At 67.1% G+C, this 115,343-nt stretch carries 103 protein-coding genes and 2 pseudogenes (2 of these 105 running past the window's edge); 46 read left to right on the top strand and 59 right to left on the bottom strand.

What is annotated here, in order from left to right; translation table 11 throughout:
- From AB0L57_RS11575 to ispG, 3 genes are all read right to left on the bottom strand, one after another.
- Nucleotides 1-1,550, bottom strand: partial view of a penicillin-binding transpeptidase domain-containing protein gene (locus AB0L57_RS11575; RefSeq protein ID WP_364960273.1) — the 5' portion only. The gene continues 268 nt to the left of window position 1, outside the view; 1,550 of the gene's 1,818 nt are visible here — the first part of the coding sequence; it begins with the start codon at nucleotides 1,548-1,550; its stop codon lies off the left edge, out of view.
- Nucleotides 1,551-1,629: 79 nt separating this feature from the next.
- A complete protein-coding gene (locus AB0L57_RS11570; protein ID WP_364960270.1) occupies nucleotides 1,630-2,490 on the bottom strand; it encodes a GNAT family N-acetyltransferase in 861 nt (286 codons plus the stop codon).
- A 108-nt stretch (nucleotides 2,491-2,598) separates the two neighbouring features.
- Nucleotides 2,599-3,756 carry a flavodoxin-dependent (E)-4-hydroxy-3-methylbut-2-enyl-diphosphate synthase gene (gene ispG / locus AB0L57_RS11565; protein WP_364960267.1) on the bottom strand — a complete coding sequence of 386 codons (1,158 nt, stop codon included), beginning with the start codon at nucleotides 3,754-3,756 and terminating at the stop codon, nucleotides 2,599-2,601.
- A 503-nt stretch (nucleotides 3,757-4,259) separates the two neighbouring features.
- Here ispG and AB0L57_RS11560 point away from each other — a divergent pair.
- From AB0L57_RS11560 to AB0L57_RS11545, 4 genes are all read left to right on the top strand, one after another.
- Nucleotides 4,260-5,243 carry an AraC family transcriptional regulator gene (locus tag AB0L57_RS11560; protein ID WP_364960264.1) on the top strand — a complete coding sequence of 328 codons (984 nt, stop codon included), beginning with the start codon at nucleotides 4,260-4,262 and terminating at the stop codon, nucleotides 5,241-5,243.
- Between the two features lie 470 nt (nucleotides 5,244-5,713).
- Entirely contained in the window at nucleotides 5,714-5,980 is a 267-nt protein-coding gene (locus AB0L57_RS11555) for a three-helix bundle dimerization domain-containing protein (protein WP_364960261.1), read from the top strand.
- Between the two features lie 101 nt (nucleotides 5,981-6,081).
- Nucleotides 6,082-6,885 (top strand): polyphosphate kinase 2, encoded by an 804-nt coding sequence (gene ppk2 / locus AB0L57_RS11550; RefSeq protein ID WP_364960590.1) that lies wholly within the window; start codon nucleotides 6,082-6,084, stop codon nucleotides 6,883-6,885.
- A 25-nt stretch (nucleotides 6,886-6,910) separates the two neighbouring features.
- Entirely contained in the window at nucleotides 6,911-9,703 is a 2,793-nt protein-coding gene (locus tag AB0L57_RS11545; RefSeq protein ID WP_364960258.1) for a cation-transporting P-type ATPase, read from the top strand.
- A gap of 61 nt (nucleotides 9,704-9,764) precedes the next feature.
- Here AB0L57_RS11545 and AB0L57_RS11540 read toward each other — a convergent pair whose 3' ends face one another.
- The 3 genes from AB0L57_RS11540 to dxr all read right to left on the bottom strand — a co-directional run bounded on the left by AB0L57_RS11540 (nucleotide 9,765) and on the right by dxr (nucleotide 13,739).
- The gene (locus AB0L57_RS11540) at nucleotides 9,765-10,967 is read right to left on the bottom strand and encodes a cytochrome P450 (RefSeq protein WP_364960255.1); all 1,203 of its coding nucleotides are present in this window, start codon (nucleotides 10,965-10,967) and stop codon (nucleotides 9,765-9,767) included.
- Nucleotides 10,968-11,348: 381 nt separating this feature from the next.
- Nucleotides 11,349-12,578, bottom strand: a complete 1,230-nt coding sequence (locus AB0L57_RS11535) for a M50 family metallopeptidase (protein ID WP_364960252.1) — start codon at nucleotides 12,576-12,578, stop codon at nucleotides 11,349-11,351.
- A gap of 21 nt (nucleotides 12,579-12,599) precedes the next feature.
- Nucleotides 12,600-13,739, bottom strand: a complete 1,140-nt coding sequence (dxr, locus tag AB0L57_RS11530; RefSeq protein WP_364960249.1) for a 1-deoxy-D-xylulose-5-phosphate reductoisomerase — start codon at nucleotides 13,737-13,739, stop codon at nucleotides 12,600-12,602.
- Nucleotides 13,740-13,900: 161 nt separating this feature from the next.
- Here dxr and AB0L57_RS11525 point away from each other — a divergent pair, with 161 nt between their 5' ends.
- Complete coding sequence (locus AB0L57_RS11525) at nucleotides 13,901-14,185, top strand: DUF2631 domain-containing protein (RefSeq protein ID WP_364960246.1); 285 nt, start codon at nucleotides 13,901-13,903, stop codon at nucleotides 14,183-14,185.
- A gap of 49 nt (nucleotides 14,186-14,234) precedes the next feature.
- Here the strand turns inward: AB0L57_RS11525 and AB0L57_RS11520 are convergent, their stop codons facing one another.
- Entirely contained in the window at nucleotides 14,235-14,963 is a 729-nt protein-coding gene (locus tag AB0L57_RS11520; RefSeq protein ID WP_364960243.1) for a LysR substrate-binding domain-containing protein, read from the bottom strand.
- Between the two features lie 230 nt (nucleotides 14,964-15,193).
- Between AB0L57_RS11520 and AB0L57_RS11515 the strand changes: the two genes are divergently transcribed.
- The 3 genes from AB0L57_RS11515 (at nucleotide 15,194) to crcB (AB0L57_RS11505) (ending at nucleotide 16,901) form a co-directional block, all read left to right on the top strand.
- Entirely contained in the window at nucleotides 15,194-15,841 is a 648-nt protein-coding gene (locus AB0L57_RS11515) for a phosphatase PAP2 family protein (protein ID WP_364960240.1), read from the top strand.
- A gap of 170 nt (nucleotides 15,842-16,011) precedes the next feature.
- The gene (gene crcB / locus AB0L57_RS11510; RefSeq protein ID WP_364960236.1) at nucleotides 16,012-16,542 is read left to right on the top strand and encodes a fluoride efflux transporter CrcB; all 531 of its coding nucleotides are present in this window, start codon (nucleotides 16,012-16,014) and stop codon (nucleotides 16,540-16,542) included.
- Entirely contained in the window at nucleotides 16,539-16,901 is a 363-nt protein-coding gene (gene crcB / locus AB0L57_RS11505) for a fluoride efflux transporter CrcB (RefSeq protein ID WP_364960233.1), read from the top strand. Before crcB (AB0L57_RS11510) ends, crcB (AB0L57_RS11505) begins: the two co-directional genes overlap by 4 nt.
- A gap of 26 nt (nucleotides 16,902-16,927) precedes the next feature.
- On the opposite strand, the gene AB0L57_RS11500 is transcribed toward crcB (AB0L57_RS11505), so the two are convergent.
- Nucleotides 16,928-17,314 carry a PepSY domain-containing protein gene (locus tag AB0L57_RS11500; RefSeq protein ID WP_364960230.1) on the bottom strand — a complete coding sequence of 129 codons (387 nt, stop codon included), beginning with the start codon at nucleotides 17,312-17,314 and terminating at the stop codon, nucleotides 16,928-16,930.
- A 120-nt stretch (nucleotides 17,315-17,434) separates the two neighbouring features.
- Here AB0L57_RS11500 and AB0L57_RS11495 point away from each other — a divergent pair, with 120 nt between their 5' ends.
- Together AB0L57_RS11495 and AB0L57_RS11490 are read left to right on the top strand one after the other, a co-directional pair.
- Entirely contained in the window at nucleotides 17,435-18,112 is a 678-nt protein-coding gene (locus AB0L57_RS11495; RefSeq protein WP_364960227.1) for a response regulator transcription factor, read from the top strand.
- Entirely contained in the window at nucleotides 18,105-19,703 is a 1,599-nt protein-coding gene (locus tag AB0L57_RS11490; protein ID WP_364960225.1) for a HAMP domain-containing sensor histidine kinase, read from the top strand. Before AB0L57_RS11495 ends, AB0L57_RS11490 begins: the two co-directional genes overlap by 8 nt.
- Here the strand turns inward: AB0L57_RS11490 and AB0L57_RS11485 are convergent.
- Nucleotides 19,700-20,896, bottom strand: a complete 1,197-nt coding sequence (locus tag AB0L57_RS11485; protein WP_364960222.1) for a helix-turn-helix domain-containing protein — start codon at nucleotides 20,894-20,896, stop codon at nucleotides 19,700-19,702. The two genes, AB0L57_RS11490 and AB0L57_RS11485, sit on opposite strands and share 4 nt — an antisense overlap.
- A gap of 104 nt (nucleotides 20,897-21,000) precedes the next feature.
- Here AB0L57_RS11485 and hpnC point away from each other — a divergent pair, with 104 nt between their 5' ends.
- The 13 genes and pseudogenes from hpnC (at nucleotide 21,001) to AB0L57_RS11420 (ending at nucleotide 37,755) form a co-directional block, all read left to right on the top strand.
- Nucleotides 21,001-21,855 carry a squalene synthase HpnC gene (gene hpnC, locus AB0L57_RS11480; protein WP_364960218.1) on the top strand — a complete coding sequence of 285 codons (855 nt, stop codon included), beginning with the start codon at nucleotides 21,001-21,003 and terminating at the stop codon, nucleotides 21,853-21,855.
- Nucleotides 21,856-21,857: 2 nt separating this feature from the next.
- The gene (gene hpnD, locus AB0L57_RS11475) at nucleotides 21,858-22,757 is read left to right on the top strand and encodes a presqualene diphosphate synthase HpnD (RefSeq protein ID WP_364960588.1); all 900 of its coding nucleotides are present in this window, start codon (nucleotides 21,858-21,860) and stop codon (nucleotides 22,755-22,757) included.
- Nucleotides 22,754-24,217: a hydroxysqualene dehydroxylase HpnE gene (gene hpnE, locus AB0L57_RS11470; protein ID WP_364960215.1), complete on the top strand. Its 1,464-nt coding sequence runs from the start codon at nucleotides 22,754-22,756 to the stop codon at nucleotides 24,215-24,217. Before hpnD ends, hpnE begins: the two co-directional genes overlap by 4 nt.
- Nucleotides 24,214-25,230, top strand: coding sequence for a polyprenyl synthetase family protein (locus tag AB0L57_RS11465; RefSeq protein ID WP_364960213.1), 1,017 nt, complete (start codon nucleotides 24,214-24,216; stop codon nucleotides 25,228-25,230). The genes hpnE and AB0L57_RS11465 overlap by 4 nt, the downstream gene beginning before the upstream one ends.
- A gap of 2 nt (nucleotides 25,231-25,232) precedes the next feature.
- Nucleotides 25,233-27,344 (top strand): squalene--hopene cyclase, encoded by a 2,112-nt coding sequence (shc, locus tag AB0L57_RS11460; RefSeq protein ID WP_364960210.1) that lies wholly within the window; start codon nucleotides 25,233-25,235, stop codon nucleotides 27,342-27,344.
- Between the two features lie 508 nt (nucleotides 27,345-27,852).
- Nucleotides 27,853-28,824: a 4-hydroxy-3-methylbut-2-enyl diphosphate reductase gene (gene ispH / locus AB0L57_RS11455; RefSeq protein WP_364960586.1), complete on the top strand. Its 972-nt coding sequence runs from the start codon at nucleotides 27,853-27,855 to the stop codon at nucleotides 28,822-28,824.
- Nucleotides 28,825-29,826, top strand: coding sequence for an adenosyl-hopene transferase HpnH (hpnH, locus tag AB0L57_RS11450; protein WP_364960207.1), 1,002 nt, complete (start codon nucleotides 28,825-28,827; stop codon nucleotides 29,824-29,826).
- 35 nt (nucleotides 29,827-29,861) lie between these two features.
- Nucleotides 29,862-31,655, top strand: a complete 1,794-nt coding sequence (locus AB0L57_RS11445) for a 1-deoxy-D-xylulose-5-phosphate synthase (RefSeq protein ID WP_364960205.1) — start codon at nucleotides 29,862-29,864, stop codon at nucleotides 31,653-31,655.
- Nucleotides 31,652-32,035 (top strand): annotated as a pseudogene (locus tag AB0L57_RS11440) (flavodoxin-dependent (E)-4-hydroxy-3-methylbut-2-enyl-diphosphate synthase); the annotation flags it as partial. The gene AB0L57_RS11445 and the pseudogene AB0L57_RS11440, both read left to right, overlap by 4 nt.
- Before the next feature lie 183 nt (nucleotides 32,036-32,218).
- The gene (efeU, locus tag AB0L57_RS11435; protein ID WP_364960203.1) at nucleotides 32,219-34,375 is read left to right on the top strand and encodes an iron uptake transporter permease EfeU; all 2,157 of its coding nucleotides are present in this window, start codon (nucleotides 32,219-32,221) and stop codon (nucleotides 34,373-34,375) included.
- 25 nt (nucleotides 34,376-34,400) lie between these two features.
- Nucleotides 34,401-35,636, top strand: coding sequence for an iron uptake transporter deferrochelatase/peroxidase subunit (gene efeB, locus AB0L57_RS11430; protein WP_364960200.1), 1,236 nt, complete (start codon nucleotides 34,401-34,403; stop codon nucleotides 35,634-35,636).
- A 37-nt stretch (nucleotides 35,637-35,673) separates the two neighbouring features.
- Complete coding sequence (locus tag AB0L57_RS11425; protein ID WP_364960197.1) at nucleotides 35,674-36,369, top strand: hypothetical protein; 696 nt, start codon at nucleotides 35,674-35,676, stop codon at nucleotides 36,367-36,369.
- Nucleotides 36,370-36,426: 57 nt separating this feature from the next.
- Nucleotides 36,427-37,755: an MFS transporter gene (locus tag AB0L57_RS11420; RefSeq protein WP_364960194.1), complete on the top strand. Its 1,329-nt coding sequence runs from the start codon at nucleotides 36,427-36,429 to the stop codon at nucleotides 37,753-37,755.
- A 27-nt stretch (nucleotides 37,756-37,782) separates the two neighbouring features.
- On the opposite strand, the gene rlmN is transcribed toward AB0L57_RS11420, so the two are convergent.
- Nucleotides 37,783-38,892 (bottom strand): 23S rRNA (adenine(2503)-C(2))-methyltransferase RlmN, encoded by a 1,110-nt coding sequence (rlmN, locus tag AB0L57_RS11415; protein WP_364960192.1) that lies wholly within the window; start codon nucleotides 38,890-38,892, stop codon nucleotides 37,783-37,785.
- A 125-nt stretch (nucleotides 38,893-39,017) separates the two neighbouring features.
- On the opposite strand from rlmN, the gene AB0L57_RS11410 reads away from it, so the two are divergent.
- Nucleotides 39,018-39,374, top strand: a complete 357-nt coding sequence (locus AB0L57_RS11410) for a LapA family protein (RefSeq protein WP_364960189.1) — start codon at nucleotides 39,018-39,020, stop codon at nucleotides 39,372-39,374.
- Here the strand turns inward: AB0L57_RS11410 and AB0L57_RS11405 are convergent.
- From AB0L57_RS11405 to AB0L57_RS11375, 7 genes are all read right to left on the bottom strand, one after another.
- A complete protein-coding gene (locus AB0L57_RS11405; RefSeq protein WP_364960584.1) occupies nucleotides 39,371-40,258 on the bottom strand; it encodes a phosphatidate cytidylyltransferase in 888 nt (295 codons plus the stop codon). The genes AB0L57_RS11410 and AB0L57_RS11405 overlap by 4 nt on opposite strands.
- Before the next feature lie 96 nt (nucleotides 40,259-40,354).
- Nucleotides 40,355-40,912, bottom strand: a complete 558-nt coding sequence (gene frr / locus AB0L57_RS11400; protein ID WP_364960187.1) for a ribosome recycling factor — start codon at nucleotides 40,910-40,912, stop codon at nucleotides 40,355-40,357.
- Between the two features lie 66 nt (nucleotides 40,913-40,978).
- Entirely contained in the window at nucleotides 40,979-41,713 is a 735-nt protein-coding gene (gene pyrH / locus AB0L57_RS11395; protein ID WP_358203039.1) for a UMP kinase, read from the bottom strand.
- Nucleotides 41,714-42,029: 316 nt separating this feature from the next.
- Complete coding sequence (gene tsf / locus AB0L57_RS11390) at nucleotides 42,030-42,854, bottom strand: translation elongation factor Ts (RefSeq protein WP_364960184.1); 825 nt, start codon at nucleotides 42,852-42,854, stop codon at nucleotides 42,030-42,032.
- Nucleotides 42,855-42,978: 124 nt separating this feature from the next.
- Nucleotides 42,979-43,851 carry a 30S ribosomal protein S2 gene (rpsB, locus tag AB0L57_RS11385; RefSeq protein ID WP_364960181.1) on the bottom strand — a complete coding sequence of 291 codons (873 nt, stop codon included), beginning with the start codon at nucleotides 43,849-43,851 and terminating at the stop codon, nucleotides 42,979-42,981.
- A 269-nt stretch (nucleotides 43,852-44,120) separates the two neighbouring features.
- Nucleotides 44,121-44,489 carry a DUF202 domain-containing protein gene (locus AB0L57_RS11380; protein ID WP_364960178.1) on the bottom strand — a complete coding sequence of 123 codons (369 nt, stop codon included), beginning with the start codon at nucleotides 44,487-44,489 and terminating at the stop codon, nucleotides 44,121-44,123.
- Nucleotides 44,486-44,785 (bottom strand): DUF202 domain-containing protein, encoded by a 300-nt coding sequence (locus tag AB0L57_RS11375; protein ID WP_364960582.1) that lies wholly within the window; start codon nucleotides 44,783-44,785, stop codon nucleotides 44,486-44,488. The genes AB0L57_RS11380 and AB0L57_RS11375 overlap by 4 nt, the downstream gene beginning before the upstream one ends.
- A 511-nt stretch (nucleotides 44,786-45,296) precedes the next feature.
- On the opposite strand from AB0L57_RS11375, the pseudogene AB0L57_RS11370 reads away from it, so the two are divergent.
- Nucleotides 45,297-45,752 (top strand): annotated as a pseudogene (locus AB0L57_RS11370) (M23 family metallopeptidase); the annotation flags it as partial.
- Between the two features lie 36 nt (nucleotides 45,753-45,788).
- Here the strand turns inward: AB0L57_RS11370 and AB0L57_RS11365 are convergent.
- Nucleotides 45,789-46,550 (bottom strand): siderophore-interacting protein, encoded by a 762-nt coding sequence (locus AB0L57_RS11365; protein WP_364960176.1) that lies wholly within the window; start codon nucleotides 46,548-46,550, stop codon nucleotides 45,789-45,791.
- Between the two features lie 157 nt (nucleotides 46,551-46,707).
- Between AB0L57_RS11365 and AB0L57_RS11360 the strand changes: the two genes are divergently transcribed.
- A complete protein-coding gene (locus tag AB0L57_RS11360; protein ID WP_364960174.1) occupies nucleotides 46,708-47,223 on the top strand; it encodes a DUF1990 domain-containing protein in 516 nt (171 codons plus the stop codon).
- A 63-nt stretch (nucleotides 47,224-47,286) separates the two neighbouring features.
- Here AB0L57_RS11360 and AB0L57_RS11355 read toward each other — a convergent pair whose 3' ends face one another.
- The 10 genes from AB0L57_RS11355 to AB0L57_RS11310 form a co-directional block, all read right to left on the bottom strand.
- Nucleotides 47,287-48,210, bottom strand: coding sequence for a tyrosine recombinase XerC (locus AB0L57_RS11355; RefSeq protein ID WP_364960171.1), 924 nt, complete (start codon nucleotides 48,208-48,210; stop codon nucleotides 47,287-47,289).
- An 80-nt stretch (nucleotides 48,211-48,290) separates the two neighbouring features.
- Nucleotides 48,291-49,484, bottom strand: a complete 1,194-nt coding sequence (dprA, locus tag AB0L57_RS11350; RefSeq protein WP_364960168.1) for a DNA-processing protein DprA — start codon at nucleotides 49,482-49,484, stop codon at nucleotides 48,291-48,293.
- A gap of 186 nt (nucleotides 49,485-49,670) precedes the next feature.
- Nucleotides 49,671-51,179 carry a YifB family Mg chelatase-like AAA ATPase gene (locus AB0L57_RS11345; protein ID WP_364960165.1) on the bottom strand — a complete coding sequence of 503 codons (1,509 nt, stop codon included), beginning with the start codon at nucleotides 51,177-51,179 and terminating at the stop codon, nucleotides 49,671-49,673.
- On the bottom strand, nucleotides 51,179-51,535 hold the full coding sequence (locus AB0L57_RS11340) for a YraN family protein (protein ID WP_364960162.1): 357 nt from the start codon (nucleotides 51,533-51,535) through the stop codon (nucleotides 51,179-51,181). The genes AB0L57_RS11345 and AB0L57_RS11340 overlap by 1 nt, the downstream gene beginning before the upstream one ends.
- Nucleotides 51,536-51,645: 110 nt before the next feature.
- A complete protein-coding gene (locus AB0L57_RS11335) occupies nucleotides 51,646-51,951 on the bottom strand; it encodes a DUF2469 domain-containing protein (protein ID WP_025351744.1) in 306 nt (101 codons plus the stop codon).
- 114 nt (nucleotides 51,952-52,065) lie between these two features.
- A complete protein-coding gene (locus tag AB0L57_RS11330) occupies nucleotides 52,066-52,797 on the bottom strand; it encodes a ribonuclease HII (protein WP_364960580.1) in 732 nt (243 codons plus the stop codon).
- 98 nt (nucleotides 52,798-52,895) lie between these two features.
- Nucleotides 52,896-53,717, bottom strand: coding sequence for a signal peptidase I (lepB, locus tag AB0L57_RS11325; protein ID WP_364960159.1), 822 nt, complete (start codon nucleotides 53,715-53,717; stop codon nucleotides 52,896-52,898).
- Nucleotides 53,718-53,870: 153 nt separating this feature from the next.
- On the bottom strand, nucleotides 53,871-54,212 hold the full coding sequence (gene rplS / locus AB0L57_RS11320) for a 50S ribosomal protein L19 (RefSeq protein WP_030513071.1): 342 nt from the start codon (nucleotides 54,210-54,212) through the stop codon (nucleotides 53,871-53,873).
- A gap of 174 nt (nucleotides 54,213-54,386) precedes the next feature.
- Nucleotides 54,387-55,280, bottom strand: a complete 894-nt coding sequence (locus AB0L57_RS11315; protein ID WP_364960156.1) for a hypothetical protein — start codon at nucleotides 55,278-55,280, stop codon at nucleotides 54,387-54,389.
- A gap of 134 nt (nucleotides 55,281-55,414) precedes the next feature.
- Entirely contained in the window at nucleotides 55,415-57,757 is a 2,343-nt protein-coding gene (locus AB0L57_RS11310; RefSeq protein WP_364960578.1) for a Tex family protein, read from the bottom strand.
- A 1,357-nt stretch (nucleotides 57,758-59,114) separates the two neighbouring features.
- On the opposite strand from AB0L57_RS11310, the gene AB0L57_RS11305 reads away from it, so the two are divergent.
- The 5 genes from AB0L57_RS11305 (at nucleotide 59,115) to AB0L57_RS11285 (ending at nucleotide 66,923) form a co-directional block, all read left to right on the top strand.
- Complete coding sequence (locus AB0L57_RS11305; RefSeq protein WP_364960154.1) at nucleotides 59,115-59,267, top strand: FDLD family class I lanthipeptide; 153 nt, start codon at nucleotides 59,115-59,117, stop codon at nucleotides 59,265-59,267.
- Between the two features lie 180 nt (nucleotides 59,268-59,447).
- Complete coding sequence (locus AB0L57_RS11300) at nucleotides 59,448-60,743, top strand: lanthionine synthetase C family protein (RefSeq protein WP_364960151.1); 1,296 nt, start codon at nucleotides 59,448-59,450, stop codon at nucleotides 60,741-60,743.
- Between the two features lie 50 nt (nucleotides 60,744-60,793).
- Nucleotides 60,794-64,000, top strand: a complete 3,207-nt coding sequence (locus AB0L57_RS11295; protein ID WP_364960149.1) for a lantibiotic dehydratase — start codon at nucleotides 60,794-60,796, stop codon at nucleotides 63,998-64,000.
- A complete protein-coding gene (locus AB0L57_RS11290) occupies nucleotides 63,997-65,820 on the top strand; it encodes an ABC transporter ATP-binding protein (protein ID WP_364960146.1) in 1,824 nt (607 codons plus the stop codon). Before AB0L57_RS11295 ends, AB0L57_RS11290 begins: the two co-directional genes overlap by 4 nt.
- A gap of 92 nt (nucleotides 65,821-65,912) precedes the next feature.
- Nucleotides 65,913-66,923 (top strand): MsnO8 family LLM class oxidoreductase, encoded by a 1,011-nt coding sequence (locus AB0L57_RS11285; RefSeq protein WP_364960143.1) that lies wholly within the window; start codon nucleotides 65,913-65,915, stop codon nucleotides 66,921-66,923.
- Between the two features lie 36 nt (nucleotides 66,924-66,959).
- Here the strand turns inward: AB0L57_RS11285 and trmD are convergent, their stop codons facing one another.
- From trmD to ftsY, 11 genes are all read right to left on the bottom strand, one after another.
- The gene (gene trmD / locus AB0L57_RS11280; RefSeq protein WP_364960576.1) at nucleotides 66,960-67,652 is read right to left on the bottom strand and encodes a tRNA (guanosine(37)-N1)-methyltransferase TrmD; all 693 of its coding nucleotides are present in this window, start codon (nucleotides 67,650-67,652) and stop codon (nucleotides 66,960-66,962) included.
- 117 nt (nucleotides 67,653-67,769) lie between these two features.
- Complete coding sequence (gene rimM / locus AB0L57_RS11275; protein ID WP_364960140.1) at nucleotides 67,770-68,309, bottom strand: ribosome maturation factor RimM; 540 nt, start codon at nucleotides 68,307-68,309, stop codon at nucleotides 67,770-67,772.
- On the bottom strand, nucleotides 68,310-68,552 hold the full coding sequence (locus AB0L57_RS11270) for an RNA-binding protein (protein ID WP_025351752.1): 243 nt from the start codon (nucleotides 68,550-68,552) through the stop codon (nucleotides 68,310-68,312).
- Entirely contained in the window at nucleotides 68,552-68,989 is a 438-nt protein-coding gene (rpsP, locus tag AB0L57_RS11265) for a 30S ribosomal protein S16 (RefSeq protein WP_364960138.1), read from the bottom strand. The genes AB0L57_RS11270 and rpsP overlap by 1 nt, the downstream gene beginning before the upstream one ends.
- A gap of 281 nt (nucleotides 68,990-69,270) precedes the next feature.
- Entirely contained in the window at nucleotides 69,271-70,365 is a 1,095-nt protein-coding gene (locus tag AB0L57_RS11260) for an amidohydrolase family protein (RefSeq protein ID WP_364960574.1), read from the bottom strand.
- A 61-nt stretch (nucleotides 70,366-70,426) separates the two neighbouring features.
- The gene (locus AB0L57_RS11255) at nucleotides 70,427-72,088 is read right to left on the bottom strand and encodes a signal recognition particle protein (RefSeq protein WP_364960135.1); all 1,662 of its coding nucleotides are present in this window, start codon (nucleotides 72,086-72,088) and stop codon (nucleotides 70,427-70,429) included.
- Nucleotides 72,089-72,178: 90 nt separating this feature from the next.
- A complete protein-coding gene (locus tag AB0L57_RS11250) occupies nucleotides 72,179-72,481 on the bottom strand; it encodes a hypothetical protein (protein WP_364960132.1) in 303 nt (100 codons plus the stop codon).
- Nucleotides 72,482-72,684: 203 nt separating this feature from the next.
- Nucleotides 72,685-75,138 (bottom strand): [protein-PII] uridylyltransferase, encoded by a 2,454-nt coding sequence (locus AB0L57_RS11245; protein ID WP_364960129.1) that lies wholly within the window; start codon nucleotides 75,136-75,138, stop codon nucleotides 72,685-72,687.
- A gap of 86 nt (nucleotides 75,139-75,224) precedes the next feature.
- Entirely contained in the window at nucleotides 75,225-75,563 is a 339-nt protein-coding gene (locus AB0L57_RS11240; protein ID WP_364960126.1) for a P-II family nitrogen regulator, read from the bottom strand.
- 4 nt (nucleotides 75,564-75,567) lie between these two features.
- A complete protein-coding gene (locus AB0L57_RS11235) occupies nucleotides 75,568-76,977 on the bottom strand; it encodes an ammonium transporter (RefSeq protein WP_364960123.1) in 1,410 nt (469 codons plus the stop codon).
- A gap of 228 nt (nucleotides 76,978-77,205) precedes the next feature.
- Entirely contained in the window at nucleotides 77,206-78,903 is a 1,698-nt protein-coding gene (gene ftsY / locus AB0L57_RS11230; protein ID WP_364960121.1) for a signal recognition particle-docking protein FtsY, read from the bottom strand.
- A gap of 239 nt (nucleotides 78,904-79,142) precedes the next feature.
- On the opposite strand from ftsY, the gene AB0L57_RS11225 reads away from it, so the two are divergent.
- Nucleotides 79,143-79,532 (top strand): DUF2237 domain-containing protein, encoded by a 390-nt coding sequence (locus AB0L57_RS11225; RefSeq protein ID WP_025351761.1) that lies wholly within the window; start codon nucleotides 79,143-79,145, stop codon nucleotides 79,530-79,532.
- 158 nt (nucleotides 79,533-79,690) lie between these two features.
- Here AB0L57_RS11225 and AB0L57_RS11220 read toward each other — a convergent pair whose 3' ends face one another.
- Nucleotides 79,691-80,791, bottom strand: coding sequence for an FAD-dependent monooxygenase (locus AB0L57_RS11220; protein WP_364960118.1), 1,101 nt, complete (start codon nucleotides 80,789-80,791; stop codon nucleotides 79,691-79,693).
- 113 nt (nucleotides 80,792-80,904) lie between these two features.
- Between AB0L57_RS11220 and AB0L57_RS11215 the strand changes: the two genes are divergently transcribed.
- A complete protein-coding gene (locus AB0L57_RS11215; RefSeq protein ID WP_364960115.1) occupies nucleotides 80,905-81,495 on the top strand; it encodes a TetR/AcrR family transcriptional regulator in 591 nt (196 codons plus the stop codon).
- A gap of 60 nt (nucleotides 81,496-81,555) precedes the next feature.
- On the opposite strand, the gene AB0L57_RS11210 is transcribed toward AB0L57_RS11215, so the two are convergent.
- On the bottom strand, nucleotides 81,556-82,383 hold the full coding sequence (locus AB0L57_RS11210) for a TetR/AcrR family transcriptional regulator (RefSeq protein ID WP_364960113.1): 828 nt from the start codon (nucleotides 82,381-82,383) through the stop codon (nucleotides 81,556-81,558).
- A gap of 63 nt (nucleotides 82,384-82,446) precedes the next feature.
- Between AB0L57_RS11210 and AB0L57_RS11205 the strand changes: the two genes are divergently transcribed.
- Nucleotides 82,447-83,343 (top strand): NmrA family NAD(P)-binding protein, encoded by an 897-nt coding sequence (locus AB0L57_RS11205; protein ID WP_364960110.1) that lies wholly within the window; start codon nucleotides 82,447-82,449, stop codon nucleotides 83,341-83,343.
- Between the two features lie 3 nt (nucleotides 83,344-83,346).
- Here AB0L57_RS11205 and smc read toward each other — a convergent pair whose 3' ends face one another.
- A complete protein-coding gene (gene smc / locus AB0L57_RS11200; RefSeq protein ID WP_364960106.1) occupies nucleotides 83,347-86,961 on the bottom strand; it encodes a chromosome segregation protein SMC in 3,615 nt (1,204 codons plus the stop codon).
- A gap of 173 nt (nucleotides 86,962-87,134) precedes the next feature.
- On the opposite strand from smc, the gene AB0L57_RS11195 reads away from it, so the two are divergent.
- Entirely contained in the window at nucleotides 87,135-88,367 is a 1,233-nt protein-coding gene (locus tag AB0L57_RS11195) for an acyl-CoA dehydrogenase family protein (protein ID WP_364960571.1), read from the top strand.
- A 3-nt stretch (nucleotides 88,368-88,370) separates the two neighbouring features.
- On the top strand, nucleotides 88,371-89,495 hold the full coding sequence (locus AB0L57_RS11190) for an acyl-CoA dehydrogenase family protein (RefSeq protein ID WP_364960103.1): 1,125 nt from the start codon (nucleotides 88,371-88,373) through the stop codon (nucleotides 89,493-89,495).
- A 152-nt stretch (nucleotides 89,496-89,647) separates the two neighbouring features.
- Here the strand turns inward: AB0L57_RS11190 and thpD are convergent, their stop codons facing one another.
- The 6 genes from thpD to AB0L57_RS11160 all read right to left on the bottom strand — a co-directional run bounded on the left by thpD (nucleotide 89,648) and on the right by AB0L57_RS11160 (nucleotide 94,582).
- On the bottom strand, nucleotides 89,648-90,529 hold the full coding sequence (thpD, locus tag AB0L57_RS11185; protein WP_364960101.1) for an ectoine hydroxylase: 882 nt from the start codon (nucleotides 90,527-90,529) through the stop codon (nucleotides 89,648-89,650).
- Between the two features lie 27 nt (nucleotides 90,530-90,556).
- Nucleotides 90,557-90,949, bottom strand: a complete 393-nt coding sequence (locus AB0L57_RS11180) for an ectoine synthase (RefSeq protein ID WP_364960098.1) — start codon at nucleotides 90,947-90,949, stop codon at nucleotides 90,557-90,559.
- 2 nt (nucleotides 90,950-90,951) lie between these two features.
- On the bottom strand, nucleotides 90,952-92,214 hold the full coding sequence (ectB, locus tag AB0L57_RS11175) for a diaminobutyrate--2-oxoglutarate transaminase (RefSeq protein WP_364960096.1): 1,263 nt from the start codon (nucleotides 92,212-92,214) through the stop codon (nucleotides 90,952-90,954).
- A gap of 32 nt (nucleotides 92,215-92,246) precedes the next feature.
- Nucleotides 92,247-92,678, bottom strand: coding sequence for a diaminobutyrate acetyltransferase (gene ectA, locus AB0L57_RS11170; RefSeq protein ID WP_364960093.1), 432 nt, complete (start codon nucleotides 92,676-92,678; stop codon nucleotides 92,247-92,249).
- Between the two features lie 169 nt (nucleotides 92,679-92,847).
- Nucleotides 92,848-93,906: a HAMP domain-containing sensor histidine kinase gene (locus AB0L57_RS11165; protein ID WP_364960090.1), complete on the bottom strand. Its 1,059-nt coding sequence runs from the start codon at nucleotides 93,904-93,906 to the stop codon at nucleotides 92,848-92,850.
- A complete protein-coding gene (locus AB0L57_RS11160; RefSeq protein ID WP_364960087.1) occupies nucleotides 93,872-94,582 on the bottom strand; it encodes a response regulator transcription factor in 711 nt (236 codons plus the stop codon). The genes AB0L57_RS11165 and AB0L57_RS11160 overlap by 35 nt, the downstream gene beginning before the upstream one ends.
- A 350-nt stretch (nucleotides 94,583-94,932) precedes the next feature.
- Between AB0L57_RS11160 and AB0L57_RS11155 the strand changes: the two genes are divergently transcribed.
- The gene (locus AB0L57_RS11155) at nucleotides 94,933-96,162 is read left to right on the top strand and encodes an Ig-like domain-containing protein (RefSeq protein ID WP_364960084.1); all 1,230 of its coding nucleotides are present in this window, start codon (nucleotides 94,933-94,935) and stop codon (nucleotides 96,160-96,162) included.
- A 205-nt stretch (nucleotides 96,163-96,367) separates the two neighbouring features.
- Here AB0L57_RS11155 and AB0L57_RS11150 read toward each other — a convergent pair whose 3' ends face one another.
- The 3 genes from AB0L57_RS11150 to kdpA form a co-directional block, all read right to left on the bottom strand.
- Nucleotides 96,368-97,276, bottom strand: coding sequence for a potassium-transporting ATPase subunit C (locus AB0L57_RS11150; protein WP_364960569.1), 909 nt, complete (start codon nucleotides 97,274-97,276; stop codon nucleotides 96,368-96,370).
- A gap of 16 nt (nucleotides 97,277-97,292) precedes the next feature.
- The gene (gene kdpB, locus AB0L57_RS11145) at nucleotides 97,293-99,371 is read right to left on the bottom strand and encodes a potassium-transporting ATPase subunit KdpB (protein WP_364960567.1); all 2,079 of its coding nucleotides are present in this window, start codon (nucleotides 99,369-99,371) and stop codon (nucleotides 97,293-97,295) included.
- A 76-nt stretch (nucleotides 99,372-99,447) separates the two neighbouring features.
- Nucleotides 99,448-101,118: a potassium-transporting ATPase subunit KdpA gene (kdpA, locus tag AB0L57_RS11140; RefSeq protein ID WP_364960081.1), complete on the bottom strand. Its 1,671-nt coding sequence runs from the start codon at nucleotides 101,116-101,118 to the stop codon at nucleotides 99,448-99,450.
- A 450-nt stretch (nucleotides 101,119-101,568) separates the two neighbouring features.
- On the opposite strand from kdpA, the gene AB0L57_RS11135 reads away from it, so the two are divergent.
- From AB0L57_RS11135 to AB0L57_RS11125, 3 genes are all read left to right on the top strand, one after another.
- The gene (locus AB0L57_RS11135) at nucleotides 101,569-101,715 is read left to right on the top strand and encodes a hypothetical protein (RefSeq protein ID WP_364960079.1); all 147 of its coding nucleotides are present in this window, start codon (nucleotides 101,569-101,571) and stop codon (nucleotides 101,713-101,715) included.
- Nucleotides 101,712-104,231 carry a sensor histidine kinase KdpD gene (locus AB0L57_RS11130; protein ID WP_364960076.1) on the top strand — a complete coding sequence of 840 codons (2,520 nt, stop codon included), beginning with the start codon at nucleotides 101,712-101,714 and terminating at the stop codon, nucleotides 104,229-104,231. Before AB0L57_RS11135 ends, AB0L57_RS11130 begins: the two co-directional genes overlap by 4 nt.
- Before the next feature lie 67 nt (nucleotides 104,232-104,298).
- Nucleotides 104,299-105,006 (top strand): response regulator, encoded by a 708-nt coding sequence (locus tag AB0L57_RS11125; RefSeq protein WP_364960073.1) that lies wholly within the window; start codon nucleotides 104,299-104,301, stop codon nucleotides 105,004-105,006.
- A 13-nt stretch (nucleotides 105,007-105,019) separates the two neighbouring features.
- Here the strand turns inward: AB0L57_RS11125 and AB0L57_RS11120 are convergent, their stop codons facing one another.
- Nucleotides 105,020-106,216: a cytochrome P450 gene (locus tag AB0L57_RS11120; RefSeq protein ID WP_364960069.1), complete on the bottom strand. Its 1,197-nt coding sequence runs from the start codon at nucleotides 106,214-106,216 to the stop codon at nucleotides 105,020-105,022.
- A gap of 193 nt (nucleotides 106,217-106,409) precedes the next feature.
- Here AB0L57_RS11120 and AB0L57_RS11115 point away from each other — a divergent pair, with 193 nt between their 5' ends.
- From AB0L57_RS11115 to AB0L57_RS11095, 5 genes are read left to right on the top strand one after another with little or no spacing between them, the layout of a single operon-like run.
- Complete coding sequence (locus AB0L57_RS11115; RefSeq protein WP_364960066.1) at nucleotides 106,410-106,883, top strand: OsmC family protein; 474 nt, start codon at nucleotides 106,410-106,412, stop codon at nucleotides 106,881-106,883.
- Complete coding sequence (locus tag AB0L57_RS11110; protein WP_364960063.1) at nucleotides 106,880-107,161, top strand: acylphosphatase; 282 nt, start codon at nucleotides 106,880-106,882, stop codon at nucleotides 107,159-107,161. Before AB0L57_RS11115 ends, AB0L57_RS11110 begins: the two co-directional genes overlap by 4 nt.
- 24 nt (nucleotides 107,162-107,185) lie before the next feature.
- Nucleotides 107,186-108,124: a hypothetical protein gene (locus tag AB0L57_RS11105; protein WP_364960060.1), complete on the top strand. Its 939-nt coding sequence runs from the start codon at nucleotides 107,186-107,188 to the stop codon at nucleotides 108,122-108,124.
- Nucleotides 108,125-109,291: a glutathionylspermidine synthase family protein gene (locus tag AB0L57_RS11100; RefSeq protein ID WP_364960058.1), complete on the top strand. Its 1,167-nt coding sequence runs from the start codon at nucleotides 108,125-108,127 to the stop codon at nucleotides 109,289-109,291.
- Between the two features lie 36 nt (nucleotides 109,292-109,327).
- Nucleotides 109,328-109,780, top strand: a complete 453-nt coding sequence (locus AB0L57_RS11095; RefSeq protein WP_364960055.1) for a DUF350 domain-containing protein — start codon at nucleotides 109,328-109,330, stop codon at nucleotides 109,778-109,780.
- 12 nt (nucleotides 109,781-109,792) lie between these two features.
- Here AB0L57_RS11095 and AB0L57_RS11090 read toward each other — a convergent pair whose 3' ends face one another.
- The 7 genes from AB0L57_RS11090 to AB0L57_RS11060 form a co-directional block, all read right to left on the bottom strand.
- Nucleotides 109,793-110,812 carry a PHP domain-containing protein gene (locus AB0L57_RS11090; protein WP_364960052.1) on the bottom strand — a complete coding sequence of 340 codons (1,020 nt, stop codon included), beginning with the start codon at nucleotides 110,810-110,812 and terminating at the stop codon, nucleotides 109,793-109,795.
- On the bottom strand, nucleotides 110,809-111,393 hold the full coding sequence (locus AB0L57_RS11085) for a dihydrofolate reductase family protein (protein WP_364960049.1): 585 nt from the start codon (nucleotides 111,391-111,393) through the stop codon (nucleotides 110,809-110,811). Before AB0L57_RS11085 ends, AB0L57_RS11090 begins: the two co-directional genes overlap by 4 nt.
- An 88-nt stretch (nucleotides 111,394-111,481) precedes the next feature.
- Nucleotides 111,482-112,339 (bottom strand): bifunctional DNA-formamidopyrimidine glycosylase/DNA-(apurinic or apyrimidinic site) lyase, encoded by an 858-nt coding sequence (gene mutM, locus AB0L57_RS11080; protein WP_364960046.1) that lies wholly within the window; start codon nucleotides 112,337-112,339, stop codon nucleotides 111,482-111,484.
- Complete coding sequence (gene rnc / locus AB0L57_RS11075; RefSeq protein ID WP_364960044.1) at nucleotides 112,339-113,094, bottom strand: ribonuclease III; 756 nt, start codon at nucleotides 113,092-113,094, stop codon at nucleotides 112,339-112,341. Before rnc ends, mutM begins: the two co-directional genes overlap by 1 nt.
- Nucleotides 113,095-113,117: 23 nt before the next feature.
- A complete protein-coding gene (gene rpmF, locus AB0L57_RS11070) occupies nucleotides 113,118-113,300 on the bottom strand; it encodes a 50S ribosomal protein L32 (RefSeq protein WP_030513024.1) in 183 nt (60 codons plus the stop codon).
- Between the two features lie 2 nt (nucleotides 113,301-113,302).
- Nucleotides 113,303-113,962 carry a DUF177 domain-containing protein gene (locus AB0L57_RS11065; protein ID WP_364960565.1) on the bottom strand — a complete coding sequence of 220 codons (660 nt, stop codon included), beginning with the start codon at nucleotides 113,960-113,962 and terminating at the stop codon, nucleotides 113,303-113,305.
- A gap of 92 nt (nucleotides 113,963-114,054) precedes the next feature.
- The gene (locus tag AB0L57_RS11060) at nucleotides 114,055-114,801 is read right to left on the bottom strand and encodes a DivIVA domain-containing protein (RefSeq protein ID WP_364960040.1); all 747 of its coding nucleotides are present in this window, start codon (nucleotides 114,799-114,801) and stop codon (nucleotides 114,055-114,057) included.
- A 253-nt stretch (nucleotides 114,802-115,054) separates the two neighbouring features.
- On the opposite strand from AB0L57_RS11060, the gene AB0L57_RS11055 reads away from it, so the two are divergent.
- On the top strand, nucleotides 115,055-115,343 hold the 5' portion of the coding sequence (locus tag AB0L57_RS11055; RefSeq protein ID WP_364960037.1) for a GtrA family protein. The gene runs 257 nt beyond the window's last position; only the first 289 of its 546 coding nucleotides appear in the window; the start codon lies at nucleotides 115,055-115,057; its stop codon lies off the right edge, out of view.

Below are 115,343 nucleotides of genomic sequence, written 5' to 3'. Positions count from 1 at the left end.
CGATCACCGTGTACCGCGGTCTCGTGCCCCGAGATCAGATAGGGCGTGGGTGCCGCACCCTGTGCCACCGAAGCCGCGACCAGCGCCATTCCGAACGGGCTCACCACGACCTTGCCCTGACCGATGCCGTCCTCGGCACGCGGCACCTGATCGTCGGTGCGTGGTACCGAACCCGACACCGTCGGCAACCCGGCCACGGTGTAGTCGGGGCCGATACCCAGTCGCGCCGCCGCATCGGGCAGGGCCGCACCGTCGAGTTCGCTGGCGATCTTCGCGAAGGCGGTATTGCACGATCGCTCGTAGGCGGTGGACATCGGCACATCACCGAGGGAGAACAGATCGTAATTCGGAATCGTACGCTCCCCCACCGTGATTCGGCTCGGACACGGGACAATGGTGTCCGGCCGGATGCTGCCCGCGGTCATCGCGGCCGCCGCGGTGACGGTTTTGAAGGTCGACCCCGGTGGATACAGGCCGGTGGTCGCGACCGGTCCGTCGACGTCGGCGGCCTCGTTCTGGGCGACAGCGAGGACCGCTCCGGTGGAGGGCTGGATCACCACCATCATCGTCTGCTCGCGGGGCACGTCCACCGCGTGCTGGGCCGCGTTCTGCACGGCGCGATCGATACTCAGCGCGAACGACGGCGCCGGCTGTGGCGCCACCTCCTGCAGCACATCGGTGTCCACGCCGTCGGCGTTGACGGTGACCACGCTCCAGCCCGCCTTGCCGTCGACCTCGTCGATGACGGTCTTGCGGATCTGGGACATCAGATCGGGCGCGAAATGCCGATCGGTGGGAATCAGATCCGCCTGCCGGTCGGTGGTGACGCCGGGCAGTCCGAGCAGCTGCCCGCTGACCTGGTCGAACTCCCGGTCACTCAGGGCAGCAACGAGATAGGGGCCGTTCGCCTTGTGCGCGGCGGCCAGGATCGCCTCCGCTCCGAGGGTGTCGTCGAACTGTTTCAGCGCCGCCGACAGGGCGCCGGCCACATATCCGGGGTCGGGCGCCGCACCGGCATCGAACGAAATCCGGTGCGCCGCACCCGGAACGAGTACGTCGCTGCCCGAGCGCTCGTTGACCCGGGCCCGCGGCGCGGGCGTGGTACGCAATTGCAGCCCCTGGGTGTCGCCCAGCCTGGGGTGGATATCGGAGTTGGACCAGCGGACCTGCCATTGCCCACCGCTGCGGCCCATCTGCAACTGTCCGGTGTAGGTCCAGGTCCGATTCCTCGGCAATGTCCATTCGTAGGTGTAGTCGACCGTGGCGGTGTCGCCGGTGACCCGCGCCGATCCGGTGTGCGCGCTCAGATGCTGCGCCTGCAGGTTCCGCCATGCCGAATCCAGTGCCGCCGCGGCCTTCTCGGGCCGGCTGGTGACCGCGGCGGCGTCCGCCGGATCGTGCCGGGCGAATGCCGACAGGAACGCATCGGCGGCGGCGACCGGTCCCCGGGGTCCGGCCGAACAGGCGCCGGCCGACACGACCACGGCGGCCGCCGCGCACAGCACCAGCGTCCGTGGCCCCCATCGCAGCGCACATCTCGACATCGACATCACTGTCGATGGTAGCCAGCCGATCGCTGGTAATCCTTGCGACACACGGATTTTGCCGCCCGGACGACAATTCGACCGGTCAGTCCACGAGGATTGTCGCGAAGGTCGCGACCTGATGGAAGCCGACCCGGGCGTAGGCGCGGCGGGCCACCTCGTTGTAGGAGTTCACATACAGGCTGGCGGTGCGGCCGGCGGCCACCACCGCCTCCGCCACCGCGGCGGTACCCGCGGTGCCCAGACCACGCCCGCGCCACTGCGGATGCACCCATACGCCCTGGATCTGGCCGGTACGCTGCGAAATCGCGCCGACCTCCGCCTTGTAGACGACCTCACCATCCTCGAAACGCGCCCAGGCACGACCGGATTCGATGAGGCTCGCCACCCGCCGCCGGTAGCCGCGGCCACCGTCACCGGCCCGGGGATCGACCCCGATCTCCTCGGTGAACATCGCCACGGCGGCTACCAGATAGCGGTCCAGTTCGTCGGTGCGCACGCGGCGTACCCACGGATCGGGCTCCGCCTGGGCGCGACCGTCGAGTGCGAGCAACGGTTGATCGGCCCGGATCTCACGCGGCTGACCCCAGCGCTGCTCGAGCACCTCCCACAGTGGCAGCGTCAGTTCCTGGCGCCCGACCACCGAGGAGCACACCCGCGGCCAGCGCGCCGCGCGGTCGGCGAATGCCTGCATGTCCTCGGCGGTCCCGCACAGGGGAACCAGATTGGCGCCGGAGAAGCACAGCGAATCCTCCGGCTCTCCCCGAGTCCACAGCTCGCCACCTCCGCGATTCTCCAGACCGCATTCCTGCAGTCGGGCGGCCACCATACAGCCGGCGATCGGATCGGTGTCCAGTACCTTCAGTACCCGTGTCAGATCGCGTTCACCGAGCTGACGAGCACCGGAAATCCGTGACCGTCGCGACGGTTCCAGCACACTCCGCACGCTCACAGACTGCCACGAACCCCGACCGCGTGCGGGGGCTTTGCTCAGCTCGAGTGGCAGAATGCGCCCGACCCGCGACACACCGGGCTCCCTACCCGTGCCCGCCGCTCACCCGACGGTGACGACGGGATCGCCTGAACCGGCGTCGGAGCCCATCTCGTCGGCGATCCGCATCGCCTCTTCGATCAGCGTCTCCACGATCTGATGTTCGGGCACAGTCTTGATGACCTCGCCCTTGACGAAGATCTGTCCCTTGCCGTTGCCCGAGGCCACACCCAGATCGGCCTCGCGAGCCTCACCGGGACCGTTGACGACACAACCCATCACCGCGACCCGCAGCGGCACCTCCATGCCCTCCAGCCCGGCGGTGACCTCGTTGGCCAGGGTGTAGACGTCGACCTGCGCGCGACCACAGGACGGGCAGGACACGATCTCGAGTTTGCGTGGGCGCAGGTTCAGCGACTGCAGAATCTGGCTGCCGACCTTGATCTCCTCGGCGGGCGGCGCGGACAGCGAGACGCGGATGGTGTCGCCGATGCCCTCGCTGAGCAGGGCACCGAAGGCCACCGCCGACTTGATGGTGCCCTGGAAGGCCGGTCCGGCCTCGGTCACACCCAGATGCAGGGGATAGTCGCACTGCGCGGCCAGCTGACGGTATGCCTCGACCATCACGACCGGATCGTTGTGCTTGACCGAGATCTTGATGTCGCCGAAGCCGTGTTCCTCGAACAGGCCCGCTTCCCACAGCGCGGATTCCACCAGCGCCTCGGGGGTGGCCTTGCCGTACTTCTCGAGCATGCGCTTGTCCAGCGAACCCGCGTTGACGCCGATCCGGATCGGGATGCCGGCGGCGCCGGCCGCCTGAGCGACCTCCTTGACCCGGCCGTCGAACTCCTTGATGTTGCCCGGGTTGACCCGGACCGCCGCACATCCGGCATCGATGGCGGCGAAGATGTAGCGCGGCTGGAAATGGATGTCGGCGATCACCGGGATCTGCGACTTCTTCGCGATCGTCGGCAGCGCGTCGGCGTCCTCCTGCCGGGGGCAGGCGACGCGGACGATATCGCAGCCGGACGCGGTCAGTTCCGCGATCTGCTGCAGGGTCGCGTTCACGTCATGGGTTTTGGTCGTGGTCATCGACTGGACCGAGATGGGGTGGTCACTGCCCACCCCCACCGTGCCCACCATCAGCTGGCGGGTCTTACGCCGCGGCGCCAGGACCGCCGCCGGTGCGGCCGGCATCCCCAGGGTGATGGCTGTGCTCACGTTCGGCTGCCTACTTTCCGTCTGCTACTGGGTGCACCCGTTCTCCGTCGAGTCTAATGCGGGGCATCCGGCACCCAGCTGTGAGAGCACCGACACCCGCCCTCGGGCAGGTCCCGGCGGGTTTCGCGCCGATACCGCCGCCGACCGGTGCGTGGCCCGCCACCGGGTGATCACGGTGGGCGGCACGGCGGTCGACGGCCCGTGCCCGCCACTGCCGCGTCCAGGAGGATTCATCTGATGTACATCGCACGCTCACCTCGGCGACGAGAACGGCCGTGCGCTCGAGGATGCCCGCCGATCCGGAATCAGCTGTGGCGCCGACCATCGGTGCCGGTCGCTGCCGCGCGCGGCCACCACATCGTGATCGCGAGGCGGTCGATTCCGGCTTGCGTACCGGCCCTGATCCCCTACGGTGGTGAAACCAGCCGCTACACAACATTGTTCGCGCTCGCCACCGGCGGGCGCGAGATCGGCGGTTCCTGATTCCGATGTGAGGTCTGTTCATGCGCTACACGGCTCTGAGTATCGGCGAGGCCGAGGAGTGGAGCGAACTCACCAACACCTTCGTGCCGATGGAACACCGCTATCTACGGCCCGGGCGGTGGCAATCGCACCTGACGGTCCAGCAGAACAGTCGTTACAACCTGCTGCGCTGGGACGAACCCGACGGGCGTGTCGCCGACCGCACCCGCGGCTATGTCAGCCGCGTCCCGGCCGACCACTTCTACTGGCTGGTGCTCCCGCAGCACAGTGTGTTCGGCGTGCGATTCGCCGATCCCGCCACGCCCACCACCGCGGCCGGGCGCCACCACGGTCCGGTCCGGCCGGACGGCGACGGCGCAATCCGGGTCTCGGACGGGCAGGCGTTGCTGATGGGCCTGGACCAGGAATGCCGGCTGCGCCCCGGCGCGACGGCCTACGCGATGCAGATCCCCCGCACCGACATCGAACGACACCTCCCCCCGACCGGGCCGATGCGGCGCGTGCTGGATCTGGATTCCGGACTGGGCAAGGTGGTCGGATCGATGGTCCGCAGCATGCACGACGAACAGGACCGGCTCGGCGAGATCGAATTCAACGCGCTCTGCGAACGCATCGGCGAACTGGTCTGCCTGCTGCTGACCGGTGATATGCGACCACACCACGACCATCTCGCCGAAACGATGACCGCGGTGCGCGAATACGTGCGTGGTTCGGTCGGATCCGGCGATGTGCGGCTGCCGGCCGTCGCCCACGCGCTGGGCTGGTCACCGCGCCAACTTCGGCTGATCCTGCAGCAGTGCGGCACCACCTACCGCGATCTGCGCCGGGACGAGTCGCTGCGGGCGGCGCGGACGATGCTCGAACAGCCCTATCCGACGATCGCCGAGGTGGCCGCGCGCTGCGGTTTCACCACCACCTGGTTCTCGGCCGCGTTCAAACAGCAGTTCGGTGAGACACCGCGGGAGTTCCGCAAGCGCCGCCTGGCCGAACTCGTCGAACGATAGGAACCGGGACCGCACGGACATCTCGTCCGGGCAACCGCCACAGGGCAAATTCAGCGGCGAATCCGGATTCGCGCGCACGAATCCGGAGATGCCACGGCTCATCGGGCCGACGCATGTCGGCCCGGCGGCCCAGCCGGAAAGGTGCGGCGGCACACGTCTTCGCCGTTCCCGGCGCCGGCCGCACGGAAAGTGCGACACCCGCGGCATTCGACACGGTCGCACCCGCCGCACAGTCGTGGAACAGTTCGATCCGATGATTCGCTGCGGAGCACGACCCTTTCGAGCAAGCACGGACGTACGCCCGCCCGGAATCAACAATCGGCTGGTCGATAACATCCCGAGCGGCGCAATGACCGCCGAGGGAGTATTCACTGCGCCGACCCGCGCGATAGCTGAATATGTGCCAGTTCGGAATTCGGTATCCATTTCGTGTCTTGACGAGCATTCCCGGACGGACAGACGATTGATCGATGACCGTCGATGAGGAATTGATTCAGGTCGAACAAATCATCGAGCGCCTGCTCATTCGATACCCCTCGGCGCCACCCACGGACATCGAACTCACCGTGCGGACGATCCACAAGAGATTCGCCGACGTCCGGGTACACGATTTCGTACCACTGCTCGTAGAGAAGGCGGCCCGGCAAGCCATCAGCATCCAACTGGCGGCCGGGAGTTCACCCCGGCCCACGACCCGTACCCGTTCCCGGGGCGCCGCTGTGGTGACCATCGGCTGAGGAGACGGGCCGTGGGCAAGAAATCCAGGCATGACGCGGACCGGACCGGTCGTTGCGCCGCCGCCCAGCGGTCCCACGGTCCACCCCCGGCTCCGGGGGAACTGACCGCACCCGGTCCCGAGGCCGCCGCCGAGCCGATGTCGGACAAGCGCTACCGCCGGGCCCTGCGGCCGCTGCACGCGGAGCTGGTCACGTTGCAGGAGTGGGTGAAGTTCTCCGGCGCGCGGATCTGCATCGTGTTCGAAGGCCGTGACACCGCGGGGAAGGGTGGGGTCATCAAGGCGATCACCGCGCGGGTGAGCCCGCGGGTGTTCCGGGTGGTCGCACTGCCCGCCCCGACGGAACGGGAGAAGTCGCAGATGTACGTGCAGCGCTATCTGCCGCATCTGCCTGCCGCCGGTGAGGTCGTCATCTTCGATCGCAGTTGGTACAACCGAGCCGGCGTCGAACGGGTGATGGGCTTCTGCACCGACGAACAGGCGCGCCACTTCCTGGAGCTGATCCCGACGGTCGAGCGCGAGATCGTCGATTCGGGCGTCATCATGCTCGAGTACTGGCTCGAGGTCAGCCAGCAGCAGCAGACCCTGCGCCTGCAGAGCCGCATCGACGATCCTCGCAAGATCTGGAAACTGTCGGATCTGGACCTGAGGTCCTACCGCCACTGGTACGACTACTCCCGGGCACGGGACGAGATGTTCCACTTCACCGATACCGGTTGGGCGCCCTGGTATGTCGCGATCACCGACGACAAGAAGCGTGGCCGGCTCAACGTCATCAGCCATCTGCTGAGCCGCATCCCCTATGAACCACTGGATCGGCCCGAGGTGACACTGCCGGACCGGCAGAGCCCGCACGGTTACCACGCCCCGAGGCAGCCGCTGCACTGGATTCCGACGCCGTACTGAGGCCGACGGCGAGGAAGGAGGCGTCATGGCGGCCGATCCGATACCGCGGACCCCCGCGACGGACATCTCCGGCCGTGCGCCCGCGAATTGGCATGCCCGCGACATCGAATCCGTTGTGGCGGAGCTGTCCTCGGACCGGCAGGCCGGACTCACCACCACCTCGGCCGACGAACGCCGCCGTCGCCACGGCCCCAACGAGATCGCTTCCGAGCCCGCGCCCGCGCTGTGGTCGATCGCGCTACGGCAGATCCGGGATCCGATGAATCTGATGCTGATCGCCGTGGCGGTGGTCAGCATCGTCATCGGGGAGATCCCGACCGCCGTCGTGGTGGCCGCGCTGGTGGTGCTCAATGTCGTGCTGGGTACCCGGCAGGAGGTCAAGGCGCGCGCGAGCGTGGACGCGCTGGCGAAGATGCAGACCCCGCAGGCCCGAGTGGTCCGCGACGGCATCCTGGCCCAGATCGATGCCCTGGAGCTGGTTCCCGGCGATATCGTCCAGCTCGAGGCCGGCGATATCGTTCCCGCCGACGGGCGTCTGGTCACCTCGGCCACACTGGAGACCCAGGAGGCGGCACTGACCGGTGAAAGTGCGCCTGTCGCAAAGGATCCCGAAACCCTCGGCACCGCGGATGTACCGCTCGGCGACCGCGGCGACATGGTCTATCAGAACACCTCGGTCACTCGCGGCACCGCCACGATGGTGGTCACCGAGACCGGTATGGCCACCGAGATGGGCCAGATCGCGTCGATGTTGTCGGCGGTCGCCCCGTCGAAGTCACCGCTGCAACGGGAACTGGATTCGTTGACCGCACTGCTCGGGATCGTCGCATGGACCGCGGTGGCGATCATCGTGGTCATCGGCGCGCTGCGCGGCCAGGATGTGACGGCCGTGCTGCTGCTGGGAATCTCCATGGGTGTCTCCGCGATTCCCACCGGCCTGCCCACCTTCGTCCAGGCGATGCTCGCCTACGGCGCCCGTCAGCTCGCCGAGGCCAAGGCCGTGGTGAAGAACCTCACCGACGTCGAAACTCTCGGCGCGACCAGTGCGATCAACTCGGACAAGACCGGCACCCTGACCATGAACCAGATGACGGTGCGATCCCTGTTCTTCCACTGCCGGTGGTACGCCGTGACCGGCGAGGGATACAGCACGACCGGAACCGTCACCGCGGCCGCCGGCGCCGAAGCCCCGGATTTCACGCTGCTGGCCTACGGTCTGTGTCTCGACAGCGACGCCACCGTCTCCGACACCGGAACGATCGTCGGCGACCCGACCGAGGCCGCCCTGGTGGTGCTCGCGGCCAAGCTGGGCATCGACGCCCCACTCACCCGGCGGTCCTGTCCGCGAGTCGCCGCGGTGCCCTTCGACTCCGCGTACAAATTCATGGCGACGTTCCACCATCTTCACGTGGACGGGCGGACCCGATTCGTCGAATTGGTCAAAGGCGCACCGGATATGGTCCTGGCGCGCTGCGCGACCGCCTATCTGCCCGGCCGCGCCGAAACACCGATCGCCGAGGTACACGATCGGATCACCGAGGCCATGCGGACGATGTCGGAGCAGGGACTGCGGGTGCTGGCCTTCGCGGCTCGCCTGCTCGACGAGCAGGAGCAGGCCGCGCGCGACGACCCTATGTCGATGGTCGAGAACCTCACCTTCGTCGGGATGGCGGGCATCATCGACCCGTTGCGTCCCGAGGCCGTCGAATCGGTCCGCGTCGCGCACGAGGCGGGCATCGACGTTCGGATGATCACCGGCGACCACGCCATCACGGCGGCGGCGATCGGAGCCGAACTCGGACTGGGCCCCGGGGCGGTCGGCGGCGCCGAATTGCAGGCGATGACCGACGAGCAACTCGCGCGGGCGCTGCCGAATCTCCATGTGTTCGGCCGGGTCACCCCGCAGGACAAGCTGCGCCTGGCCGATGTCATGCAGAGCGGCGGTGCGGTCGTGGCGATGACCGGCGACGCGGTCAACGACGCCGCCGCGCTCAAGAAGGCCGATATCGGTGTCGCGATGGGCTCGGGCAGCGAGGTCACCAAACAGGCCGGCAAGATGGTGCTCACGGATGACAATTTCGGGACGCTGATCACCGCGATTCGCTTGGGCCGCAGCATCTACGACAAGATCGTGTCCTATATCCGCTATCAGATGTCGAAATTGTTCTCACTCGTGCTGCTGTTCCTCGTGGCCAGCATTTTCGACATCAACGACGGCGTCGCACTCACCCCGCTGATGGTGCTGTTCCAGCACTTCTTCATCACACTGTTCCCGGTGGCGGTCATCATGACCGATCCGCCGCCGCCGAACCTGATGAACAAACCACCCCGCGACCCGGCGATGCCGATCGCCAACCGGACCGCGTTCGCCCAGTGGCTGGCCTACGGTGTGCTGCAGTTCGCCGTCGCTCTCGCCGCGATGCTGCTCGCGCCGGGCGAGCTGAGCACCGATACCGCCTCGGTGCCGATGACCATGACGTTCGTGGTGCTGTCATTCAGTTCGATCCTCAGCGGTCTGGCCATGCGCCGCGATCCCGAATCCGGTTTCGCAGCACCGATTCTCGGCGCGCTGAAGATCCTGTCGATACCCGTCGCGGTGACGGTGCTCGCCGTCGAACTGGGTTTCCTGCAGGATCTGCTGATGACGACCTCGCTCACGGGCGGACAGTGGCTGACCTGTATCGGCTGGTCGGTATCGGTGCCCATCGTCATCGAGGCGGAGAAGGCGCTGCGGCGCCGGCGAGCGGCGCGGGACGCGTCCGTCGCACCGCTGACCGCAGCGGTCGCGGTGGCGCCGCGGCGCGCACGGGCCGACTGAGCTGCCCGCGCGCATCGCCGCGGCGGGCAACCCATCCCCTCGGCTGCCCGCCGCGTACGCCTCAGTGGCGCAGGCGCACCGGCACCTGCTGCGGACCCGCGGTGATGATCTGCGGACCGTACGACAATTCCGATGCCGGGCAGGCCAGTTCGAGCTTCGGGAAGCGTTCGAACAAGGTCGACAACGCGATCGCGGATTCCAGTCGGGCCAGCGGTGCACCGAGGCAGAAGTGCGGACCGCGGCCGAAGGCCAGCTGATCGTGCGCGGAACGGTCGATGTCGAAGACATCGGCGTCCGGGTACTCCTCGTGGTCGCGGCCGATGCCGCCGTACCAGACCACCATCGCCCCCGCGGGCAGATCCACCCCGGCGATCGTGACATCCTCGCGGGCATAGCGAATGAACGCGGTGCACAGCGGCGACCGGTACCGCAGTGCCTCCTCGACGACATCGCGCCACCGGTCACCGGTGATCGCCTTGTCCAGCTGCGAGGGGTTCTCGCACAGTGCCACAACGGCATTGCCGAGCAGGTACACCGTGGTCTCGTGCCCGGCGGTGATGACCACCCACAGAATGGTGACCAGTTCCTCGTCGGTCAGATCGTTGTCGGCGTTGGCCGCCAGCAGCGCGGAGGTCAGATCATCGCCCGGCACACGGCGTTTCGCCTCCAGCAGAGCGCCCATGTGGGCCACCATGGCCCCCATCGCGGCAGCGGTCTGCTCTCCGGTCGCCACGGGTGAGGTGATGGTGACCACCCAGTCGCGGATCTTCGGTTCGTCGGCCTGCTCCACGCCGAACAGGTCGCAGATCACCCGGACCGGCAGCGGTGTGGTGTAGGCCGAGATGAGGTCGACTTCCCCTGTCTCGGTGGCGAACTGGTCGATCAGTTCGTTCGCGATCTGCCGGATGCGCGGTTCCATCGCGGCCACCCGGGCCGGAGTGAACGCCTGCCCGATGGTCTTGCGCAGCCTGCGGTGGTCGGCACCGTCCAGATTGAGCATGTGGTCGATATCGGTGAGCGCGCGCATCGGCCAATCCGCGGGAACGGTGCCGTCGTGCAGCGCCGGGCAATTGCGGGCGTTCTTGCTGAACAAGGTGCCGTCCGCGGCGAGCAGTTCACTCACCGCGCGATGGCTCACCGCCGCCCAGGCGGCGACGTCGCCGGGCAGCGTGACCGGAACCACCGGGCCGCGGCTGCGAATGCGGTCGTAGGTGTCGAATACCGATTCGCCCAGGGTGGGTAGTTGGATGACGGACTCGGTCATGACGGCTCCCAAGGTGTGATAGACGACGAGGGGCGCGAGCGCCGACGCTCGAACCTCGACCAGTGTCGGCCCCCGTCGCGCCCGGCACCACCGTTGCCGACATCCTTTGCCTCGCACCTCAATTCCGACGCACCGGAACGCAATTCCGCGAACGCCACTGCCCGCGGGCACAATCCGCGCAGGCATTCGCTACGGATTCGCCGACGCACCCGCAGCGATGGTTCGACCGCTCGGCCGGAACCAGGGGCGCATCGCGCCCATCCGGCACCGGATCACGTTCCGGGACAACGAATCATCGCGCCGACCGCGGCGGGCACCGGTGCGGCCGGCGGTACCCCCGCCGGACCCTCCCGGCCGATTCGTGATGCCGGCGGGCGGACGCTACGGGAAGAGCTTGATCGGGTTGATGATGTCGGCGGCCAGGGTCAGGATCATGTACGCGCCGCCGATCACCACCACCACGTAGGTCGCGGGCAGCAGCTTCATGTAATCGACCGGACCGCCGTTGGGCAGGCCCTTGCGGTTGCGCCACATATTACGGAGCTTCTCGAAGATCACCACCGCGATGTGGCCGCCGTCCAGTGGCAGCAACGGCAGCAGGTTGAACGCGCCCAGGAAGAAGTTCAGACTCGCCAGCACCAGGATGAACGCGTTCCATTTGCCGTGCTCGGCGGTCTCGCCGCCGATCTTGCTGGCGCCGTACACACTGACGGGGGTGTCGGCGTCACGCTGACCGCCGGTGACGGCGTGCCACAGGCTCACCACCTTGCTCGGCATCTGCGCCAGCGAGGCGAAGGTGCGGCCGAACATGTCGCCGGTGAAGGCCGCCGACGCGGGAACCGCCGCGAGCACGTTGTATTTGACCGGCTGGTACACATCCTGCGCCACACCGACCTTGCTCGCGTACACCGGTTCGGTGACCCGATCGGAATCGCTGGTGGCACCCTGCTTCACCGGATAGGTGGCCACCCTTTCCGGGGTGACCGGGATCTGCAGGCTCTGGCCGTCGCGGGTCACCGTGTAGACGACCGGACCGGTGGCCTTCTCGGTGATCGAGCGGAAATCGTCCCAGGTGCGCACGGGTTTGCCGTCGATCGCGGTGACCAGGTCACCACGCTTCAGTCCCGCCCGCTCGGCCGGTCCGGGCCCGGTGCACGGCGCGGACGAACCATCGGGCTTCTGCGCGGCGACGCAGCCGACCGGATAGATCTGGGTGGCCGGCGGCGAATCCAGTCGCGGCAGTCCCCAGCCCACCGCCAGCACCATGATCAGCAGGAAGCCGAGCAGGAAGTTCATGGCGATACCACCGAACATGACCACCAGGCGCTTCCAGGTGGCCTGGCGGTACATCGCGCGGTGCAATTCCTCGGGCGGGACCTCGTCCAGCGCGGTCATCCCCGCGATATCGCAGAAACCACCCAGCGGCAGCGCCTTGAGCCCGTATTCGGTCTCGCCCCGGCGGAACGAGAACACCTTCGGCCCGAAGCCGACGAAGTAGCGGCGCACCTGCATGCCGGTGGCTTGCGCCGCCCACATGTGGCCACATTCGTGTAGCGCCACCGATGCCGTGATGCCGAGGGCGAACAGCACGAATCCGATCGCGAAGCCCATGCGGTGTGGAACCCTCCTGAATCAGTTGCTCACGAGCGTGCGCGCACGCTGTCGCGCCCACGCGTCCGCCGCGAGCACCTCATCCAAGGTACTGGGTTCGGCGGCCCAGCGGTCGGCCGACTCGACGACGCGCGCGACGGTGCGGACGATATCGGGGAAACGCAGCGCGCCGTCGAGGAATGCCTGCACCGCGATCTCGTTGGCGGCGTTGTAGACCGCGGTCACACTGCCACCGGCCGCACCGGCCGTGCGGGCCAGTTCGACGGCGGGAAACACCTCGTTGTCGACGGGTTCGAACTCCCAGTTGAAGGCGGTGCCGAAGTCCAGCGGGGCCAGGGTGCCGGGGACCCGGTCGGGCCAGCCCAGCGCCAGGGCTATGGGCAGTTTCATATCGGGCGGGCTGGCCTGGGCGAGGGTCGAACCGTCGGTGAAGGTCGCCATCGAATGCACGATCGACTGCGGATGCACGGTGACATCGATCTTGTCGTAATCGATACCGAACAGCATGTGCGCCTCGATCAGCTCCAGGCCCTTGTTGACCAGAGTCGCGGAGTTGAGGGTGTTCATCAGGCCCATCGACCAGGTCGGGTGGGCCTTGGCCTGGGCCGGGTTCACCGAGTCGAGGTCCTCGGTGCTCCAGCCCCGGAACGGGCCACCCGACGCGGTGAGCACCAGCCGGGCGACCTCGTCGGCACGGCCGCCGCGCAGGCATTGCGCCATCGCCGAATGCTCGGAGTCGACCGGGACGATCTGACCGGGTGCGGCGGCGCGGGTGACGAGGCTGCCACCGGCGACCAGTGACTCCTTGTTGGCCAGTGCCAGCCGCCGGCCGGACTCGAGCGTCGCCAGCGTCGGCCGCAGGCCCAGTGCTCCGACGAGGGAATTGAGCACCACATCGGCATCGGTGCGGCGGACGAGCTCGGTCGCCGCGTCCGGACCGGCAAGGGCCACACCGAGTTTCGCGGCCGCGGCCGGATCGGCGACGGCGACGTTGTCGGTCCCGGTGGCACGGATCTGTTCGGCGAGCAGGTCGGTATTGCCGCCGCGGGCGGCCAGTCCGACCACCTGGAACCGATCCGGATTGGCGGCGATGACCTCCAATGCCTGGGTGCCGATGGAGCCGGTGCTGCCGAGCAGTAGAACTTTCACGATGTCGGACACCTACCCATTGTCCACTCCGGAATCGCCGCGGGCGTCACCCCACTGGCTACGACGGCCGGTCGTATGCAAACATATTCTCGACAGTCACCTTCACGACCTGCGGACCTCGCCGTGCGACATGTACGCGGGACGCAGCGAAGACGGAAATGATGGGAGCGAACGTGGCCGACACCGAACTGGAACCCGCCAAGAGCGCCGGCGTCGTCACCAAGATCGATCCCGCCGAGGTTCCCTCCGCGGCCTGGGGCTGGAGTGGTGAGTCGCGGCGCACCTTCCGTGTCGCCGGATGGGTCGTCGTGGTGATCCTGCTCGCCATGCTGTTCGAGAACCAGCAGGGCGCCTCCTCGGGTAGCGGCTGGACCGGCTACATCTTCCTGATCGGATTCGCCGTGGCTCTGTCCGGCATCCTGATCCGCGATTCGATCATCTCGCGCAAGCCGCGCTGACCGGTCGCCGCACCGCATACCGACGCCGCGGTCGCTGAGGTCACCGACCTCAGCGACCGCGGCGTTTGCGTGGGCCGCGAGTACCGCCCGCGCGGGGCTTTCCGTCCCGGCGCCCGGAACCCTGTTTCGCGCCACCACCCGAACGCTGCCGATCACCGTGTCCCGCACCGCTTCCGGTCCGTCCACGAGTCTCGTCGCGGCCCCGGCGATCACGCTCGCCCGCGGTGCGCGAACTTCCGGCACTACGCCCGCGCACGATGCCGATGAACTCCTCGACGAACTCCCCCGGATGATCGATCGGCCACGCCAGCGCGATCTGCGTCGGATCGACGTCGGTGAGGGGCCGGTAGATCAGGTCGCGGCGGTGATGCAGCCGCGCCAGTGAATGCGGGACGACGGCCGCACCACCGACCGCCGCCACCAGTTCCACAGTGGCCGCGACATCGTCGAGATCCGATGCGTCCTGCATGCGCTCACCGTCGAGATCGGCCAGACTCACCTCGTCGAACAACGCGACCGGATGGTCCTTGGGCACCACCGCGACCGCGACCTCGTGATACAGCGGAATCGCGTGCAGCCCGTCCCGAACGATCGGCAACCGTACGAAACACATGTCGATCTGCCCCTCGGCCAGCGCTTCCCGCTGCCGCGCCTGCGGTACGGCGACCAGTTCCAGCGGAGTGCCGGGGAATCGCTCCGCCCACACCCGCGCCCACTTGGCGACGGTGACGCCCGGGACGTAGCCGATGCGCGGCGTGGCGGGGGCGGATTCGGTCATATCCCAAGCGTATGGCACCGCGCCCGCGAATCTGTCATCCGGCTCCGGCGGGCGGCGCCGGCATTCGGCCGGTCACCGGCGGCACGGCAGGATCCGGGCGATGGAGATGTCCGCCCGGCCGACTCCGATGGGCGGGCAGGTGGACATCCGGCGAACACGGTAGAAATGAGCACAGCACCTTTCCTTCCACTCTGCCCCGGCACCGCCGGGCCGATCAGATCGGATATGCGTTGACGACCCCCTCCCCGGCCCCGATCGCATCGGGCGGCCCCGGATTCGATCGCCCGCTGTTCACGACCATCACCGATTTCGCCGAGCACACCCGCTGGCTCAACGATGCGATGCTCTGGTGGACGGATGTGGGCCTGGGTATCTTCGCGGTGCTCATGGTGATCGGCTGGTGGTCGGCCCGGCGCCGGGACGATCGGTCGATGGCGCTGGCGCTGCTGGCGCCGGTCAGTGTGGTGGTGGCCTACCTGGTCGCCGAGGTGGTCAAGGTGATCGTCGCCGAACCGCGGCCGTGCCGGGGAGTGCCCACCGCCTACATTCTCGAAGAATGCCCGGTGGCGAGCGACTACTCGTTCCCCAGTGGGCACACCACCACGGCTGCGGCCACCGTCGCGGCGCTGTTTCTGCTGAACCGCCGCCTGGGCTGGATCACGACGGCGTTCGCGGTCGTGCTGGCGTTCAGCCGGGTCTACGTGGGCGGGCACTATCCACACGATGTGCTGGCCTCCGCGATCCTGGCCGTCCCGGTGGCGACCGCGGTCAGCCTCCTGCTCGCCCGGCCGGTGACCGTCCTGGTCGCGCGAATGCGGTCGTCCGCACTCGCGCCACTGGTCGTCGATACCGAGCGGAGTGCCACGCCGCGGGCATGACGCCGCCGGATACCGTGCGGGTGCGCTCCAGGGCGCACCCGCTATCCTGTCCGATGTGGTGGTGGGGCTCGCCACTCCGGCGGTCGGCCGGAACAACCGTGATCCGATGATCGCCAACAGTCCCTACTCGAGATCTGTTCGATGAGTGCTGTTCGAGTAGGAGTCTGTCCTTGACCGAGTTGCGTCGTTCCCCGGCCCGCTCCGCCCCCGCGACGAAGCCCGCCGATCCCGAGCCGACCGATCCCGATGTGGACCTGCACATGCCCGCTGAGCGCTGGGAGCTGATCCGCGAACACGGCGCCGTACTGGCCGTGATCGCTGTCGGCGGCGGGCTGGGCGGTCTGTCGCGCTACGGCCTGTCCCGCGTGCTGCCCACCCGTCCCGGCCAGTTTCCCTGGGGGACCTTCACCGAGAATGTGCTCGGTTGCCTGGCCATCGGCGTGCTGATGGTGCTGATCACCGAGGTGTGGGCGGCGCACCGGCTGGTGCGCCCATTCGTCGGCGTGGGTTTTCTGGGTGGGTTCACCACCTTCTCCACCTATGCGGTCGAGATCCGCGGTCTGCTCGAGCCCGGCTCGGCGGGGCTGGCGTTCGTCTACCTGGCCGCGACCCTGGTGTGCGCACTGGCGGCCGTGCTGGCGGGCGTTACGGCCGCACGGATGGTGTTCCTGCGCAAGCAGATTCGACGGGAGTCGCGATGACTGTCGTTCTGGTTCTGCTCGGCGCGATGATCGGGGCGCCCGCTCGCTACCTCACCGATCGTTTCGTGCAGGCACGTCACGACAGTCTGTTCCCTTGGGGGACACTGACGGTCAACATCGTGGGCTGCCTGATCCTGGGCGCACTCACCGGCGCGGCGGCCGGTTCCTCGCTGCTCGCCCTGCTGGGCATCGGCTTCTGCGGTGCGCTCACCACCTACAGCACCTTCGGCTACGAGACGGTGCGGCTGCTCGAGCAGCGCGCCATGTTCCATGCGGCGATGAACGTCATGATCAGCGTGGTGGCCGGGCTCGGCGCCGCCCTGCTGGGTTACGCGGTGGCACACGCGTTCACCGGCTGAGCGGGCGGCGCCGGCTTCGATCGGGATCAGTCGTCGTCGGGTTCGACGGTGAGCACCGCGGCATCCACCGCGTCGATGGTCACCTCCACTTCACGGCCGTCCGCGGCGCGCAGATCCACCTCCCAGACCGGTTTCGGGCCGTCGGACTCCAGTTCCGCGGACAGTACCCGGGCATCCGGGACCGCACCTCGGGCCACGTCCTCGGCTCGATTCCGATCGATCGTGGGGGCGGCGGCGGGTGCGGCGGCAGCGGCATAACCGAAGGGAGAGAACTCCACCCGATGGCGGGAGTCGTCGAACACTCCGGTGCCGATGCCCAGGCCCAGGCCCGCGGCCGCCACGACCGCGAACGCAGCGGCGCCGACGAGCAGCCAGCGCAGTCCGTCGCGAACTCGGCGCAGTATCGATGTCATGGTGGTTCCTCCTGTGCGAGTGGCTTTTTCGACGGCGAAGCCACTTTCGCAGCACCGACCTGAAGCAACGCTGAAGCTTCCTGAAATTCCCTTCAGGAAGAATCTGCGAAGCTGAAGCGCATGCGCCTGCTCATCGTGGAGGACGAGAAACGGCTGGCCGACACTCTCGCCAAAGGTCTCGCAGCCGAAGGCTTCGCGACCGATGTCGCACTGGACGGCACCGAAGGACTGCACCTGGCACGCACCGCGGCCTACGATCTGATCCTGCTCGACATCATGCTGCCGGGCATCAACGGCTATCGGATCTGCGCGACGCTGCGCGCCGAGGGCGACGACACCCCGGTCCTGATGCTGACCGCCAAGGACGGTGAATACGACGAGGCCGAGGGACTCGACACCGGCGCGGACGACTACCTGTGCAAACCGTTCTCCTATGTCGTTCTGCTGGCACGCATTCGGGCCCTGCTGCGCCGGCGTACCCGCGGCGGCGCGCCCGTGGTCCGGGTGGGCGATCTGCTGGTGGACCCGGCCACCCATGCCTGCCGGCGGGGCGACGAGCCGATCACGCTGACCGCGAAGGAATTCGCGGTGCTCGAGCAGCTCGCGCTGCACGCCGGGCAGATTGTGTCGAAATCCGAAATCCTCGATCACGTCTGGGACTTCGCGTACACCGGTGACCCGAATATCGTCGAGGTGTACATCAGCGCACTGCGCCGCAAGATCGACACACCGTTCGGCTGCCGCACCATCCTCACCGTTCGAGGTGCCGGATATCGGCTGGTGGCCGCGCATGGCTGAGCTGCCCGCGTGGTGGCGGGCACGGTTGCGCTGGTGGCATTCGGTGCGTTCGCGCACCACCGTCGCGGCGACTCTGGTGGTGGCGGCGGCCCTGATCGCAGCCGGGACGGCCCTGCTGACGGTATTGCGGCACAATCTGGTCGACAGTGCGGGTCTGCAGGCGGAAGCGGGTGCGCGTGCCGTCGCCACTCGCATCGCGGCCGGGGTGGATTTCGGACGCCTGAACCTGCCCGATGCCGATCACCAACCGGTTCAGGTGGTTTCGGCCACCGGCACCGTACTGGCGGCCGACGACGATCTGCCGCCGTATCCCATCATGGTCGCGAGCACCGCGGGTGAAAGCCACAGTGCCCGTGCCGAATCCGGTGACGAGTCCGACGACCGTGACGACGACGATGACGACGATGACGACACCGACGATGACGACGATCTGGACGACGAGATCGACGACGACTCGGGCGATCGGCCGGACGAAGCCGCCACCCGCGCCCCAGCCGGCGGTACGCCGGGCATCCCGGCGGCCACCGGCTCCATCGGCGACCGGATCACGTTGCGCGACATGCGGCTGCCGGTGGCCGACTCCGACACCGGTGACCACGAATTCCGGGTTGCGGCGCTACCGGTCACGACCCCGGGCGGACAACCGGTCACCGTCTACGCGGCGGCATCACTGGCCACCACCGACAAGGCGGTCGCCGGTGTACGCGATGCCATGCTGCTCGGGCTGGCGCCGCTGCTGCTCGTGGTGGCGCTGGTGACCTGGCTGGTGACGCGGCGCGCATTGCGCCCGGTGGAGGCGATCCGCTCCGAACTGGCCGAGATCGTCGACGGCGATCTGTCGCGCCGGGTGCCCGAGACCGCCGCCCGCGACGAGATCGCGCGGCTGGCCGCCACCACCAATGTCACCTTGTCGGCACTGGAATCCGCTGCCGCGCGACAACGCCGATTCATCGCCGACGCCGCGCACGAGTTGCGTAGTCCGATCGCGAGCCTGCGCACCCAATTGGAAGTGGCCCAGGCACATCCGGAACTGCTCGAGATCGATGGTGTCCTCGACGACACGATCCGGCTGGAAAATCTGGCGGCCGATCTGCTGATGCTGGCCCGTCTCGATTCGGGCGAGCAGCCCCGCCGCGATTCGGTCGATCTGGTACGGCTGGTGCGCGAGGAATTCGCGCACCGCACCGGCGACCGCCATCCCACGACCTTCGAACTGCCGGAATCGCGCACCGTGATCACGGTGCCCGGCAGCCGAATTCAGCTCGGACGGGTACTGAACAATCTGCTCGACAACGCACAGCGCCATGCGACCGGCACGGTCTCGGTCCGGGTCGCACACGGTGCCGGCGACGCCGTGCTCGAGGTGTGCGACGACGGCGCGGGTGTCGCCGCCGCCGATCGCGACCGTATCTTCCAGCGCTTCGTTCGTCTCGACGATGCCCGCAGCCGCGACGACGGCGGCGCCGGACTGGGTCTGGCGATCGTCGCCGATGTCGTCGCCCGACACGGCGGCCGGATCGAGGTCGGCGAGCGCGACGGTGGCGGCGCGCGGTTCACCGTCACCCTTCCGGAGACCCCGGCGCCCACTTAACGGTCGTCCCAGGTCAGAGCGAGATACATGCGTGCGCGCTCGCGCGGTGAGTCGAGTCTGTCGCCGAAGACCTCGTGCAACCGGTCCATCCGATAGCGCACGGTCTGCAGGTGGATGTGCAGTTCGTCGGCCATCGCGTGGCGATCGCCCATATGCCACAGCCAGCTCCGCAACGTCTCCACGAGCCGATCCCGTTTGCTGTCCGGAAGTTCCAGCACCGGGTGCAGTACCTGACGGCGCAGGGTTTCCATCAGCCATTCGTCGCGGTTGGCGATGATGGTGTCGAGTTCGTCGGCCACGATCACCGGACTGCCGCTCAACACTCCCGTCCGCCGCAGCCGCAGGGCGGTGCGCGCGATCCGCATCCCCGCCGGCAGCAGATCCACGGTGAGCGGCTGACCGATCACCACATGACAGTCACGCAATGTCGAGATCAACCGGTCCGGCCGCCCGCCGGGCAGCGGCACGATCGCACCGGTGGCGTCGTCGCGACGAATCGGCAGGCACTGATGCCCGAGATGTTCGACCACGCCACAGGCTCGCGCATCCTCCGGATCGGCCAGCACCACCGCCACATCACCCGGTACCTGCCACCCCGCTCGTTCGGCCGCCAGCCGCACCGCGTTGGTGTCCGAGCGCCCGGACAGCAACAATTCCGCCAATTCCTCACGATGTCGTTCGCGGGCGGCGCTGGAAGCCGATTGTTCGGACACATAACCATGTGCCGAGGCGGTGGAGAATTCGTCGACGAATGCGAAGACCGCCTCGGCGAGAATTGCCAGGACTTCCGAGCCGAGATCGAGTTTCAGTGCGGTTTCGGCGACATGATGCCAGGCCACCCGCGCCCCGACCTGGTAGGCGGCGAGCAGATCCGACAGCTCCTGGCCCTCCTGCAATTGCTGGCGGCCCACCTGCTCGAATACCAGTTGTGTCGGCGGCACCAGGTCCGCACCCGCGCCACCGGCATGATGCGGACCGTGTTCGGCCAGGTGCAGCAGCCGATGCACGAACAGCACACCGACCTCGGCGACCTCGGCGCGATGCTCATCGAGATAGCGCGCGTAGTCCGGCCACTCGGCGGCCAGCAAGTCCCGGACCTCGTCCAGCAGATCGGGCATCTTAGCGTCGAGTTCCTCCGACAGCTGGTCGAGCGCTTCCGGTGTTATCGGAATTTCACCATGGGGTTCGCTCATTCGAGTCCTCTCCGGCTCGATTATCGTCCCGATACAAAAAACACCCAGCGGAATCACTTCGCGGGTTGAAGATTTGAGCCCGGTGGAGCGTTCACCATCGAATCATGGACGCAGCGACAGCCCCGGCCCGCTGGCTGCGGGCCCGCGAAAAGGATGAGAACTTCCCCGTCGCGCTGCGCTGGTTGCCGCGCGAACCACGCCGCCATCTGCACGCGGTCTACGCCGCCACCAGACTAATCGACCAAATCGGCGACGAAGCCCCCGGCGATCGTGTGTCGCAGCTGGTGGCGCTGCGGGCGGAGCTGGCCGGGTTGTGGCACGGCAACGCACCCGCCGATCCGATCCTGCAGATGCTCGCCCCGACGGTGACGGCCTGCGATCTGCCACAGGTGGCATTCGAAGAGCTGGTCGAGGCCAATCTGATCGATCAGCGGGTCGGCCGCTACGCCACCTTCGACGATCTGCTGGGCTACTGCCGGTTGTCGGCGAATCCGGTGGGTCGTTTGGTCCTCGCGGTATTCGATCAGTCCACGCCGGAGAACGTCGCGCTGTCGGATCAGGTGTGTTCGGCGCTGCAGGTGCTCGAACACTGCCAAGACGTCGCCGAGGACCTGGCGGCCGACCGTATCTACCTACCGCAACTCGACCTCACCGAGGCCGGAGTGGCCGAAGCGAGCCTGGCCACCGGTGGACCGGGCGATCCGGCCTGCCGTGCCGTGATCCTGACCCAGGTCGACCGCTGCGAGGCGCTGCTGGACGCGGGTCCACCGCTGGTGGCACGGCTGACCGGATGGGCGCGGATCGCCGTGGCCGGATACATCGCGGGCGGCTGCGCGACCGCGCGTGCGTTGCGGACCGCCGAGGGCGATGTCTGGAGCCGGCCCGTGCGTCCCCGGCACGTCGACACCGTGGCCTCGATGGTCACCCTGCTGGGTAAAGCGACGGTGGTGCCGCAGTGAGCATCGCCGCCGCACCCACCACCGAGCAGGCATACACGACCTGTGAGCAGATCACCCGCACCGAGGCCAAGAACTTCTACTACGGCATCCGGCTGCTGCCCCCGCCGAAGCGCGCGGCGCTGTGTGCGCTGTACGCGCTGGCCCGGCGCATCGACGACATCGGTGACGAACAGGGCGAACTCGCCGTCAAGACGGAGGGATTGACCCTGCTGCGCAAGGAATTGGACCGGGTCGCCGGTGGTGCGGGCACCGACGACCCGGTGCTGTTCGCGGTCATCGACGCCGCCCGCCGGTATCCGGTCCCGATGGGCGCCTTCGGTGAACTGATCGACGGTGTGCAAGCCGATGTCGACGGTGTCACCTACGCCGACTTCGACGAATTGACCCACTACTGCCGATGCGTGGCCGGTGCGGTCGGCCGGCTGTGCCTGTCCATCTTCGGTTCGAGTGGCGATCCAGCCGCGCCGGTGTATGCCGATCAGCTCGGAATCGCCCTGCAGCAGACCAATATCCTGCGCGACATCCGCGAGGATCTGATCAACGGCCGGGTGTATCTGCCGACCGACGATCTGCGCCACCACGGCGTCCGGCTCGAACTCGATGCCACCGGCGCACTCGACGATCCCGACGGCGGGCTCGCGGCCCTGATCCGCGCGGCCACCGAACGCGCGGAGAACTGGTACTGCCTCGGCCTGCGGCTGGTTCCGCATCTGGACGGCCGCAGTGCCGCGTGCTGTGCGGCCATGGCCGGTATCTACCGACGACTCAATGCGCGCATCCACGCGAATCCGGTTGCCGTCTACGATCGCCGGCTGTCGCTGAGCGGGCGGGAGAAGACCCGCGTGGCTTCCGGTGCGCTGCTGCAGTACTCGATGGCGACGCTGGGGCGGGGCTCCCGATGACGACACCGGTGGCCGTGGTGGGCGGTGGTCTCGCGGGGATCACCGCGGCCCTGCGCTGCGCGGACGCCGGATATTCCGTGCGGCTGTTCGAATCCCGGCCCTGGCTGGGCGGGCTGACCCATTCGTTTCCCCGGGGCGAACTGTGGGTGGACAACGGGCAGCACGTCTTCCTGCGGTGCTGTGCGCGATATCTCGCACTCCTGGACCGGCTGGATGTCCGAGATTCGGTGTTTGTGCAATCGCGACTCGACATTCCGGTGTCCGGTGGCGGTCGCACGGGACGACTGCGGCGGCTGCCGCTACCGGCGCCGCTGCATTTGAGCCGGGCCCTGCTGCGCTATCCGTGGTTGTCGCCCGGCGCGCGGCTGCGATTCGTCCGGGCGGCTCTTGCCCTGCGGGCGGTGGACTCCGGCGATCCCCGCACCGACGCCGCGTGTTTCGGGGACTGGCTGCGCGCACACGGTCAGCATCAGGACGCGATCGACAGTCTCTGGGATCTGGTCGGAATCGCCACCCTCAACGCCCGCGCCGATGATGTATCACTGGCACTGGCGGCCACCGTTTTCCGGATCGGCCTGCTCACCGAGTCCGACGCGGCAGATATCGGCTGGTCACGGATTCCGTTGCGGCAGTTGCACGGTGAGGCCGCGCGCGCCGCGCTCACCGCCGCCGGCGTGACGGTGACGCATGAGAAGGTCACGGCCATCCACTACGGGGCCGAGGGGTGGTCGCTGCGTGCCGGGGGCAGCGAGTTCATCGCCGACGCCGTCGTCTCCGCGGTGCCCGCGGCCGCGGCGCGGTCGCTGCTGCCCGCCGACGCGGTCGACCTGCCCGCGAATTGGGCCGAGGCGCTGGGGAGTTCCCCGATCGTCAACATCCACGTCGTCTACGACCGCCCGGTGATGCGCGAACCACTGCACGCCGGCATCGGCACGGTGGTCCAGTGGGTGTTCGACCGGACCGCCGCATCGGGACTGGCCACCGGGATGCCCGTGGGGCGCACCGGCGGTGCCCCCGCGGCGCCGCACTCGCGCGGCACGGTCCCCGGGGGCGCGCAGTATCTGGCCGTATCGGTTTCCGCCGCGGACGAATTCATCGATCGCCCGGTCGCCGACCTGCGCCGAGATTTCCTGCCCGCGCTCGAACACATGTTTCCCACCGCCCGCGACGCGCGAGTGGTCGACTTCTTCGTCACCCGCGAACCCCATGCGACCTTCCGCCCGGCACCGGGTACCGCGCGGCTGCGCCCGCCCGCGGCGACCGGGCTGCCCGGTCTGGTACTGGCCGGGGCGTGGACCGACACCGGCTGGCCGGCCACGATGGAAGGAGCTGTCCGCAGTGGTGAATCCGCTGCGGCAGAGGTCATTTCACATCTGGCGGGCATCGCGCCCCGCAGCGGCACCGGCAGGCAGGCAGACACACCCCAACCCCGCACGCGGATATCGGAGGTGATCAGATGACGGTAACCACCCTGTCCACGGTCGATGCCGACGGCGATGCCGTCCGGTCGGCGCTGTTCGACGCTGTCGGACGGCTCGACCACGCGATCCGGCCGGTTGTTGCCTATCACCTCGGCTGGTGCGACGAGCACGGCCGGACCGTGACGGCGGACAGCGGCAAATCGGTCCGGTCGCGGCTGGCCATGCTGGCCGCGCGCGCCGCCGGGGGCGACGAACGCCGCGCGGTCCCCGGAGCCGTGGCGGTCGAACTGGTGCACAACTTCTCCCTCGTGCACGACGATCTCATGGACCGCGACGCCACCCGCCGCCATCGGCCCACGGTGTGGGCGGTGTGGGGGGATGCGGTGGCCGTGCTGGCCGGGGACGCGATGCTGTCGCTGGCCCACGAGGTGCTGCTCGAATCGGGTTCCCCGCAGGCCGTTCCCGCCGCACTGCTGGTCGGCCGGGCCACCCAGGACCTGATCCGGGGTCAGGCCGCCGATGTGGACTTCGAGCGCCGCAACGACGTTCGCCTCGCCGAGTGCGTCGACATGGCCGCCGGGAAGACCGCGGCACTGCTGTCGGCGAGCGTGGCGGTCGGCGCCGTCCTGGCCGAGGCGCCGCCGGTCACCGTGAGCGCGCTGCAGACCTACGGTTCCGAGATCGGGCTGGCCTTCCAGCTGGTCGACGATCTGCTCGGCATCTGGGGCGATCCGGAGGTCACCGGCAAACCGGTGTTCTCGGATCTGCGCTCGCGCAAGAAGTCGCTACCGGTGACGTGGAGCCTGGAATCCGGGCGCCCCGCCGGTCGCGCGCTCGCACAGTGGCTGGCGCAGAGCGGAGACCCCGCCGAATCCGAACTGCGCGCCGCCGCGGACATGGTCGAGACCGCGGGCGGACGACGCTGGGCACGGGCCGAGTCCGGCCGCCGGGTGCGGGCCGCACAGCGCGCACTCGACAGTGCCGCCATCGATCCCCGCTACCGCCGGGAACTGCATCGCCTGGCGGATTTCATCGTCGAACGGAGTGCATAGGTATGACAGTCACCCACACCGGCAAGGCGGCGCGGCGCCCGGCGGCGGCCGAATCTCCCGGCGCCGGAGTCGATCTGGCGGCGGTGGCCGCGGCCACCGCCGCGGCGGTCGGGTCGCTGCGCTCGTCCCAGCACGAACAGGGCTGGTGGAAGGGCGAATTGGCCACCAATGTGACGATGGACGCCGAGGATCTGCTGTTGCGGGAATTCCTGGGCATCGCCACACCCGAAGTGACCGTCCCGGCCGCGCGATGGATTCGATCGCAACAACGCGCCGACGGCACCTGGGCCACCTTCCACGACGGCCCCGGCGATCTGTCCACCACCGCCGAGGCTTGGGTGGCGCTGCGGCTGGCCGGCGACGATCCGGCCGCTCCGCACATGCGCGCGGCCGCCGAGTTCGTCCGCGCCGGCGGCGGTATCGAGGCGAGCCGGGTGTTCACCCGGATCTGGCTGGCGCTGTTCGGACTGTGGTCCTGGGACGATCTGCCGAATCTGCCACCGGAACTGATCCTGTTCCCGTCCTGGTTCCCGCTCAACATCTACGACTGGGGTTGCTGGGCGCGCCAGACGGTGGTTCCGCTGACCGTCGTCGCGACCCTGCGGCCGTGCCGTCCGCTGCCGTTCGGCATCGACGAACTGCGCACCGGTTCCGGTCCGGAACCGCACGCGTCGATCACCACGCTGGCCGGTGTCTTCCAGCGCGTCGACACCGTGCTGCACGCCTACGCCAAACTGCCACGCAATGTCGTGCGCGAGCATGCGATGCGCCGCGCCGCCGAATGGATCCTGGCCCGCCAGGAGGCCGACGGCGGCTGGGGCGGAATCCAGCCACCGTGGGTGTATTCGCTACTGGCACTGCACCTTCAGGGCTACTCCCTGGATCACCCGGCGATGCGCGCGGGCATCGAGGGGCTGGACGGCTTCGTGGTGCGCGAACAGACACCGGACGGCGAGGTGCGCCGCCTCGAGGCCTGCCAGTCCCCGGTGTGGGACACCGCGCTGGCCACCGCCGCACTGCTGGATGCCGGTGTGGCCCGCGATGATCCGGCCGTTCTGCGAGCCACCGATTGGCTGCTGGGTGAGCAGATCACCGCTGGTGGCGACTGGCAGGTGCGGCGCCCGGGGCTCGAGCCCGGCGGGTGGGCGTTCGAATTCGCCAACGACGTCTATCCCGATACCGACGACACCGCCGAGATCGTCATCGCGCTGCACCAGGTTTCCCATCCGGATCCGGACCGCGTGCACGCGGCGGTGCAGCGCGCGGCGCGCTGGACGACCGGGATGCAGTCCGCCGACGGCGGCTGGGGCGCCTTCGACGCCGACAACACCTCGGTGCTGCCGACCAAATTGCCGTTCTGCGACTTCGGCGCGGTCACCGATCCCCCATCGGCCGATGTGACCGCCCACGTGGTGGAGATGCTGGCGGTGCTGGGCCGCGGACGTGAGCGCGAATGCCGCCGCGGTGTGCGCTGGCTACTCGACCATCAGGAAGCCGACGGCTCCTGGTTCGGACGCTGGGGCGCCAATCACATCTACGGCACCGGCGCGGCGGTTCCCGCACTGGTCGCGGCCGGGGCGAGCCCGCGGTCGACGGCGATTCGGGCGGCGGTGCGCTGGCTGGAGGACCGGCAGAATCCCGACGGCGGCTGGGGTGAGGATCTGCGCTCCTACCGCGAACCCGAATGGATCGGACGCGGTGAGTCGACACCGTCGCAGACGGCCTGGGCGCTGCTGGCGCTGCTGGCCGCCGAGGAGCACGACTCCCCCGCCACACAGCGCGGGATCGCCTGGCTGGTGGACACCCAGCGCCCCGACGGCGGCTGGGACGAGGACCATTTCACCGGTACCGGATTCCCGGGCGACTTCTACATCAACTACCACCTGTATCGGCTGGTGTTCCCGGTGTGGGCACTGGGCCGGTATCTGCGGCGGCAGGTTCCGGCGGTACCGGATGCCCCGACGGCATCGGCATCGGCGACGGCAACGGCATCGAACGGCAACGGGCACAGCACCCACCGCAGCCGCGGCAACGGCGCGGGTACCCCCGGCGGCACGGGAGCCCGGCTCACTTCGTCGCCCGGCGCCGACACCGCCCGGCGGGACGGGAGCTGACGGTATGACGCGGTCCGGAATCGTCTGCGCCCCATTGCGGTCGGAATGGGCCGCTCTGCGCGGTGCCATGTCGGCTCCCGTGGTGCGCACGGGCCGCGGGCCACGACGCCGCCACGACGACGCCGCCGCGGGCCCGCTCGCGGTGGCGGGGGTCGCCGGTGCGCTGACCCGAGATCTGCGCCCCGGGGATCTCGTGGTGGCCGACGAGATTCGCCGCGACGGTTCCGCATTGTCCAGCCCGGCCGCGGTGTTGCTGCACGGTGAGCTGCTCCGGCTCGGGTTGCCCGCGCGGCTGGGACCGGTGTTCTCGGCCGAGCGCGTCGTCAGCGGGCGGGCCCGCGCCGAGCTCGCGGATTCCGGTGCGCTCGCGGTGGACACCGAGACCGCATTCCTCGCCGCCGATGCTCCGACCGGAACAGCCGTCGCGGTCCGGGCGATCGTCGACACCCCCGACGCCCCGCTCCTGCGCCCCGGCACGGTACGTCGCGGAATTCGCGCCCTGCGCGCGCTGCGAGCGGCGGCGCCGGCGCTGGACCGATGGTCGACGGCGACCGGCGAGCGCGAGATACTTCTCGCCGGGCCGCGGTCGTTCTGTGCCGGAGTGGAACGCGCGATCGAGATCGTCGAACAGGCCCTGCACCGGTACGGCGCACCGGTCTACGTACGACGCCAGATCGTGCACAACACCCACGTGGTGCACGGATTGTCCGGGCGTGGAGCGGTTTTCGTCGAGGAGATCGACGAGGTTCCGGAGGGTGCCGTGGTGGTGCTGGCCGCGCACGGGGTGACACCGGAGGTCCGTCTTCAGGCGCAGCGCCGGTCGCTGCGGGTGGTCGACGGCACCTGCCCGCTGGTGTCGAAGGTGCATGCCGAGGTCCGCAAGTTCGCCGCGGCCGGCAAGACGGTCTTCCTGATCGGGCACGCCGATCACGAGGAAGTCGTGGGGACCCGTGGTGAGGCACCCGGTGATGTGCTGGTGGTCGCGGATCCCGAAGCCGCCGAGCGCGTTACTCCGCCGGACCCCGAGCAGGTCGCCTACGTCATGCAGACGACGCTGGCGCTCGCCGAGGCCGAAGCCACCGCCGCCGTACTGCGGCAACGATTTCCGGCCCTTGCCGCGCCCCGCAAGGACGACATCTGTTACGCCACCACCAATCGCCAGCACGCCGTGCGCGACATCGCGCGGGAGTCGGATCTGGTGCTCGTGCTGGGTTCGCGCAATTCCTCCAATTCGCTGCGGCTGGCCGAGGTCGCCGCGACCGAAGGGGTACCGGCGCAGCTGGTGGAGGACGCCGGTGAGGTCGAGCTGAGCTGGCTGGCCGGAACTCGCCGCATCGGCGTGACGGCCGGCGCCTCGGCCCCGCCCCAACTGGTCCACGACCTGGTCGACGCCCTGTCCGGGCTGGGTTCCGTTCAGGTTCGCGACATCACCGTGACCGAAGAAAATGTTCGATTCAACCTGCCTCGGGAGGTGAGCTGAATGGCCATGCCATTCCGTCAATCCGTGCGTCTGGGAGCGTATCTCGCCAAGCAGAAACTGCTGCGGCGCGAGAAGTTCCCCATCCTCGTCGAACTGGAGCCGCTGTTCGCGTGCAACCTGGCCTGTGCGGGCTGCGGCAAGATCCAGCATCCACACACCCTGCTCAAGCAACGCATGCCGGTGGAGCAGGCGGTCGGCGCGATCGAGGAGTGCGGCGCACCGATGGTCTCCATCGCCGGCGGGGAGCCATTGATGCATCCGCAGATCGACGAGATCGTGCAACAACTGCTGGACCGCAACAAGATCGTGTTCCTGTGTACGAACGCGGTACTGCTACCCAAACATCTGCACAAGTTCACCCCGCACCGCAATTTCGCGTGGATGGTGCATCTGGACGGTCTGCGCGAACGCCACGACGCCTCGGTCTGCAAGGACGGGGTGTTCGATCAGGCGGTGGCCGCGGTCCGGCAAGCCAAGGCCGCGGGTTTCCGGGTGATGTCGAACACCACCTTCTTCGATGTGGATTCGCCACAGGACGTGATCGATGTTCTGGACTACCTCAACGACGAACTCGAGATCGACCATATGCAGATCGCGCCGGGATACGCCTACGAGAAGGCGCCCGACCAGGAGCACTGGCTCGGGGTGCGCGAGACCCACGAGCTGTTCGCCAAGGCGTTCGCCGACGGGCGACGCAAGAAATGGCGGCTCAACCACTCTCCGCTCTATCTGGATTTCCTGGAGGGCAAGGTCGATTTCGGCTGCACCGCGTGGGCCATCCCGTCCTACTCGCTCAAGGGCTGGCAGCGGCCGTGCTATCTGCTCGACGACGGCTACGCGGCCAGCTACCGGGAACTGATCGACGACACCGATTGGGGCGCCTTCGGCCGCGGTAACGATCCGCGATGCTCGAACTGCATGGCGCACTGCGGATATGAGCCGACCGCGGTGGTCGCCACCCTGGGCTCGTTGCGGGAGACCATCCGCGCCGCGGCCGGCTGACTCGGATTCCGACATCCCAGGAAGGTGAGCACGCCATGAAATCCGCACCAGGCCGGCCGGACCCGTTCGCCGCCTTCACCGGTCCCGACGCGCTCGCGGCGGTGCCGGAGGCCGAACTGCCCGCGCTGGCCGGACGATTACGTGCACGGCTCATCGAGACGGTCACCGGCACCGGCGGCCATCTGGGCGCCAGCCTGGGAACAGTCGAAATGACCATCGCACTGCATCGGGTGTTCCGCTCGCCCGCCGATGTTCTCGTATTCGACACCGGACATCAGAGCTATGCGCACAAATTGCTCACCGGCCGATCGCACGCGTTCGACACGCTGCGCCAGGCCGGTGGCGTGGCCGGATATCCCAATCGCGCGGAATCCGCGCACGACTGGGTGGAGAATTCGCACGCCTCGGTGAGCCTGGCCTGGGCCGACGGTATCGCCAAGGCCTTCGAGCTGCGTGGCGAGCACGATCGCCGGGTGGTGGCGGTGATCGGGGACGGCGCCCTGACCGGCGGTGTCGCCTGGGAGGGATTGAACAATCTCGGTTCGGCCGGACGACCGGTCGTGGTGGTACTCAACGACAACGGGCGATCCTACGATCCGACCGTGGGTGCGCTCGCGAAGCATCTGGGCGCACTGCGTGATCGGAGCTCGGATGGCGGAAATATCTTCGGCACCTTGGGGTTCGGCTATATCGGCCCGGTCGATGGGCACGACATCGGTGCGATGTGCACGGCGTTGCGCGAGGCCGCGGTGGCGCCGGGACCGGTCGTCGTCCACGCGATCACGGCGAAGGGCCGTGGCTTCGGGCCGGCCGAGGCCGATGAGGCCGACCGCATGCACGCCTGCGGTGTGATCGACCCGGTGACCGGTTCTCCGCGCAAACCAGCCGCCCCGACCTGGACGGATGTGGTGGAGTCGGAATTGGCCGACATCGCCCGCGCCCACCCGGAGGTGGTGGCCCTCACCGCGGCGATGCGACTGCCCACCGGGCTCGGTGCATTCTCCCGGTCGGCGCCGGAGCGGGTCTTCGATTCCGGTATCGCCGAACAGCATCTGCTGGCCTCGGCCGCGGGGCTGGCCGCGGCGGGTATGCACCCGGTGGTCGCGGTGTACTCGACCTTCCTCAATCGCGCGATCGACCAGGTGCTGCTCGATATCGCCCTGCACGAATTGCCGGTCACGCTGGCGCTGGACCGGGCCGGGATCACCGGACCGGACGGCCCCAGCCATCACGGAATGTGGGATCTGGCATTGCTCACCTGCGTTCCCGGTATGCGGATCGCCTGTCCGCGGGACCCCCAACGAGTGCGCGATCTGCTCCGCGAGGCCGTGGAGACCGCCGGGCCGACGGCCGTGCGCTATCCGAAAGCCACTGCCGGGGAGGATATTCCGCAACTGACCCGGATGGACGGGATGGATATCCTGCATCGCGGCCCGCACCGGCCCCTGGATGTCCTGCTGGTGTCGGTGGGGCCGATGGCATCGGCCTGCCTGCGCGCTGCGGAACTGCTGGCAGACAACGGTTTCGGCGCCACGGTCGTGGATCCCCGCTGGGTGTGGCCGATCAATCCGGGCCTGCCCGCCATCGCGGCGCGGCATCGGCTGACGGTCTGTGTGGAGGACGGCGTCGCGGCCAACGGGATCGGCGCGCATCTGGCCCGGACGATCGCGAGCGACGGCGGCACCACCCCGGTACGGGCGCTGGGGCTGCCCACCCGGTTCATCTCCCACGCCTCCCGCGACCGGATTCTCGCCGAATGCGGGCTCGACGCGCAGGGTATCGCCGCCGCCTGCATCCAGTGGCTGCCGGCCGAGGAGCGGATCCCATGACCGCCGTCTCGCTGTCGGGACCCTCGACGCCCGCGCTGCGGCCACGCGGGCCCAGCCGCCGTCTCCAGATCGGTTCGGTGCCGGTCGGCGGGGGCGCGCCGATCTCGGTGCAGTCGATGACCACCACCGTCCCCGCCGATGTCGAGGCCACCGTGCAGCAGATCGCCGAATTGACCGCTGCCGGTTGCGATATCGTGCGTATCGCGATGCCCTCGCAAAACGATTGCGACACCCTGCCCACCATCGCGCGCCGGGCCGCAATACCGGTCATCGCCGATATCCATTTCAATCCGCGCCACGTCTTCGCCGCCATCGGTGCCGGAGTGCGAGTGAACCCGGGCGATATCCGCAAGTTCGACGACAAGGTGCGCGAGTTCGCGGCCGGGGCGGCGTGTTCGGCCTGACCACAAGGGTCGAGGAGGCGATCGCATTGGTCGACAACGCCGGCGACTCCGGCGACCCATCAGGACAATAGGTACATATCCCCCCACCTGCGCAGATGATCGCAAACTACGCGCAGGCAGGATTGGACCTGCACTATAGGTATGCCTTACCTTTGGACGGTGAGCTGGGCCGAGGCTGTACCCAATCTGCTGATCTGCCTGCGGGAGGGCCTCGAGGCGGGCCTCGTGGTGACGATCCTGCTGGCCGCCGTGCGCAAGACGTCTTCGCCCGAACGCCCGGTCTCCTCGACACCGGTGTGGCTGGGCCTGCTCGGTGCGGTCTCGGTCGCGGCGAGTTTCGCGGCGGTCCTCACCTACTCCACCAGCGTGCTGTCGAATTCCGGGCAGGAAATCGTCGGTGGCGTGCTGAGCGTGATCGCCGTGGGCCTGGTCACCGCGATGGTCTTCTGGATGCGGCGGACCGCGGCCTCGCTGTCGGGACATCTGCGCGGTGAAGTCGCGCGAGCCACCGCGATCGGCGCGGGTGCGCTGGCTGTCACGGCGTTCATGGCCGTCGGTCGCGAAGGCCTGGAATCGACGTTGTTCGTCTGGACCGCGGTCAAGGCCTCCGGCACCACCGTCGCCCCACTGATCGGCGCCGCTCTCGGCTTCGCGGCCGCGGTGGTGCTGTGCTGGCTGCTGTACCGGCAATCGGTGAAGCTCAATCTGGGCGTGTTCTTCAACCGCACCGCGTTGGTGCTGATCGTCATCGCCGCGGGTGTGCTGTCCTACGGTCTGGGCGATCTGCAGGACGCGGGCATTCTGCCGGGGCGGCACTGGGTGGCCTTCGACCTGTCGGCCCATGTCGACCCGAATTCGTGGTGGGTCTCGATCATCACCGGCATCACCGAACTGACCCCGCGCATGACCGTCCTGCAGGTCGTGGCCTGGGTGGTGTACCTGGCCGTGGTCATCCCCCTGTTCGTGCGCGCCGGGCGCACCGCACCGGCGAAGCCCGCACCGGCCACTGCCGCGATCACCGCGGCGGCGCCGACCAGCGGCTCGGGTGCGTCGGCGTCGGAGCCGGTCGCCCGGCCCGCGGCAGCTGCCGTACCAGCGGCACAGACCGACGCCACGCCAGCTCCGGACTGGTGGGAGCGAATCGCCGGCCCGCGCCCGGTGCTGGTCGGCGCCGTACTCGTCCTGGTTCCCGCGGTGGCGGCAGGTGTCGCGATCGCGCTGCTGCCGTCGAGTGCGTCGGGTTCCATCCAGGCCGTATCGGTCACCGATTCCTCATGCGCGTCCGAATGGAAGTCCGCCGCCGCGGGGACCCGCACCTTCGCGGTGGAGAACAAGACCTCCAAGGCCGGTGAGATCAATCTGGTGAACTCCGGTGGTGCGGTGGTCGGCGAGATCGAGACGATCGGCCCGGCCACCACCGCCGATCTCACCGCGACCCTGAACAACGGCAGCTACACCATCCAATGCCTGATGTCGGGCAAGCCGGTGACGTCCTCGGCCGCGGTGCAGGTGACCGGCCAGGTGGGCGATGCTCCCCCGCCGGTCAAACGCGTCACCGAGGACGATCTGCGCGGTCCCAACGATGCGTATCAGGCCTACGCTTCCGGCGTACTGACCCGGCTCGCGGGCGCGGTCAGCGCGCTGGGCAACAGTCTGCGAGTCGGCAATATCGCTGCTGCGCAATCGGATTGGCTGATCGCGCAGCAGGAGTGGGAACGAGTGGGCGCCTCCTACAACAGTTTCGGGGAGGCCGGGACGGCGGTCTCCGGTCTGCCCGATGGCCTGCCCGGCGGTGTGAACGATCCCGGATTCACCGGTCTGCATCGGCTGGAATACGGCCTGTGGCACGGCCAGCGGCCCGAGCAGCTGCTGCCCGTCATCGACCGGCTCGGCGGCGATATCGAGAACATCCGCAAGAATCTGGGCAGCGACGATCTGGCCGGTGATCCGAAGAATCTGCCGCTGCGTGCCCACGAGATCCTGGAAGACGCCCAGCGCGACCACATTTCGGGTATCGACGATCAGGGCGCCGGTGCCGCCTATCCGATGACGCAGGCCGATATCGATGTCACCCGCGTGGTGCTCGATCAGCTCGCACCCCTCATCGACCCACGAGCGCCCGAACTGCGTGCCGCGCTGCGCACCCGCCTCGACGAGCTGCAGGCCGCCCTGGCCGCCACCTCGGATCACGGCCACCAGCGGCCTCCGGCGCAGACACCGCAGGCCGCGCGCCAGGCGGTGAATGCCCGCCTCGGTGCCGCCCTCGAGGAGCTCGCCCGGGTTCCTCGGTTGCTCGAAGTCCCCCTCACCCACTGACCGACCCGACCAGTAAGGCTTCACGATGAACGTCAGCCGCCGCCGCTTCCTCTCCGGCGCCGCCGCCGGTGCCGCCGGAACCGCGCTGACCGCAGGTGTTCTCGCCGAAGGCGTGCACCAGGATGCCGAGGCCGCGACGGCAGGGCAGCCCAGGGCCGAGTCGAGCTATCCGTTCCACGGCACCCACCAGTCGGGCATCCTCACCCCCGGCCCGGCCGCCAAACAGAACGCCGCCTGCTTCGCCGCCTTCGATGTCACCGCGGCGAACAAGAAAGAATTCGCCGAGGCGATGCGTACCCTCACCGCTCGTGCCCGGTTCCTCACCGCGGGCGGCACCCCACCCGATCTCGGACTGGGCGAACCCCCTTCCGACAGTGCGGTTCTCGGCCCCGAGGTGATCGCCGACGGATTGACCGTCACCACCGGTGTGGGATCGAGCCTGTTCGACGGTCGCTTCGGTCTGGCGGCGCTGAAACCGGCTCGGCTCACCCCGATGCGGACGTTCCCCAACGACACCCCCGATCCACGCTGGATGCACGGCGATCTGCTGATCCAGCTGTGCGGCCACCACCCCGACACCGTGCACCACGCGCTGCGCGACATCACCCGCCAGACCCGCGGCGCACTGCAGCTGCGCTGGAAGATCGACGGCTACAACTCACCGCCGCGCCCCTCGGGTACCGGGCGGAATCTGCTGGGCTTCAAAGACGGTACGGCCAATCCCACCGGCTCCGAGGCCGAATCGCTGATCTGGAGCACCGGTGACGGTGAGCCCGAATGGGCCCGCGGCGGCACCTACCAGGTGGTTCGACTCATCCGCATGCTGGTCGAATTCTGGGATCGGGTCTCGATCAACGAGCAGGAGAACATGTTCGGCCGCCGCCGCGACTCCGGCGCCCCGCTGGACGGCAACGCCGAATTCGACACTCCGGACTATCCGGCCGACCCCGAGGGTTCGGTCATCCCGCTGGATTCCCATATCCGCCTGGCCAATCCGCGTACCCCCGAGACGGCCCGCCAGCAACTCGTGCGCCGCTCCTACAATTACGACCTCGGCGTGGAACCCAACGGTAATATGGCCACCGGCCACATCTTCACCTGCTTCCAGCAGGATGTGGTGCGTCAGTTCGAGGCCATCCAGACCCGCTTGATCGACGAACCGCTCACCGACTACGTCCAGCCCTTCGGCGGAGGCTACTTCTTCGCCCTGCCGGGCGTACTCGACGAAAAAGACTGGTACGCACGGGGATTGCTGAGCTGAGGCCGACACCGGCCCGGCCGATCAGGGAGGTCGTTCGATGTCCGACGCCGAGGCCGACGGCCGGTTCGATCTGCTGCTGTGCCGGATGTTCCCACTGGCGTTCGCCCCTGCCGGCGCGCCCCAAGTACGGGGTGTGGTCCGCGCGGGCGCCGGGCACGCCCGGATCGTGGTCTCGCCCGAGACGGCGACGGCGTCAGCGATCGCGGTCGATTACGAACTGAGTCCGGCCGCGAGCCGGTCCCTCGATGTCACCGGCGCCGTCGATCACGCGCAGTTCACCGTCGCCCCCGCCGCCGCGCGGTTGTCGGCGGCCAATCGACATGGGCCGCGGGACAGCCACGGCAACATCGTCCTCGCCGCGGTCGATACCGGATTCGACTACAGCGCACAGGCCGATGCCGGTGACCAGCCCGTGTTCGGCCTGTTCGATCCACTGACCGGCGGCGGCCTGCCCTGGTTCGCCGACGACTACACCTTCGCCGGGTTCCTCTACATCGACGCCGACACCTGCCGCATCTATCTCCGTGTCACCGGCACCGACCGCACGTACGGTATCGACCTGGCCGTCGGCGGCCCGGCGGGCTACTCCCACCTCGCTTCGGCGCTGGCGCCGCTGGCACAGACAGGCGACCTCGTCCGCCGACCGGTCGTCGACGACACCGACGACTACTGTGACGCCGTCGTGGATCCGCGCGCCCGGACGGGGCCGGCCGGGCCGGTGCCACCGCACTGAGCCTCACCCACGACCGGTGGATGTGCGGCCCGACCCGATTTGACTGCCCGACACCGAATGCGAAGAGTACGACAGGTGCCCGCCGATATCGCCACCATGACAGTCCGCAAGGTGACGATTCGGCTGGTGCCGTTCCTGTGCCTGCTGTATTTCGTCAATTATCTGGACCGGGTGAACGTCGGGTTCGCGGGACCCAGCGGTATGAAGTCCGATCTCGGAATGTCGGAGACGGTGTTCGGATTCGCCTCGGGCATCTTCTTTCTCGGCTACCTGGTGCTGGAGGTGCCGAGCAATCTGGCGCTACACCGGTTCGGTGCCCGGCGCTGGATCGCGCGGATCCTGCTCACCTGGGGCATCATCGCCACCGCAATGGCCTTCGTGCCCAACGACACCGCGCTGATCGTGCTGCGCTTCCTGCTCGGCGTGGCCGAGGCCGGATTCTTCCCGGGCATCCTGCTGTATCTGACCTACTGGTTTCCGCAGCGGTACCGGGCTCGCATCGTCGCGCTGTTCATGACCGCGGTTCCCCTGTCGACGGCGCTCGGATCCACGCTGTCGAGCCTGATCATCCAGTACGGGGACAATGTTTTCGGGCTCAGCGGCTGGCGGTTCATGTTCCTCGTCCAGGGCCTGCCGGCGCTGCTGCTCGCGGTCGCGACCTGGTTCTACCTCACCGACCGGCCGGAGCGGGCGCGATGGCTGTCGGCCGAGGAAAGAACCTGGCTGGCAACCGAACTCGCCGATGAGCAGCGATCGGTGGAGCGGACCGAGCACTGGTCGGTCCGCCGATCCCTCACCCACCCCCGCATTCTCGGACTCGCCGCCATCTATGCCGGCATCGTCTACGGTCTCTATGCCCTCGGCTTCTTCCTGCCCACCATCGTGGCCGGATTCCAGCAGCAGTACGGTACCCACTATTCGGTGGTCCAGCGCGGTCTGATCACCGCGATCCCCTATGTGATCGGCGCGGTGGCGATGGTGTGGTGGGGCCGTCACGGCGACCACACCGGCGAACGTCGATGGCATGTGGCCCTGCCCGCCGTGATCGGCGGCCTCGCCATCCCGATCGCGCTGTACCTGAACAATCCCTTCGCCGCCATGACCGCCGTCACGGTCTGCGCGGTGGGCGTACTCGCCGCCCTCCCCACCTTCTGGGCCCTGCCCAGCACCTTCCTGTCCGGCGCCGCCGCAGCCGGTGGCATAGCCCTGATCAACTCCCTCGGCAACATCAGTGGCTTCGCCGCGCCCTACATCACCGGCTGGCTCGCCGACCTGACCGGGACTCAGCGCGCGGGACTGTGGGTGGTGGGGGTGTCGATGGTCCTGGCGGGGTTGGGAGTGTTCGGGTTGCGGTCCCGGACAGTCGATCCGAAATCCCTTGTGTAACGGCCCTTCCGGCGCACCGGCACGGGATCATCCCTCGGCGGCCAGCTGACCACAGGCCGCGGCGATCTCCTGACCACGGGTGTCGCGCACCGTGCACGGAACGCCCTGCGCCTCGACGCGGCGGACGAATTCCCGCTCGACGGGTTTCGGCGAGGCATCCCACTGGGACCCCGGGGTGGGATTCAGCGGGATCAGATTCACGTGCACGCGAGAGCCGAGAGCCTTGTGCAGCTTCTTGCCGAGCATGTCGGCACGCCACGGCTGGTCGTTGATGTCGCGGATCAACGCGTACTCGATCGACACCCGCCGACCGGACTTGTCCGCGTAATAGCGCGCGGCGTCGAGGACTTCGGCGACCGGCCAGCGATTGTTGACCGGTACCAGGGTATCCCGGAGTTCGTCGTCCGGAGTGTGCAGGGAGACAGCGAGAGTCACCGAGAGGTCCTCGTCGGCGAGTTTGCGGATGGCGGGGGCCAGGCCGACGGTGGAGACCACGACACTGCGCTGCGAGATGCCCAGTCCGTCCGGTGCCGGGGAGGTGATGCGCCGCACCGCGTTCACCACTCGTTTGTAGTTGGCCAGCGGCTCGCCCATGCCCATGAACACGATATTCGACAGCCGGCCCGTCCCTCCGGCGACTTCACCGTCGCGCAGGGCCGCGGCGGCGGCGCGGACCTGGTCGACGATCTCCGCGGTGGACAGGTTCCGGTTCAGGCCGCCCTGGCCCGTCGCGCAGAACGGGCACGCCATACCGCAGCCCGCCTGACTCGAGATACAGAGCGTGTTGCGGTCGGTATAGCGCATCAGCACGCTCTCGAGCAGCGTGCCGTCACCGGCCCGCCAGAGGGTCTTGCGCGTGGTGCCGTCATCGCACACGACCTGACGTACCTCGGTCAGCAGTGGCGGGAACAGCGCGTCCGCGACCCGGTCGCGCATCGGCTCCGGCAGATCGGTCATCTTGCGCGGATCGGCCTGCAGTCGCCCGTAGTACTGGCGCGCGATCTGGTCGGCGCGGAACTTGGGCAGGCCGAGCTCCTCGACCGCCGCACGACGCTGCGCCGCGTCCAGGTCGGCGAGATGGCGCGGCGGCATGCCACGGCGCGGAGCATCGAAAACGAGCGGGAGGGAGGTAGTCATAACCCTTCCAGTGTCCCATCGGATCGAGGTGAGCGGACGCGCGGGCCGAGATAGCCGGATCACAGTTCCGCCGAGCCCTGGCCGATGCGCGTGCACGAGCCATAGCAATCAGGAATGATTGAGATATGACCAGCGACGCAGTTTCGCATCCCGGACAGGATCCGGTACCGCACGGCGAGCCGCTCGAGCCTCCTCGTGTCGACACTCCGCCGTCGACCAGACCCGTCAAGGGTAACCGCGCGCTGAAGACCCGCGCCGGTTATGCCTGGGTGACCCTGGTCGCAGCGGCAATCATCGGCATCCTGCTGTTGATCTTCATCCTCCAGAACCTGGACCAGGTGCGCATCCATCTGTTCTTCTGGGAGTTCAACATGCCGCTCGGGGTGACCCTGTTGCTGTCGGTGATCGCCGGAGCGCTGGTGATGGCCCTGGCCGGCGGCTGGCGGATCCTCCAGTTGCGCCGGGTGGCCAAACGCCGCTAGAGCAGAGCGGTCAGCACCAGCCAGGAGACGAACGCCGAGGGCAGCATCGAGTCGAGCCGATCCATGATGCCGCCATGCCCGGGCAACAGCGTTCCCATGTCCTTGATGCCCAGTTCTCGTTTGATCTGGGATTCGATCAGATCACCGCCGGTCGCCACCAGCACGACGGCGACACCGAGCAGTACGCCGATCATCGAATTGGCCTGCAACAGCAGCGTCACCGTCAGCAGACCGCCGATGATGCAGAACACCAGCGACCCGCCGAAACCCTCCCAGGATTTCTTCGGGCTGATCGCGGGCACCATCGGGTGGCGGCCGAAGAGCACGCCGGCGACATATCCGCCGACATCGGAGCAGACCACCAGAATCATGAAGGTCAGCACCCGCAGATTGCCGTCGTGCTGCTGCAGCATCAGCACCGCGAACGAGGCCAGCAGCGGAATCCACGACACCACGAACACGGTGATCGCGGTGTCGCGCAGGAAGTTTCGTGGCGTGGCCGACAGTCCGTGATCGAACAGCCGCCACGCCATACACACCAGCGCGGTGCCCGCGAACGCACCCGCGACCCCCTGGGCACCGCAGGGCCAGGCCAGCCATATCATCGCCTGGCCACCGACCAGCAGCGGAATCCGCGGGACGAGAACCTCGGCCTCACGCAAGCGCTTGGCGACCTCCCAGGTCGCGACGGCCATGGCGACCGCGATGACTCCGATGAGCACCTTCGGAACGAACAGCAATATCGCGATCAGCGAGGCACCGAGGCCGATACCCACCGCCAGGGCGGCCGGTAAATTACGGCCCGCGCGGGAGGACTTACCGCTCGGCTCCGCCGAGGGCGTGTCGGAAGCCGGTGTTTCACCGGCCGGGTCGCTCACCGGCATCGACTCGCCGGCTGCGGCTTCTTCGGCCACGATTGTCCCGTCGCTCACTTTGTTCGTCCACTCCGTCCCGTCTCCCCGCCCCGCCGGGGCCGAGTCTCATACCTCGAGCAGTTCGGATTCCTTGTGCTTGACCAGCTCATCGATCTGGGCAACATACTTCTGGGTGGTCTTGTCCAATTCCTTCTCGGCGCGACCGACCTCGTCCTCGCCGGCCTCCCCGTCCTTCTGGATCCGGTTCAGCTCGTCCATCGTCTTGCGCCGCACGTTGCGGATCGCGATCTTGGCGTCCTCACCCTTGGACTTCGCCTGCTTGACCAGTTCGCGGCGGCGCTCCTCGGTCAGCTGCGGAACCATCACCCGGATGACGTTGCCGTCGTCGGTCGGATTCACACCCAGATCGGAGTTGCGGATCGCGGTCTCGATGGTCTTCAACTGCGCCTGCTCATAGGGCTTGATGACGACCATTCGCGGCTCCGGCACGGTGATGCTGGCCATCTGCGTGATCGGCGTCGGCGAACCGTAGTACTCCGCGACCACCCGGTTGAACATTCCCGGGTTGGCACGGCCGGTCCGGACGGATCCGAGGTCGTCCTTCGCCACCGCGACAGCCTTCTCCATCTTCTCCTCGGCGTCGAAGAGCGTTTCATCAATCACGACCGTTTCCTCCACAGCATCGTTTCGGGGGCCCGGAATTCGCGAGGACCGCTCCCCCCGCCGGATTCAGGACCGAACCAGTGTGCCGATCTTCTCACCGGCCACCGCACGGGCGATATTGCCCTTGGTCAACAAATTGAACACCAGCATCGGCATCTGGTTGTCCATACACAAACTGAACGCGGTCGCATCGGCCACCTTCAGCCCGCGCTCGAGCACTTCCTTGTGAGTGACCTCGGAGAACATGGTCGCCTCGGAGTCCACCTTGGGATCGGCGGTGAACACCCCGTCCACGGCCTTGGCCATCAGCACCACCTCGGCGCCGATCTCCAGCGCACGCTGCGCCGCCGTGGTGTCGGTGGAGAAGTACGGCATACCCATGCCGGCACCGAAGATCACCACCCGGCCCTTCTCGAGATGCCGCTTCGCACGCAGGGGCAGATACGGCTCGGCGACCTGTCCCATGGTGATGGCGGTCTGCACCCGGGTGTCCACCCCTTGCTTCTGCAGAAAGTCTTGCAGCGCAAGGCTGTTCATCACGGTGCCGAGCATACCCATGTAGTCGGAGCGAGCCCGCTCCATACCGCGTTCCTCGAGTTCGGCGCCGCGGAAGAAATTTCCGCCACCGATGACGACCGCCACCTGCACGCCGGTCGAAACCACCTCGGCGATCTGCTCGGCCACGGTCTGGACCACATCCGGGTCGAGCCCGACCTCGCCACCGCCGAACATCTCCCCACCCAGTTTGAGGAGTACGCGGCGAAAGCCCTTGCGGTCGGGCGCCGTATCCGGGTCCGTCATCGGTCTCCTAGTTGTCGGCTGTCGAGCGAGCGTACGCACGGGAATTCACCATCCCGGGGCGCGATTGTTCGCGCGGGACGGTAACACGCTGCATCCATCCTGCACCACCGGCGGACCTGCCGATGATCCGACCCTCGATTATCCGATTCCGGCGGCCCTGGTCACCGGCGAGCGTCTCCGATCCCGTCCCGGCGATACCGTGGCCGCATCCGGTGGTGCCGACCGCATCGTCCCGACCGGTTGCCATGGCTGAACCGCACGCCAAAAAGCCCCTGGCACAACAGAATTCGTTGCGCCAGGGGCCCTCTGCGGCTGATCAGGCCTGACCGACCTCGAAGCGGGCGAAGCGGGTGATGGTGACACCGGCATCGTCCAGCAGCTGCTTGACGGTCTTCTTGCTGTCGGTGACCGACGCCTGCTCCAGCAGGACGACGTCCTTGTAGAAGCCGTTCACGCGGCCTTCGACGATCTTCGGCAGGGCGCCCTCCGGCTTGCCCTCCTCGCGGGCGGTGGCCTCGGCGATACCGCGCTCCTTCTCGACCAGATCGGCCGGGACCTCGTCGCGGGTGACGTACTTGGCCTTCAGCGCGGCGACCTGCATCGCGGCCGCACGAGCGACCTCGGCGGCGGCGTCGCCCTCACCCTGGTACTCGACCATCACGCCGACGGCGGGCGGCAGGTCCGAAGACCGCTTGTGCAGGTAGGTTGCGACCGGGCCGTCGAAGGACACCACGCGGCGCAGCTCGAGCTTCTCGCCGATCTTGGCGGCCAGCTCCTGCACCACCTGGTCGGCGGTCCTGCCGTTGACGTCGACAGCCTTGAGCGCGTCCAGATCGGCCGGGCGCACCTTGGACGCGGCATCGACGATGTCACCGGCGGTGTTCTGGAACTCGTCGTTCTTGGCGACGAAGTCGGTCTCGGAGTTGAGCTCGATCATCACGCCGCTCTGCGCGGCGACCAGGCCCTCGGCGGTGGCGCGCTCGGCACGCTTGCCGACATCCTTGGCGCCCTTGATCCGCAGGACCTCGACGGCTTTGTCGAAATCGCCGTCGGTCTCCTCCAGGGCCTTCTTGCAGTCCATCATTCCGGAGCCGGTGAGCTCGCGGAGCCGCTTCACATCCTGGGCGGTGTAGTTCGCCATCGTGGCGAGCCTCCTCGAAAATTTGCGAAAGTGTGTCAGGTCTCTAGCACCACCATGCCGACCGCTTCCGAACAGGAAGGGCCGGCAAGGTGAACGGGACATCGCGGTGGGAAACCGCCGTGGATCAGAAGTCGGCCGGGGTCTTGGCGGCCGGTTCTTCCTTCAGCTCCGCCTCGGCTGCGGTCTCCGGAGCGGCAGCGGCCTCGCCACCCTCGGTGGCCGGGGTCGCCTGAGCCAGCAGCTCCTGCTCCCACTCGGCGAGCGGCTCGCCGGCGCCGGCTTCCGGCTTCACATCGCCGGTGGCACGGGCGGCACGGGCCTGCACACCCTCGGCGACCGCGGAAGCGACGACCTTGGTGAGCAGCGCGGCCGAGCGGATCGCGTCGTCGTTACCCGGGATCGGGTAGTCGACCAGGTCGGGGTCGCAGTTGGTGTCCAGGATCGCGATGACCGGGATGTTCAGCTTGCGAGCCTCGCCGACGGCGATGTGCTCCTTGTTGGTGTCGACGACCCAGATGGCCGAGGGAACCTTGGCCATGTCCCGGATACCGCCGAGGGTGCGCTCGAGCTTGTTCTTCTCGCGGGTCAGCATCAAGATTTCCTTCTTGGTGCGGCCCTCGAAACCACCGGTCTGCTCCATCGCCTCGAGTTCCTTCAGGCGCTGCAGCCGCTTGTGCACGGTCGAGAAGTTGGTGAGCATGCCACCCAGCCAGCGCTGGTTGACGTAGGGCATACCGACGCGAGTCGCCTCGGCCGCGATCGACTCCTGAGCCTGCTTCTTGGTGCCGACGAAGAGAACGGTGCCACCGTGGGCGACGGTCTCCTTGACGAACTCGTAGGCCTTGTCGATGTAGGTCAGCGTCTGCTGCAGGTCGATGATGTAGATGCCGTTGCGGTCGGTGAAGATGAACCGCTTCATCTTCGGGTTCCACCGCCGGGTCTGATGACCGAAGTGTGCGCCGCTGTCGAGCAGCTGCTTCATGGTTACGACAGCCATAGCCGCGTATCCGCCTTTCATATGCCGGTTGATGCAGAAACCGAGGGTCGATCTCTGCCCTGGCGTCCGTGGCCGCCGGACCTTCCGGAAAGAATTCGGGAGGACCAGCCGACGGCACCTTGATCGGACGCGCGAAGTCGATCCGCGTACAGCGAACCGCTCGGTCAGTCTACGACTCGCACCGTGCTGAACCTAAACGGGGTGGTCAGCGGACGGTTACCCCACGTTCACCGGCGTATGACGGGCTACCTGCCCGACCACAGCGCAGCTCACAGATGCCATCCGTGCCCGGGCTGCAGCAACCCCACCGCGGCGGCCAGCATCCCGACGACGGCGATCGCCGCGCTCACGGTCAGCATGGCGGCGGTCCCGTCCGACCACCCGGGCCGCCCTGGGTGGCGCAACGATCGGCTGCGCAGGACACAGACGACGGCCACGGCCGCAAGCACACCTGTCGACACCAGCGCGAGGACAAGGATCGCGGACTGCCCACGAGTCATGGCGACGTGCAGGAACAGCACCGCGGTGGCCATTGCGCCGACCGCGGTGCGCCACCACGCCAGCGCGGTGCGTTCGGCCTGCAGTCCCGGATCCCGATCCCGGGCCTCCGGCACCGAGGACTTCGCGGAACGGCTCATGACAGCAACAATCCGACACCTGCCAGCACCGCGATCACGGCGATACCGCCCGCGAGGATCGGGACCATGACGGTGTGCGGCAGTGGACGACCCGCGCGCATGGCCGCCTCGACCAGACGCCAGCGCCCGAAGGCGCCGACCGCGATGACGACCGCCAGCACGATGCAGCAGATCGCCAGCAGCGAGCGGATGTCGTGGTGCCCGAAGGGCTCCACCAGTTCGTGCACCGCCACCCCACCGGCCAGCAATCCCAGCGCGGTGCGGATCCAGGCCAGGAAGGTACGTTCCCCGGCCAAGGTGAAGCGGTAGTCGAGTTCGGGAGCCTCGGCGGAGGTATCGGCCGGAGAAGTGTCACGTGGACCGGATCCAGGCGACTCGGCACCGGGCGCAGACGCAGCCGCACCGCCTCCGGCGTGCGGCGATTCCCGCGCGGGCGCCGGATCCGGATCGGGAATCTCGGCGCTCACGAGCGATCCCGTCGGCGCATCGTCGCCGGAGTGGGACCGGGCGCGATCGCCGTGTCGTCCGGCGCTGTCGGCCGACCGCGACGAAAGACCTTGTGCGATGGCATATTTCGCGAACGGCGCGGGCGACCGGGCACTTCGACTGTCCGCAGTTGCGCGATCACTCGACGGTCACCTCCTTCGCGGCGTCGCCACCGGCTCGACACCGAGCACCCGACTCCGGCGGAACACGTCCTGTTCACATGCTTGCAGGTTGTCCACACTCGCCGATACCGATCTTTCCATGTCCGACGGCTCCGGCGAAGGTGGTCGCATGCGTTGGTTACCGGCGTTTCTGATGGTGATGGCGATCGCGGTCGCGACCTGGGGCACGACACCCGCGGGGGCGGCTCCACCCGGCGCATTCGATTGGCCACTGCATCCACGACCGCGAGTCGTACGCGGTTTCGACAAGCCCGAGCACGACTGGCTACCCGGACATCGCGGGGTCGACCTGGCGGGCGCGGCGGGTCAAAGCGTTCTGGCCGCGGGTGCGGGCATCGTCGTCTTCGCCGGCGAGGTCGGCGGCAAGCCGGTGGTGTCGGTCGATCACGAAGGCGGATTGCGAACCACCTACGAACCGGTCCGCGCGAGCGTGCCGACCGGCCGGCGGGTGGAACGCGGGACACCATTGGGAACACTGATGCCGGGACATCAGGGCTGCCCCGAAGCGTGCCTGCACTGGGGCCTACGACGGGGACGGGATCACCTCGACCCGCTGGGTCTCGTACGCCCGGCCCCCGTGCGGCTCAAACCCGTTCCGCCGCAGGCATCTCCGACAGCGGCGACCCCGATGTCAGGACGCCCCGGCCGCGGCCGCTTCCTTGTCGGACAGGTCCCGCTTCCACTGCCGGAAGCCCTCCTCGGTCCGCCCACGCCGCCAATATCCGGAGATGGAGGCCGAAGCCGCGGGCACACCGCGCTCGGTGCGGATGTAGCGGCGCAGATCGTGCATCACCCGATCGGCTTCGCCGTGGATGAAAACATGCACCCGGCCGGCCTCCCACGGCTCGGCCCGCACCGCCTCGGCCAGTGCCTCACCCGGTGCGCGGTCACCGCGATACACCCAGTCGAGCCGCACACCGGCGGGCCTCGGAAAGTCGAATTCATCGGCGGGACCGGTGATCTCGACGAACACCCGGCCCACCGCATCCTGCCGCAGGGCCGCACAGGCGGCCGCGATGGCGGGCAGCGCCGCCTCGTCACCCGCGAGCAGATGCCAGTCCGCCTCCGGATCCGGGGAGTAGGCGCCGCCCGGTCCGAACAATTCGATGGCGTCCCCCGGCTCGGCCGCGGCCGCCCACGGTCCCGCGACTCCTTCGTCACCGTGATAGACGAAATCGATCGCGATCTCGCGCGCTTCGGTGTCGATCGAGCTCACCGTATAGGTGCGCATGGTCTCCCCATCAGGGCCAGGGAAGAGCAGTTTGACATAGGCGTCGGTGAAACCGTTGGGCTGGAAGCCCTCGAAACCCGCACCACCCAGATACACCCGGATCAGATGGTCGGTCAGTCGTTGCGTGCGCCGGACCTCGAAGGCCAGCCGAGTACGAGCCACGATGCGATACCTCCAGAATTAGGATTACCTAACACAGCGTAACAGGACTCATCTCCGATAGCTCGAATTATATCGCCGACCGAACTGAGTGCGACATCCGGCGTCTCGTAGCAGGCGGCGGCTCATGAGATCCCGTACGAGAGACGAAGATGGCGCCATGACGAATTCGCCGACCGCCCAGCCGTTCACCTATCCGGACGTCGGCGCGACCGCCGCGGCATTCCCGTCCGGCTATCACCACTTCCGGATGCGCCGCCGCATCGGCTCCGGGCGCGATCTGTTCGAGCGGGCGGGCGAGCAGATCCTCGGCTACCGCATGCAGCGCGGAACGGGAATCTTTCAGCACGCCGATACCCCGACCGCCCGGCCGGGGACCTCGCTGACCGTTCGGCTGGGCATCGCCGGTATCGGGATCACCGCACCGTGCCGGGTGGTCTACGTGGTGGACGAACCCGACCGCCGCGGCTTCGCATATGGCACTCTGCCCGGACACCCGGAGGTGGGCGAGGAGTTGTTCGCCGTCGAGTACGACCCAGCCGATGACGCCGTCTACGGGGTGGTCGCGGCCTTCTCGCGCCCCGGAGCCTGGTACGTCCGACTGGGTGGACCGATCGTGCGCGCGTTGCAGCATGTGATCGCCGGACGCTACATCGATGCGATCCGGCCCAGCTGATCAGCAGGGCCGGACATCGACGTCACCGAACAAGGCGGCCTGCACTCGGTCCGCACGGGATCGTCACGTTCGTGGATGCGCCTGATCGTGCACGCTCCGGAGCCGTTCGATGGAGACGTGGGTGTAGAGCTGCGTGGTGGCCATACTGGCGTGCCCCAGTAATTCCTGGACGACACGGAGATCGGCTCCGCCCTCGAGCAGATGGGTCGCGGCGGTGTGGCGCAGACCGTGCGGACCCAGGTCAGGTGCGCCCGGAACGGCCGAGACAACGTCGTGCACAACGGTTCTGGCCTGTCGCTGATCGAGGCGACGGCCGCGCCGGCCGAGCAACAACGCACGGCCGGACTCGGCGGTCGCCAGATGCGGGCGGCCGACATTCAGCCAGGTCTCGAGCGATTGGTCGGCCGGCAACCCGAACGGCACCGATCGTTCCTTGTTGCCCTTACCGAGCACCCGGACCTGCCGCCGGGCGCGGTCCACGTCGTCGATGTCGAGGCCGCACAACTCGCTGACCCGGATACCGGTGGCGTACAACATCTCCACGATCAGCCGATCGCGCAGTGCCATCGGATCATGCTGAGCCGCACCCGATTCCGCGGCGGTCATGGCGGCGTCCGCCTGGTCTCGCCCGAGCACGGCGGGCAGCACTCGATACGCGCGCGCCGACCCCAGACGCGGACCGGGATCGGCCGTGAGATGCCCGGTGTGGGTGAGCCACGCCGTGAAAGTGCGGGCCGCCGACGCACGTCGAGCCATGGTGGTTCGCGCGGCTCCGCCCGCGGACAGCTCCGCGAGCCACGATCGCAACAAGGGCAGATCGATCTCGGTCACCGATGCGTCGGGCGACCGGTCGCACAGATGGACCAGCAGCGCCCGCGCATCGCCGAGATAGGCCCGCACCGTATGCGCCGACCGGTTGCGGCCCAGCCGCAGATGCCGCCCGTACTGTTCGAGCAGATCGCGAAGATCGCCCGGTAGTTCCTCCATTACTCCACCGTCACCGACCGGCGCACCACGCGCAAGCCACCGCGCCGACAATCCCCGGTCCTCGACCGGCCCGCGCGACCTCATCCGGACTTCCGCACGGTCCTGAACCACCCGGAACTGTCGGCGCCGACCAGACCCGTGACTTCCAGCCCGGCGAGCGCAGCACGCACCGATGCGACAGCCAGACCGCTCGCATCGGCGATCTGACGCGGCAGGCGGGAACCCACGACCGGCAGTTCGGCGAACACGGCGGCCTGGTCACCGGACAGGTCCGGTTCCGAGCCCGCGCCGGTGGGCAGCGACAACCGCAGTGGCCCCACCTCGTCGTGGATATCCTCGAGCCGGGTCACCAGAATCGCCTCCCGGTCCCGGATCATCCGATGACAGCCCACCGAGGCCGCGGCGGTGATCGGACCGGGCACCGCCAGCGCCGGACGCCCCAGCCGCCGCGCCCATTTCGCCGTGTTGCGCGCACCACTGCGCACGCCGGCCTCGACGACCAGCACTCCCTCCGACAGTGCGGCGATGAGCCGGTTGCGGGCGAGGAATCGATGTTTGTACGCGGTGGCGCCGGGCGGGTATTCGCTCACCACCAAGCCGGTCTCGGCGATCTCGGCGAGCAGGCGCTCATGTTGGGCGGGATAGGGCCGATCGACACCGCAGGCCAGGACGGCCACGGTGAAACCGCCGACCGCCAAGGCCGCGCGATGGGCCGTACCGTCGATCCCGAACGCCGCGCCGGACACGATGGTCCACCCGTGGGCCGCCAGCTCACCCGCGAGTTCGGCGGTGGCCTGTTCGCCGTAGCCGGTACTGCACCGGGCACCGACCACCGCCAGCGACTGTTCGGTGTACTGCTGCAGCGACAACGGACCCCGCGCCCACAGCGCCAGCGGCACCGCCGCATCCACATCGCGGGCGGGATCGAGCTGTGTCAATCCGAGCAGTCGCCACTGCGGCCATTCCGGATCGTCCGGTGTGATCAACCGCCCACCGACTCGCGCCATCGTCTCGAGATCCCGTTCGGCACGGTCGATTTCGCGGCGACGCTCGGTCGGCCCGCGCAGTGACTCCGGCAGATCGCATTCGCGCACCGCCCGGGCGGCTTCCACCACGCCCACCTGGGCGATCAATGCCGACAACGCCGGACACGGCCCCTCCACCACTCGTGACAGATAGGCCCACGCCAACCGGCGTTCGTCCACGTCGACAGTCACCAATGGCGCCGATGTCGCATCGAGATCGACGGGTGCGCCGACTCCCCGGCCGTTCATCGCAGGATCCTCGGGAGGCGGCGACCGGGTGCGGCGAACCGCCGACGACGCCGCCCTCCTTCGAACGTCGCCGCGCTCTCCCAGCTGTTGTATCGGTCTCGCTGTCGAATCATCGCACTGTTCCCTCCCGCACCTCGACGACATCAACCCAATCGACCCCGCGGCTCGCGTCGGCTCCCGCTCTGCTCAAGAGGTTCCGCGCTGCCGAAAGTTCAGCGCCTGCAACACGTCCTGCGCCGAGGGGACCTCCGCTGCCCGCAGATCGGCGACGGTCCAGGCGACCCGGATCGCCCGGTCCGCACCGCGTGCGGACATCCGCCCCTGCCGCAGCGCGGTCTCCACCGGTGCCAGCGCATCGGACGGAAGCCGGAATCGCTGCCGCAGTACATGCCCCGGAACCTCGGCATTGACCGTCCAGCCGTAGTCGGCCCACCGCCGCGCCGCGGCGTGGCGTGCCGCCGCGACCCGATCCCGCACCACCACACTGGATTCCGCGTCGGCGGGGGCGAAGGCACCGGCCGCGTGGGCGTGCATCTGCACCCAGATGTCGATGCGGTCCATCAGCGGACCGGACAGTTTGCCCAGATAGCGGCGGCGAGCCAGCGGTGCGCAGATACAGTCCACATCCCGGGCCGGAGCACACGGGCACGGATTGGCCGCCAGGATGAGCTGGAACCGTGCCGGAAAGCGCGCCACACCGTCACGACGGGCGATACGAACCTCCCCCTCTTCCAAGGGAGTCCGCAATGCTTCCAGCACCTTCGCACCGATCTCGGCGCATTCGTCCAGGAAAAGAACACCGCGGTGGGCGCGGCTGACCGCACCGGGCCGCGCCGATCCCGACCCACCGCCCACCATCGCCGAGACCGACGACGAATGATGCGGTGCCACGAACGGAGCGGTGGTGATGAGCGGGTGGTCGTCCGACAGCGCTCCCGCCACCGAATGGATAGCGGTGACCTCCAGCGCCTCGCGTTCGGTGAGCAGTGGTAACAGACCCGGAAGGCGTTGTGCCAGCATGGTTTTCCCGATGCCGGGCGGCCCGGTCAGCAACAGATGGTGGCCACCGGCCGCGGCCACCTCCAAGGCCCATCGCGCCTCGTCCTGCCCGACCACCTCGTTGAGATCGCCCACGGCGCGATCCGGAGCCAGGTAGCACCCGTCCGGCGCCGACAGCGTCCCGTCACCGCGCAACCAGTCGATGAGCGCGCGCAGTGTCGCGACGCCCAGCACGGTGATGCCGTCCACCAGTCCCGCCTCGCCCAGCACGGATTCCGGCACCACGACGGTGGTCCTCCCGGCCGTCCGTGCGGCCAGCACCGCCGGGAGGATGCCGCGGACCCGGCGCACCCGCCCGTCGAGGGCCAGCTCCCCGAGCAATACCGTCCCGTCGAGGCGGGTGCCCGGTACCGAATCACCGGCATGCAGCACCGCGGCCGCCAGGGCGAGGTCGTAGACACTGCCGATCTTCGGCAGAGTCGCCGGGGACAGGGCCAGGACGACACGGCCGTCGGGCCACTTCTCCCCCGAATTCGCCACCGCGGCCCGGACCCGATCGCGTGATTCCTGCAGTGTGGTGTCCGGGCGCCCGACCAGATGCACCGACGGCAGTCCCTGCCCGATATCGGCCTCGATCTCGACGAGTTGCCCGTCGACTCCCGCCACAGCCACCGAATGTGCGCGGCCCAGTGCCATCAGAACGCGGCCCGCACATGTTCGATCCGCGCCGGCTCACCCGGGAGTAGCAGCACAGACACCACATCGAACCGAACGCGCAGCCACGGACCGTCCTGCTCGGCCAGCCACACCAGTGCCAGCCTGCGGATGCGTTGCTGTTTGGCGAACGTCACCGCTTCCGCCGGTGTCCCGAAACCGAGACCGGAGCGCGTCTTGACTTCCACGAAGGCCGTGGTGTCGTCGTCGGTGACGATCAGGTCCAATTCGCCGTAACGACAACGCCAATTGCGTTCGACGATCCGTATCCCGGCCCCCTGCAGGAACTGCGCGGCCAGTTCTTCCCCGTGTGCGCCCAGCGCCAGATTGTGTGCCACCCGCTCAGCATGCGGCCGCCGGAGCCGGGCGCCGCCGGAGTCACCTGCGAGAACGGAAAGTCTGTGGATGAACGCCAGGGTTGGGGATCAACCGGGTGAATCCACATCCGTCAGTCGGGCAGGCGTAGATCCGGCTTCTCGAGCTCCTCGATGTTCACGTCCTTGAACGTGATCACACGGACATGCTTGACGAAACGAGCCGGACGATACATGTCCCACACCCACGCATCCGACATCCGCACCTCGAAATACACTTCCCCGTCGGCATTCTGGGGGCGTAGCTCGACGGAATTGGCCAGATAGAAGCGGCGCTCGGTCTCGACCACATACGAGAACTGACCGACGATGTCCTTGTACTCGCGGTACAGCGAAAGTTCCATCTCGGTTTCGTACTTCTCGAGGTCCTCGGCGCTCATGCCCGAACCTCGCTGACGCTCGCCCCCGGCAGGACCTCCGGGACGGCTGCGCCGAACGTTCGCTCGCTCATCGGGTGGAAAATCCTCCTCATTGCCACGATGGGTGTGCTCACATCATCTCGCATGGGCAGCGTCGGCAGCCACTTGCCCGGTCTCCACGGCGTCCTGCCCCCGCTCCGCTCCATCGATCTCGCGCACGTTACGCCAGGACCGCCGGTGTTCGTCGCTGGGTCCGAGCTGCGCCAGCGCGGCCAGATGATCGGGAGTGTTGTAGCCCTTGTGCGCCGCGAATCCATATCCGGGTAGGTCACGATCCATCGCGACCATGATCCGGTCGCGGGTCACCTTGGCGAGGATGCTGGCCGCGGCGATACAGGCCGCAGCGGCGTCACCACCGATCACCGGAAGCGACGGGACGCTGATGCCGGGGACCCGGAAACCGTCGGTGAGCACGTATCCGGGCCGCGTCTCCAGCCCGGCGACCGCCCGGCGCATCCCCTCGATATTGGCGACGTGGATGCCGATCGCATCGACTTCCCAGGCCGGGATCACGACCACCTTCCACGCCAGCGCACGCCGGACGATGACCGGATACAGCTGCTCTCGCGCCGCCTCGGTGAGCTTCTTCGAATCATCCAGTCCCGCAAGGGAATCGTAGGCCTTGGGCGCCAGCAGGCACGCCGCCACCACGAGTGGGCCGGCACAGCAGCCCCGGCCTGCCTCATCGACTCCCGCGACAGGGCCCAGTCCGCTGCGAATCAGCGCCGCCTCGAGTGTCCGCAGTCCACCGGCACGGCGCATCACCACCCGCGGCGGCCAATCCCCCGCACGGACCGCGGACCGAATGTTGCTGCCGCGCTCAGTGCGCGACGTGCGTCGCGAGCTCTCCGCCACTGCACCCACCGTTCAACTGTCCCGTGACTCGATTATCTCGCGTGATCCGCTCAGTTCGATTGCGGATTCTGCGAGCGCACAGGTCCCATCCGGCTCGGTGGCCAGATCTTGAACACCGCGCGGCCGCGCACATCGTCGATCGGGACGGTGCCGGAGTACTCGTCCTCGACGTGTCCTCGTGAATCGAGCGAATGATTGCGGTTGTCGCCCATCATCCACAAATTCCCTTCGGGCACCTTGATCGGCCCGAATTCACGCCCACGCGGATCGACCACCAGGTGGCCGGCCACCTTCGTCGCGAACGGCAGGCCCGGCTGGTACGCGTAGTCGTAGCGCGCGTACGGCTCGTCGAGTGGTTTGCCGTCGACCATCACCCGGCCCTGGGCGTCGCAGCACTGCACAGTTTGACCGCCGACCGCGATAACACGTTTGACCAGGTCGTTCTCATCCGGTGGCACCAAACCGAAGAACGAGAAGAAGTTCTGTATTCCGCGCACGACCACATTGCTGGAGCGCTGCGAGAGATGGCCCGTGTTCCAGGATTCGCTGGGGCCCTTGAACACCGCAACGTCACCGGGCTTCGGATCGCCGAAGTCGTAGCTGAGTTTCTCGACATAGATCCGGTCAGGGACGCACCCTGAACATCCGTGCAGCGTGGGTTCCATCGACTCCGACGGAATCTGGTACGGGCGGCCGATGAAATTCACCACCAGCGCGGCGATCACCGCGGCGACGACGATCAGGATCGGCAGTTCCTGCCAGAAGGGGCGCTGCTTGCGTTTCTTGCCACCTCGCCGACGTCGCGATGCGGACTCGTCCTTGGGTTCGTCATCGGCTCGGCGGCTCGCCACCGACTCGCTTTCGTCTGCCACGCGAACAGGTTATCCCGCAGCCTGGCCGGCCGTCGCCCCGGTGCTCTCAGCCGGCCGGAAGGACAGACATCCCGGACAAATCCTCCCAGAGAAAAGAAAAACCCCCGGTCATGATGATGACCGGGGGCAGCGTGAACGGGCCGAGCCCGAAGTTCAGCGCTTCTCCTTGATCTTGGCGGCCTTGCCACGCAGATCGCGCAGGTAGTACAGCTTGGCCCGCCGGACATCACCGCGGGTCACGACATCGATGTGGTCGATGTTGGGGCTGTGCACCGGGAAGGTGCGTTCCACACCCACGCCGAAGGACACCTTGCGCACGGTGAAGGTCTCGCGGATACCGCCACCCTGGCGGCGGATGACCGCGCCCTTGAAGACCTGGATGCGCTCCTTGTTGCCTTCGATAACCTTGACGTGCACGTTCACCGTGTCACCCGGGCGGAAGTCCGGGATATCGGTGCGCAGCGACTTTTCGTCGACGAAGTCGAGGGTGTTCATTTCCGTCCTTTGGAAGTTCGCGTGAACAGAGGAACCTGGCGGCGAGTGCTCGGCCGGTTCGTGCTCCGGATATGGGCGGTGCGCCGGATCGAATCTGCCCAGCGCAACCCGGTTATTGTGCCAGACCGGTCCGGCACTTCCGAAATCGCCCCCGATCGACCGGCATCACGCCCGTCAGGACCGGGGTGGCTGGGAATGCCGGGCCGAAACTCGGGCGCCGTCGGCTGGCGGCCGGACCGATCTGTGCGGCGCGGGTGGCGCCGGAACAACGGTCCGGGCCAATTCCGCTTCGGCCGCGGTGCGCACGTGCGCCACATCCGGTTTACCGGCCACCAGGTCCTGAACGAAGATCTTGGCCCGGATGACCGGGCGCCGGTACCGGCGTTCACGCACGATGGCCCGGTACATCAGACGACGGCGGTCACCGTAGCGCCAGCGAGCCCACGGCGCGCCCGGCCGGCTCAGCCGCAGCGCACCGACGAACAGCAGCGGCAGGAAGAACATGCCGAACAGCCCGGTCCAGATCTTTCCCTTGGCGATGACGATCGCCGCGAGGACCAGATTGACCAGTGCGAACAGGACCACGAAGCTGCGCGCCGCCGCGCTACCGTCGTGGCGGATGTCGTTGATGTCGAGCAGCCACAGCGGGTGGAAGCCCAGCAGCAGCAACCCCGTCACCGCGACCGCCACGAACACCGCGTCGACCGATGTCCGCCCCTGCTCCTCCCAATACACGTCACGCAGGTAGTAGATGAGCGCGAACTCGTCGAGTACGAGTGCCGCGCCCAGCCCGAAGGCCGCGGCCAGCCCCGAGATGGTGCCGACCCCGCTGCGATAGGTGGCGACCAGTCCGAGCCCTGACGCCAGCACGAGGACCACACCGAAGACCATGTGGTGGATGTGCACATTCCCGGCCCGGAGATTACCCGGCCACCAGCGCACCTGTTTGCGGATCATCCGCACGCTGAGCCGGATCAGCAGAAATCCGACGATGAAGCCGAGCAGGAAGCACAGCAGCGGCAGGCGTCCCTGAGCGAGGATCGAATCGTCGAACCACCGTCGCACCATCGCACCCCCTCGCTCACACTGCCGGTCGAGGCCGAGCTCACGGTCCGGTCAGCGCGCCGGACCCACCCCCATTGTCCAGCACCGGTCGGCGGAGTCCGGCCCGAAATCGGCGAACTCCGCCGCGGCGGAAACGATCAGCGGCCGAATCCGGCCCGCCGCAAGGCGTCCGCCATCGCGCCCGACGGTGCGGGTGCGTTGTTGCGGCGCTGCTGATTTCGGCCCTGTCCGCGCTCCTGACCGCCGCGATTCTGGTTACCACCCTGATTACCGCGGCCCTGCCCGCGCGGCTGACCGCCCCGGTTCTGCCCGCCGCGCTGGCCTCCGGCACCCTTCTCGGGCTTGCCCGCGCCCGGTTCGTCGTCGAGCCGCAGGGTCAGGCCGATGCGCTGACGGGCGACATCGACCTCGAGCACCTTGACCTTCACCACGTCACCGGATTTCACGATCTCGCGCGGATCGCGGACGAAGGAGTGGGACATGGCCGAGACGTGCACCAGACCGTCCTGATGGACGCCGATATCGACGAAGGCGCCGAAGGCGGCGACATTGGTGACCACGCCCTCGAGCACCATGCCCGGGTTCAGGTCGGCGACCTTCTCCACACCGGCGGCGAATTCGGCCGTCTTGAACTCCGGACGCGGGTCCCGGCCCGGCTTCTCGAGTTCGGAGATGATGTCGCTGACGGTCGGCACGCCGAAGGTGTCGTCGGTGAAATCCTGCGGACGCAGCTCGCGCAACGCCGTCGGATTGCCGATGAGTCCGGGCATATCGCGCCCCGTTGCCTCCAAGATGCGGCGCACCACCGGATAGGCCTCGGGATGCACCGCGGAGGTGTCGAGCGGATCCTCACCACCACGGATCCGCAGGAAGCCCGCACACTGCTCGAATGCCTTGGGCCCCAGTCGCGGGACCTGCAGCAGCGCGCTGCGATTGCGGAACGGCCCGTTCTGATCGCGATGGGTCACAATCGATTCCGCGACCGAGGCGGCGATACCCGACACCCGCGACAGCAGCGGTACCGAGGCGGTGTTCACATCGACACCGACCGCGTTCACCGCATCCTCCACCACCGCTCCCAGCGACCGGGCCAGCAGGGTTTCGGACACATCGTGCTGGTACTGGCCCACCCCGATGGACTTCGGCTCGATCTTCACCAGTTCGGCCAGCGGATCCTGCAGCCGCCGCGCGATCGACACCGCGCCGCGCAGCGAGACGTCGAGATCGGGCAGCTCCTGGGAGGCATAGGCGGAAGCGGAGTACACCGAGGCACCCGCCTCCGACACCACGACCTTGGTGGGTTTGCGCGTGCTGTCGGCCGCACCGATCCGCGAGATCAGTTCCGTGGCAAGGGCATCGGTCTCCCGCGAGGCGGTACCGTTGCCGATCGCGATCAGGTCGACGCCGAAGCGGGCGACGAGGGCACCGAGCACCGCGAGCGACTTCTCGGTCTGGCCCTGCGGCTTGTGCGGGTAGATGGTGTCGGTGGCGACCACCTTGCCGGTGCCGTCGACCACAGCGACCTTCACACCGGTGCGGAACCCAGGATCCAGGCCCATGGTGGTCCGGGTACCGGCCGGCGCGGCGAGCAGCAGATCGCGCAGATTGGCGGCGAAGACGTCCACGGCGTCCTTCTCCGCGGACTGCCGCAACCGCATCCGAATATCGATGCCCAGGCTGACCTGCAGTTTGGTTCGCCATGCCCAGCGCACCGTGTCGAGCAGCCAGGTATCGGCCGCGCGGCCCTGATCGGCGATATCGAATTTGTGCGCGATCCGCCCCTCGTAGATGGTGCGGCTGCCGGGTTCCTGCTCCTCGGTATCGGTGTCGAGAGACAGACTCAGCGCCTCTTCCTTCTCACCGCGCAGCAGCGCCAGGATCCGGTGCGAGGGCAGTTTGGTGAAGGGCTCGCTGAACTCGAAGTAGTCGGCGAATTTGGCGCCGGCCTCTTCCTTACCGGCGCGCACGCGCGAACTGACCTGTCCACGCTCCCACATCAATTCGCGCAGTTCTCCGACCAGGTCGGCGTCCTCGGCGAAGCGCTCCACCAAGATGGCGCGGGCACCGTCGAGCTGTTCGGCGGTATATCCGGCGGGGTCGGTGGCCGGGTCGCCGATGAGGGCATCCGCCACCGGTTCGTGGCCCGCCTCGCGCGCGATTTGCGCCTTCGTGCGTCGCTTCGGCTTGTAGGGCAGGTAGATGTCTTCCAGGCGCGCCTTGGTCTCGGCGAGCATGATCTGCTGCTCGAGCGCGGCATCGAGTTTGCCCTGGCCGCGAATGGACTCCAGGATCGAGCCGCGGCGATCGTCGAGTTCGCGCAGATAGTGCAGCCGCTCCTCCAGTTGCCGCAGCTGCGCGTCGTCGAGGCCGCCGGTGACCTCCTTGCGGTAACGGGCGATGAACGGCACGGTCGACCCACCATCGAGCAGTTCGACGGCGGAGCGCACCTGTTCCTCACGCACGGCAAGCTCATCGGCGATACGGCGACCGACACTGGCTAGCCGGACCGTCCCGGTGCCTGCGGCGCGAACGGGTGCTTCGGTGCTGACGGGTTCGGAGGCTGTCGTCACGCTCGCTGACACTACCGTCGGACTTCGACCGCAGACCAAGTGGAGCAACCCGTGCCGCGTGGCCGCACCCCTTCTCGCGGCACATATGTGCGGATCGAATGAGAAAATCGCTGGCCGCAGGCCTGCCGACAGCGGCGCGAACGACCTGCCGGACAACACGCCCGCGCACCCCGTTCCCGAAGGACACCGGGCGGTTCCCGCGCTACGTCACGCCGGCCGAACGAGCGGACGGGTGTATGCATGATCGCCGCGTCGCTACCACACCGTCGCGAGGTTCGCGACTCGAAACCGAGTCCGTTTGCCGCGGCACCGGTTCCAACGCCGGTTCCGACGTCGTGCGGGCAACGTGTGGGCTGGTGCGTCCAGCAGGACGGGTGGCGAACGGGACCGCGGAATCGCTGGTGGAGAGATGTTGTCCGCCAAGATGATCCAGCACCCGGTGCGCGGGTGAGAGTCGAGCGGTTCGGCCCGCGCACGCACCACAATCAGCAAGTGGCGCAACTCACATCATTCAGCCCGGAAGAAGGGGACAAACGCGGGTTCGATCGAATAAGCTTGGCGCCGAACGCTTTCGGCGGACAACAATGGCACGACGCGGCGAACGCTGCTCACCACTGTTGGTCGCATGTTCTTGGGGGAGGGAATATTCGATGCAGGCTGCCCAGAGTAGTTGCGCGATCTGTCACGGCACATGGACGCTGCGGACATCACAACGGCGACGTCGAAAAGCGATGTGCGACCGTGTCATCTCGCTATCATTCAACCCCTGACTTCGAGTCGGACTCGGCGGCCGGTGGCGGCTCCGTCAGGCGATCCTGGCAACCTCGGTGCCGCGGTGCAGCATCCGACCATGGGTCCCCTGGCCAAGTCGCCGGACGGATTGCGAACCACGAAAATCGCGCCAGAGTGGCGAGCCGCTGAACATCGTGCGCGGCACACACGACGCCGCGCTCTTCCAGCATTCCAGAAGGCTTCATTTGTGGTCGAACCGGCACGAGTAACGCCGAGATTTGATGCCGCACATATCCGGTGAAGCATCGAAATATTACACATCCATCGAGCCGCTGAGTTCAGGTAATTTCTGACCACGGCCGAATGAGCTGCCGCTCGGAAGTAGTCACTCCGCGGCACATGAGGCTGCACAGAAGTGCAGCACATTTCACAGTACGGAGGTGATGTAGACCCATCCGACAAAAATGCGGGAATCCCGCATGCCTACATTCAGCAGTAGGCACCGAAATCGAACTCTCGAAGGGAATTCTGAACCATGCCAACAAATGACTTCGACCTCGATGTCCGAGTGAACGCGACCGAAATCTCCGATCCGGCAATGAGAATGGGCCCACTCAGCTTCGGGACCAGTTGCTACTCGTGCGGCGGTTCATGCAACAGTTCGGGAACCATCGACTGCTGTTGCTGACGGATACATCGTCGGGTGCGGCAAATAAACGTCGACCTGAACAGTCGATGACTTGACAAATATTTGCTGCGGGCGGGGGGAGAAGCCAACCCTTCCTCCCCCGCCCACACCACGATTCAACGCTCCTCTTTGCCAAAATTCCGGCATGACAATATTTCAATCGATCGAAGAGTATGGACAATGGCGGTGGATTCAATTTTTGCGCGACCGGCAGAGCAATTGGCACATCGGCTGGCTCAACTCGCCGACCCGAATGCATCTCTCCCTCGACCACGCCCGCACGAGGCCGCTGGTCTGGCAAGCGGATACAGCGGATGCGCTCTGGCATTGCTCTACGCCGGGCAGGTCATGAACGCCCCGGATCTGACCGAATCCGCACGAGCGCTCCTGAAGCAAGCAGCGGATTCCACAACGGTACATCCCCTACACCAACCCGGGTTGCACAACGGCTTGTGCGGATTCACGGCGGTGCTGGCGGAATTTGCGGATCAGGAGCCACGCTATCTGCCTACACTTGCGCGATTGGCAGACCAGTTGGGCACTCGACTGTTGGAGATCCCTGAAATCCCAGCCGGTAACGGCCTTCCATTCACCGCCTATGACCTGATATCCGGGGCTGCGGGTCAGCTGGCCACCACGGTCCGGTTGCTGACAATGATGGACTCCCCTCCGGAAAGCATACGGAATGCGGCCGATCGCCTGACCGACTATCTGATGCACATCACAGATATCGACGAACAGGGCCGCCCAGGCTGGCTGATCACTCCGGACCAATATCCCATCGGTTTCTCCTGGTATGGAAAGCGATCGCCACATGGAATGTACAACCTCGGACTCGCACACGGTATGCCCGGTATTCTTGCCGCCCTCTGTGCGGCAGTCGGCGCCGGCATCGGAGGGGCACCCGTGGCAGAACGGGTGCGAGAGTTGGCATTGTGGCTTTCCGAGCACACCTGCAAAACTGCTGCCGGACCGGCATGGCCCACTGCATTCAATGCGCGGCCGGGCGACCGAACCCTGGAATATGACCCCGACATCAGGCCCGCGCGGACAGCTTGGTGCTATGGAGCACCGGGCATCACTGCGGCACTGTTTTCAGCCGCCGTTGTCGCGGATCTACCTCAGGCAGCCGATGTGGCGACAGCCGCCCTACGCAACGTGCGACATACCGATTCTCACGATCGAAATGTCTTCTCGGTGACGCTGTGCCATGGGCGGACCGGAATTTCTGCCGCCGCCCATCGCGCATTCCGCATGACCGACGACGAGGAATTCATCCGGATGCGAGACGAAGAGTTGGAGGGAGTTGTCTCTGACGCTGATTCCACTCGCCCATTCATATTCGCTGACGAGCCGCAACCCGGAGAATACATCGACGATCCCGGATTCCTCACCGGGGCAGCGGGTGTGTTGCTCAGTTTGCTCTCACCCCTGGACCCGAAGCGCACAGAATGGGATGCCCTGCTTTTCCTTTGACCCCAGCGCGCCTGAGCAGCGTACCCCTTCCAACCATCAAGGACATCTCCGTGCTCACATCGATTCCTCCATCCTCCGGCAAGGAACTGCTGCGTAACGCGCCTCGGTATACGGCCCGACCATTTTTCCTCCTACGGTCGGCAAGTCGGCCAATTGATGCGGCGACCAAGGTGCTCTCGCAATTTCCGGCCGGATGCGAGCAACCACAACTTCTACTGGAAACCGTACAGCGGATCTGGTCCGACGAACTCGTCCATGCGGCCGTAGCCGTCTCATCCTCAGATCTCGCCGCCGCCATGGACAATCTGCTCGAGCTGTCGGACAAGGACCGTATCCGGGCCGCCCGCGGACTGCTGCGCTACGTCAACCGGATGAGCAGCAGGGCCACACCATTCGGCCTGATGGCCGGAGTCGCGGCCGGGAGTTTCACCAGCGAATCGTCATCAACGGTCTCTTTGCACACGGACGCACGAGACGGGGTATTTCTCTCAACTCGGGCTCGGGCCGACATGGGCCTCTTCTTGCACATGCTGCACGGTGCCGTCAGTGCGGATACGACGACGAACGACCTACTGGTCCGGACCAACGACCTGGCGCACGTGGGCCGCGGTCGCGCGTGGCTTCCGCATGCCGATGCGTACGGAATCCATTCCAACAAAAGCGTATCGCTGCGCCACACCGCTGCGGTCGACCGCGTGATGACCGATGCCCGCCTTCCGGTCACCCTTGTACGCCTGCGGGAAACCTTGCTGGACCTCTATCCACAGGTACCCGCCGGAAGCGTTGATCACCTGTTGCGGGAACTGATCGATCTCAACCTCCTCGTCAGTGCCCACCGCCCCCGTTTGGTGCAAGATCAGGGCTATCGCCCCCTCGACGACCTTCCGATGAAGCTGCTCACACAAGACCAAAGACGTTGTCTGACAGCTTTCTCGGCGCGCATCGATACGTCCAACAACACGTCCGGTCTGTCCGACGTCCTCCCACTACTGCTCTCCGACGAGACGCAGACCGTCGCCGAGCTCGCCGGCGAACAATCCCTCCTCCAGTTCGACTCGCTCCTGAATGTCGGCCCGGGACCGGTGCTGCCGGCAGAGGTTGCGGCATTGGCCGAAGAGGCCGCCGACGTACTGGCGATCGTCGGTTCGGACGCCCGTTACCCGCAGAGACTGCTGGACTGGGCGACCGCATTCACCGATCGCTACGGTGCGGGCGCCGAGGTTCCGGTTCTGGAAGCTCTCTCCGAAGAGACGGGCCTCGGTCCCCCGAACGGCTACAGCAACCCACAGCGCTCGTATGTGCTCGAACCGGAGACGAATCTGGATCGTCCGGTCGAACGAGAATCTCTGCTCCTGCGATTGATCTCTCACGCGCTCGCCAATCGGTCATCGGAAGTAGAACTGGACGATCAGTGGCTGATCGAGTTCGCCAAATCCGGCAGCCTGTCCGGTGACAACCGCCCCGTCACTCCGGCCCTCGACATATGCATGGAACTGTGGGCCGGCGACGGAAAGGACCAACCATGGACGGGCGTGGTCACCGAGATGGGAATCATGCGGGGTGGTCGCACTTTCTCACGGTTCTACGATCTTCTCGACAAGGAAATCCGTCACCAGCTACGAACGATGGCGACCGACGAGGAGAGGCGCTGCGGCGACGCGGTGGTCGCGGAACTGACCTATCTTCCCCTCCGCGGGCGAGCCGCAAATATATCGATACGCCCGCCGATGCGCCAGCACGAATTGGCGGTGAACATATCTGCGAGTCCCGATACACGGCACCTGTCCCTGGATGACATTCACGTAGGCGTTCGCTCCGGCCGACTGTATCTCCACTCGCGCAGCTTGGACCGCGATATTCTATTCACCCAATATACCAATTTGAATCTCCTGTCGAGCCCCAACGTATGCCAATTCCTCATCGAGGCATCCGACGCGACATTTCGTAACACCTCAGCCTTCCACTGGGGACCCATCGGGGCGGGGGCCACGTTCCTTCCACGCCTGCGCAGAGGCAACGTGGTGGTTCGGCGAGCCAGTTGGCATCTGCGACCCGAGGAACTGGATCCCGATCTGCCGGATGCAGAATTCTCCAGCGCACTCGATGCATGGGCCGGCACATGGATGGTCCCAACCATGGTCCGGCTGGTGGAAGGTGACAACCATCTACTGTTGGATTTGACCTCCAGCCTGTCCCTTTTCGAATTGCGCCGGGCCTTGACCGCAGCCCGGGCGGCCCACGTCAGAAGATATGTGCAATTGGTCGAGATCGGACCGGACCCTACCGGCGGATTCTTGCGAGATCAGCACGATGCGGCGTACGTGGCAGAGGTGGTCGTACCCGTCGTCACGTCCGATATCCGACCTACGCCGCAATCCACGAGGACATCCAACCGGCGACGGGCGATACCCACCGAAGAACGACTACGACCGCCGGGCGGAGAATGGCTGTACCTGAAGCTGTACACCGAATCCGATGCGAATGACCGAATACTGACCGAGAATCTGCCGACGTTGACACAGCGACTGTGCGGTGAATACGGCGCAGGGCGACCATTCTTTCTCCGCTACAGTGACCCAGCCCCTCATCTGAGAATTCGTTTCCCGCTGTCTCGTTCAGCAGCTCGCGGCACGGCGCTCGCGGAAGCAGCGCAATGGGGGCATCAATTGGTCGAGCAGGGGGCTGCGACCGATTTCGCCTTCGCAACCTACCACCGCGAGATCGAACGTTATGGAGGACCGGATCTCGTGCCGGAAGCCGAGATCCTGTTCGGATTCGACAGCTCCGCCGTCACCGCAATCATCGGATACCTCTTGGATGCCGGCGATGGAGCTCTCACACGCGAAGCGGTTGCTGCCCTGACCTTGGACCGCATGGCGAGAAGTCTGCTGCCGGAGTTGGACGACCGCCGGAGACTGCTGCGGACCAACACACCGACCAGGTCGGGAAGTCCGGAGTATCGGGCCGTTGCCGACGATCTGTGGGCACATCACAACCTCGGTGGTCCCACCGCCGCGCTCCTGCGAACAGTTTCTCGGCTGTGGGACGAGCCCGGCACCAGATTTCGAACCCTCATGGGCGCAGCCCAGGCACAAGGCCGGTTGTGGGGTCCATCGGACGACGTCATTCGCTCCTTGGTCCACATGCACTGCAACCGGCTGGGAATACACGGCGACCGGGAAAGAGCGGCGTACGGAATGTGGCGTCGTCTGCTCGATCGCGAATCGGCCATCGGAAAAAGCCGAGATTCCGCATGAAACGTGGATATCGAGAGGGACAGTTCGCCACCGGCCGCTCCATGGTCGGAGTATTCGGCCGAGCATGGCGCGCGGACCCTTCCGGGGTTGCTCAGCTGGTGGTGATCGCCGGCGTACTCGGTATGCTCCCCGCTGCCCAGGTGAAGATCACGGCACATCTGGTCACCGCGGTGGTGGACAGTGTCGGAAAGGGCGGTGCTGTCGAAGGTGTCCTGGCACCCTTGACAGCGCTTGCAGTGACCGGGCTCGCCGCTCAGGTGCTGCAAGCATTCCAGCAGCGCTCAACCCTGCGATGTCAAAGTAGATTGTCCGCATCACTCTCGCGGCAGATCATCGATCGCGCAGCATGTTTGACTCTTCCTCAGGTTGAAGACGCCGGTGTTCAGGACTCCCTGCAACGTGCGGTTCGTGAAGTCAACTTTCGTCCGGGCCAGATGTTGACGCAGTCGATTCAGTTGATCACCCAGGTCATCACATTCGGCTCCGTGACGACCGTCCTGTGGACCATGGATTACCGAGTAGCGCTGCTGGCACTCTTGGCTCCATTTCCTACAGTCATCGCGCAAGTTGTGCAGGGGCGTCGCGGTTACGCTTTGGAGCACTCTCGTTCCCAGCTGCGCCGACGCCTCAACTATTGGCAATATCTCGCATCTCGGCCCGATTCGATGAAGGAAGTCATAACATTCTCGCTGCGGTCTCTCGTACTCCGGAGGCACCTGTCTCTGCAGTCCGAGATCGTAGCCGCAGATGTTCGACTCGCTGATCGCAACCTGCGCTTGTCGATACCGTTGATGACAATTACGGCCGCGCTGATATTCGCAGCGAACTCGACGGCGGTCATGACAGTTGGCGGAGGATCCGCGATCGCTGAACTCATGGCAGTCATTCAGGCGGTCGGCGCGTTGCAGAGTTCGACCCAGCAATTATTCACCGCCGGCGCACAGTTGCATGTCGACCAACTCTATCTCCGCAATGTCGAAGACTTCCTCGGGATACCGGAACCACAGGTCGAAGGCGGAATTCTCGAGGTGCCCGAGAAGCTGGAGCAGGGAATAGAGTTCAGGAACGTATCTTTCCGCTATCCAGGTTCCGATCGCTATGCATTGCGGAATATCGACGTCACACTGCAACCGGGCCGAACGACTGCAATTGTCGGCCTCAACGGCGCGGGAAAATCTACTCTGGGCAAACTGATGGGGCGATTGTACGAGCCATCCGACGGTGTCATCCTATTGGATGGTGTGCCATTACGCCGCTACGACATGGCAAGCCTCAGAAGGCGCATATCCTACGTGTTCCAGGACTATGTCGATTACCAGCTGAGCGTCGGAGAGAATATCTCCATCGGCCACGTCGACGAGTGCGGTGATCCTGCCACAGCCGATGCGGTGGCACATGCAGCCAAGCAGGTCGAAATGGGTGAATATATCGAGTCTCTACCGCTTGGCTACGACACCCAGGCAGGAAAGGTCTTCACCGATGGGGTCGAGCTGTCCGGTGGCCAATGGCAACGCCTCGCCATCGCACGGGGGCTGATCCGACCGGCCACCATCCGGGTAATGGATGAACCTACAGCTTCCATCGACGCCCCGACAGAAAGTGCGATCATGAATACCATCACCCGACCCGGCGATGGTGAGATTTTTGCACTTATAGCACATCGACTGTCGACCATTCGGCGAGCCGATCGTATCCTCGTCCTCGACAACAGCCGACTTGTGGAAGACGGCAGCCATGAGGAACTGATACGACATGGTGGCGTATACGCGAAGATGTACGGCAACCGGCACAGCCGCACAGTTCAGGACGACGTGCGATGATCGATGGGGCGGGTAATACGGGAGCGTCATCGGAATACATCAATTATCCACCCGTCGCTCTCGACCGAAATGGAAAGTAGCGGTGCACTACGATGGAACTTGTTGTCCTCGATCAAAATCCCGTGTATTGGACCGAATCGGCTGGACAGGATAATGCAATAGCAGCGGTCCAGGATTCGATCCGTCTGGCAAGAGACTGCGAAGCGCTGGGTTGGGACCGATACTGGGTCGCCGAGCATCACGACAGGACCAGTGGTTGCGGGTCTCCTGAAATTCTTGTCTCCGCAATAGGTGCGCAGACTTCTCGGATTCGTATAGGTACTGCGGCGGTACTTCTACCGCATTACACCCCGCTCAAAGTAGCTACTACTTTCAACTTGCTGGAGAGAATGTACCCGGGTCGGATCGACCTTGGAGTCGGTCGCGGTCCGGGAGGTTCACCTGCCGCCATCAGTCGTCTGGCTTCGGCGTCGGCACAGAACTATGGGGACAAAATCGCCGAGCTACTCGGCTATTTTCATGCCGATCGCGATTCAGTGGCGGAACCGGAATCGTTTCCGGAAAGCTCGGTGCCACAAATATTCGTCAACGGCAGCAGCATCGGCGGCATGAGCGCAGCAGCGAAATACAGCCTTCCCTTCGTTTTCGCTCAATTCGGCCATAAAATCCCTCGGCCCGAATTGATCGACCAGTATCGCGATACTCATCATCCCGGTCCGGGCGGGCAGGATCCGACAGTGGGCGTGGGAATGTTGATCACCTGTATCGAAGACCCCGCGGAGGCTGCTCATCAGAGAGCACTCCTGCAATGGATGAACGAGACTCGGCACAGTACGCGAGGGATTCCGAATTGGGATGAGACCCGGAGTTTGACGGGTATTCCGGCGGACGACAGCCTTCAGGCTCTGGTCGGCACTCCAGCCGAAATCGAGCCGAGGTTGGCCAAGTTGCTGAACATGTACCAACCCGATCTGCTGGCTGTATCGACACAGTGTCCCGACTATGGACTACGCCTGCGGTCATACGAGCTTGTTCGGGACCTGGTGACAGAATTGACCCGATACCGATCGTCCCCCGGGCACATTGGGGCGGCCTTCAGTTGACAGCCGGGAACGATCCTCGATTGCACAGCATCCGAACTAGTTCGGCTGATCCGGCGGTAGCAATTCGGGGCGCCGTTCCCGGGTGCGGTCCAGTGATCGTTCCCGGCGCCACGCGTCGATCCGGGCGTGGTTACCCGACAGCAGGATGTCGGGTACGTCGAGTCCGCGCCAGCTCACCGGGCGGGTGTAGCTCGGCCCTTCCAGCAGTCCGTCGGAGAACGAATCCTGTTCGTGCGATTGCTGATTGCCGAGAACTCCCGGAATGAGGCGAACCACCGCCTCGGCCATCACAAGCACGGCGGCCTCACCACCGATGAGGACGTAGTCACCGATGCTCACCTCTTCGACTCGCACCCGACGCGCGGCATCGTCGAAGACCCGCTGATCGATGCCCTCGTAACGCCCGCAGGCGAAGACCAGGTGCGATTCGGCCGACCAACGCTGTGCGGTGGCCTGGGTGAACGGCACGCCGGCCGGGGTGGGGACCACCAGAAGTGCCTCGTCGGGACACACCTCGTCGAGCGCGTCGCCCCAGACGGTCGGCTTCATGACCATGCCCGGTCCACCGCCGTAGGGCGCATCGTCCACCGACTGGTGCACATCGTGGGTCCAACGCCGCAGATTGTGCACATCTGCTTCGACGATGCCCTTCTCGATCGCCTTGCCCAGCAAGGCCGTTCGCAAGGGTTCGAGATATTCGGGAAAGATGGTGACGACATCGATGCGCAGGGCCGCGGTGGTGTGCGGCACAGGATCGTCGGTGCGCATCGTGTCGCTACTCCAGCGTCTCTGCGGGACACCCGCACCCGTTGGCACCGACGAAAGGCTTCGCATTGCGTCTCATCGCTACTCCTCGTCCAGCAAACCCTCGGGCGGGTCGATGACGATCAGGCCCTCGGCGATCGAGACGGTCGGCACGATCGCGGTGACGAACGGCACCAGGATCTCCCGCCCGCTACGGCCACCGGCACCCTCGGCCGCTCGGATGGACAGCAATTCACCTGCGGCCGAATGCAATATCTCGCTGACGGTACCGATCTCGGTGCCGTCGGCCAGCCGCACACTCAACCCTTCGAGTTCGTGATCGTAGAACTCGTCCGGATCGCCGGAGGACGTCAGTTCCGCGCTGTCCACCAGGAACAGGGTGCCGCGCAGCGTATCCGCGGCACTGCGATCGCCGACGCCCTCGATACGCACGAGAAGCCGGCCCGAATGCTCTCGGGCCGACTCCACCGTGAATGTCCGCACCACTTCACTTTTCGGCGCCCGCCCACGCAGGGTGGCGCCGGGCGCGAAGCGGAGCTCGGGTTCGTCGGTACGTACCTCGACCACGAGTTCGCCGCGCACACCGTGCGATTTGGCGACCCGACCGACTACCAGGTCCATCTACTGATCGGTATCGACCACGTCGACCCGGATGCCCCGGCCGCCGATTCCGGCGACCAGGGTGCGCAGCGCGGTCGCGGTACGTCCGCCGCGGCCGATCACCTTACCCAGATCCTCGGGGTTGACGTGCACCTCGACGGTGCGGCCGCGACGGCTGGTGATCAGGTCGACGCGAACGTCTTCCGGATTGGCGACGATGCCGCGCACCAGGTGCTCGACGGCATCGGCCACAACCGCACTCATTACTCGGCAGCCTCGGTGGCGGCGGCTTCGGCCTCAGCCTCAGCGGCCTTGGCCTTCTTCTTCTTGGGGGTGACGGCCTCGGCGACCGGCTCGCTGTCGGCGGCGGCCAGCGCGGCGTTGAACAGGTCCAGCTTGCTGGGCTTGGGCTCCTTGACCTTCAAGGTGCCCTCGGCGCCCGGCAGGCCCTTGAACTTCTGCCAGTCGCCGGTGACCTCCAGCAGGCGCTTGACCGGCTCGGTCGGCTGCGCGCCGACGCCCAGCCAGTACTGCACGCGCTCGGAGTCGACCTCGATCAGCGAGGGCTCTTCCTTCGGGTGGTACTTGCCGACGTTCTCGATGGCGCGGCCGTCGCGGCGGGTGCGCGCGTCGGCGACGACGATGCGGTACTGGGGGTTGCGGATCTTGCCCAGACGGGTCAGCTTGATCTTGACAGCCATGGCTGTTGCCTTTCGATGGTGAGGCCGCCCGGAGGCGACCTCTGTGGTCACGGCGCAATTCAGCAGCCCGCACGGGGTACGGGCCCGGTTTTGCGTTGAGTGTGTGACCGCCGCGCGGTGCGTAACCGGAGACGGGCTGACACTGTCCTCACCGCAGTGGCCACGGCACCAGCCGAGAGCACCGACGAGGACGGTCGTTCATTGTGCCAGACGGGCAGGTGCGGCAAGAAATCGGCCCGATTCGAGCACCCACTCCGGGGCCGGACCGCGGTACAGGCGGCTCATCGGTGGCCGGTGACGGGATCGCGGCCGGGATACACCCGTCCCCGCAGCACGACGTAGGCGGGCGAATCGAGCGCGTCCCGGCTGCCGCGCGGGTCTGCGTGGTAGACGACGAAATCGGCCGGAGCTCCGGATTCGATCCCCGGGCGCCCGAGCCATCGCCGGGCTCCCCAGGACGCCGCCCCCAGTGCGTCGTGCCGGGACAGGCCCGCGCCGGCGAGTGCGTCGATCTCATCGGCGATCCGGCCGTGCCGGATCGAACCCCCGGCGTCGGTGCCGGTGTAGATCGGCACACCCGCGGCATGCGCGTTCGCCACGGTATCGCGCACCCGCCGGTGCAGATCGCGCATGTGGGCGGCGTAGACCGGGAACTTGGTCGCGCTGTCGGCGATCTCGGGGAAGGTGTCGATATTGATCAGGGTCGGCACCAGGGCGGTGCCGTGAGCGGCCATCATCTCGACGGTGTCGTCGGTGAGCCCGGTGCCGTGTTCGAGACAGTCGATACCGGCGCCGATCAGACCGGGCAGCGCGTCCTCTCCGAAGACGTGGGCGGTGACCCGGGCGCCCTCACGGTGCGCGGCATCGATGGCCTCCTTCAGGACGGCGTCGCTCCACAGCGGAGCCAGATCGCCGATCGAGCGATCGATCCAGTCACCGACGATCTTGACCCAGCCGTCACCCGCGCGGGCCTGTGCGGCGACGATGTCGGGCAGGTCGCGCTCGTCGTCGAGTTCGATACCGAGTTCGCGGATATAGCGCTTGGGCCGGGCGATGTGACGGCCCGCGCGGATGATCTTCGGCAGCTCGTGCCGGTCGTCGATGAACCGCGTATCGATGGGCGATCCGGCATCACGCAGGAGCAACGCCCCCGCGTCCCGCTCGACCTCGGCCTGTGCGACCGCACCCTCGCGATCCTCGTGCCCGCCGCCGTAACGAATGCCCACATGACAGTGCGCGTCGACCAGACCCGGCACGATCCACCCTGTGTCGCAGAGAGTTTCGGCATCGCGAACCGGTTCGTAGGAGATCACCCCGTCGTGCACCCAGAGGTCACGTACGTCCTCATCGGGAAGGACGACTCCGCGCAGATGCATCCGCATATCGCTCCTGACCGGGGCAACCGAGAGGCGCGGCGCCGACGGGCGCCGCGCATCCTCAATTCTTGGGGAACTTCAGCTTCGACAGATCGAATCCGTCGAGTCCCGGCGGCAGCTCATCCAGCCCCGCGGGCATGTTCGACAGGTCCGGCATCCCGGCCGCGGGCATCCCGGGCATTCCCGGCGGCATTCCCGGCATCCCCGGGAAACCGCCGCGCATTCCCTTCGGCGGGGTCGGTCCGCGTCCGCCCTTCTTGCCCTTCTTCCCCTTCTTGCCCTTGGTGGCGTTGCGGCGCCCGCCCGGCATACCCATCTGGCGGCCCATCGCGGCCATCATCTTGCGGGCCTCGAAGAAGCGGTCGACGAGCTGGTTGACATCGGTGACCGTGACGCCGGAACCGTTGGCGATGCGCAGGCGACGGGAAGCGTTGATGATCTTCGGGTTGGCGCGTTCGGCCGGAGTCATACCGCGGATGATCGCCTGCACCCGGTCGAGCTGCTTGTCGTCGACCTGGGCCAGCACATCCTTCATCTGCCCCGCGCCGGGCAGCATGCCGAGCAGGTTGCCGATCGGGCCCATCTTGCGGATGGCCAGCATCTGATCGAGGAAGTCCTCGAGGGTGAGCTCGCCGGAGCCGATCTTGCGCGCGGCCTCCTCGGCCTGCTGCTGGTCGTAGACCTGCTCGGCCTGCTCGATCAGGGTGAGCAGGTCGCCCATACCGAGAATGCGGCTGGACATGCGGTCGGGGTGGAAGACGTCGAAGTCCTCGAGCTTCTCACCGGTGGACGCGAACAGGATCGGCATGCCGGTCACTTCGCGTACCGACAGCGCGGCACCACCGCGGGCGTCGCCGTCGAGTTTGGTCAGCACGACACCGGTGAAACCGACCCCGTCACGGAATGCCTCGGCGGTGGAGACGGCGTCCTGACCGATCATGGCGTCGAGGACGAACAGCGTCTCGTCCGGATGCACCGCATCGCGAATACCGGCGGCCTGGCGCATCAGTTCCTCGTCGATACCGAGGCGACCGGCGGTGTCGACAATGACGATGTCGTAGTGCTTCTGCTTGGCCTCGGCGATACCGGCCTCCGCGACCCGGATCGGATCGGCGGCCGACACACCGAGAGCGTTCTCGCCGCCACCGGGCGCGGTGACAGCGTCAGGCCCGGAGGAGGCAGCCTGCGTAACCACGGAGGGCCCGCTTGCGCCGCCATTGGACACGGTGGTGCCCGGATGCGGCGCGAACACGGGCACCCCGGCGCGCTCACCGACCACCTGCAGCTGGGTGACAGCGCCCGGCCGCTGCAGGTCACAGGCGACCAGCAGGGGTGTGTGGCCCTGGCCCCTGAGCCATTTCGCGAGCTTTCCCGCCAGGGTGGTCTTACCGGCACCCTGCAGACCGGCGAGCATGATCACCGTCGGCGGAGTCTTGGCCAGCTGCAGCCGGCGGGTTTCGCCGCCGAGGATGCCGATCAGTTCCTCGTTGACGATCTTGACGACCTGCTGGGCCGGATTCAGCGCACCGGAGACCTCGGCACCCTTGGCGCGTTCCTTGATGCGGGCGATGAACTGCCGCACCACCGGCAGGGCTACGTCGGCCTCGAGCAGCGCCAGCCGGATCTCACGCGCGGTCGCGTCGATATCGGCCGGCGACAGGCGTCCCTTGCCACGCAGATCCTTCAGGGCACCGGTCAACCGGTCGGACAGGGATTCGAACACCGATCGCGCTCCTGGTCTCGTCGAGGGACGTCACTCGGGTTACCAGGGTACGGGCAACTCGGCGGTCGGTGGATTCGCCCTGGGTAAGACTTATGACAAGGCGTCGCGGCGCCGTCGCGGCGTGCGGCTGAAGTCGTGCTGTTCGCTGGCCACCAAGTAGACCGCTTCGCGAGCGGTCAGCCCCAGTTGCAGAGCCATGGCGTCGAGATCGGCCCAGTCGGGCGGGCCGTCGGACAGGGCTCCGGCCAGCGCCATCGCCGCCACCGCCTGGGTGCCGGTCAGGGTGCGGCCCGGAAGCCAGGACACCACCCACCGGTCGCCTCCGACGCAGCGTGCGATGTGCTGTGATGAATCGCTGGTGATCATGGACGCTGATACGACTTCGATGGCCATCGACCTGCTCCCCTCAACGCACCCACTCGCCGGACAGGTACTAGCAACAGCTCGAGAAGCTCCGATCAGGACCAACGTGATGATCCACACTGATACTAGAGTGGTAGAAGTCACATATTGCGGAGGTTGTCGCAACAATCCGGTTAACGCAGCGACGATCGGTCGACCAGCTCGGCCGGTAACCGGGCTATCGGTCGGAAACCCTAGTCAGGATCCCCATTCTCGTCCGTTTCGCTCGGTTTCCTCGGTTCCTGGTGCGGGACGACGGCCAGCAGCGCCGCCTCGATCTCCCGCCGCCGGAGTTCGGTGTCCTCACCGAGGTCGAGGCTGAAGGCATCGACCACCACCGACCCCATCGTCACGGCCTTGGCCCACCGCACGTCGGCCCCCTGCGCGGCGAGCGCCGCGGCGAGCCGGCTGAGCAGTCCGATGCGATCCTCGGCCCGCAATTCCAGCAGGACCCGGCCGGGCCGGTCGGTATCGGTCCAGATCACCCGGGGCTGTGCCTGGGCGTACGGGCTCGTCCGCGACGAGGCTTCCTTCTCCTTGTCGGCCAGTGCCGCAGCCAGTTTCAGATCGCCGTTGATCGCCCGGATCAATTCCTGGCGCAGCAGTCCCGCATCGGGCGGATCACCGAATTTCGGGGTCACCACGAAGGTGTCGATCGCGATCTCACCGACCGCCGACAGCGTCGCGGAGAGCACCCGCAACGAATGCAGGGCCAGCACTCCCGCCGCCTCCGACAGCAGACCGGGCGTGTCCGGCGCGGCGACCGTGACGATGTGGGTGTAGCGGCCGTCACCGGGGCGCAGGTCCACATACACCCCGCCGGCCGCGACCCGGTCCAGCACCGCCGGTTCGAGCTCCACCGATGCCGGCGAATCACTGTGCGGCACCGGCTCACCGGCCAGCGCCGACCGGGACCTGCGGACGAGTTCACCGATCAGGGACGCCTTCCACTCGCCCCACACGCCCGGTCCGGTGGCCAGGGAATCGGCCTCGGCCAGGGTGTGCAGCAGCTCGAGCACCTGCCGATCACCACCCAGCGCGTCGACCACCCGGGCCGCGGTCGCCGGATCACCCAGATCGCGGCGAGTCGCGGTCTCGGGGAGCAGCAGATGATGTCGCACGATCACCGACAGGCTGTGCACATCCTCGGGCCACAGGCCGAGCCGGCGGCCGATCCGGGTGGCCAGTTCGGCTCCCACGACGCTGTGATCCTCGGTGCGTCCCTTGCCGATATCGTGCAGCAGCGCACCCAGCAGCAGCAGGTCGGGACGAGCCACCCGGGTACTCATGGCACCGGCGTAGGCGACCGTCTCCACCAGGTGGCGATCGACGGTCCAGGTGTGGACCGCGTCGCGCGGTGGCAGATCGCGCACCGCACCCCATTCCGGAAACAGCCTGCCCCACAGGCCGGTTCGGTCCAACGCCTCGATCGCATCGATGGCGGCGCGGCCGGAGCCCAGCAGAATCAGCAGATCGTTGAAGGCTTCCCGGGGCCAGGGTTCGCGCAGTTCGGGTGCGTCCTCGGACAATCGATTCAGCGTGGTCGCCGACATCGGCAGGCCGGTGCGCGCCGAGGCGGCCGCCACTCGCAAAATCAGCCCCGGATCTCGTTGTGGCCGTGCGTCCCGCGCCAGCACCACCTCGCCGGCGTGTTCGACCACCCCCTCGTCGAGTGGGCGACGCACCGGCAGGCGGCGCAGCCGCGCCAAACCGCGCCGGGGCAGGGCGTTGCCCGCGGTGCGGACACCGACATCCACCGAATAGACGACCGTGCGGGCGGCATCGCTGAGAGTGCGGGCCAGATCGAACCGATCACCGATCCGCAGTGCCGCGCCGATTTCGTCGGCGTCCTGGGCGCGCAACTGGTCCCGGGAGCGTCCCGCCACCCGGTGCAACTCGGTGCGCACATCGAGCAGCCGGCGGTGCGCGACCTCCAGGCCACCACCGGGCACATCCGGCCCGAGCCCCGGAACGGCGTCGGTGAGCTGGGCGATGGCCAGGGCGTCGAGCAATTGGATGTCGCGCAGGCCACCGCGGCCGTTCTTCAGATCGGGCTCGGCGCGATGGGCGACCTCCCCGTTGCGCTTCCAGCGTGCCTGCGTCTGCTCCACCAATTCGGCGAAGCGGGAACGGATTCCGGTCCGCCACTCCCGGCGGACGCCACCGATGAGCAGATTGCTCAACTCCGCGTCACCGACGATGTGGCGGGCGTCGAGCATGCCGAGCGCCGCGGTGAGATCATCGGCGGCCACCCGCAACGCCTGCGGCACCGTGCGCACACTGTGATCGAGTTTGATGTGGGCATCCCACAGCGGATACCAGAGCCGATCGGCGACCTCCGCGACCCGCGCGGGATCGACGTCGTCGTGCAACAGCACCAGATCCAGATCCGAGTACGGCAGCATCTCGCGCCGTCCCAGCCCGCCGACGGCCACCACCGCGAGCCCGCTGTCGGGGGTGATCCCGAGTTCCGCGCCCTTGCCGGTCAGCCACAGTTCGTGCAGATCGACCAGTGCCTGCCGCAGCGCGTCGGCCGCCAGCCGTGGGCGGCGGTGATCCTCGTGACCGAGCAGTCGATCGCGCGCTGCCACCAGATCCTTGGCTCCATCGGACAATTCGGCACCATCGGACGATTCGTGAGTACTCATATCCGCAACCACCACCCGTTCACACGGGCAGCCCCGTCCCCCGCCGACAACCGGCAGGGAGCGGGGCTGCCCGAATCGCTCATCTCCTACAGTGCGTCGCCACCACGTTCACCGGTCCGCACCCGGATCACCGCTTCCACCGGGGTGACCCAGACCTTGCCGTCACCGATCTTGCCGGTGCGGGCGGCCTCCACGACCACCTCGACGACCTTCTCGACCGAGGCATCGTCGACGACGACCTCGACCCGGACCTTCGGTACGAAATCCACCGAATACTCGGCACCGCGGTAGACCTCGGTGTGCCCCTTCTGCCGGCCGTACCCCTGGACCTCGCTGACCGTCATTCCCAGCACACCGGCCTGCTCGAGCCCCGACTTGACGTCCTCGAGCGTGAACGGTTTGACGATTGCAGTGATCAGTTTCATTGCGTCATGCCTCCTTGACGGCAGTACGTGCCGTGCCACCCACAGCAGCGAAATCGTATGACGTTTCCGCGTGCTCCGACTCGTCCATACCCCGGAACTCCTCTTCTTCGGAGGCCCGGATACCGATCGTGTACTTGATGATCAGACCGAGAATCAATGAGACGACGAAGGAGAACGCGAGCACGGTGAAGGCCCCGACGGCCTGCTTCCCGAGCTGATCGAAACCGCCGCCGTAGAACAAGCCCTTCGCACCCGAAGCGCCCGCGCCGGATTCCGGAGTCAGGAACAGACCGATGAGTAGCGTACCGACCACACCGCCGACCAGGTGCACACCCACCACGTCGAGCGAGTCGTCGAAACCGAGCTTGAACTTCAGGCCCACCGCCAGCGCGCACAACGCACCGGCCACCGCGCCGATCACCAGCGCGCCCAGCACGTTCACCGACGAGCAGGACGGGGTGATGGCGACCAGACCGGCCACGATGCCCGAGGCCGCGCCGAGGCTGGTGGGCTTGCCGTCGCGGATCTTCTCCACGACCAGCCAGGCGAGCATGGCCGCGCAGGTGGCGAAGGTGGTGGTCAGGAAGGTCGAACCGGCCAGACCGTTGGAGGTCACCGAGGAACCGGCGTTGAATCCGAACCAGCCGAACCACAGCAGACCGGCGCCGAGCATCACGAAAGGCAGGTTGTGCGGGCGCATCGGGGTCTTCGGCCAGCCCTTGCGACGGCCGAGCACCAGGCACAGGGCCAGACCCGCGGCACCGGCGTTGATGTGCACCGCGGTACCACCGGCGAAGTCGATGGCCTGCAACTTGTTGGCGATCCAGCCGCCGTGGTGAACGATGTTGCCGGCCGCGTCCTTGACGTCGAAGTCGAAGACCCAGTGCGCGACCGGGAAGTAGACGACTGTCGCCCACACCACCGCGAAGACCACCCAGGCGCGGAACTTCATACGATCGGCGACCGCACCCGAGATCAGCGCGACGGTGATGATGGCGAACATCAGCTGGAAGGCGACGAACACCGTCATCGGGATGCTGCCGGCCAGCGGAATGCTGACCTGATCGACCGCGGCAGCGCCGGTCGACGGATCGGCGGGACTCGCCTTCACCGCATTACTGCCGATCAGGCCCTTGAGCCCGAAGAATTGTGCCGGATTGCCGATCACACCGAACTTGTTGTCGCCGAACGCCTCGGAGAAGCCGTACAGCGCCCACAACACGCCGATGATGCCCATCGCGCTGATGCTCATCATGATCATATTGAGGACGTTCTTCGACCGGACCATGCCGCCGTAGAAGAACGCCAGTCCCGGGGTCATCAACAACACGAGCGCGGAGCTCGCCAGCATCCATGCGGTGTCGCCGGTGTCTGGCACACCGAGCAAGGGATACGCCACCTTGATCCTCCTCATCTCGGGCCCGGCCGAAACTGCGGCAAACGAGCCTGCACGCAAGCGTCGCCAGCTGGTGTTTCGTCCGTGCCGCCGCGATGTTTCGCATGCGTGAACGGATCTGTCCGCCGTGTTGCTTCCAGGTTTCACGGCTCACACAGCAGGATGGCGCTCACGGTGAGGACCGGCTCGAAATGAGGAGGATCTACCGTTTCAGCTCGGCGTTTCGTATCGCCGGCCCGATATCGGTCAACCCAGCAGCGCGTCCACGAAAGCACCCGGTTCGAAGGGGGCCAGATCGTCGGCGCCTTCGCCGAGTCCGACCAGTTTCACCGGCACCCCGAGCTCGTGTTGCACCTGGAAGACGATGCCACCCTTGGCGGTGCCGTCGAGTTTGGTGAGTACCACGCCGGTGATGTCGACGACTTCGGCGAATACCCGGGCCTGGGTGAGCCCGTTCTGGCCGACGGTGGCGTCGAGGACGAGCAGTACCTCGTCGACCGCGGCCTTCTTCTCCACCACGCGCTTGACCTTGCCGAGCTCGTCCATCAGGCCGGTCTTGGTGTGCAGGCGGCCCGCGGTGTCGATCAGGACGGCGTCCACTCCTTCGTCGATACCCGCGGCCACCGCGTCGAATGCCACCGCGGCCGGATCGGCGCCTTCCTTGCCGCGCACCGTGTCGGCACCGACGCGTTCACCCCAGGTCTGCAGCTGATCGGCGGCGGCGGCGCGGAAGGTGTCGGCGGCGCCGAGCAGGACCCGGCGACCATCGGCGACCAGCACTCGGGCGAGTTTGCCCGTGGTGGTCGTCTTACCGGTTCCGTTCACGCCGACGACCAGCAGGATCGAGGGGTGGTCGGCGTGCGGCAGCGCCCGGATGGAGCGATTCAGATCGGGACGCAGCGCTTCGACCAGCACATCGCGCAGCACCTGGCGTGCCTCCTCGGAGGTGCGCACCGTGCGCGCCGCGAGTTCTTCGCGCAGCCGCTCCACGACGGTCGTGGTGACCGAGGTGCCGAGATCGGCCATGACCAGGGTGTCCTCGATCTCCTCCCAGGAGTCTTCGTCCAGATCGCCACCGCCGAGCAGGCCGAGCAGGCTCTTTCCGACCGCGTTCTGCGAGCGGGACAGGCGGCCACGCAGGCGGGTCAGGCGTCCGGCGGTGGGCTCGATCTCCGCGATCGCGGGCGGCTCGATCTCGGCGGGCGCCGGCGCGAGCGCGGTCGCGCCGGCGTTCGTATCGGGCTGCTCGGGAGCGGCGGGGGCAGCGGTCTCGGCAGGCGCGGTCTCGGCAGGCGCGGTCTCGGTACGCGCCGTCTCGGTAGGCGCAGTCTCGGCAGGCGCAGTCTCGGCAGGCGCGGTCTCGGTACGCGCCGTCTCGGTAGGCGCAGTCTCGGCAGGCGCGGTCTCGGCGGGCGCGCTGTCGGTAGGCGCCGTCTCGACCGGCGCGGTTTCCGTGAGCGCTGTCTCCGTGGGCGCCGTTTCGACCGGAGCGGTCTCGGCAGGCGTCTCGAGTTCCACGCCGGGCGCCGCGGCACCGTCGGTCTCGGGTTCGGCAACGGGCGCGGTGGCGGTCGCCGCACCCGGCGGCCGGCCGGCCAGGGTTTCCGGTTCCGGCAACCGAACATCGGTGATCGTGCGGCGGGCCGAATCACGCGGAACGGCCGCATCGTCGCCGATATGCGGCTGTCCCTCGTCGTCGGTGCGCTCGATCGGCACGGGTTCGGGTCGCGGTGGGGTCAGCGTGCCCGACCCGGCCCCGCCCTGACTGAAGTTGAAACCTCCGGACGCGGTGTAGCCACCGGACCGGTCGGTCAATTCCTTGTCCTGATCCGCGGCCGGCGCGATACTGACACGGCGGCGCTTGTACAGGACGAAGCCGGCGACGAACGCCACCAGCACAACGGCGACGATCGCGGCGATCAGAATCCAGGCTTGCGCAGTCACGGTCCCCATCCTGTCAGAACCCCGGGACGCCGCCGCGCCGCGCCGGGTGCGCGACCTCCCCCAAAGTGAAACGTCGACGCCCCACTCGTGCGATCCCAGATTTCGGGAAATGTCCCGATCGCCCGACACGCCGACGACTTCGGACGATATGCCCGTTCGGCCGCACTTCGTCCCACCCGGCCGCGGGCCAACCGCCCAAGGCGCGGCGAATCCAACACAGAGACAATAGGATCGGCGATGTGACCGATCGAAATGTGCTTGGAGGACCGTTGGAGGAGTGTGGCACCGATCCTCTCACCGGCTTCTACCGGGACGGGTGCTGTAGCACCGGCCCCGAGGATCTGGGCAGCCACACCGTCTGCACCGTCGTGACTCAGGACTTCCTGGAGCACCAGAAATCGATCGGCAACGATCTGCTCACGCCACGGCCGGAGAACAACTTCCCCGGACTCCAACCGGGCGACCGCTGGTGTGTGGTCGCGGTGCGCTGGCTGCACGCACACGAGGACGGGGTCGCGGCCCCGGTCGTACTGGCGGCCACGCACGAGAACGCGCTCGAGGTCGTCCCCATGGAAACGCTGCGCAAATACGCCGTCGACGTCCCGGACGACGTCAGCGACCTGCTCTGAGCCACCACCCCTCGATGTCGGCGACCATCCCGCCGGGACGCGCGGGGTGGCGACGTCCTCGCAAGCTCCGTCGACGAGCCCCCGCGTGCCGATCGGGATCGTTACCGGAATCGACCGCGAACCGGCGGTCCCGCGAACGGATCGACGAGCCGAGGCCCTCAGGCGCGCGCAAGGATCCGCACCGCGGTGTTGCGGATCCCTATCGCGGGCCGCGAGGCGGGCACGATCAGCGCCGACGCCATCCGCACGCCGCGATGCCTGCTCCCGACGCGCTCCCGATGTCGAGACTCGTAGCGCCGCAACGCGCCGTCCGGGTCGTACGGTGCGGCGACGAGCTCCTCGGCCAGGGTGTAGGCGCCGGCGATCGCCAGGCTGGAGCCGTCACCGAACAGCGACAGGCAGGATGCGGCATCACCGACCACCCCCACCCGCCCGCGCGACCATCGCGGTAGCGAGACCCGGCTGACCGCGTCGAAATACAGCTCACCACCACCTCGCACATGGTCCAGGACGGCATCGAACGGCCCTGTCCTGCCGCCGAATTCGGCGAGCAGCAGCCGCCGGCACGCATCGGTGTCGCGATGGTCGAGATCCTTGACGGCCGCATGCCGGAACATGAAGGCCGCGATCGGACGGCCCCCGGCCGGATGCACCGAAATCGAGCGTCCCGGCGCGTTGTACATCACGACCTCGTTCGCGGCTCCCCAGGCCCGCGGCACCGGCATGGTCGCGATATAGATCCCCATGTGCTGCACGAGTTCTCGTTCGGTGCCCAAGGCCAGCCGACGGACCGCCGAATGCACACCGTCCGCGCCGAGTACGTAGTCGTAGGTCCCCCGCGCGCCCGACTCGAACTCGACCGCCACCTCCGCACCCGACTGTTCGATCGCGGAAATACCATCTCCCCAGCGCATCTCGACTCGATCCCCCGACGCCTCGGCGAGGATGCGCGCCAGGTCGGCGCGCGCGACTTCGACGGTGCCCGCGGCGGGATCGCCGACCCGCATGACCGCCTTGGCCCGCCCCCGCGCGTCGACGAACGAGAGCCGGTCGACGGCCGTGGCCGCAGCGCGCAATTGCGGAAGCAGACCCATCTCGGTCACCACCTCGAGCGCCCGGTCGCGCACATCCACCGGATTACCGCTGGACCGCTGCCCCTCGGCGCGTTCGACCATGGTCACCTCGAATCCGTTCCGCGTGAGCCAGTACGCGAGCGTAGATCCCGCGATACCCGCGCCGGAGATCAGTACTGCCGTCATATCCATCACCCTCCGCTTAAGTGGACGATATTCGTCCGCTTAATCTCGATGATAAACTAAACGGACGAAGTTCGTCCGCTTATATTCGACAATCGCACCGGAGGAGCCCGCGGATGACACCGGAACAGGGCAGCGACCTGCGCGCCGACGCGCGCAGCAATCGCGACCAGATCCTGCTCACCGCCCTGGAGGTTTTCGCCGAGCGTGGCACCGACGTACCGATGAAATACATCGCCGACCGGGCCGGTGTCGGTGTCGGCACGCTGTATCGCCGCTTCCCCGACCGCGACGCCCTGTTGATCGCCACCGCCCGCGCCCATCTGGACCGGCTCGCGGACATGGCCGAAACCGCCGTCGCCGAGGAATCGACCGCCTGGGCGGCACTGTGCCGATTTGTGCGGGAATGCCTGATCCTGCGGCTGGGCGCACTCGCCGACGCGATCGAGCCCGCGGTGCACACCATGGTCCGGAGCGAGCCGCGGGTGAGCGAGATCCGCGCCCGCGTCACCGACGCCCTCACCGATCTGGTCGGGCGGGCACAGCAGGACGGCGATCTGCGCCACGACATCGACGCCGGCCTCATCGGCCTGATCATGACCACGCGGGTGCACACCCAGCCCGGCGAGTCGAACACCACCGCCGTGGACCGGCTGCTGCCGATCCTGGTCGACGGGTTACGTGCGCGCGGACCGTCGGCCGGGTGACGTGATGCGGGCGTGGAACCGCCGGGAACGAACGGACCCACCGCCCGGCAGCGCGCCGGATCAGTCCGCGGCAACCGCCCCCGCCCGCGCCGCCCGGCGTCGCCGGTGCGCCTTCTGCCTGCACGCGGATGAGCAGTACCGGGCCGGGCGCCCGATATCGGAATGCACCAGTTCCGTCGAACAGATCGGGCACCTGCCGCCGTCACGATTCCCGCCGGCCGGCACACTTTCGTTACGACCGCCCGAAAAGTTCTCAGGTTTCGTTACGGCCGATCCGGCCCGCATCGCCGCCAGCAGCATGCCGGCGGGCCGGGACAGCTCAGCGTGAGCATGCGAGACCCGCTGGATGGCAACACATCCGGTGAAGATCGCCAGCACATCGGCGAGCGTCAGATCGGCACGCACACCGCCCGCACGCTGTGCCGCCGCCAGTAGTTGCGCGAGGGCAAGATGGAACCGCTCGCCCGCATCCCGCAGCAGTACCCGTGGCCAGCCGTCGTCGGAGTCCAGCAGATCGCACATCGCCTTGTTTCCCGGTGTGCGCGTGACGACCTCGGCACAGAACCCCAGAAATGCCGAGGCGGGGTCCGGATCGTCGCGCAGTGTCAGGGCCCGGGCGGTGAGCCGGTCGATCCGCTGCTGCAGCACCGCTTCCAACAGGTCGGTCTTGGTCGGGAAATGGCGATGCACGGTGCCCGCGCCGACACCCGCGCGACGGGCGATCTCGGCCAGCGACACCGAAGTTCCGGACTCGGCGAAAGCCCGCTGGGCGGCGGCGAGTACCCGAGCCCGGTTGCGGCGGGCATCTATTCGCAGGCCCGAGGCCATGGGCGCCGATACGTCCGCGGCGTGACGAAACCCGGCCTCGGTGGATGGCGAAGACGACAACGCTGTTCCTATCGTGCAGATACGGGTTGATCGACCCGATTCTATCGAAAGGTTTCCACCGATATGACCGTCCAGAAGGACCTCGTACTCGTCACCGGCGCCACCGGCAAGCAGGGTGGCGCCACCGCACGCGCCCTGCTGTCGCGGCACATCCCGGTTCGCGCCCTGGTCCGTGATCCCGCCGCCGCCGCGGCGCGAGCACTCGCCGCGCTCGGCGCCGAACTGACCACCGGCGACTTCGACGAACCGGCCACCCTCGCGGCGGCGGTGGCCGGTACCCGCGGTGTCTTCCTCGTCCCGCCGGCCGCCTTCGGCCCCACCGGCTGGGACGTCGACCTCGAGGTCGTCCGAGGTCTCGCCCTGATCGACGCCGCCCGGCACGCGGGAATAGACCACGTCGTCTTCACCGGGGTGGCCTCCTTCGACAACGAAATCCCTTGGGGCAATGCCGGAAAGCGGCAAATCGAACAGGCCCTGGCGGACAGCGGAATGCGATACACCGTCCTGCGCCCCGTCCGGTTCATGGAGAACTATCTGGCGCAGGGAATGCCGCTCGACGGATTCGCCGACGGGGTGAACACCCATCTGTTCCCGTCCGACCGGCCACTGCAGATGATCGCGGTCGACGATATCGCCGCGGTGGCCGCGACCGCCTTCGCCGATCCCGGACGGTTCACCGGGCAGACCCTGGAACTGGCCGGCGATGCCGTCACCCCCTCGGATGCCATGGCACTGATCGCACACGCGACGGGCAACCCGGTGCGATACAACGAGATCACCGAGGCACAGGCCGACGAACTCGGCGAGCAGATCGGCAATACCTGGCGACTGACCCACCAGGGCCACGGCTGGCACGCCGATATCGACGAGGTGCGCCGGATCCACCCCGGTCTGCAGAGCCTGGAAACCTGGCTGGCCACCACGGGCGCCGCGGTCCTGAAACAGCAACTGGCCGGGTGAGGACTAACTGGGCGCGCCCACCAGATTGTGACCGCGCAACCGCTGCGAGATGACCTGCGTGATGCCGTCACCACGCATGCTGACGCCGTAGAGCGCGTCGGCGATCTCCATGGTCGGTTTCTGGTGGGTGATCACGATCAGCTGCGACTTCTCCCGCAGCTGCTCGAACAGGCCGATGAGGCGGCGCAGGTTGGTGTCGTCCAGTGCCGCCTCGACCTCGTCCATCACGTAGAACGGTGACGGGCGCGCCCGGAAGATCGACACCAGGAAGGCCACGGCCGCCAGGGATTTCTCACCGCCGGACAGCAGGGAGAGGCGCTTGACCTTCTTTCCCGGCGGACGGGCCTCCACCTCGATGCCGGTGGTGAGCATATCGCTGGGATCGGTCAGCAGCAGCCGTCCCTCACCGCCGGGGAACAGGCGGCCGAAAACCCCTACGAATTCGCGCTCCACATCCTCGTAGGCCTCGGTGAACACCTGCAGAATGCGGGCATCGACCTCGGCGACGACGTCGAGCAGATCCTGGCGGGCCTTCTTCACGTCCTCGAGTTGAGTGGACAGGAAGTTGTAGCGTTCCTCGAGGGCCGCGAACTCCTCCAGCGCCAGCGGATTGACCTTCCCGAGCGTGGTCAGATCCTTCTCGGCGCGTTTGACGCGGCGTTCCTGGGTGGCGCGATCGTAGGGCATCGGCTGCGGCGGGCTGACCTGGTCACCGCGATCGCGGGCCTGCTCGTACTCGTGCATCTCGAGCGCGGTCGGTGGCATGGGGACATGCGGGCCGTATTCGGCGATCAGTTCGTCCAGCGCGATACCGAACTGGTCGGCGATCGTGGTCTCCAATTGTTCGATGCGCATCGCGGATTGGGCGCGGGCGACCTCGTCGCGGTGCACGGCATCGGTGAGCTGGGTGAGCTGGGTGGTCAGCGCGCGCACGCGTTCCTTGGTCTGATCGACCTGCCCGGCGCACTCGGTGCGACGGCGCACCAGTTCGTCGCGCCGCCCGGCGGCCTCCCCGACCACGGTCTCCAACTCGGCGGCGAGCCGCTCGGCGGATTCGGCGACCACCGCCGCCACCTCGGCGGCACGGCGGCGCGCGGTCTGTGCGCGCTCGGCACGGGCCCGGGTGTCGCGCTCGGCTCGGGCGGCACGCCGCAGCGAATCCGCCTTGCCCCGGACCGATTCCGCGCGTTCCTCCGCGGTGCGTACCGACAGCCGCGCCTCGACCTCCATCGCACGCGCCTCGGCCAGGGCCACGGCGGCCTGCTCGCGTTCCTGCCCGGCGGCATCGGTGCCCGCGTCGGCATCGGAGTCCAGATCCGACTGTTCGGATTCGGCGTGACGCAACCGGGCCTCGAGTTCGGCCAAGGCGGTCAGATTCTGGTCCCGGGCCGCTTCGGCGTCGGCGCGCTGGGTCAGCAGTCGCTCGTAGTCGCCGCGGGCGTCGCGGGCGGTGGCGCCCAACCGGCCGAGGCGATCGTAGATGGCGACCATGGCCTGATCGGATTCGTGCAAGGCCAGCAATGCCTGATCGACGGCCTGTTTGCGATCGCTCTGCTCGGCGAGCGCACCGGACAGGGCCGCCTCGAACTCCTCGGCATGGCGCTGCCAGGACTCGAGTTCGGCCGCGGCGCTGTCTATATCGGCCTGCACCTCGAGCTGACTGGGCGCGCGATCGGAGCCGCCGAGCACCCAGCCGGAGCCGGTCAGGTCACCGTCGCGGGTCACCACGCGCAATTCGGGCCGGGCGGCGAGGACCTCGGCAGCGCGGGCCAGATCGTCGACGACGACCGTGCCCGCGGTCAGCGCCGCGACCGCACCGCGCAACCGGTCCGGGTACTCGACCACCTCGGCGAGCCGTCGGGCGCCCGCGGGTGGTTCGGCGGTCGCGCCGTCCTCGCCGGGACGGACCGCGTCACCGTAGACCAGCGCGGCGCGGCCACCGTCGGCTTCCTTGAGCGCCTGTACCGCGGCATGCGCGGTGTGATCGGTATCCGCGGCCACCGCGTCGGCGAGCGGCCCCAGAGCGGCGGCGACCGCCGCTTCGAATCCGCTGTGCGCGCGCACCATTCCCGACAGCGGCCCGAGCAATCCGTCCCGACGATTGTCCAGCAGCCAGGCACCGCCGTCCCGGCGGCTCAGGCCCATGGTGAGCGCCTCGATACGGGCGGTCAGCGAGGCGACCTTCTTACCCGCCTCGCGATCGCGTTCGCGCAGCTCGGTCACCCGGGCGTCGACCATCTCCAGCGCCTCGGCGGCGTGTTCGTAGGCGGCGTCCAGACCTTCTTCACCGGCGTCGAGTTCGCTCAGTTCCGCTTGTACCGACTCGAATTCGGCCTCGGCGGCATCACCGCGCTCACGCGCGCCGGTCAGGCCCTCCGACAGCCGCGCGATGTCGCCGTCGGCCGATTGGGCGCGATGACGCAGATTGTCGACCTGGCCGGACAGCCGGACCAGCCCCTCGCGCCGGTCGGCGATCGCGCGAACCGCCGCCAGATGGGCCTGTTCGGCGGCCTTGGCGGCCTGTTCGCGATCGAGCAGCATGTCCCGCGCCGCTTCCAGCGTGGCCGAGGCCACCTCCACCGCCTCGAGCAGTTCGGCCTCCTCGGCCTGCACCCGGTCGGCCTCGGCCTCGAGCTGTTCGGGATCGCGGCCGGTCCCGGTGGGCTGTTCGATGGCGAGATTACGTGCCCGGTCGCGTGCGATGCGGATGGTCGCGTTGACCCGCTCCACCAGCGCCGACAGCTGGAACCAGGTCTGTGCGGCCGCCTCGGCGCCCGGGGTCAGCCGCGACAGCTGGAACTCCTGTTGTGCCAGTGCCGCATTCGAGGCGTCGAGTTCGGCCTGCACGGTGATCTGCTGTTCCCGGGCGTATGCCTCTTTGCTCTGCTGGCTCTCCAGCTCGCGCCGGCGCGCCACCAGGTCGTCTGCCGCCAGTCGCAGGCGGGCATCACGCAGATCGGCCTGCACGGTCGCCGCGCGCCGTGCCACCTCGGCCTGGCGACCCAGCGGTTTGAGCTGGCGGCGCAGTTCGGTGGTGAGATCGGTCAGGCGGGCCAGATTGGCCTGCATGGCATCGAGTTTGCGCACCGCCTTCTCTTTGCGCTTGCGGTGTTTGAGCACACCCGCGGCCTCTTCGATGAAGGCCCGCCGGTCCTCGGGACGCGATTCCAGGATCGCCGACAGCTGGCCTTGGCCGACGATGACATGCATCTCCCGGCCGATACCGGAGTCCGACAGCAGTTCCTGCACATCCATCAACCGGCAGGAATTGCCGTTGATCTCGTACTCACCGGCGCCGTCGCGGAACATTCGCCGGGTGATCGAGACCTCTGCGTAGTCGATGGGCAACGCACCGTCGGAATTGTCGATGGTGAGGGTGACCTCGGCACGGCCCAGCGGCGCACGGCCCGACGTACCGGCGAAGATGACGTCCTGCATCTTCCCGCCCCGCAGCGCCTTGGCGCCCTGCTCCCCCATCACCCAGGTCAACGCGTCGACGACATTGGATTTGCCCGAGCCGTTCGGGCCCACCACACAGGTGATGCCGGGCTCGAGCCGCAGCGTCGTCGCGGACGCGAAGGATTTGAATCCCTTCAGCGTCAGACTCTTCAGGTGCACAGTCGGTCAGGCTACCCGCTCACACCGCGTTGCCGGACGGATGCCGGGCCGGAAACGTCCGGACCGCACCGGCGCGCCATCCCGGTCGCCGACCCGATAAGTTAACGACCATTTGCGCTCTGGTATGACTGAATGAGAAGGTGGAAGCCCATTTACCGTACAAGGAGTTCTTCGTGAATCTGGACTGGTCACCCACCGATCTGGCGTTTCGCGACGAGGTGCGGCGCTTCCTGGACGAGAATCTGACGCCGGAGATACGCCGCGCCGGTCAGCTCGCCACCAGCGTGTATCCGGATCATGAGGCCAGCATGCGATGGCAACAGATCCTGCACGGCCGCGGCTGGGCGGCACCGGCCTGGCCGGTCGCCCACGGCGGCTGCGACTGGAGCATGACGCAGCACTACATCTTCGATCGTGAATCCACGCTCGCCGGCGCCCCCGCCCTCTCGCCGATGGGTATCCGGATGGTCGCCCACGCCATCATCGCGTTCGGGACCCCGGAGCAGAAGGACTTCTTCCTGCCACGGATCCTCACCGGTGAGGTCTTCTTCTGCCAGGGCTACTCCGAACCCGAGGCCGGATCGGACCTGGCCTCGCTGGCCATGGCGGCGGTCTCCGACGGCGACGATCTGGTGTGCACCGGCTCCAAGATCTGGACCACCCACGCCACCGAGGCGAACTGGATCTTCGCCCTGGTCCGCACATCGAAGCTGGAGCGCAAACAACAGGGCATCACCTTCGTGCTGATCCCGATGGACACCCCCGGCATCGAAATCCGGCCGCTGGTCATGACCTCCGGTGAGCAGGTCCAGAACCAGGTGTTCTTCGATCAGGTGCGGGTGTCGAAGACCAACGTGATCGGCCGCGTCGACGAGGGCTGGACCGTCGCCAAGCATCTGCTGAACTTCGAACGCGGCGGCTCCGCCTACGGTCCGGCGCTGCAGGTGCTCGCCGAATCGCTCGCCGAACACGCCGCCGCGCAGCCCGGTTTCGCCGGGGGCAGTCTGCTCGACGAACCCACCTTCACGGCGAAACTGGCCGACGCCCGCATCCGCGCGGACGTCCTGGAGATCCTCGAATACCGCACCATGGCGGCCATTTCGCAGGGGAAGGATCCCGGCCCGGCCGCCTCCACGATCAAGATTCTCGGCACCGAACTGAGCCAGCAGCTCACCGAACTGGCGCTCGAGGCGGCCGGCCCGCGCGGCCGCGCCTACCAGCCGCATGCGGCCATGCCGGGTGGTCCGGTCGCCGACTTCGTGCCACCCGCCGACGGATATCTGAGTGGCGACCCCTGGCAGGCCGTGGCGCCGCTGCGGTACTTCAACGACAGGGCCGGCTCGATCTACGCCGGCAGCAACGAGATTCAGCGCAACATCATCGCCAAGGCAACCCTGGGACTGTGAGAGATGGACTTCGAATTCACTGCCGAACAGCAACTGCTCGGTGACACGGTCACCGAATTCCTCGCCGCCCGTTACGATCTGGAGTCCAGCCGCGCCGCGGCCCGGGTCGGCGCCGGATGGCAGCCCGAGATCTGGCGCGGCTTCGCCGAAGACGTCGGCATTCTGGGCGCCGGCCTGCCCGAAAGCGTCGGCGGTTTCGACGGCGGCGCGATCGAGACCATGATCATCGCCGAGGCCCTCGGCAGCGCCCTCGTGGTCGAGCCGTATATCGACACCGCGGTGCTGGGCGGCGGGCTGCTGCGCCGGGCCGCAGGCGCGCGGGCGGAGGAACTGTTGCGCGGCATCGTCTCCGGATCGGTGCTCACCGCCTTCGCGGCGCTGGAACCGGATGCCGGCTACAACCTGCATCAGGTCACCACCACCGCGCGGCGCGACGGTGACGACTGGATTCTCGACGGCGCCAAGACCGCCGTCACCAGCGCACCGCTGGCCACCCACCTGCTGGTCACCGCGCGCACCGCGACCGGCACGGGTCTGTCGCTGTTCGTGGTGGCGGCCGATGCCGCGGGCCTGACCCAGCACACCTACCGGACCATCGACGATCGGCGCGCCGCCGATCTGATCCTCGACGGTGTGCGGGTGCCCGCCGATGCGCTGCTGGGACCCGAAGGCGCGGCCGATGATTCGCTCGAACTCGCGGTGGACGAGGCGATCGCGGCGATCTGTTCCGAAGCGGTGGGCGCGATGCGTCGCGTACTCGCCGACACGGTGGAATACAGCAAGCAGCGCCGGCAGTTCGGTGTGCCGATCGGCAGTTTCCAGGTGCTGCAGCACCGCATGGTGGACATGCACCTGGAACTCGAGCAGGCCGTCGCCGCGGCCTATCTGGTGACGCTGAAGCTCGACGCCGAACCACCGGTCCGCGCACGCGCGGCCGCCGCGGCCAAGGCCACCGTCGCCCGCGCCGCCGGTTTCATCGGCCAGCACGCGGTGCAGTTGCACGGTGCGATGGGTATGACCGAGGAGCTGGCGATCGGACACTTCTTCAAGCGGCTCACCGCCATTCGGTACGAGTGGGGTTCGGCAGACCAGCACATCGCGCGCTACGCGGAGCTGACCCGGCCCTAGATCTCCCCTGCCCCGGACATGTTTTCGGCCGGAATCCCGAGGGGATTCCGGCCGAAAACGCGCCGGGCGGCGATGCGTGGAACACCCACGCCACCGTCGGGGCGAACCGCGTATCGCGATCCCGACGTGTCCTGGTCACTCCACCGCGCGGATCAGCGCAGCGGAGTGAAATCGCGCGAGGCGATGTAGGTGGGCCGCGGCATGGTTCCCGCGTACGGCTCCACCAGGGTGTTCTCCACACTGTTGAACACCAGGAAGATGTTCGAGCGCGGGAACGGGGTGATGTTGTTGGACGACCCGTGCATGATGTTGGAGTCGAACAGCAGTGCCGAACCGCGAGCGCCGCTGAACTGGGCGATACCGTACTTGTCGGCCAGCTCGGTCAGATCGTCCTGCTCCGGCACACCGATCCACTGCTCCTGCAACGACTCCAGGTAGTGGTCGTCGGGGGTCTCCCCCTGACACGGCATGAACCGGCGATGCGATCCGGGCAACAGCATCAGGCTGCCGTTGAACGGATAGTTCTCGGTCAGTGCGATCGACAGGCTCACCGCACGCGGCGCCGGCATACCGTCCTCGGCGTGCCAGGTCTCGAAATCCGAATGCCAGTAGAAGCCGGCACCCTGGAATCCGGGCATGTAGTTGACCCGGCTCTGATGGATGTACACCTCGGAGCCGAGCACCTGGCGTGCGAGCCCGACAATGCGATCGTCACGCACCAATTCGGCGACCATGGCGCTCATCTTGTGTACCTCGAAGATCGACCGAACGCTGTTCGACGTCTTCTCGATGATCACTCGCTCGTCCGAATGGAGGCTGGGATCGGCTGCCAGCCGGTCGATCTCGGTGGCGACATCCGCCACCTCCATCGGGGTCAGCAACTCGTCGATGATCACGTACCCATCGGCACCGAAATTCTCGAGTACCGGCGCCGAGACCGTGCCCCACACCGTGGGATCGGTGCGCTCCACCGGCGGTACCGCTACCGTCGTTCTCGTCCGATAGCGGTCGATTCGACTGTCCGCCAACGTCATCGCGGTGTCGTCCTCCTAACTACCTCACTACTCGCCTACCGCGATCAACGGATAGACGCCGTTCTCGTCGTGGACCTCTTTGCCGGTGACCGGCGGGTTGAAGACACACAGCATCCGCATCAGGGTGCGGGTCTCGACCCGGTGCCGCTCATGGCCGTTGAGCAGGTACATCGTGCCCGGCGCGAGCGGGTAGCTGATCTCGTTGTCGAGATCGGTGAGCGTGCCCTCACCCTCGACCAGCCAGACCGCCTCGACGTGGTTCTGGTAGTGGAATACGTGGGTCGTATTCGGCTGAATCGTGGTCTCGTGGAACGAGAAGCCCACACCGTCACCGCCGAGGATGATGCGCTTGCTGCGCCAATCCTCCTGCGCGACGTCACGATCGGTGCCGGTGATCTCGGCGGTGGTACGAACGATCATGTTCAGTTGCCTCCTCGGGCCATCGCGACCGCACGGTCCAGAATTCCCAGGCCGTGGTCGAGTTCATCATCGGTAATGGTCAGCGGCGGCAGCAGCTTGACCACCTGGTCCTCGGCACCCGAGGTCTCCACCAGCAGGCCCTCTTCGAAGGCGATGCTGGAAACCTTGCCCGCCTCGGAAGCGTCCTCGAAGACCAGCCCCTGCACCATCCCACGTCCGCGAGTGGACACGCCCGCGAAGTTCTCGGACAGATTCTCGAAGGACTTGTGAATCTTCTCGCCCTTGGCCAGAGTCGACTCCTCCAGCCGGTTATCGGTCCAGTAGTGCTCGAGCGCCACCCGGGCGGTCACGAACGCCGGGTTGTTTCCGCGGAAGGTGCCGTTGTGCTCACCGGGCGCCCACTGATCCAGCTCCCGCTTCATCAGCACCAGCGCCAGCGGCATGCCGTAGCCACCGATCGACTTGGAGAGAGTGACGATATCGGGGGTGATGCCGGCGATCTCGAAAGAGAAGAACGGGCCGGTACGTCCGCAACCCATCTGCACATCGTCGACGATCAGCAGGATGCCCCGAGCCGCGCAGACCTCCGACAGCTGCCGCAGCCACTGCGCACGCGCGACGTTCACGCCGCCTTCGCCCTGCACAGTCTCCACGATAACCGCGGCGGGCTTGTCGACACCCGACGAATTGTCGTCGAGGACGCGCTCCATCCAGGCCAAACTCTCGGCGCCGTCCAGATAGCCGTCGTACGGCATGGGGTTGACGTGGGTCAACGGCACCCCGGCAGCAGCGCGCTTGGTCGCGTTACCGGTTACCGAGAGCGCGCCCAGCGTCATCCCGTGAAAGGCATTGGTGAAATTGAGAATGGAAGTCCGGCCGGTCACCTTCCGAGCCAGTTTCAGCGCCGATTCGACGGCGTTTGCCCCGGTGGGACCGGGAAACTGCACCTTGTAATCGAGGCCGCGCGGGTCCAGCAGGACCTTGTTGATGGTCTCCAGCAATTCACGCTTCGCGACGGTGGACATATCGAGTCCGTGCGTAATCCCGTCACGCGCGATGTAATCGATCAGAGCTTCTTTGAGAACCGGATTGTTATGTCCGTAGTTGAGCGCTCCCGCGCCCGCAAAGAAATCGAGGTAATCACGTCCGCTACCGTCGCGCAGCCACGCACCCGAAGCAGTGTCGAACAGCGCGGGCCAGGAGCGGCAATATCCGCGCACATTCGATTCCAGAGATTCGAAAACGGTCATCTCAGCGGTGGTCATCGATGATCCTTCCTATCATTTTTTGCGCCGCTTCACAGCGGCGCGATCCGGTACAGGTCTTCGGATTCGTGCCCGTCCGGAAAATCTTTCGGTTCGAACAACACCTGGCGGATCATTTCCGCCTCTCGACGCCGGGCCAGCGAGGAGAACATCGCAATCGATGCCTCGTTGTCCGGCGAAACAGTCGTTTCGAGTACTGAAATTCCCTGCTCCGCAACCTTTTCAACCAAGCCGTCCAGCATCGCCACGCCGATTCCGCGACCGCGGAAGGCGTGATCGACGGCGACCTGCCAGATGAACAACGTGTCCGGCGCCTGCGGGCGCAGGTAACCGGTCACGAATCCCGCTGTTTGCGAATCGATTTCGGCCACCACCGAGGTGGCGGCGAAGTCACGGCACCACAACAGGTAGGAGTAGCTCGAATTCGCATCGAGCACCTGGGAATCGACGGCAATCTGCCACATCGCTGCGCCGTCTTCCACGCGCGGCGCGCGAATGACGGCTGGCGTCGACGTGTTCCGACGGCCGTCGGTCCGGTCGTCGTCGGGAGAACTGAAAGGCATACTCCGCGTTCGGGTCTGCATCACCTCTTCAGAATTGCCCGCGAACGTTGAGGTTTATCAGCCGACTACTTTACGGTTGTGTTACAGAAGTATGATCGGTGAATTGCGTCACTATCGGCAACCACACAGTGAATCTCGCACCCCCTCCGGGACGGTCGTCACATTTGACCCGGCCTCCGTGGGCCGCAACGGTTTCGGCAACCAACGCCAATCCGATGCCGGTGCCGGAACGTTTCCCTCGCCGGACGGTCACGAATCTTTCGAAGATGCGCTGACGATCACGTGGTGCCACTCCGGGACCAGAATCGTCAACCGTGATCGACATTTCGTCGCCATCACGCGCGACGCCGATCGCCACCACACCGCCGCCGTGCCGCTGCGCATTCTCCAGCAAATTCACCACGGCACGTTCGAGCTCCAGCTTCCGTCCGGTCACGATTCCGTCGTCGGTGACGGTGAGCAGATCCGGCGGATAATGCAATTCGGCCAGTGTGTGGGTGAGCAATTCACGGACGGACAGCGGTTCGGCGTCGGCGCCGTGCATACGTGCCTCGGCGCGAGCCAGGGCCAGCAGATCGTCGAGCAGTCTGCGCAGATGATCCAGTTCGGCGCGCACCAGATCCAATGCCCGCCGCGATCGCTCGGGTAGTTGGTCCTGGTAGCGCGACATCACTCCGACGCTGGTGGTCAAGGTCGTCAGCGGAGTACGCAGTTCGTGGCTCACATCGCCGACCAGGCGACGCTCCCGATCGATACGGTTCTGCAGCGAGTCGACCATGGTGTTGAAGGCATCGACGGTGGGCGCCAGATCCGGATCGTCGGTATCGGGCAGCCGGGTGCCCAGCTCACCGGAAGCGATCTTGGCCGCGGTGCCGGTGACCTGGCGCAATGGTTCCAGCAACCGGTGCGACAACCACAGTCCGAAGACCGCGCCGATCACGGCGCCGCCGAATCCGCCGGCGAGCCAGGTACGCCAGACTCCCCCGCCGACCTGCCCGACCAGCACCGCCAGCAGTGCCGACGCCAGACCGGTGACGGCGAAGGCGATGATCACCCGGCCGCGCAGAACCTGGCGGCGGGGCAGGCGCGGAAATCTAGCGCTGCACATCGAGGCGGTAGCCGAGCCCACGCACGGTTACCACGAGCGTCGGCTCCGACGGATCGCGCTCGACCTTGGTCCGCAGCCGCCGTACATGCACGTCCACGATCCGCTCGTCGCCGAAGAAGCCGCGATCCCACACCCGTTCGAGCAGCACGCTGCGCGACAGCACCCGCCCCGGCGTTTCGGCGAGTTCGCACAGCAGCCGGAATTCGGTCAGGGTCAGGTGCAGTTCCTCGTCACCGCGGTGGACGGTGCCGCCGTCGGCCGACAGCACCAACGGCGCCTCGGGATCGGCGTCGAGCACGACCTCCTGCGGCGCCGGCTGCTCGACGGCCTGCTGAGCCCGGCGGCGCAGCGCGCGCATCCGGGCGGTGATCTCCTTGATCTCGAACGGTTTGGTGACGAAGTCGTCGGCGCCGGCCTCCAGTGCGGCCACCACATCGTGAGTATCATCACGTGCGCTGACGACGATGATCGGGACATCGTGATCGCGGCGGATCTCCCGGATACAGGTGAACCCGTCCATCTCACCGAGCATCAGATCGACGATCATCACATCCGGTGCGCCGTTGTCGCGCAGATGTTCGAGCGCATCCTCGGCCTCCTCGGCCTCGGCGACGTCGTAGCCCTCGTCCTCCATGGCCAGCCGCAGCGCGCTGCGGACCCGGTCGTCGTCCTCTACGATCATCAGATTTGCACTCATCACTACACCTCGTTCAGCTGCGCCTCATCGGATCGCGGGTCGCCCACCTGTCCATTCGTCACGCGTGCGAGCGGCCGCGCAGCCTGCGTCTCACATCGCTCACTCGTTCATCACATCCCTCACCGATACCGGTGCGGACCTCGTGGTGCCGGGCACACGCTTGGCGTGACCTACCGACCCCGAGGCACACAACAGTAACTGGAGTACCCGTCACGACGATGCGTAAACATGGGGCAACACCACCGAGGTGCAAGCATCGGGAAACGCACCGTAAACTACGGACCGAGACAGTAAGGCGATTGGTGCGCTGCGAGGGCTTGCCCAGGCGCACGGCGAACGCAGGAGACACCATGTCCACTCGCCGCTGCCGATTCAGTGTCGCATTGGGTACTGCCCTGATGACGGTGCTGATGGCTGCGTGCTCGTCCTCCCCGGACCCGGCTTCGACGACGAATCACGGCACCCCTGGCAAGGTGGCGCCCGCGTTGGCGATGGTGCCGGCGCCGGGTAGTGCCGACGTCGATCCCCTCGGCACCATCGAGGTGACCGCCACCGACGGCATCGTGTCGGATGTGTCGCTGACCAACGAGGAAGGCAAGCAGGTCGACGGCACCCTGAACGCGGATCGGACCGCGTGGAAGCCGAAGGTCCCGCTCGGGTACGGCCACACCTACACGATGACGGCCGAGGGCATCACGCTCACCGGCGCCAGTGGCCCGTTGACCTCGACGTTCACCACGCTCACGCCGAGCAACCAGGTCAAGGCCTACCTCACCACGACCGCCGGGCAACCGCTGAACGACGGCGGTACCTACGGAGTCGGCACGGTCATCGTCGCTCACTTCGACGAGGCCGTCACCGATCGCGCCGCCGCCGAGAAACGGCTGTCGGTCACCACTGCTCCGCAGGTCCAGGGATCGTGGTTCTGGCTCGACGACAAGAACGCGCACTGGCGCCCGCAGCAGTACTGGCAGCCCGGCACCAAGGTGACGGTCGCGGCGAACATCTTCGGCGCGCAGTTGGGCCCCGGGCTGTTCGGCCAGGAGGATTCCTCGACGACGTTCACCATCGGCGATTCGCACGTCTCCATCGCCGATGACAACACCCACGAAGTGCAGGTGTTCGAGAACGGCAAACTGATCCGCACCATGCCCACCTCCATGGGTCGTGGCGGCAGCGAGCAGGTCGGCGGTAAGACGATCTACTTCAACACCCCCGCCGGGATCTACACGGTGATGGGCAAGGGCAATCCGGTGATCATGGATTCCTCCAGTTACGGCCTGCCGGTGAATTCACGCCTGGGCTACAAGGAGGAGATCGGCTGGGCCACCCAAATCAGTGGTGACGGCATCTACCTGCATCAACTCGACACCACCGTCTGGGCCCAGGGCAATACCGACACCTCGCACGGCTGCCTGAACCTGAGTCTCGACCACGCGCGCTGGTTCTACAACTTCGCCGTCCCCGGTGATGTGGTCGAGGTCCGCAACACCAGCGGTCCGCCGCTACCGGCGTGGAACAACGGCGATTGGATCATGCCGTGGGATCAGTGGGTGGCCGGGAGCGCACTGCACACCTGAGCCCCGCGGCGGTCGGCCGCCGGGTGGCCGAGCCGGCCCTGCCCAGTGATGTCGTCGACCTCACTGGGCAGGCGGTTCCATACAGGTAGCCGCGCCGGGCGGCGGAACACGACACATTCCGGCGGCCGCGACGGACCTCTCGATGCGCCGGAACGAGAGCCGTCGTGCCGTGTTCCCCACCGTGGCGACGACGGAGTGCGCCCGCTCAGCCCCGAACGGGAAAGCGGTTGTCCAGGTCGAGGTTCAGTTCGAGCACATCGACCCGGGGTTCACCCAGGAAACCGAGGTCGCGGCCGTGAGTGTGCTCGGCCACCACGTCGGCGACCCGATCGACCGGCACCCCCCGGGCGGCAGCCACCCGGGCGAGCTGGATCTCGGCATAACGCGGTGAGATCTGCGGGTCCAGCCCCGAGCCCGACGCCGTGACAGCGTCCGAGGGCACCGGAGTGTCGGCCGGTGCGTCGCCACGCACCGGGACGATCAGCCCGCCCGAATAGTCGGTCTCCGGCTGCGCGCATTCGACGCGCACACCGCGGTAGGTGGGCTGGAACGGCACCATGGGGCAGGCCTCGTTCACACTGACCACCCTCGTGGGGGTGGTGATGTCGCCGTGGGTGTCGCGCGATCCGAACACCGCCAGTACCGCGCCGACCCCACCCGGTGTGCAGAACGGCCGTGCTCCGGACACTCCCTCGCGTTCACCGATTTGTTTGCTGCGAGTACAGACAGTCGTCAGCAAACTTTGTTTCGACTGTGCCGGATCGGCGGCGAGGGTGTCGACGACATCCTCGGGCCCCTTGTTACCGAAAGCGCTGTTGGTCGGGTCGTATCCGGCGGGACGGCTGCCGTCGGCGGGTGCGGAGTTCGACGGCCGGGTCTGGAAGTACTGCGGCAGTGCCACACCCGCTCCGTCGGTGAATGCCTGGCCGATCAGACTGCTGCCCACGGGTTTTCCGTCCCGGTACAGCAGTGACCCCTCGGCCTTGTCGTGCAGTCCGGGCAGCTGCGCCACGGCGAAAACGACCAGGGGGTAAAGAATTCCGGTGATCGCGGTGAGCACGACCACGGCCCGCAGGGCGGCCAGGTGCTGGCGGAACCAGGTGGTGTATCGCATCGAGAAGGAAGGCATATCAGGACATCCCAGGCAGGAATCGGACGACTAGGTCGATGAGTTTGATACCGATGAACGGTGCGACGATGCCGCCGGCTCCGTAGATGGCGAGGTTGCGGCTCAACAGATTCGACGCGCTCGACGGCCGGTAGTTCACGCCGCGCAGGGCGAGCGGAATCAGCGCCACGATGACGATCGCATTGAAGATCACCGCGGACAGGATCGCCGACTGCGGACTGTGCAGTCGCATGACATTGAGGACGTCCAGGCCGGGGAACAACGCCACGAACAGCGCGGGAATGATCGCGAAGTACTTGGCGATGTCGTTGGCGATGGAGAACGTGGTCAGCGCGCCCCGGGTGATGAGCAACTGTTTGCCGATCTCGACGATCTCGATCAGCTTGGTCGGATCCGAATCCAGATCGACCATGTTGCCGGCTTCCTTGGCAGCCGAGGTGCCGGTGTTCATCGCCACCCCCACATCGGCCTGTGCCAGTGCCGGAGCGTCGTTGGTGCCGTCACCGGTCATGGCGACCAGCCGTCCACCGGCCTGCTCGGATTTGATCAGCGCCAGTTTGTCCTCGGGGGTGGCCTCGGCCAGGAAGTCGTCCACACCGGCCTCGTCCGCGATGGCCTTGGCGGTCAGGGGGTTGTCGCCGGTGATCATCACCGTGCGAATTCCCATCCGGCGCATCTCGTCGAAGCGTTCCCGCATCCCCTGTTTGACCACGTCCTTGAGGTGGACCACACCGAGCAGCCGGGCCCTGCCGTCGCACAGTTCGCCGACGACCAGCGGCGTACCACCGGAGGCGGAGATTCCGTCGACCGTCCGGCCGACCTCGTCGGGCACCGCACCACCTTGGGCGCGAACCCATTCGGTCACCGCACTCGCGGCGCCCTTGCGCAGCTGATGCCCATCGCGCAGATCGACACCCGACATCCGGGTCTGGGCACTGAATTCCACCCAGTTCGCACCGGTGAGCTCACCCGTGGAGCGCTCCCGTTTGCCGTACGCGGTTTTCGCGAAGACCACGATCGATCGCCCCTCCGGGGTCTCGTCGGCGAGGCTGGAAAGCTGTGCGGCATCGGCCATCTCGTCCTCGGAGACCCCGGGCATGGCGATGAAGCCCGCCGCCTGCCGGTTACCGAGGGTGATGGTGCCGGTCTTGTCCAGCAGCAGGGTGTTCACATCACCGGCGGCCTCGACCGCGCGCCCCGACATGGCCAGCACATTGCGCTGCACCAGGCGATCCATTCCGGCGATACCGATCGCCGACAACAGTGCGCCGATGGTCGTCGGAATGAGGCACACCAGCAGTGACACCATGACGATGCCGGTGACACCGTGGATATCCAGGGCCGCGGTATCGCCCACGCCCGGATTGTTCGCCTTGGAGAAGATCGCCGGCGGCTGCAGGGTCACGACCGCGAAGACGAAGATGATCGTCAGCGCGGCCAGCAGGATGTTGAGCGCGATCTCGTTCGGCGTCTTCTGCCGGCTGGCGCCTTCGACCAGCGCGATCATCTTGTCGATGAAGCTGCCACCCGGTTCCTGGGTGATCTCGACGACGACGCGGTCCGACAGCACCGTGGTGCCGCCGGTGACCGCGGATCTGTCGCCACCGGATTCCCGGATCACCGGAGCGGATTCACCGGTGATCGCGGATTCGTCGACCGAGGCGATGCCCGCCACGACATCACCGTCACCGGGCACGACCTGTCCCGCCTCGACCACCACGTGGTCGCCACGGCGCAGTTCGGGTGCGGCGACGAGTTCCTCGACCGAATTCGAGTCGCCGGGACGCCAATTCACCAACCGGCGCGCGACGGTATCGGTCTTGGCCTTGCGCAAGGTGTCGGCCTGGGCCTTACCCCGGCCTTCGGCGACCGCCTCGGCCAAATTGGCGAAGACCACCGTGAGCCAGAGCCAGACGACGATCGCCCAGGCGAACACGGTCGGCTCGGTGATGGCCAGGATCGTGGACCAGACGGCGCCGATCTCGACGATCAGCATCACCGGATTGCGCCACAGGGTGCGCGGATCGAGTTTGCGCAGTGCCTCCGGCAGGGACTTCGCCAGCATGGCGGGGTCGAACATTCCGCGACCGGCCCGGCGTGCCGGGGCCTCGTCGCCGCGCGAAGCGGCCACGGAATCGGTTGTCGGAGCGGTCATATCAGTGGATTCCTTCGGCGAGCGGCCCGAGCGCCAGCATGGGCAGGAAGGTCAGTGCGACCAGGATCAGCGTCACGCCGGCGACCATGCCGACGAACTGCGGCCGATGTGTCGGCAGCGTGCCCGCGGATTCCGGCGTGTGCCCCTGCCGGGCCAGGGCACCTGCCAGGGCGAGAACGAGAATGATGGGAACGAAGCGGCCGAACACCATGGCCAGGCCCAGGGCGGTGTTCCACCACACGGTGTTTCCGCTCAGACCGGCGAAGGCCGAGCCGTTGTTGTTGGCGGCCGAGGTGAACGCGTAGAGCACTTCCGACAGGCCGTGCGGACCGGAATTCGCCATCGCCGCACGCTCCCCCGGCAGGGCCATCGCGGTGGCGGTACCCACCAGCACGATCAGCGGACTGACGAGGAAATACGATGCGGCGAACTTGATTTCGCGCGGCGTGATCTTCTTACCGAGATACTCCGGTGTGCGCCCGACCATCAGCCCGGCGACGAACACCGTGATCACCGCCAGGATCAGCATGCCGTACAGACCCGATCCGACACCGCCGGGCGCGACCTCACCCAGCTGCATGTTCACCATCGTCATCATGCCGCCGAGGCTGGTGTAGGAGTCGTGCGCGGAATCCACCGCACCGGTGGACGTGAGGGTGCTCGAGGCCGCGAAGGTCGCGGAATTCGATACCCCGAAACGGGTTTCGATCCCTTCCAGCGCGGAGCCGGCCGCGGTCGGCACGGTGCCGTGATGGCGCAGCTGCAGGAAGTTGGTCAGCGTCACGCTGATCACCGCCAGCACACCCATCACCGAGACGATCGCACAACCCTGCTTGTTGCTGCCCACCATGCGGCCGAAGGTGCGCGGCAGCGAGAAGGCGATCAGCAGGATCAGGAAGATCTCGATCCAGTTGGTCCAGGTCGTGGGATTTTCGAACGGATGCGCGGAGTTCACATTGAAGAATCCGCCACCGTTGGTCCCCAGGAGTTTGATCACCTCCTGCGAGGCGACCGGACCACCCGGAATCGTCTGCGACGCACCGGAGACGGTCTGCGCCACCTGATCGTGCAGGTGGAAGTTCTGGATCGCGCCACCGGCAACCAGCACGATCGCGAACACGAACGCGATCGGCAGCAGGATCCGGATGGTGCCGCGCACCAGATCGACCCAGAAGTTGCCGAGATCGCCGGTGCGGCTGCGGGCGAATCCGCGCACCAGGGCGACCGCGACGGCCATACCGACCGCGGCGGACACGAAGTTCTGCACGGCCAGCCCCGCCATCTGGACCAGATGGCCCTGCGTGGACTCACCGGCGTAGTTCTGCCAGTTGGTATTGGTGACGAAGCTGATCGCGGTGTTCCACGCCAGCGCCGCGGTCATCTGGGTACCCGGTTCGTGCAGATGCAGCGGCAGGTGGCCCTGGATCAACTGGAGGAAGAACAGGAACAGCACGCTCACCGCGGAGAAGGCCAGCACACTGCGGGCGTATACGCCCCAGGTCTGCTCCACTCCGGGACGAACACCGATGGCGCGGTACAGGATTCGCTCGACCCGGGAGTGTTTCGTACCGGAATACACCCGGTACATGTAGTCGCCGAGCGGTACGTAGACCGCCGCGAGCGCGATGATCAGGGTCGCCACGAAGACGACCCCGGCAGTGGTTGTGCTCACCTAGAACCTTTCCGGGAACAGCAGCGCCGCGACCGCGTACACGGCGACGCCGAGCGCCAGGACCAGACCGACGACATTCGCGATCACAGCCGTTCCACCCCCCGTTGGAGCAGGCCGAGCAGGGCGAAGATCGCCACGGTCACGACGGTGAACACCGCGACAGACATAGTGCAAACCTCTCTGTTGACGGCACCCGTTCGGATGCGCCGCTTGCGAGTCAAACTCGCGAATCGCGCGTTTTCGACGGCGTTGACGGGTTCTTAGCGGCGCCGGGGTCGGCATTGACGGGGTGCTTACGCCGGAACCGGATATGCGGGCGCGACGTCAAGGTCGGCGGTAGCGGCGCTAAGAACCCGTAAAGATCCGTGGTCGACGCGTCGCGCTCGGAGCACAGTGTGATGTCCGGTTCTGCACCGGAGGAGAACGACGACGAACGACGAGGAGTGGACGGTGCCGGATTTCCTGGTCGCGGCGATGGTGATCATCATCTTCCTGTGCTGCGCCCTGGGCCTGCGGGTGGCCGGTGGGCACACCCTGCGCGTCGTGCCGGTGCGGCGGCGGCCCCGACGCCCGAATCGCGCGATGATGGACCTGTGAAGCGCGGACAATTACGCATCTACCTCGGGGCCGCGCCCGGCGTGGGCAAGACCTACGCGATGCTCGGTGAGGCGCACCGGCGGCTCGGCCGCGGCCGGGACGTGGTGGCGGCGGTGGTCGAGACCCACGGCCGCAGCCGGACCGCCGACCTGCTCGAGGGCATCGAACAGATCCCGCCGGTGATGCGTACCTATCGGGGCACGACGATCGGCGAACTCGACCTGGAGGCGGTGTTGCGCCGCGCCCCCGCCGTCGCCCTCGTCGACGAACTCGCGCACACCAATGTGCCCGGTTCGAAGAACGACAAGCGCTGGCAGGACGTCCACGCCCTGCTCGACGCGGGTATCGATGTCATCTCCACCGTCAACGTCCAGCATCTCGACAGCCTCAACGACGTGGTCGAGCAGATCACCGGGGTCGTGCAGCGGGAGACGGTGCCGGACTGGGTGGTGCGCGGCGCGGACCAGGTGGAGCTGGTCGACATCACACCGGAAGCCCTGCGGCGCAGGTTGTCGCACGGCAACGTCTACGCCGCCGACAAGGTCGACGCGGCCCTGCGCAACTATTTCCGGCCCGGAAACCTCACGGCGCTGCGCGAACTGGCCTTGCTCTGGCTGGCCGATCAGGTCGATGCCGCGCTGGCGAAATATCGGGCCGACCACAAGATCACCGCGACCTGGGAGGCGCGCGAGCGCGTCGTCGTCGCGGTCACCGGCGGCCCGGAATCGGAGACGATCGTGCGCAGGGCGAGCCGGATCGCGACCAAATCCAGTGCCGAACTGATGGTGGTGCACGTGGTGCGCGGCGACGGGCTGGCCGGGGTGTCGGCGCAGCGGTTGCACCGGCTGCGGGATCTGGCGACCGGCCTCGGATCGAGCCTGCACACCGTCACCGGGGAGAACGTCCCGGACGCACTGCTCGATTTCGCGCGGCAGGTCAATGCCACGCAGCTCGTGGTCGGCACCTCACGACGGTCCCGCTGGGCACGCATCCTCGATCAGGGCATCGGGTCCACCGTGGTGCAACGGTCCGGAAGTATCGATGTGCACATGGTCACCCACGAGGAAGCGCAGCACGGGCTGCGCTGGTCGGCGCTGTTGCGACGGCAACGACCGGCGGTGTCCTGGTCGGCCGCGCTGGTGGTCCCGACCCTGATCACCACCCTTTGTTATCTGTGGCTGGATTCGCGATTGGATCTGGCAGGTGAGAGCGCGCTGTACTTCATCGGCGTGATCGCGGTGGCGCTGCTCGGCGGCGTCGCCCCCGCGGCTCTGTCGGCGGTGCTCGGCGGACTGCTGCTGAACTGGTTCTTCACCACCCCACGGCACAGCCTCACCATCGCCCAGCCGGACAACTTCCTCACCATCGTGGTGATGGCGGGGGTCGCGGTGGCGGTGGCGGCACTGGTCGACATCTCGGCCAACCGGACCCGCGAGGCGCGTACCGCTTCCCGGGAAGCCGAACTGCTCACCCTGTTCGCCGGGGCTGTACTGCACGGCGCCGATCTACCGGATCTACTCGAGCGCGCACGGGAGATCTACGGCCAGCGCGCGGTCAGTTTCACCACCGACGACGAGGTGATCGCCTGTGTCGGTACCGATCCCGCACGAACACCGGGCACGGCGGACACCGCCATCGGCGCCGGCGACGAAGAGCACTGGCTGTTGCTCAACGGCCGTGCCCTCACCCCCGGTGATCGCCGCGTGCTTGCCGCGGTGGCCGGGCAGGCGGCCGGGCTGGTGCGGCAACGCGAACTCGCCGGACAGGCCCAGGCGGCCGCCGGTGTGATGGCGGCCGACCGGCTGCGGCGGGCCCTGTTGTCCGCGGTCAGTCACGACCTGCGCACACCGCTGGCGGCGGCCAAGGCCGCAGTGTCGAGTCTGCGCAGCGAAGATGTGCAGTTCTCCCCCGCCGATACCGCCGAGCTACTCGAGACCATCGAGGAATCCACCGATCAGCTCACCGCACTGGTGGGCAATCTGCTCGATTCCTCGCGGCTGGCCGCGGGTGCGGTGGAGCCGCACCTGCGCCAGGTCTATCTCGAGGAGGTCGTCAATCGCGCCGTGGTGAGCGTGGGCATGGGGACCCGGGGCGTCCGCCAGTCCGTGACGGACCGGGTCAAGGTCGAGGTCGGCGACATCTCGGTGCACGCCGACAGCGGACTGCTCGAACGGGTCCTGGCCAATCTGATCGACAATGCGCTGCGCTATTCCGCCGCCGGACCGGCGGCTCCCGACACGCCGGTGCGGGTTGGCGCGGAACGCGACGGTGACCGGGTATCGATCACAGTGGTCGATTACGGTCCGGGTGTTCCCACCGGACTCGAGGACCAGATGTTCGAACCGTTCCAACGGCTCGGCGACCGCGACAACTCGACCGGTGTCGGGCTGGGGCTGTCGGTGGTGCGGGGATTCGTCGAGGCGATGGGCGGCACCGTCCACGCCGAACCCACGCCGGGCGGCGGGCTGACCATGATTGTCGAACTGCCGGCGCAAACGTCTCAGGAGGTGCGATGAGTGATACTGCGAAGCCCACTCGTCACACCGACCGGGCGCGGGTGCCCCGCAAATCACAGGAGGTGCGGTGACATCGAGTGAACGCGCGGTTCCCGCGACCCGGGTGCTGGTCGTCGACGACGAACCACAGATCCTGCGGGCGCTGCGGATCAATCTGTCGGTGCGCGGTTACGACGTGATCACCGCTGCCACCGGTGCGGCCGCGCTGCGGGCGGCCGCGGAGAAACATCCCGATGTGGTGGTCCTGGATCTCGGACTGCCCGATATCGACGGTATCGAGGTCCTGGCCGGCATCCGCGGCTGGAGTTCGATGCCGGTGATCGTGCTCTCGGCACGCACCGATTCCTCGGACAAGGTGCAGGCCCTCGACACCGGGGCCGACGACTATGTCACCAAACCCTTCGGCATGGACGAGTTGCTGGCCCGGCTACGCGCTGCTGTTCGCCGCTCGGTCTCGGCCACCGAGGAATCGCTGCCGATCGTCGAGACCGCGTCCTTCACCGTCGATCTCGCGGCCAAGAAGGTCACCCGCGGCGGCCACGACATCCATCTGACCCCGACCGAGTGGGGTGTACTGGAGATGCTGGTCCGCAATCAGGGCAAACTCGTGGGCCGCCGCGAACTGCTGCGCGAGGTGTGGGGACCGTCGTACGCGACCGAAACCCATTATCTGCGTGTCTATCTGGCCCAGCTGCGGCGCAAACTGGAGGACGACCCCTCCCACCCGAAACACCTGCTCACCGAGGCGGGTATGGGTTACCGCTTCCAGGCCTGAGCCGCGCTACGGCTCAGTGCGACAGGCGGATCGGTAGTTCCTTGAGTCCGTTGCTGAGATTGGATCGGATGCGCTGGGCCGATCCCACCTGCTCGATATCGGGGAACCGGGCGAGCAGTTCCTCGAAGAACACCCGGCCTTCCAGCCGCGCCAGATGGACGCCCAGGCAGAAGTGGTGCGCGGTACCGAAGGACAGGTGCGGGTTGGGATTACGGCGGATGTCGAACCGCTGCGGATCGTCGAAGACGGTCTCGTCCCGGTTGGCGGAGGTGTACCACATGGCGACCTTGTCGCCCGCGTGGATCGGCACGCCGTGCAGTTCGGTGTCCTCGGTCGCGGTGCGGCGGAAGTAGTGCAGCGGATTCGCGAACCGCAGAATCTCCTCCACCGCACCGGGAATCAGGCTCGGGTCCGCGCGCAGATCCCGGAGCTGGGCGGGATGGTCGAGCAGCAGTTGCAGCCCTGAGGAGAGCATCGTCTTGGTGGTGTCGTTGCCCGCGGTGACCAATTGGGTGAAGAAGCCACCGAATTCGAATTCCGCCATCGGCCGGCCACCGAAGTTCCCTGCCAGGATCAGCGCGGTCAGATCGGCACGCGGCTGTTCGTCGGCGCGTCGGCGAGCCGCGAAGTCGATGGCGTAGCGCGCCAGCGGTGAGATCTCGGCACCCGGATCGAGATCACCGGCCAGATCCGGGTCCTGCGCGCTGGTGGACTGTTCGGCCCAGCGCCGGATCCGTGGCCAGTCCTCCTGCGGGATCCCGAACAGCCCGCCGACGACCTGGCTGGGCAGTACCCCGGCGATATCGTGCACGAATTCGACCGTGCCGGACGCCGATTCGAGCAACGATCGGGTGAGCGCGCGAATCTGGTCCTCCATGCGGCCGATCACCCGCGTGGTGAAGTTCTGCGCCAGCGGTTTCCGATAGGAGGTGTGGCGCGGCGGGTCCATCATCAGCAACATGTTGCGGCTCTGCGCCAGTCGAGCCGGCGGCTGATCCTCCAGGAGCACCCCCTCGCGCTCGGCGGAGAAGAGCTGCGGATTGCGGGCCACGTGCACGACATCGGCGTGGGTGAGCACCGCCCAGTACTCGGTGCCGTCGGGCATCGGCTGGCGGTAGACCGGCCGGGTGCGGCGCAGACCGCCGAGGAGATCGTGAATGGAGTCGTCGGCATAGGCTGCCGGATCGTAGATATCGGCGATGGCGGTCACCGGCCCACCTAGTCGTGAAGATGTACAGCGGTCGAATTCCGTGGCCAGCGTAGGGTGCCGGACGCGGGCATACGAGCATTTCTCCCGATATCGCCCAGAATCTGGTGAGTTCGGACACATCCGAGCGGCGCTCACCGGGCTCGAATCCGAGCCACGATGCGGGCTGCGCACGCGCGATGGCAGGATCGACGGTATGTCCGAACAGACCACCGGTAACTCCGCCGCTACGACCGGGGCGCCGAAGGCTGCGAAGCCTGCGACCGAGCTGTGGGTCGAGCGCACCGGCACCCGCCGCTACACCGGGCGCAGCTCGCGCGGCGCCGAGGTGCTCATCGGTTCCGACGGCGTCGAGGGCGTGTTCACGCCCGGCGAGCTGCTCAAGATCGCGTTGGCCGCGTGCACCGGAATGAGTTCGGATTTCCCGCTGTCGAACCGGCTGGGCGAGAACTACGACACCGTCATTCGTGTATCCGGCGATGCCGACCGTGAGAACGAGGTCTATCCGGAACTGAACGAGGTCGTCGAACTCGACCTGTCGGAGCTGGACGAGGCCGCCCGGCAACGCCTGCTGGTGACCGTGCAGCGTGCCATCGACAAGGTCTGCACCGTGGGCCGGACGCTGAAGGCGGGGTCCACGGTGAACCTGACCTTCCAGATCGACTCGTGACCGCCGAGCCCGTCCGGCTCAGCGCCTGGGTGCACGGGACGGTGCAGGGTGTCGGCTTCCGCTGGTGGACCCGCGCCCGGGCGCTGGAACTGGGTCTGATCGGCCACGCCCGCAATACCCGCGACGGGCGGGTGCACGTGGTCGCCGAGGGGCCGCGGGCGGCCTGTGAACGTTTGCTGGCATTGTTGCGGTCGGATGACACGCCTGGTCGCGTCGATCTGGTTGTGGAAAACTGGGGCGCCGCCCTCGGCGGGATCACAGGCTTCGAGGAACGGTAGCGGCGGGGAAACAGGAGTCGAGCGTTGGCAACACATGAGCCGGGCGGTGAGCGCCGGGACGGGGAAACACGGAATTCCGGTGCCGCACCCTCCGCGGGGGACGGCGGTAACGGCGAGCCGGACACCGGCGACCCGCGAGAAGTCGGCACATCGGATCCGACGGTGCGGTTCCCGGCCCCACCCGATCCCGTCGATCGAGACCAGCCACCGGCCGGTGGTGAGCCCACGGTGCGGATCGGCGAACCCGCACCCACCCTGCCGAATCCGAACGCGGTACCACCGGCGCCGACGCTCCCCGGCATCCCGGATCTGCCCGGAATGCCGCCGGTACCCGGCATGCCCGACCCACCGGCGGGAGTCACCGACGCCGCGGCCGGTGAAACACCCGGCGGCGCAGAAGGATCCGAGTCCCCTCGCCGGATGCGCGGCAGCATGCAGCGCCAGGAGGCCGGTGTCACCCAGCCCCGGCCGCCCACGGTGGCCGAGTCCCGGGCTCGGGACAAGGCACGCAAGCGTGCCGAGGAAGCCGAGCGCGCCGCCGCCGAGGCATTGGAGAACAAGAAGCGCAACAAGCGCAAGATGCTCATCGGTGGTGTCGCGGTCGCCGGTGTCGCCGCGGTGGTGGGCGCCGGATATCTGGCGTACCAGGCTGTTCACAAACCGCATGTGACCGCCTCCTGCATCACCGACGACAACGGACGGCAGGTCGTCGTCAACGACGACGACTGCGTGCGTGCCCAGTCGTTCGCCGGCAGTGGCGGCGGCTACTACGGCGGCACTCCGGGCATCTTCTTCTACAACGGCCATCAATACCGCTACTACTACGGCGGTAACAACACCGTCGGGCAGCCGCCGAGCGGCGGCAGTACGGTCGCCCCGAAGAAGGCCACCGTCAGCACCAAGAGCGGGACCGTCGTGCGCGGCGGTCTCGGCAGTAAATCCGGTTCCAGTGGAGGGTCCTAGATGCGCCGGATGCGCAATTCGCAACGTGCCGGCTGGCAGCAGATCGTCGAAGAGCAGGGCCTGGTATTCGGTTCACCCGGACGCGACGCCGACGGCGCACTGCGTCCCTACTGGGACGAATCGGTGCACTACGAATTCGATCTCGACGAGATCCTGGCACTCGAGGCCCAGGTCGAGGTCCTGCATTCGATGTGCCTGCACGCTGTCGAGCAGATCGTGCTCACCGAGCGGTTCGCCGATTTCGGTCTGCCCGAATGGAGTTGGGAGCCGATCAAGAAGTCGTGGCAGCGCAGCGACCCGTATGTCTACGGCCGCTTCGACCTGCGCTACGACGGTCGCGGCCCGGCGAAACTGCTGGAGTACAACGCCGATACGCCGACCTCTTTGCTGGAGGCGGCCATTGTGCAGTGGCACTGGCTGACCGACGTCCACCCCGGCGACGATCAATGGAACTCGTTGCACGAGAAGCTCGTCGAGCGCTGGGGCGAAGTGCTGGACCAGGTCCCGACCAATCAGCTGCACTTCACCTGGTCTTCGGCCGACGGGTCCGGTGAGGACAACGTCACCACCGCGTACATGCAGGAGACCGCCGCCGAGGCCGGTTTCGACACGGTCGCGCTGCCGATCGAGGAAATCGGATTCGACACCGAGCTGGAGCGATTCGTCGATCTGGCGGAGGCGCCGATCGGGTCGATCTTCAAGCTGTACCCGTGGGAGTGGGCGCTCGACGACGAATTCGGCAAGCGCGTCGTCGACTCGATCCCGGAGACCGCCTGGGTCGAACCCCTGTGGAAGACACTGCTTTCCAACAAGGCGCTGCTGGCGGTGCTGTGGGAGATGTATCCCGGTCACCCGAATCTGCTACCGGCCTACATCGATGATCCGCACGAGCTCACCGAATACATCCGCAAACCGAAGCTCGGCCGCGAGGGCGCCAACATGACGATCGTCGGCGCCGGGATGGAGACCTCGACCGGCGGCGTGTACGGCGAGGAGGGGTTCGTCTACCAGATGCTGGATCCGCTACCGGATTTCGACGGTCTGCGGCCGGTACTGGGTGCCTGGATCGTCGGCGACAGCGCGGCCGGACTGGGCATCCGCGAATCACCCGGACTCATCACCGATGACGGTGCGACCTTCGTTCCACATCGCATACCGACCGCATAGCCGTCAGCGACTCGATCACTAACACCGGAGGAACCTGTGTCGTCCACCCTCGCGCTGGAATCAGGGTATTGGAATTCGATCGGTCACGGCGTCGGCGCGATCGCGCTGTACGCGGTGCTGGGACTGGCGCTGATGCTGATCGGATTCCAGGCCATCGACAGCAGCACGCCCGGCCCGCTGCGCAAGATGGTCGCCACCGGCAACCCCAATGCGGTCATCATCGCCTCCGCGGGCATGGTGAGTATGGCGTTGATCGTCGTTCTCGCGATCTACTCCTCCGGCGGCCGGCTCGTCGAAGGCCTGATCGGCACCGCCATCTACGGGCTGGTGGGGATCATCGCCCAGGTGATCTCCATCCGGCTGCTCGAATGGAGCATCGGCCTGCACATCGGCGATCTGCTCAAATCGAGTACCTACCACATCCAGTCGCTGCTGGTGGCCGCCGCGCACCTGGCGATCGGCATGGTGGTCGCGTTCGCGATCCTGTGACGCGCCGGGCGTTCACCGGGCGGTGAACGCCATCAGCTCGTCGAGCGCCCAGGTGTTGACGACGCGTTCCGCCGCGACATCGTGGGCGATCGCCCGCGCACATCCGTAACCCTGCCAGTCCAGCTGGCCGGGTGCGTGCGCATCGGTGTCGATGCTGAACAGGCAGCCCATCTCCACCGCCAGCCGGATCAGCCGGCCGGGCGGATCCCGCCGTTCGGGGCGGCTGTTGATCTCCACCGCCGTCTCGTAGCGCCGGCACGCCTCGAACACGACCTCGGCGTCGAAAGACGATTCCGGGCGCAGACCGCGTTCCCCGGCCACGAGCCGGCCCGTGCAATGGCCGAGCACATCGACGTGCGGATTCGCCACCGCGTACACCATCCGCCTGGTCATCGTGTCGGAATCCGCGCGCAGATTCGAATGGACGCTCGCGACCACGAGGTCCAGTTGTTCGAGCAGTTCGGCATCCTGATCGAGGCTGCCGTCATCGAGGATGTCGACCTCGATTCCGGTGAGGATCCGGAAGGGCGCGAGCCGGCTGTTGAGTTCGGCGACCACCCCGAGTTGCCGGCGCAATCGCTGCGCGGACAATCCGTTGGCCACCCGCAGCCGCGGCGAATGATCGGTCAGCGCACAGTAATCGTGGCCCAGTGCGATGGCGGTACGCATCATCTCCTCGATGGGGCTACCACCGTCGGACCAGTCGGAGTGGGTGTGCAGATCCCCGCGCAACAGCGCACGCAGGTGCGCGCCCGCGGGCTCGATCGGCTGTGCGGCCGCACGCAATTGCGCCAGTCGCTCGGGCACGATCCCGGCACCGGCCTGTTCGATCACCGCCGCGGTCTTCGGTCCGATACCCGGAAGTTCCTGCCAGCCACCGGATTCCCGGCGCCGCTCGAATTCGGCGTCCGGCAGCGCGGCCACGGTGTCCGCGGCTCGCCGATAGGCCTTGACCCGATGAGTCTGCGCGCGTTCACGTTCCATCCAGAACGCGATCTCACGCAGCGCGGCGACCGGGTCCGGGCTCGTCACCGGGTGATCCGGCTGTACTTGACGAACGCCACTCCGTCCTCGAACACCCGGCTGGTGAGGACCCGGAACAGCGCCGGTTCCGGCAACCCGGCACCCGTGCCGAACAGCGGCCGTCCCTGTCCCAGCACGATCGGATACATCTTGAGGAAGATCTGGTCGATGGCCGGCAGCAGCGTATGTGCCAATTCCCCGCCACCACACAGCCAGATTCCCGCCCCCTGCTCCCGCTTCAGCTCCCGCACCCGGGTCAGCGGATCGGCGGAGATGAGGGCGACGTCGGGATCCGGATCGCCGGGCAGCGTCGCCGAGACCACGAACTGCCGCAGATGCGCGTAGGGGCTCGAGGTTCCGGTGCGGACGCCGAAGTCGTAGGTTCTGCGACCCATGAGCACGGTGTCGAAACTCTCGCCCGGCTTGTCGATGCCCAAGGATTCGCGCACCTTGGTCGGGAGGGTTTCCGGGTACTGGGCGGTGATGGCGGGCCCGTGGTCACCGCCGACGGGGAAGAAGTCGACCGACTCGTCCGCCGTGGCGATATACCCGTCGATCGTCGAGGCCACGTAGTAGGTGAGCTTGCGCATCCGTTCTCCCTTCATACGAAGCGGTGTTGTCGGACACACCGAGAACGTTAGCGCGTGGCGATCACCAGCGCCGAGGCTTCGGTACTCATCACCGTCGGGGCTTCGGCTGGCAGCGCGGGCAGGAGAACGAGGAGCGATTCATGAATTTCTCGCGGCGGATCGGCGCACCACAGCGACGGCACGGACGATCCTCACGCCCATAGGCCGCCAGCGATCGCTCGAAATAGCCGGAGTTGCCGTTGACATTGACATACAGCGCGTCGAAGGAGGTACCGCCGGCGTCGAGGGCCGCGCTCATCACGGCCCGTACCTCGCCGAGCAATCCGCGCAGGGCCGGTTTCGTCAGAGCGGCAGCGGTGCGTTCGCCGTGTATCCCGGCTCGCCACAGGGCCTCGTCGGCATAGATGTTGCCGATTCCCGACACCACGGCCTGATCGAGCAGCACCCGCTTGATCTCGGAGGACTTGGCGCGCATGCGGGCGACGACCGCGTCGGTGTCGAAATGTGGGTCGAGCGGATCGCGCGCGATATGGGCGACCGATTCCGGCAGCTGGTCACCGTCGACGGCCACCAGCCGATTGAGCGCCCAGCCACCGAAGGTTCGCTGATCCACGAATCGCAACTGGGTACCACCGTCGAGTCCGGCGATGATGTGCGCGTGTTTCTCCAGGGGGGCGTCGCCGGGCTGCACCAGCATCTGCCCACTCATCCCGAGGTGCACCACCAGGGCGAGATCGGGCTCGTCGAAGGTGAGCCAGAGGAATTTGCCACGCCGGCACGCGGATTCGACGCGCAGACCCGTCATCCGGGCGGCGAGATCGTCACCGCCGAGTTCGTGCCTGCGCACCGAGCGTGGATGTTTGACCAGGACCGATTCCACGATATGGCCTACGACGTGTTCGGCGACTCCGCGCCGCACCACCTCTACCTCGGGCAGTTCCGGCATCAATCCCCAGCTTGTGCGGACGTGCCGGCGGTCAGTGATCGCCACGCGGCGCCGGCGGCCTTCTGCTCGGCTTCCTTCTTCGACCGGCCGACGCCCTGGCCGTAGGCCTGACCGCCGATCACCGCGGTGGCGGTGAATTCCTTGTCGTGATCGGGGCCTATCGAGGTGATCTCGTAACTCGGCACACCGATACCGCGCTCGGCGGTGAGCTCCTGCAGGCTGGTCTTCCAATCCAGCCCGGCGCCCATCCGCGGGCCGCGCTCGAGGAGCTCGGCGAACAGCCGCAGCACCACCTCGCGCGCGGTCTCGATGCCGTGCTCCAGATGCACGGCACCGAGCAGTGATTCCATACCGTCGGCGAGAATGCTCGCCTTGTCCCGACCGCCGGTGAGCTCCTCTCCCTTGCCGAGCAGCAGATGACGGCCGAGGCCGCCCTCGCCGAGCCCACGCGCGACCTCGGCCAGGGCATGCATGTTCACCACACTGGCACGCAGTTTGGCGAGCTCACCCTCGGATTTCTCCGGATGCTCGAAGTACAGGCGCTCGGTGATGCTCAGTCCCAGAACAGAATCGCCCAGGAATTCCAGGCGTTCGTTGGTCGGCAGACCACCGTTCTCGTACGCGTACGAGCGGTGCGTGAGCGCGAGCCGGAGCAGATCCGGGCGCACCACCACGCCGAGTGCCTCGAGGAGGCTGGCGTGGTCAGCGGCATCGCCCGCTGCGGGTGCGTCCGTTTGGTCCTTACCGGCGGTCACGTCGCGGCTACCTGATCAGCAGATCAGATGGCCGAGGTGACCTGACGGCCCTTGTAGGTGCCACAGTTCGGGCACGCGATGTGCGGGAGGGTCTTCTGACCACACGCCCGGTTCGGGCAGGTGATCAGGGTAGGCGCGGTGGCCTTCCACTGGCTGCGCCGCGAGTGGGTGTTGGCACGAGACATCCGGCGCTTCGGAACGGCCACGACTACTTCTCCTCGGTTGTCGAACTTGCCGCACCGTTGCGGGCGGCAAGAGATCGGTCTACGTCTGATGGGGCATCGGAGACGCCCGTGCCGGGGGTTTCGCTCGCGAATTTCGCAAGCCCCGCCCAGCGAGGGTCCAGTATCTCATGTGTGTGATCCGGACCCGCAATCGCCATCCGCACCCCACATTCCGGGCACAGACCGGCACAGTCGGGTTCGCACAGCGGTTGCAGCGGCAGTTCCAGGCCGACCGCGTCGGTGACCACCGGCTCGATATCGATCATGTCGTCGACGAGCCGGTAGATCTCGTCTTCCTCGGTGGTCTGCTCGGTCGCGCTGTCGGGATAGGCGAACAGCTCGGTGATGTGGAGTTCCAGCTCATCGGTGAACGGCTCCAGGCAGCGCGAGCACTCCCCCTCGATCGGCGCCGACACCGTTCCGGTGACCAGCACACCTTCCGAAACCGACTGCAAGGTCAGATCGAGATCGACCTCGGCTCCGGCCGGAATCGCGATCAGGTCCAGGCCGATCCGTCCGGATGTGGTGACGACCCGATGCAACTGCCGCATCGAACCCGGGGAACGCCCCAGACTGCGGGTGTCCAGCACGAAATCCGCGTCCGTCTGACGACGACGCGAACCGGAACCGGATTCGGCGGGCATCGGAAACTCACTCACATTCGTGGGGGTTTGGGCAACCACTCCACAGTACGCGAACTGCGGCTATCCCCCCAAATCCCGGTAGCGGGCAACACTCAGCGGCGGAACTCGGCCGCGTAGTCGGGAACTCCGGCACCCGAACGCAACTGCTGGCGCCCCCGACCGACCGTGCGCAGCGTCGAATGCAGGGTCTCCTCGAAATCCGCCAGCTGGGAATCGACGTATTGATCGCACTCTTCGCGCAGCCGATCGGACTCGGCCTGCGCGGAATCGATCAGCCGTGCGGACTCCGCGTGCGCGGCGCGGACCACCTCGGTCTGCGAGACGAGCCGGTCCTGCTCACCCTGCCCCTCGGCCACCGAGCGATCGTAGGAGGCCTGGCCCGCCGCGATCATCCGCTCGGATTCGGTCCGGGCCCGGCCGGTCACCGCCTCGTATTCGGCCTTGCCCTCGGTGACGACCCGATCGGCCTCGGCCTGTGCGGTGGCGACCAGGTGGTCGGCGTGCGCGCGGGCCTCGGCGACCATGCGATCGGCGTGCGCCTTGGCGTCGGCGAGCAGCCGGTCGGCCTCCTCGCGGGCCCCGCCGACGGTGCGCTCGGCCTGGTCGTTGGCGCCGGTGACGGTGGCTTCGGCCGATTCCCGGGCGTCGGTGACGATCTTGTCGCGGTGATCAAGCACGTCCTGGGCGTCGTCGAGTTCTCCCGGAATGGCCTCGCGGACGTCGTCGAGCAGTTCCAGCACATCACCGCGGGGAACGATGCAGTTGCGGGTCGGCGGGATACCTCGCGCCTCCTCGACGATCGCGACGAGTTCGTCGAGTGCTTCGAATACGCGGTACATACTGCTGACCCCACTCTCCTGCCGAACTTCTCGCAGCCCATGGGAGCCGCGACGGCTTGTTACTGCCTTCGCCCAGTCTGCCCGTATTGCCGATGTCTGCCCAGATCACCACCGGTGTGTCGGCGGGGTGTTTCCCATCCCACACAAATCAAGTGGAGGGAATCTCTCCGCTTGGTGCTATCTTTCTATACCGAGCGGTAGATCAGCCGGACCGTCAGCGCTCGACGTCCGGCCCAGTGCGATCGGAACGACAATGGCGGTCCTATATCCGGTACTTCCGGGTCTGTGGGTACATCCACAGCCCGGTCCGGGCATATCTCTGGTGACCAGCGATCTGCTGTCCGAGACGCCCGAACCGCAGCAGTCACCACCGCGCAACCGCGGGCTGGCCTCGCGCTTCGCGAACTATCTGCGCGGCGATCACTGGCTGTCCCAGCTCGTCCGGTTCGCACTGGTCGGCGGCTTCAGCAATATCGGCTACTTCCTGCTGTTCCTGGCCTGCTACAGCGGCGGTCCGCAGATCGCCAATCTCACCGGGTCCA

It is taken from the genome of Nocardia sp. NPDC052254 (assembly GCF_040679495.1).
In the GTDB taxonomy this organism is placed as follows: domain Bacteria; phylum Actinomycetota; class Actinomycetes; order Mycobacteriales; family Mycobacteriaceae; genus Nocardia.
Note: the sequence above shows the minus strand (reverse complement) of the source record. Positions and strands in the feature narration are given on the sequence as shown.

What these genes read in the sequence shown, in the direction of transcription:
- AB0L57_RS11060 (WP_364960040.1), bottom strand. Translation starts at nt 114,801, where the DNA reads ATGTACCGCGTATTCGAAGCACTCGACGAACTCGTCGCGATCGTCGAG.
- AB0L57_RS11115 (WP_364960066.1), top strand. Translation starts at nt 106,410, where the DNA reads ATGTCCGAACAGACCACCGGTAACTCCGCCGCTACGACCGGGGCGCCG.
- AB0L57_RS11500 (WP_364960230.1), bottom strand. Translation starts at nt 17,314, where the DNA reads ATGACATCGATACTGCGCCGAGTTCGCGACGGACTGCGCTGGCTGCTC.
- crcB (WP_364960233.1), top strand. Translation starts at nt 16,539, where the DNA reads ATGACTGTCGTTCTGGTTCTGCTCGGCGCGATGATCGGGGCGCCCGCT.
- AB0L57_RS11495 (WP_364960227.1), top strand. Translation starts at nt 17,435, where the DNA reads ATGCGCCTGCTCATCGTGGAGGACGAGAAACGGCTGGCCGACACTCTC.
- AB0L57_RS11300 (WP_364960151.1), top strand. Translation starts at nt 59,448, where the DNA reads ATGGCGGTGGATTCAATTTTTGCGCGACCGGCAGAGCAATTGGCACAT.
- kdpB (WP_364960567.1), bottom strand. Translation starts at nt 99,371, where the DNA reads ATGTTCGACCCCGCCATGCTGGCGAAGTCCCTGCCGGAGGCACTGCGC.
- AB0L57_RS11355 (WP_364960171.1), bottom strand. Translation starts at nt 48,210, where the DNA reads ATGGAGGAACTACCGGGCGATCTTCGCGATCTGCTCGAACAGTACGGG.
- AB0L57_RS11150 (WP_364960569.1), bottom strand. Translation starts at nt 97,276, where the DNA reads ATGCGATACACCACCTGGTTCCGCCAGCACCTGGCCGCCCTGCGGGCC.
- ectA (WP_364960093.1), bottom strand. Translation starts at nt 92,678, where the DNA reads ATGTGGCAGATTGCCGTCGATTCCCAGGTGCTCGATGCGAATTCGAGC.
- AB0L57_RS11465 (WP_364960213.1), top strand. Translation starts at nt 24,214, where the DNA reads ATGACGGTAACCACCCTGTCCACGGTCGATGCCGACGGCGATGCCGTC.
- AB0L57_RS11190 (WP_364960103.1), top strand. Translation starts at nt 88,371, where the DNA reads ATGGACTTCGAATTCACTGCCGAACAGCAACTGCTCGGTGACACGGTC.
- AB0L57_RS11245 (WP_364960129.1), bottom strand. Translation starts at nt 75,138, where the DNA reads ATGAGTACTCACGAATCGTCCGATGGTGCCGAATTGTCCGATGGAGCC.
- AB0L57_RS11065 (WP_364960565.1), bottom strand. Translation starts at nt 113,962, where the DNA reads ATGCCCGCCGAATCCGGTTCCGGTTCGCGTCGTCGTCAGACGGACGCG.
- AB0L57_RS11085 (WP_364960049.1), bottom strand. Translation starts at nt 111,393, where the DNA reads ATGCGCAAGCTCACCTACTACGTGGCCTCGACGATCGACGGGTATATC.
- rlmN (WP_364960192.1), bottom strand. Translation starts at nt 38,892, where the DNA reads ATGACTACCTCCCTCCCGCTCGTTTTCGATGCTCCGCGCCGTGGCATG.
- AB0L57_RS11180 (WP_364960098.1), bottom strand. Translation starts at nt 90,949, where the DNA reads ATGATCGTTCGTACCACCGCCGAGATCACCGGCACCGATCGTGACGTC.
- AB0L57_RS11410 (WP_364960189.1), top strand. Translation starts at nt 39,018, where the DNA reads ATGACCAGCGACGCAGTTTCGCATCCCGGACAGGATCCGGTACCGCAC.
- AB0L57_RS11545 (WP_364960258.1), top strand. Translation starts at nt 6,911, where the DNA reads ATGGCGGCCGATCCGATACCGCGGACCCCCGCGACGGACATCTCCGGC.
- mutM (WP_364960046.1), bottom strand. Translation starts at nt 112,339, where the DNA reads ATGCCGGAACTGCCCGAGGTAGAGGTGGTGCGGCGCGGAGTCGCCGAA.
- rplS (WP_030513071.1), bottom strand. Translation starts at nt 54,212, where the DNA reads ATGAACACCCTCGACTTCGTCGACGAAAAGTCGCTGCGCACCGATATC.
- tsf (WP_364960184.1), bottom strand. Translation starts at nt 42,854, where the DNA reads ATGGCGAACTACACCGCCCAGGATGTGAAGCGGCTCCGCGAGCTCACC.
- AB0L57_RS11240 (WP_364960126.1), bottom strand. Translation starts at nt 75,563, where the DNA reads ATGAAACTGATCACTGCAATCGTCAAACCGTTCACGCTCGAGGACGTC.
- AB0L57_RS11535 (WP_364960252.1), bottom strand. Translation starts at nt 12,578, where the DNA reads ATGGGCTTCGCGATCGGATTCGTGCTGTTCGCCCTCGGCATCACGGCA.
- AB0L57_RS11560 (WP_364960264.1), top strand. Translation starts at nt 4,260, where the DNA reads ATGCGCTACACGGCTCTGAGTATCGGCGAGGCCGAGGAGTGGAGCGAA.
- AB0L57_RS11235 (WP_364960123.1), bottom strand. Translation starts at nt 76,977, where the DNA reads ATGAGGAGGATCAAGGTGGCGTATCCCTTGCTCGGTGTGCCAGACACC.
- efeB (WP_364960200.1), top strand. Translation starts at nt 34,401, where the DNA reads ATGAACGTCAGCCGCCGCCGCTTCCTCTCCGGCGCCGCCGCCGGTGCC.
- AB0L57_RS11285 (WP_364960143.1), top strand. Translation starts at nt 65,913, where the DNA reads ATGGAACTTGTTGTCCTCGATCAAAATCCCGTGTATTGGACCGAATCG.
- pyrH (WP_358203039.1), bottom strand. Translation starts at nt 41,713, where the DNA reads ATGACGGACCCGGATACGGCGCCCGACCGCAAGGGCTTTCGCCGCGTA.
- AB0L57_RS11205 (WP_364960110.1), top strand. Translation starts at nt 82,447, where the DNA reads ATGACCGTCCAGAAGGACCTCGTACTCGTCACCGGCGCCACCGGCAAG.
- AB0L57_RS11485 (WP_364960222.1), bottom strand. Translation starts at nt 20,896, where the DNA reads ATGAGCGAACCCCATGGTGAAATTCCGATAACACCGGAAGCGCTCGAC.
- AB0L57_RS11155 (WP_364960084.1), top strand. Translation starts at nt 94,933, where the DNA reads ATGTCCACTCGCCGCTGCCGATTCAGTGTCGCATTGGGTACTGCCCTG.
- AB0L57_RS11345 (WP_364960165.1), bottom strand. Translation starts at nt 51,179, where the DNA reads ATGGCACTGGGCCGCGCACATTCGGTGGCTGTGGCGGGAGTCGACGGG.
- shc (WP_364960210.1), top strand. Translation starts at nt 25,233, where the DNA reads ATGACAGTCACCCACACCGGCAAGGCGGCGCGGCGCCCGGCGGCGGCC.
- hpnC (WP_364960218.1), top strand. Translation starts at nt 21,001, where the DNA reads ATGGACGCAGCGACAGCCCCGGCCCGCTGGCTGCGGGCCCGCGAAAAG.
- AB0L57_RS11445 (WP_364960205.1), top strand. Translation starts at nt 29,862, where the DNA reads ATGAAATCCGCACCAGGCCGGCCGGACCCGTTCGCCGCCTTCACCGGT.
- AB0L57_RS11160 (WP_364960087.1), bottom strand. Translation starts at nt 94,582, where the DNA reads ATGAGTGCAAATCTGATGATCGTAGAGGACGACGACCGGGTCCGCAGC.
- AB0L57_RS11520 (WP_364960243.1), bottom strand. Translation starts at nt 14,963, where the DNA reads ATGACCGAATCCGCCCCCGCCACGCCGCGCATCGGCTACGTCCCGGGC.
- AB0L57_RS11405 (WP_364960584.1), bottom strand. Translation starts at nt 40,258, where the DNA reads ATGCCGGTGAGCGACCCGGCCGGTGAAACACCGGCTTCCGACACGCCC.
- AB0L57_RS11260 (WP_364960574.1), bottom strand. Translation starts at nt 70,365, where the DNA reads ATGCATCTGCGCGGAGTCGTCCTTCCCGATGAGGACGTACGTGACCTC.
- AB0L57_RS11555 (WP_364960261.1), top strand. Translation starts at nt 5,714, where the DNA reads ATGACCGTCGATGAGGAATTGATTCAGGTCGAACAAATCATCGAGCGC.
- AB0L57_RS11250 (WP_364960132.1), bottom strand. Translation starts at nt 72,481, where the DNA reads ATGGCCATCGAAGTCGTATCAGCGTCCATGATCACCAGCGATTCATCA.
- dprA (WP_364960168.1), bottom strand. Translation starts at nt 49,484, where the DNA reads ATGAACGGCCGGGGAGTCGGCGCACCCGTCGATCTCGATGCGACATCG.
- AB0L57_RS11315 (WP_364960156.1), bottom strand. Translation starts at nt 55,280, where the DNA reads ATGGTGCGACGGTGGTTCGACGATTCGATCCTCGCTCAGGGACGCCTG.
- hpnH (WP_364960207.1), top strand. Translation starts at nt 28,825, where the DNA reads ATGGCCATGCCATTCCGTCAATCCGTGCGTCTGGGAGCGTATCTCGCC.
- AB0L57_RS11305 (WP_364960154.1), top strand. Translation starts at nt 59,115, where the DNA reads ATGCCAACAAATGACTTCGACCTCGATGTCCGAGTGAACGCGACCGAA.
- hpnE (WP_364960215.1), top strand. Translation starts at nt 22,754, where the DNA reads ATGACGACACCGGTGGCCGTGGTGGGCGGTGGTCTCGCGGGGATCACC.
- AB0L57_RS11380 (WP_364960178.1), bottom strand. Translation starts at nt 44,489, where the DNA reads ATGAGCCGTTCCGCGAAGTCCTCGGTGCCGGAGGCCCGGGATCGGGAT.
- rimM (WP_364960140.1), bottom strand. Translation starts at nt 68,309, where the DNA reads ATGGACCTGGTAGTCGGTCGGGTCGCCAAATCGCACGGTGTGCGCGGC.
- thpD (WP_364960101.1), bottom strand. Translation starts at nt 90,529, where the DNA reads ATGACGTTGGCGGACAGTCGAATCGACCGCTATCGGACGAGAACGACG.
- AB0L57_RS11290 (WP_364960146.1), top strand. Translation starts at nt 63,997, where the DNA reads ATGAAACGTGGATATCGAGAGGGACAGTTCGCCACCGGCCGCTCCATG.
- AB0L57_RS11420 (WP_364960194.1), top strand. Translation starts at nt 36,427, where the DNA reads ATGCGAAGAGTACGACAGGTGCCCGCCGATATCGCCACCATGACAGTC.
- ectB (WP_364960096.1), bottom strand. Translation starts at nt 92,214, where the DNA reads ATGACCACCGCTGAGATGACCGTTTTCGAATCTCTGGAATCGAATGTG.
- AB0L57_RS11270 (WP_025351752.1), bottom strand. Translation starts at nt 68,552, where the DNA reads ATGAGTGCGGTTGTGGCCGATGCCGTCGAGCACCTGGTGCGCGGCATC.
- rpsB (WP_364960181.1), bottom strand. Translation starts at nt 43,851, where the DNA reads ATGGCTGTCGTAACCATGAAGCAGCTGCTCGACAGCGGCGCACACTTC.
- AB0L57_RS11490 (WP_364960225.1), top strand. Translation starts at nt 18,105, where the DNA reads ATGGCTGAGCTGCCCGCGTGGTGGCGGGCACGGTTGCGCTGGTGGCAT.
- AB0L57_RS11360 (WP_364960174.1), top strand. Translation starts at nt 46,708, where the DNA reads ATGACGAATTCGCCGACCGCCCAGCCGTTCACCTATCCGGACGTCGGC.
- AB0L57_RS11220 (WP_364960118.1), bottom strand. Translation starts at nt 80,791, where the DNA reads ATGACGGCAGTACTGATCTCCGGCGCGGGTATCGCGGGATCTACGCTC.
- AB0L57_RS11215 (WP_364960115.1), top strand. Translation starts at nt 80,905, where the DNA reads ATGACACCGGAACAGGGCAGCGACCTGCGCGCCGACGCGCGCAGCAAT.
- AB0L57_RS11335 (WP_025351744.1), bottom strand. Translation starts at nt 51,951, where the DNA reads ATGAGCGCCGAGGACCTCGAGAAGTACGAAACCGAGATGGAACTTTCG.
- AB0L57_RS11100 (WP_364960058.1), top strand. Translation starts at nt 108,125, where the DNA reads ATGCGCCGGATGCGCAATTCGCAACGTGCCGGCTGGCAGCAGATCGTC.
- AB0L57_RS11425 (WP_364960197.1), top strand. Translation starts at nt 35,674, where the DNA reads ATGTCCGACGCCGAGGCCGACGGCCGGTTCGATCTGCTGCTGTGCCGG.
- rpsP (WP_364960138.1), bottom strand. Translation starts at nt 68,989, where the DNA reads ATGGCTGTCAAGATCAAGCTGACCCGTCTGGGCAAGATCCGCAACCCC.
- AB0L57_RS11540 (WP_364960255.1), bottom strand. Translation starts at nt 10,967, where the DNA reads ATGACCGAGTCCGTCATCCAACTACCCACCCTGGGCGAATCGGTATTC.